Source organism: Delftia sp. WSY_22 (assembly GCF_043104185.1).
Classification (GTDB): domain Bacteria; phylum Pseudomonadota; class Gammaproteobacteria; order Burkholderiales; family Burkholderiaceae_C; genus Comamonas; species Comamonas tsuruhatensis.
Window position 1 is genome coordinate 52,353 of record NZ_JBICKN010000032.1, and the last position, 109,653, is coordinate 162,005.

The 109,653-nt window shown below is 66.0% G+C and carries 106 protein-coding genes, 1 pseudogene and 1 riboswitch (2 of these 108 running past the window's edge); of the genes and pseudogenes, 42 read left to right on the forward strand and 65 right to left on the reverse strand.

Translation table 11 applies throughout. The features are described 5' to 3' along the window. A protein-coding gene (locus ACF8NF_RS17235) for a hypothetical protein (protein WP_392450956.1) crosses the window boundary here: on the forward strand, window positions 1-190 show its final stretch. The gene continues 197 nt to the left of window position 1, outside the view; 190 of the gene's 387 nt are visible here — the last part of the coding sequence; the start codon falls outside the window, past its left edge; its stop codon occupies window positions 188-190. Continuing rightward, window positions 187-462 (forward strand): hypothetical protein, encoded by a 276-nt coding sequence (locus tag ACF8NF_RS17240; RefSeq protein ID WP_392450957.1) that lies wholly within the window; start codon window positions 187-189, stop codon window positions 460-462. The genes ACF8NF_RS17235 and ACF8NF_RS17240 overlap by 4 nt, the downstream gene beginning before the upstream one ends. A 104-nt stretch (window positions 463-566) precedes the next feature. On the opposite strand, the gene ACF8NF_RS17245 is transcribed toward ACF8NF_RS17240, so the two are convergent. The 3 genes from ACF8NF_RS17245 to ACF8NF_RS17255 all read right to left on the reverse strand — a co-directional run bounded on the left by ACF8NF_RS17245 (window position 567) and on the right by ACF8NF_RS17255 (window position 1,522). Further along, the gene (locus ACF8NF_RS17245) at window positions 567-890 is read right to left on the reverse strand and encodes a hypothetical protein (RefSeq protein WP_392450958.1); all 324 of its coding nucleotides are present in this window, start codon (window positions 888-890) and stop codon (window positions 567-569) included. A gap of 118 nt (window positions 891-1,008) precedes the next feature. Next, window positions 1,009-1,290, reverse strand: coding sequence for a hypothetical protein (locus tag ACF8NF_RS17250; protein ID WP_392450959.1), 282 nt, complete (start codon window positions 1,288-1,290; stop codon window positions 1,009-1,011). Between the two features lie 28 nt (window positions 1,291-1,318). After that, window positions 1,319-1,522 carry a hypothetical protein gene (locus tag ACF8NF_RS17255; RefSeq protein WP_392450960.1) on the reverse strand — a complete coding sequence of 68 codons (204 nt, stop codon included), beginning with the start codon at window positions 1,520-1,522 and terminating at the stop codon, window positions 1,319-1,321. Window positions 1,523-1,676: 154 nt separating this feature from the next. Here ACF8NF_RS17255 and ACF8NF_RS17260 point away from each other — a divergent pair, with 154 nt between their 5' ends. Genes ACF8NF_RS17260 through ACF8NF_RS17270 form a run of 3 tightly spaced genes read left to right on the forward strand, consistent with a single transcriptional unit; the run spans window position 1,677 to window position 3,352 of the window. Beyond that, the gene (locus tag ACF8NF_RS17260) at window positions 1,677-2,285 is read left to right on the forward strand and encodes a hypothetical protein (protein ID WP_046985151.1); all 609 of its coding nucleotides are present in this window, start codon (window positions 1,677-1,679) and stop codon (window positions 2,283-2,285) included. Then, a complete protein-coding gene (locus tag ACF8NF_RS17265) occupies window positions 2,285-2,878 on the forward strand; it encodes a cysteine hydrolase family protein (RefSeq protein ID WP_392450961.1) in 594 nt (197 codons plus the stop codon). The genes ACF8NF_RS17260 and ACF8NF_RS17265 overlap by 1 nt, the downstream gene beginning before the upstream one ends. 12 nt (window positions 2,879-2,890) lie before the next feature. Beyond that, window positions 2,891-3,352, forward strand: coding sequence for a YetF domain-containing protein (locus tag ACF8NF_RS17270; RefSeq protein WP_017406855.1), 462 nt, complete (start codon window positions 2,891-2,893; stop codon window positions 3,350-3,352). A 9-nt stretch (window positions 3,353-3,361) separates the two neighbouring features. Here ACF8NF_RS17270 and ACF8NF_RS17275 read toward each other — a convergent pair whose 3' ends face one another. From ACF8NF_RS17275 to ACF8NF_RS17295, 5 genes are read right to left on the reverse strand one after another with little or no spacing between them, the layout of a single operon-like run. Further along, on the reverse strand, window positions 3,362-3,568 hold the full coding sequence (locus ACF8NF_RS17275) for a hypothetical protein (protein ID WP_392450962.1): 207 nt from the start codon (window positions 3,566-3,568) through the stop codon (window positions 3,362-3,364). 5 nt (window positions 3,569-3,573) lie between these two features. Beyond that, a complete protein-coding gene (locus ACF8NF_RS17280; RefSeq protein ID WP_392450963.1) occupies window positions 3,574-3,822 on the reverse strand; it encodes a hypothetical protein in 249 nt (82 codons plus the stop codon). Between the two features lie 9 nt (window positions 3,823-3,831). Further along, window positions 3,832-4,041, reverse strand: a complete 210-nt coding sequence (locus tag ACF8NF_RS17285; RefSeq protein ID WP_392450964.1) for a hypothetical protein — start codon at window positions 4,039-4,041, stop codon at window positions 3,832-3,834. Window positions 4,042-4,057: 16 nt separating this feature from the next. Further along, entirely contained in the window at window positions 4,058-4,336 is a 279-nt protein-coding gene (locus ACF8NF_RS17290; RefSeq protein ID WP_063325459.1) for a hypothetical protein, read from the reverse strand. A gap of 47 nt (window positions 4,337-4,383) precedes the next feature. After that, window positions 4,384-4,875, reverse strand: coding sequence for an HNH endonuclease signature motif containing protein (locus ACF8NF_RS17295; RefSeq protein WP_392450965.1), 492 nt, complete (start codon window positions 4,873-4,875; stop codon window positions 4,384-4,386). 73 nt (window positions 4,876-4,948) lie between these two features. Here ACF8NF_RS17295 and ACF8NF_RS17300 point away from each other — a divergent pair, with 73 nt between their 5' ends. Then, window positions 4,949-5,647 carry an SOS response-associated peptidase gene (locus ACF8NF_RS17300; RefSeq protein ID WP_392450998.1) on the forward strand — a complete coding sequence of 233 codons (699 nt, stop codon included), beginning with the start codon at window positions 4,949-4,951 and terminating at the stop codon, window positions 5,645-5,647. A gap of 547 nt (window positions 5,648-6,194) precedes the next feature. Here the strand turns inward: ACF8NF_RS17300 and ACF8NF_RS17305 are convergent. After that, the gene (locus tag ACF8NF_RS17305; protein WP_392450966.1) at window positions 6,195-6,839 is read right to left on the reverse strand and encodes a DUF4124 domain-containing protein; all 645 of its coding nucleotides are present in this window, start codon (window positions 6,837-6,839) and stop codon (window positions 6,195-6,197) included. 167 nt (window positions 6,840-7,006) lie between these two features. Beyond that, a riboswitch (Fluoride riboswitch) is annotated at window positions 7,007-7,070 on the forward strand. An 81-nt stretch (window positions 7,071-7,151) separates the two neighbouring features. Here ACF8NF_RS17305 and crcB point away from each other — a divergent pair. Continuing rightward, window positions 7,152-7,538, forward strand: a complete 387-nt coding sequence (gene crcB, locus ACF8NF_RS17310; RefSeq protein ID WP_016445889.1) for a fluoride efflux transporter CrcB — start codon at window positions 7,152-7,154, stop codon at window positions 7,536-7,538. A gap of 178 nt (window positions 7,539-7,716) precedes the next feature. After that, on the forward strand, window positions 7,717-8,268 hold the full coding sequence (locus ACF8NF_RS17315; protein ID WP_016445890.1) for an ATP-binding protein: 552 nt from the start codon (window positions 7,717-7,719) through the stop codon (window positions 8,266-8,268). A gap of 57 nt (window positions 8,269-8,325) precedes the next feature. Here the strand turns inward: ACF8NF_RS17315 and ACF8NF_RS17320 are convergent, their stop codons facing one another. From ACF8NF_RS17320 to ACF8NF_RS17330, 3 genes are all read right to left on the reverse strand, one after another. Further along, window positions 8,326-9,303, reverse strand: coding sequence for a FecR domain-containing protein (locus ACF8NF_RS17320; RefSeq protein ID WP_034363887.1), 978 nt, complete (start codon window positions 9,301-9,303; stop codon window positions 8,326-8,328). A gap of 4 nt (window positions 9,304-9,307) precedes the next feature. Further along, the gene (locus ACF8NF_RS17325) at window positions 9,308-9,784 is read right to left on the reverse strand and encodes a sigma-70 family RNA polymerase sigma factor (protein ID WP_017405010.1); all 477 of its coding nucleotides are present in this window, start codon (window positions 9,782-9,784) and stop codon (window positions 9,308-9,310) included. A gap of 157 nt (window positions 9,785-9,941) precedes the next feature. Then, window positions 9,942-10,823, reverse strand: a complete 882-nt coding sequence (locus ACF8NF_RS17330; RefSeq protein WP_392450967.1) for an AraC family transcriptional regulator — start codon at window positions 10,821-10,823, stop codon at window positions 9,942-9,944. A 141-nt stretch (window positions 10,824-10,964) separates the two neighbouring features. Between ACF8NF_RS17330 and ACF8NF_RS17335 the strand changes: the two genes are divergently transcribed. Then, window positions 10,965-12,146: an MFS transporter gene (locus tag ACF8NF_RS17335; protein ID WP_016445894.1), complete on the forward strand. Its 1,182-nt coding sequence runs from the start codon at window positions 10,965-10,967 to the stop codon at window positions 12,144-12,146. 83 nt (window positions 12,147-12,229) lie between these two features. Here the strand turns inward: ACF8NF_RS17335 and ACF8NF_RS17340 are convergent, their stop codons facing one another. Further along, complete coding sequence (locus tag ACF8NF_RS17340) at window positions 12,230-12,637, reverse strand: hypothetical protein (RefSeq protein ID WP_016445895.1); 408 nt, start codon at window positions 12,635-12,637, stop codon at window positions 12,230-12,232. A 162-nt stretch (window positions 12,638-12,799) separates the two neighbouring features. Then, the gene (gene lexA, locus ACF8NF_RS17345) at window positions 12,800-13,474 is read right to left on the reverse strand and encodes a transcriptional repressor LexA (RefSeq protein WP_016445896.1); all 675 of its coding nucleotides are present in this window, start codon (window positions 13,472-13,474) and stop codon (window positions 12,800-12,802) included. Window positions 13,475-13,572: 98 nt separating this feature from the next. On the opposite strand from lexA, the gene ACF8NF_RS17350 reads away from it, so the two are divergent. Then, entirely contained in the window at window positions 13,573-14,562 is a 990-nt protein-coding gene (locus ACF8NF_RS17350; protein WP_392450968.1) for an asparaginase, read from the forward strand. A 90-nt stretch (window positions 14,563-14,652) separates the two neighbouring features. Here ACF8NF_RS17350 and adk read toward each other — a convergent pair whose 3' ends face one another. The 6 genes from adk to ACF8NF_RS17380 form a co-directional block, all read right to left on the reverse strand. Then, window positions 14,653-15,309 (reverse strand): adenylate kinase, encoded by a 657-nt coding sequence (adk, locus tag ACF8NF_RS17355; RefSeq protein ID WP_016445898.1) that lies wholly within the window; start codon window positions 15,307-15,309, stop codon window positions 14,653-14,655. A gap of 256 nt (window positions 15,310-15,565) precedes the next feature. Beyond that, window positions 15,566-16,360: a 3-deoxy-manno-octulosonate cytidylyltransferase gene (gene kdsB / locus ACF8NF_RS17360; RefSeq protein WP_016445899.1), complete on the reverse strand. Its 795-nt coding sequence runs from the start codon at window positions 16,358-16,360 to the stop codon at window positions 15,566-15,568. A 53-nt stretch (window positions 16,361-16,413) separates the two neighbouring features. Beyond that, window positions 16,414-16,596, reverse strand: a complete 183-nt coding sequence (locus ACF8NF_RS17365; RefSeq protein ID WP_016445900.1) for a Trm112 family protein — start codon at window positions 16,594-16,596, stop codon at window positions 16,414-16,416. A 64-nt stretch (window positions 16,597-16,660) separates the two neighbouring features. Then, a complete protein-coding gene (lpxK, locus tag ACF8NF_RS17370) occupies window positions 16,661-17,677 on the reverse strand; it encodes a tetraacyldisaccharide 4'-kinase (RefSeq protein ID WP_392450969.1) in 1,017 nt (338 codons plus the stop codon). 12 nt (window positions 17,678-17,689) lie between these two features. Then, the gene (locus ACF8NF_RS17375; RefSeq protein ID WP_012205405.1) at window positions 17,690-18,115 is read right to left on the reverse strand and encodes a biopolymer transporter ExbD; all 426 of its coding nucleotides are present in this window, start codon (window positions 18,113-18,115) and stop codon (window positions 17,690-17,692) included. A gap of 22 nt (window positions 18,116-18,137) precedes the next feature. Further along, window positions 18,138-18,770, reverse strand: a complete 633-nt coding sequence (locus ACF8NF_RS17380; RefSeq protein WP_016445902.1) for a MotA/TolQ/ExbB proton channel family protein — start codon at window positions 18,768-18,770, stop codon at window positions 18,138-18,140. Window positions 18,771-19,165: 395 nt separating this feature from the next. Between ACF8NF_RS17380 and xseA the strand changes: the two genes are divergently transcribed. Both xseA and ACF8NF_RS17390 read left to right on the forward strand, forming a co-directional pair. Further along, window positions 19,166-20,491: an exodeoxyribonuclease VII large subunit gene (gene xseA, locus ACF8NF_RS17385; protein WP_047327748.1), complete on the forward strand. Its 1,326-nt coding sequence runs from the start codon at window positions 19,166-19,168 to the stop codon at window positions 20,489-20,491. 318 nt (window positions 20,492-20,809) lie between these two features. Next, window positions 20,810-21,391, forward strand: coding sequence for a superoxide dismutase (locus tag ACF8NF_RS17390; protein ID WP_016445904.1), 582 nt, complete (start codon window positions 20,810-20,812; stop codon window positions 21,389-21,391). A gap of 103 nt (window positions 21,392-21,494) precedes the next feature. On the opposite strand, the gene ACF8NF_RS17395 is transcribed toward ACF8NF_RS17390, so the two are convergent. Then, window positions 21,495-23,039: an MFS transporter gene (locus tag ACF8NF_RS17395; protein WP_017405017.1), complete on the reverse strand. Its 1,545-nt coding sequence runs from the start codon at window positions 23,037-23,039 to the stop codon at window positions 21,495-21,497. 113 nt (window positions 23,040-23,152) lie between these two features. On the opposite strand from ACF8NF_RS17395, the gene ACF8NF_RS17400 reads away from it, so the two are divergent. Further along, window positions 23,153-24,034 (forward strand): LysR family transcriptional regulator, encoded by an 882-nt coding sequence (locus ACF8NF_RS17400; RefSeq protein ID WP_374005262.1) that lies wholly within the window; start codon window positions 23,153-23,155, stop codon window positions 24,032-24,034. Between the two features lie 43 nt (window positions 24,035-24,077). Here the strand turns inward: ACF8NF_RS17400 and ACF8NF_RS17405 are convergent, their stop codons facing one another. Further along, window positions 24,078-25,298, reverse strand: coding sequence for an MFS transporter (locus ACF8NF_RS17405; protein WP_374005261.1), 1,221 nt, complete (start codon window positions 25,296-25,298; stop codon window positions 24,078-24,080). Window positions 25,299-25,420: 122 nt separating this feature from the next. On the opposite strand from ACF8NF_RS17405, the gene ACF8NF_RS17410 reads away from it, so the two are divergent. Beyond that, window positions 25,421-26,017, forward strand: a complete 597-nt coding sequence (locus ACF8NF_RS17410) for a TetR/AcrR family transcriptional regulator (RefSeq protein ID WP_026062285.1) — start codon at window positions 25,421-25,423, stop codon at window positions 26,015-26,017. A 17-nt stretch (window positions 26,018-26,034) separates the two neighbouring features. Here ACF8NF_RS17410 and ACF8NF_RS17415 read toward each other — a convergent pair whose 3' ends face one another. Genes ACF8NF_RS17415 through ACF8NF_RS17425 form a run of 3 tightly spaced genes read right to left on the reverse strand, consistent with a single transcriptional unit; the run spans window position 26,035 to window position 29,005 of the window. After that, complete coding sequence (locus ACF8NF_RS17415; protein WP_017405020.1) at window positions 26,035-26,895, reverse strand: oxaloacetate decarboxylase; 861 nt, start codon at window positions 26,893-26,895, stop codon at window positions 26,035-26,037. Between the two features lie 44 nt (window positions 26,896-26,939). After that, window positions 26,940-27,950 carry a Bug family tripartite tricarboxylate transporter substrate binding protein gene (locus ACF8NF_RS17420; RefSeq protein ID WP_374005259.1) on the reverse strand — a complete coding sequence of 337 codons (1,011 nt, stop codon included), beginning with the start codon at window positions 27,948-27,950 and terminating at the stop codon, window positions 26,940-26,942. Window positions 27,951-27,994: 44 nt separating this feature from the next. After that, window positions 27,995-29,005: a tripartite tricarboxylate transporter substrate binding protein gene (locus ACF8NF_RS17425; RefSeq protein ID WP_017405022.1), complete on the reverse strand. Its 1,011-nt coding sequence runs from the start codon at window positions 29,003-29,005 to the stop codon at window positions 27,995-27,997. A gap of 219 nt (window positions 29,006-29,224) precedes the next feature. Between ACF8NF_RS17425 and prpR the strand changes: the two genes are divergently transcribed. Then, on the forward strand, window positions 29,225-31,222 hold the full coding sequence (prpR, locus tag ACF8NF_RS17430) for a propionate catabolism operon regulatory protein PrpR (RefSeq protein ID WP_374005258.1): 1,998 nt from the start codon (window positions 29,225-29,227) through the stop codon (window positions 31,220-31,222). On the opposite strand, the gene ACF8NF_RS17435 is transcribed toward prpR, so the two are convergent. Further along, complete coding sequence (locus ACF8NF_RS17435; RefSeq protein ID WP_016453509.1) at window positions 31,223-32,143, reverse strand: LysR family transcriptional regulator; 921 nt, start codon at window positions 32,141-32,143, stop codon at window positions 31,223-31,225. Window positions 32,144-32,210: 67 nt separating this feature from the next. On the opposite strand from ACF8NF_RS17435, the gene ACF8NF_RS17440 reads away from it, so the two are divergent. Next, entirely contained in the window at window positions 32,211-33,143 is a 933-nt protein-coding gene (locus ACF8NF_RS17440; RefSeq protein ID WP_392450970.1) for a pyridoxal-phosphate dependent enzyme, read from the forward strand. Between the two features lie 34 nt (window positions 33,144-33,177). Here ACF8NF_RS17440 and prpF read toward each other — a convergent pair whose 3' ends face one another. Continuing rightward, window positions 33,178-34,389, reverse strand: a complete 1,212-nt coding sequence (prpF, locus tag ACF8NF_RS17445) for a 2-methylaconitate cis-trans isomerase PrpF (RefSeq protein WP_392450971.1) — start codon at window positions 34,387-34,389, stop codon at window positions 33,178-33,180. Between the two features lie 581 nt (window positions 34,390-34,970). Between prpF and ACF8NF_RS17450 the strand changes: the two genes are divergently transcribed. The 5 genes from ACF8NF_RS17450 (at window position 34,971) to ACF8NF_RS17470 (ending at window position 46,501) form a co-directional block, all read left to right on the forward strand. Next, entirely contained in the window at window positions 34,971-38,252 is a 3,282-nt protein-coding gene (locus ACF8NF_RS17450; RefSeq protein WP_047218130.1) for an EAL domain-containing protein, read from the forward strand. A 133-nt stretch (window positions 38,253-38,385) separates the two neighbouring features. Further along, window positions 38,386-41,913, forward strand: a complete 3,528-nt coding sequence (gene smc / locus ACF8NF_RS17455) for a chromosome segregation protein SMC (protein ID WP_392450972.1) — start codon at window positions 38,386-38,388, stop codon at window positions 41,911-41,913. A 57-nt stretch (window positions 41,914-41,970) separates the two neighbouring features. Further along, a complete protein-coding gene (locus ACF8NF_RS17460) occupies window positions 41,971-43,311 on the forward strand; it encodes a cell division protein ZipA C-terminal FtsZ-binding domain-containing protein (RefSeq protein ID WP_016445918.1) in 1,341 nt (446 codons plus the stop codon). 47 nt (window positions 43,312-43,358) lie between these two features. Next, a complete protein-coding gene (ligA, locus tag ACF8NF_RS17465) occupies window positions 43,359-45,494 on the forward strand; it encodes an NAD-dependent DNA ligase LigA (RefSeq protein WP_016453503.1) in 2,136 nt (711 codons plus the stop codon). Next, window positions 45,494-46,501, forward strand: a complete 1,008-nt coding sequence (locus tag ACF8NF_RS17470) for a patatin-like phospholipase family protein (protein WP_016445920.1) — start codon at window positions 45,494-45,496, stop codon at window positions 46,499-46,501. Before ligA ends, ACF8NF_RS17470 begins: the two co-directional genes overlap by 1 nt. Window positions 46,502-46,520: 19 nt before the next feature. Here the strand turns inward: ACF8NF_RS17470 and ACF8NF_RS17475 are convergent, their stop codons facing one another. The 3 genes from ACF8NF_RS17475 to ACF8NF_RS17485 form a co-directional block, all read right to left on the reverse strand. Continuing rightward, window positions 46,521-49,331 (reverse strand): chemotaxis protein CheW, encoded by a 2,811-nt coding sequence (locus ACF8NF_RS17475; protein ID WP_392450973.1) that lies wholly within the window; start codon window positions 49,329-49,331, stop codon window positions 46,521-46,523. 247 nt (window positions 49,332-49,578) lie between these two features. Further along, a complete protein-coding gene (locus ACF8NF_RS17480) occupies window positions 49,579-50,142 on the reverse strand; it encodes an NUDIX hydrolase (RefSeq protein WP_016453500.1) in 564 nt (187 codons plus the stop codon). 147 nt (window positions 50,143-50,289) lie between these two features. Beyond that, the gene (locus ACF8NF_RS17485; protein WP_016445923.1) at window positions 50,290-50,985 is read right to left on the reverse strand and encodes a fumarylacetoacetate hydrolase family protein; all 696 of its coding nucleotides are present in this window, start codon (window positions 50,983-50,985) and stop codon (window positions 50,290-50,292) included. An 87-nt stretch (window positions 50,986-51,072) separates the two neighbouring features. Here ACF8NF_RS17485 and maiA point away from each other — a divergent pair, with 87 nt between their 5' ends. Continuing rightward, complete coding sequence (gene maiA / locus ACF8NF_RS17490) at window positions 51,073-51,738, forward strand: maleylacetoacetate isomerase (protein ID WP_016445924.1); 666 nt, start codon at window positions 51,073-51,075, stop codon at window positions 51,736-51,738. Then, complete coding sequence (locus ACF8NF_RS17495) at window positions 51,735-52,616, forward strand: polyphenol oxidase family protein (RefSeq protein WP_392450974.1); 882 nt, start codon at window positions 51,735-51,737, stop codon at window positions 52,614-52,616. The genes maiA and ACF8NF_RS17495 overlap by 4 nt, the downstream gene beginning before the upstream one ends. Here ACF8NF_RS17495 and ACF8NF_RS17500 read toward each other — a convergent pair. Then, entirely contained in the window at window positions 52,536-52,880 is a 345-nt protein-coding gene (locus ACF8NF_RS17500; protein WP_016445926.1) for a hypothetical protein, read from the reverse strand. The two genes, ACF8NF_RS17495 and ACF8NF_RS17500, sit on opposite strands and share 81 nt — an antisense overlap. A 144-nt stretch (window positions 52,881-53,024) precedes the next feature. Between ACF8NF_RS17500 and ACF8NF_RS17505 the strand changes: the two genes are divergently transcribed. The 3 genes from ACF8NF_RS17505 (at window position 53,025) to phbB (ending at window position 57,169) form a co-directional block, all read left to right on the forward strand. Continuing rightward, a complete protein-coding gene (locus ACF8NF_RS17505; protein ID WP_016445927.1) occupies window positions 53,025-54,914 on the forward strand; it encodes an alpha/beta hydrolase in 1,890 nt (629 codons plus the stop codon). A gap of 123 nt (window positions 54,915-55,037) precedes the next feature. Further along, window positions 55,038-56,219: an acetyl-CoA C-acetyltransferase gene (locus tag ACF8NF_RS17510; RefSeq protein WP_016445928.1), complete on the forward strand. Its 1,182-nt coding sequence runs from the start codon at window positions 55,038-55,040 to the stop codon at window positions 56,217-56,219. Window positions 56,220-56,431: 212 nt separating this feature from the next. Further along, complete coding sequence (phbB, locus tag ACF8NF_RS17515; RefSeq protein ID WP_016445929.1) at window positions 56,432-57,169, forward strand: acetoacetyl-CoA reductase; 738 nt, start codon at window positions 56,432-56,434, stop codon at window positions 57,167-57,169. A 712-nt stretch (window positions 57,170-57,881) separates the two neighbouring features. Here the strand turns inward: phbB and ACF8NF_RS17520 are convergent. From ACF8NF_RS17520 to dapC, 15 genes are all read right to left on the reverse strand, one after another. After that, a complete protein-coding gene (locus tag ACF8NF_RS17520; RefSeq protein ID WP_046982572.1) occupies window positions 57,882-58,856 on the reverse strand; it encodes an isoaspartyl peptidase/L-asparaginase family protein in 975 nt (324 codons plus the stop codon). Then, the gene (locus ACF8NF_RS17525) at window positions 58,853-59,935 is read right to left on the reverse strand and encodes an amino acid ABC transporter permease (protein WP_016445932.1); all 1,083 of its coding nucleotides are present in this window, start codon (window positions 59,933-59,935) and stop codon (window positions 58,853-58,855) included. Before ACF8NF_RS17525 ends, ACF8NF_RS17520 begins: the two co-directional genes overlap by 4 nt. A 17-nt stretch (window positions 59,936-59,952) precedes the next feature. Then, window positions 59,953-60,966 carry an amino acid ABC transporter permease gene (locus ACF8NF_RS17530; protein WP_392450975.1) on the reverse strand — a complete coding sequence of 338 codons (1,014 nt, stop codon included), beginning with the start codon at window positions 60,964-60,966 and terminating at the stop codon, window positions 59,953-59,955. A 56-nt stretch (window positions 60,967-61,022) separates the two neighbouring features. After that, window positions 61,023-62,060, reverse strand: a complete 1,038-nt coding sequence (locus ACF8NF_RS17535) for an amino acid ABC transporter substrate-binding protein (RefSeq protein ID WP_061288562.1) — start codon at window positions 62,058-62,060, stop codon at window positions 61,023-61,025. Further along, the gene (locus ACF8NF_RS17540) at window positions 62,057-63,016 is read right to left on the reverse strand and encodes a MurR/RpiR family transcriptional regulator (protein ID WP_392450976.1); all 960 of its coding nucleotides are present in this window, start codon (window positions 63,014-63,016) and stop codon (window positions 62,057-62,059) included. The genes ACF8NF_RS17535 and ACF8NF_RS17540 overlap by 4 nt, the downstream gene beginning before the upstream one ends. 218 nt (window positions 63,017-63,234) lie before the next feature. Further along, window positions 63,235-65,307, reverse strand: coding sequence for an ABC-F family ATP-binding cassette domain-containing protein (locus ACF8NF_RS17545; protein WP_160852510.1), 2,073 nt, complete (start codon window positions 65,305-65,307; stop codon window positions 63,235-63,237). A 94-nt stretch (window positions 65,308-65,401) separates the two neighbouring features. Further along, a complete protein-coding gene (locus ACF8NF_RS17550; RefSeq protein WP_016445937.1) occupies window positions 65,402-66,412 on the reverse strand; it encodes a tripartite tricarboxylate transporter substrate binding protein in 1,011 nt (336 codons plus the stop codon). Between the two features lie 65 nt (window positions 66,413-66,477). Then, window positions 66,478-67,701, reverse strand: a complete 1,224-nt coding sequence (locus ACF8NF_RS17555; protein WP_016453489.1) for an acyl-CoA dehydrogenase family protein — start codon at window positions 67,699-67,701, stop codon at window positions 66,478-66,480. A 1-nt stretch (window position 67,702) separates the two neighbouring features. Next, window positions 67,703-69,295 (reverse strand): class I adenylate-forming enzyme family protein, encoded by a 1,593-nt coding sequence (locus ACF8NF_RS17560; protein WP_034363907.1) that lies wholly within the window; start codon window positions 69,293-69,295, stop codon window positions 67,703-67,705. A 180-nt stretch (window positions 69,296-69,475) separates the two neighbouring features. After that, on the reverse strand, window positions 69,476-70,483 hold the full coding sequence (locus ACF8NF_RS17565; RefSeq protein WP_392450977.1) for a LysR family transcriptional regulator: 1,008 nt from the start codon (window positions 70,481-70,483) through the stop codon (window positions 69,476-69,478). 1 nt (window position 70,484) lies between these two features. After that, on the reverse strand, window positions 70,485-71,462 hold the full coding sequence (gene prmB / locus ACF8NF_RS17570; RefSeq protein ID WP_034363908.1) for a 50S ribosomal protein L3 N(5)-glutamine methyltransferase: 978 nt from the start codon (window positions 71,460-71,462) through the stop codon (window positions 70,485-70,487). A gap of 22 nt (window positions 71,463-71,484) precedes the next feature. After that, a complete protein-coding gene (dapE, locus tag ACF8NF_RS17575; RefSeq protein ID WP_392450978.1) occupies window positions 71,485-72,645 on the reverse strand; it encodes a succinyl-diaminopimelate desuccinylase in 1,161 nt (386 codons plus the stop codon). Between the two features lie 85 nt (window positions 72,646-72,730). Next, the gene (locus ACF8NF_RS17580; protein ID WP_016445943.1) at window positions 72,731-73,900 is read right to left on the reverse strand and encodes a PilT/PilU family type 4a pilus ATPase; all 1,170 of its coding nucleotides are present in this window, start codon (window positions 73,898-73,900) and stop codon (window positions 72,731-72,733) included. 180 nt (window positions 73,901-74,080) lie between these two features. Then, window positions 74,081-74,905, reverse strand: a complete 825-nt coding sequence (gene dapD, locus ACF8NF_RS17585; protein WP_012205450.1) for a 2,3,4,5-tetrahydropyridine-2,6-dicarboxylate N-succinyltransferase — start codon at window positions 74,903-74,905, stop codon at window positions 74,081-74,083. Window positions 74,906-74,956: 51 nt separating this feature from the next. Beyond that, window positions 74,957-76,162 carry a succinyldiaminopimelate transaminase gene (gene dapC, locus ACF8NF_RS17590; RefSeq protein WP_392450979.1) on the reverse strand — a complete coding sequence of 402 codons (1,206 nt, stop codon included), beginning with the start codon at window positions 76,160-76,162 and terminating at the stop codon, window positions 74,957-74,959. Between the two features lie 188 nt (window positions 76,163-76,350). Here dapC and ACF8NF_RS17595 point away from each other — a divergent pair, with 188 nt between their 5' ends. Continuing rightward, entirely contained in the window at window positions 76,351-77,889 is a 1,539-nt protein-coding gene (locus ACF8NF_RS17595) for a methyl-accepting chemotaxis protein (protein WP_160852520.1), read from the forward strand. Window positions 77,890-77,925: 36 nt separating this feature from the next. On the opposite strand, the gene rsxB is transcribed toward ACF8NF_RS17595, so the two are convergent. The 3 genes from rsxB to dusA form a co-directional block, all read right to left on the reverse strand. Next, window positions 77,926-78,642, reverse strand: coding sequence for an electron transport complex subunit RsxB (gene rsxB / locus ACF8NF_RS17600; protein WP_392416868.1), 717 nt, complete (start codon window positions 78,640-78,642; stop codon window positions 77,926-77,928). A 23-nt stretch (window positions 78,643-78,665) separates the two neighbouring features. Further along, complete coding sequence (locus ACF8NF_RS17605) at window positions 78,666-80,039, reverse strand: polyhydroxyalkanoate depolymerase (protein WP_016445947.1); 1,374 nt, start codon at window positions 80,037-80,039, stop codon at window positions 78,666-78,668. A gap of 167 nt (window positions 80,040-80,206) precedes the next feature. Continuing rightward, on the reverse strand, window positions 80,207-81,184 hold the full coding sequence (gene dusA, locus ACF8NF_RS17610) for a tRNA dihydrouridine(20/20a) synthase DusA (RefSeq protein ID WP_016445948.1): 978 nt from the start codon (window positions 81,182-81,184) through the stop codon (window positions 80,207-80,209). On the opposite strand from dusA, the gene ACF8NF_RS17615 reads away from it, so the two are divergent. The 3 genes from ACF8NF_RS17615 (at window position 81,174) to ACF8NF_RS17625 (ending at window position 83,421) form a co-directional block, all read left to right on the forward strand. After that, window positions 81,174-81,404 (forward strand): hypothetical protein, encoded by a 231-nt coding sequence (locus tag ACF8NF_RS17615; protein WP_343739720.1) that lies wholly within the window; start codon window positions 81,174-81,176, stop codon window positions 81,402-81,404. The two genes, dusA and ACF8NF_RS17615, sit on opposite strands and share 11 nt — an antisense overlap. A gap of 126 nt (window positions 81,405-81,530) precedes the next feature. After that, a complete protein-coding gene (locus ACF8NF_RS17620) occupies window positions 81,531-81,908 on the forward strand; it encodes a hypothetical protein (RefSeq protein WP_343739721.1) in 378 nt (125 codons plus the stop codon). Window positions 81,909-82,005: 97 nt separating this feature from the next. After that, the gene (locus tag ACF8NF_RS17625; RefSeq protein ID WP_392450980.1) at window positions 82,006-83,421 is read left to right on the forward strand and encodes an HD domain-containing phosphohydrolase; all 1,416 of its coding nucleotides are present in this window, start codon (window positions 82,006-82,008) and stop codon (window positions 83,419-83,421) included. Window positions 83,422-83,463: 42 nt separating this feature from the next. Here ACF8NF_RS17625 and ACF8NF_RS17630 read toward each other — a convergent pair whose 3' ends face one another. Then, window positions 83,464-83,955, reverse strand: coding sequence for a hypothetical protein (locus tag ACF8NF_RS17630; protein ID WP_392450981.1), 492 nt, complete (start codon window positions 83,953-83,955; stop codon window positions 83,464-83,466). A gap of 166 nt (window positions 83,956-84,121) precedes the next feature. On the opposite strand from ACF8NF_RS17630, the gene ACF8NF_RS17635 reads away from it, so the two are divergent. Then, window positions 84,122-84,400 (forward strand): hypothetical protein, encoded by a 279-nt coding sequence (locus ACF8NF_RS17635; RefSeq protein WP_016445950.1) that lies wholly within the window; start codon window positions 84,122-84,124, stop codon window positions 84,398-84,400. A 60-nt stretch (window positions 84,401-84,460) separates the two neighbouring features. On the opposite strand, the gene ACF8NF_RS17640 is transcribed toward ACF8NF_RS17635, so the two are convergent. Both ACF8NF_RS17640 and ACF8NF_RS17645 read right to left on the reverse strand, forming a co-directional pair. Continuing rightward, entirely contained in the window at window positions 84,461-85,777 is a 1,317-nt protein-coding gene (locus ACF8NF_RS17640; RefSeq protein WP_343739723.1) for an IPTL-CTERM sorting domain-containing protein, read from the reverse strand. Window positions 85,778-85,984: 207 nt separating this feature from the next. After that, window positions 85,985-86,395: pseudogene (locus tag ACF8NF_RS17645) on the reverse strand (hypothetical protein); the annotation flags it as partial. Between the two features lie 188 nt (window positions 86,396-86,583). Here ACF8NF_RS17645 and ACF8NF_RS17650 point away from each other — a divergent pair. From ACF8NF_RS17650 to ACF8NF_RS17665, 4 genes are all read left to right on the forward strand, one after another. Then, window positions 86,584-86,715 carry a hypothetical protein gene (locus ACF8NF_RS17650; RefSeq protein WP_257763298.1) on the forward strand — a complete coding sequence of 44 codons (132 nt, stop codon included), beginning with the start codon at window positions 86,584-86,586 and terminating at the stop codon, window positions 86,713-86,715. Window positions 86,716-87,128: 413 nt separating this feature from the next. Then, complete coding sequence (locus ACF8NF_RS17655) at window positions 87,129-88,268, forward strand: hypothetical protein (RefSeq protein WP_392450982.1); 1,140 nt, start codon at window positions 87,129-87,131, stop codon at window positions 88,266-88,268. A 523-nt stretch (window positions 88,269-88,791) separates the two neighbouring features. After that, window positions 88,792-89,433, forward strand: coding sequence for an IPTL-CTERM sorting domain-containing protein (locus ACF8NF_RS17660; protein ID WP_227740751.1), 642 nt, complete (start codon window positions 88,792-88,794; stop codon window positions 89,431-89,433). A 27-nt stretch (window positions 89,434-89,460) separates the two neighbouring features. Continuing rightward, window positions 89,461-90,387, forward strand: a complete 927-nt coding sequence (locus tag ACF8NF_RS17665) for a hypothetical protein (protein ID WP_374005233.1) — start codon at window positions 89,461-89,463, stop codon at window positions 90,385-90,387. A gap of 584 nt (window positions 90,388-90,971) precedes the next feature. On the opposite strand, the gene ACF8NF_RS17670 is transcribed toward ACF8NF_RS17665, so the two are convergent. The 8 genes from ACF8NF_RS17670 to ACF8NF_RS17705 form a co-directional block, all read right to left on the reverse strand. After that, window positions 90,972-92,000 (reverse strand): hypothetical protein, encoded by a 1,029-nt coding sequence (locus ACF8NF_RS17670; protein ID WP_392450983.1) that lies wholly within the window; start codon window positions 91,998-92,000, stop codon window positions 90,972-90,974. A 232-nt stretch (window positions 92,001-92,232) separates the two neighbouring features. After that, window positions 92,233-92,922, reverse strand: a complete 690-nt coding sequence (locus tag ACF8NF_RS17675; protein WP_392450984.1) for an ANTAR domain-containing response regulator — start codon at window positions 92,920-92,922, stop codon at window positions 92,233-92,235. A 2-nt stretch (window positions 92,923-92,924) separates the two neighbouring features. After that, complete coding sequence (locus ACF8NF_RS17680; RefSeq protein ID WP_016445955.1) at window positions 92,925-94,073, reverse strand: transporter substrate-binding domain-containing protein; 1,149 nt, start codon at window positions 94,071-94,073, stop codon at window positions 92,925-92,927. An 80-nt stretch (window positions 94,074-94,153) separates the two neighbouring features. Next, a complete protein-coding gene (locus ACF8NF_RS17685; RefSeq protein WP_392450985.1) occupies window positions 94,154-95,881 on the reverse strand; it encodes a nitric oxide reductase activation protein NorD in 1,728 nt (575 codons plus the stop codon). 12 nt (window positions 95,882-95,893) lie between these two features. Further along, window positions 95,894-96,751 (reverse strand): CbbQ/NirQ/NorQ/GpvN family protein, encoded by an 858-nt coding sequence (locus ACF8NF_RS17690; protein ID WP_133073739.1) that lies wholly within the window; start codon window positions 96,749-96,751, stop codon window positions 95,894-95,896. A 73-nt stretch (window positions 96,752-96,824) separates the two neighbouring features. Beyond that, window positions 96,825-97,862 (reverse strand): aliphatic amidase, encoded by a 1,038-nt coding sequence (locus ACF8NF_RS17695; RefSeq protein WP_012205469.1) that lies wholly within the window; start codon window positions 97,860-97,862, stop codon window positions 96,825-96,827. 307 nt (window positions 97,863-98,169) lie between these two features. Beyond that, a complete protein-coding gene (locus tag ACF8NF_RS17700; RefSeq protein WP_016454628.1) occupies window positions 98,170-99,579 on the reverse strand; it encodes a GntP family permease in 1,410 nt (469 codons plus the stop codon). Window positions 99,580-99,600: 21 nt separating this feature from the next. Next, a complete protein-coding gene (locus ACF8NF_RS17705; RefSeq protein ID WP_288899209.1) occupies window positions 99,601-100,113 on the reverse strand; it encodes a hypothetical protein in 513 nt (170 codons plus the stop codon). Between the two features lie 110 nt (window positions 100,114-100,223). Between ACF8NF_RS17705 and ACF8NF_RS17710 the strand changes: the two genes are divergently transcribed. Next, the gene (locus ACF8NF_RS17710; protein ID WP_016454629.1) at window positions 100,224-102,458 is read left to right on the forward strand and encodes an NADP-dependent isocitrate dehydrogenase; all 2,235 of its coding nucleotides are present in this window, start codon (window positions 100,224-100,226) and stop codon (window positions 102,456-102,458) included. Between the two features lie 155 nt (window positions 102,459-102,613). Here ACF8NF_RS17710 and ACF8NF_RS17715 read toward each other — a convergent pair whose 3' ends face one another. Both ACF8NF_RS17715 and ACF8NF_RS17720 read right to left on the reverse strand, forming a co-directional pair. Next, window positions 102,614-102,961 (reverse strand): RNA-binding protein, encoded by a 348-nt coding sequence (locus ACF8NF_RS17715; protein WP_016445960.1) that lies wholly within the window; start codon window positions 102,959-102,961, stop codon window positions 102,614-102,616. 111 nt (window positions 102,962-103,072) lie between these two features. Then, window positions 103,073-103,282 carry a hypothetical protein gene (locus tag ACF8NF_RS17720; RefSeq protein ID WP_016445961.1) on the reverse strand — a complete coding sequence of 70 codons (210 nt, stop codon included), beginning with the start codon at window positions 103,280-103,282 and terminating at the stop codon, window positions 103,073-103,075. Window positions 103,283-103,597: 315 nt separating this feature from the next. Here ACF8NF_RS17720 and ACF8NF_RS17725 point away from each other — a divergent pair, with 315 nt between their 5' ends. From ACF8NF_RS17725 to fur, 6 genes are all read left to right on the forward strand, one after another. Continuing rightward, window positions 103,598-104,041, forward strand: coding sequence for a Fur family transcriptional regulator (locus ACF8NF_RS17725; protein ID WP_126312237.1), 444 nt, complete (start codon window positions 103,598-103,600; stop codon window positions 104,039-104,041). Window positions 104,042-104,107: 66 nt separating this feature from the next. Then, on the forward strand, window positions 104,108-105,328 hold the full coding sequence (zigA, locus tag ACF8NF_RS17730) for a zinc metallochaperone GTPase ZigA (protein WP_392450986.1): 1,221 nt from the start codon (window positions 104,108-104,110) through the stop codon (window positions 105,326-105,328). Window positions 105,329-105,423: 95 nt separating this feature from the next. After that, entirely contained in the window at window positions 105,424-106,314 is an 891-nt protein-coding gene (folE2, locus tag ACF8NF_RS17735; RefSeq protein ID WP_016445964.1) for a GTP cyclohydrolase FolE2, read from the forward strand. A 44-nt stretch (window positions 106,315-106,358) separates the two neighbouring features. After that, on the forward strand, window positions 106,359-106,508 hold the full coding sequence (gene ykgO / locus ACF8NF_RS17740) for a type B 50S ribosomal protein L36 (protein WP_013802515.1): 150 nt from the start codon (window positions 106,359-106,361) through the stop codon (window positions 106,506-106,508). Next, window positions 106,505-107,065: a carbonate dehydratase gene (locus ACF8NF_RS17745; protein ID WP_343739731.1), complete on the forward strand. Its 561-nt coding sequence runs from the start codon at window positions 106,505-106,507 to the stop codon at window positions 107,063-107,065. Before ykgO ends, ACF8NF_RS17745 begins: the two co-directional genes overlap by 4 nt. Window positions 107,066-107,082: 17 nt before the next feature. Beyond that, window positions 107,083-107,532 carry a ferric iron uptake transcriptional regulator gene (gene fur, locus ACF8NF_RS17750; protein ID WP_343739732.1) on the forward strand — a complete coding sequence of 150 codons (450 nt, stop codon included), beginning with the start codon at window positions 107,083-107,085 and terminating at the stop codon, window positions 107,530-107,532. Here the strand turns inward: fur and ACF8NF_RS17755 are convergent. The 3 genes in view from ACF8NF_RS17755 to ACF8NF_RS17765 are tightly spaced (at most 23 nt apart) and all read right to left on the reverse strand, a layout consistent with a single transcriptional unit that may run on beyond the window. Further along, entirely contained in the window at window positions 107,519-108,304 is a 786-nt protein-coding gene (locus ACF8NF_RS17755; protein WP_047327784.1) for a DNA alkylation repair protein, read from the reverse strand. The two genes, fur and ACF8NF_RS17755, sit on opposite strands and share 14 nt — an antisense overlap. Continuing rightward, a complete protein-coding gene (locus ACF8NF_RS17760; protein WP_012205483.1) occupies window positions 108,301-108,792 on the reverse strand; it encodes a MarR family winged helix-turn-helix transcriptional regulator in 492 nt (163 codons plus the stop codon). The genes ACF8NF_RS17755 and ACF8NF_RS17760 overlap by 4 nt, the downstream gene beginning before the upstream one ends. A 23-nt stretch (window positions 108,793-108,815) precedes the next feature. Then, a protein-coding gene (locus ACF8NF_RS17765; protein WP_392450987.1) for a PepSY domain-containing protein crosses the window boundary here: on the reverse strand, window positions 108,816-109,653 show its 3' portion. It continues 695 nt past the right edge of the window; the window shows 838 of its 1,533 coding nt (coding positions 696-1,533); its start codon lies beyond the right edge, outside the window — the gene reads right to left on this strand; the stop codon is at window positions 108,816-108,818.

Genomic DNA, 109,653 nt, shown 5'->3' on the forward strand with positions numbered 1-109,653 from the left:
GGCCCTGGGCGCGGTGGCTGCGCAGCGTGCTGCCGAGGCGGCACCGGCCCGTGCCGCTGCCGCTGGCCAGGCCGCTGCGCTCAACGCCCGCGCCGACTACACGCTTTCCCGCCAGCCTGCTGCCGGCGACAGCTGCGCCGCGCTCCAGGTCCTGGGCGCCGACTGGTTGAAGTGGAGGGCCAAGCCATGATGCGCGCCGCCATACTGCTGGGCGCGCTGGCTCTGGCCGGCTGCGGCTCCGTGCCGCGCGTCGAGGTCCAGACCGTCAAGGTGCCCGTTCCCGTGGAATGCCGCGAGCCCATTCCCGACAGGCCAGCAATGCCCACCGATGCCCTGGCCGACGATGCCGACCCCTTCGATTTGCTGCGCGCTGCGCTGGCCGAGATCGACAGGCGCGAAGGCTACGAAGTGCGGCTGCTGTCTGCGCTGATGGCTTGCGCCACGCCGCTGACGCCGCGCTGATTCAAGGCGCGTGGCCAAAGATGTCGCGCTGACCGGCCTGCGTTCCCGCGTCGAGTCCAGCGGTGGGCTGTTTACGGCCAGAAGTGGAAATCTGACTTCGACTCTCAGTTTGATGAGCTGGGCCGAGTTCTTCTCATGAATATAGACAGCACGAAGGGCCAGAGCGCAGTGTTCACGAGGTCATGCAGACTTGCGCCCCAGCGCCAGTAGCCTAAGCTATTGATGTCATCGCGCAGATCTAGCAATTCACCAATGCACGCTACGGCTACTACAACTGCGACAGGCAAGAACGTGTCTGCGTATTTTCGAGAAAATAACCTAGCAATTAAGAAAATAGTGATGCCTGCATAAATATGTAGTGCATCTTTGGACAATCCGGTTAGGCTGACAATTGCGAGCTTCAAGCTTTGGACTGCGGTTGTTTCCATTTATCTTTCCATCCCGAGCGTGGAGGGAGAACTGACCATATTTTGCTCTGAGTAAGCAGATACCCCTTTGAGTTTTTGCATGGGTCATGCCTACGACAGCCGAGCCGCGCTCGGCCGATCAGGCCGTAGGCGCCGGGTCAGCCGGCGCTATCGACACGACAGTACCGTCGATTGCAACCATTTCGCCTTTCGTCGCGGGGTCAGCTTCGAGTGGCACGCCCCACATCAGGCCCGGGTGCTCGCCCTTATGCATCACATAGTCCAGGTGGTAGAGCTCCTCGGGCGGCAACCTGAACCGCTGCGGGTACTTGTCGCTGCCGTGTGCTTTCCAGTGGCCCATGAAGCCGGCGACGATGCGCTGATGGACGGTGTGCTTTGGGTTTGTGGGATCGATTGCCATGGGCGGCATTGTGCCCCCACTGTTGGTCTTACTCGGCTTGCCGCATCGCCGCTGCCCGCGCGGCCTCAGCAGCCTCTCGGGCCTCTTTCTCGGCTTGGATGACGCGTTGCTGCGGCGTCATTGCTGCGCCGTCGTAGCCGCCTGTAGCGCGCTCACCGATCTGTATGTGGGAAATCCGAGACGCTCCGTAGAAGAGGGCTGCAGCGATGATCAGTAGCACGATGAATCTCATGCAGCCATTGTGCCTCCGCCCGTCATTCTTTGACGGTCTTGGACGTACACGTAACTTTCGAGAAGCACTACATACCCTTCAGTTGCTGCTTACGCGCCAAGCGCCAAGGTTGGACGACCATCGCCGGACCGCAACTGTAAATCGGAGTATGCAAATGGCTAAACCACGATATGACGATTCTCAGCTCAAAGATCTGTTGCTGCAGATGATGGAAACGGAACTGGGAGGTGAGCAGGTGTATAGAACTGCTCTTACCTGTGCCCTGAACGATGACCTTAAAAAGGAATGGGAAGAGTATCTCGAAGAGACGCTCAGCCACCAGAACGTGGTGCGCACTACCTGTGAACTGTTGGGGGTCAACCCGGACGAAGCTTCGCCTTCCCGTGACGTTGTGAAGCACATAGGCTCATCGCTGGTGAAGGCGATGGAGTTGGCTCTCAGGGGGGGTAATGCAGCCGCAGCGCAACTCGTGGCGTGCGAGTGCGTGGTCCACGCTGAGACCAAGGACCACGCCAACTGGGAGCTCCTGGGCAAGGTCGCCGAGGTGGCTACAGGCGAAACGGGCAAGGCCCTCAAGGAGGCTCACGCTCGAGTGGAAAAGGATGAAGATCATCACCTGTATCACACCAAGGGTTGGTGCCGCGAGTTGTGGATCCAGAGCTTGGGTATGCCAGCAGTCCTGCCTCCCCCTGAAGAGGTCAAGCAGGTTGAAACTGCCATCGGCGCATCTCGAGCGGAGCAGCAACGCGAATCCATGCTGTGATGTCCAGGACGAGGTGGTTAGAACCCACGTCAGTGCCTCACAGCGCGGAGGTGCTGTTGCTGGTGGATGTCATCAACCCGCTTCAATTTCCCAATGCCGGGCCTTTGCTGCAGGAAGCGGTACGGGCTGCCCGGCGCATTGTGCGGCTCAAGGCCAGGCTTCGTGAAAAGGGCGTGGCTACGATCTATGCCAACGACAACTACGGCACCTGGCACAGCGAGTTCAGCGACATTCTGGCCGCCTGCCAGGGTTTGGCTGGCGAGCGCGGTGAGATCGCTCGGCTGCTTGCGCCCGATGCGGAGGATCTGGTGATTCTCAAGCCCCAGCATTCGGCATTTCATTCCACGCCGCTGCTGCATCTGCTGGGCAGAATGCACGCGCGCAGGCTGGTCATCGTAGGGTTTGCTGCGGACATGTGCGTCATGCTCACGGCTACGGATGCACGCATGTCGGGCTACGAGGTCTGGGTGCCCAGCGATTGCACGGCGGCCGAGACGCCTGCCCGGCGGCAGCAGGCATTGCGGCAGTTGAGGCAGGCCTTCAAGTGTTCAGTGCGATCCTCGGCGCGTAGCCCATGGGCGGCGCGCAAATGAAGGGGCGTGAGCATGTGGAATTTGGACATCCATCCGTTTGAGTTGGCAGTTCGCGCGTTGGCGGTCTATGCCCTGCTGCTGTTGATGATGCGTATAACGGGGCGGCGTACCGTGGGCCAGTTCACGCCTTTCGATCTGCTGGTGGTGATGTTGGTGAGCGAGGCGGCAGGGCCCTCAATGACAGGGTCTGATCAGTCCCTGCCTGGGGGGCTGCTGGTGTGCGTGATCCTCATTGCGTTGAATACGGCCGTGGGTTTCGTGACGGCACGCTGGCGCGGTGCAGAAAAGCTGCTGGAGGGCGAGGCGGTGCTGCTGGGACGGGATGGAAAGATCTTCGAGAGTGCGCGCAAAAGCCACCGGGTATCGCGCAACGATATCGAGAAGGCGATGCGCGAGGCAGACTGCGAGGAATCAGAAATCCGCTGCATGTTCCTGGAGGCCGACGGATCCATTAGCGTGCAGAAACAGCAGTAGTCGGACCTGTCAATCCTCTGGACAGCGCTCCATGGCCCAGTCCAGCGCCGCCTCCGCGTCTGCGTGCGGCCCATCGAACGCACGGATGCCGCGCTCGTCGTCCCAGGCGCCGCCATCCCAGCGCCGTGCAGCAGGGAAGGGCAGGCAGCCATAGTCCACCACGACCGCGTACCAACCCGGCACTGTCGGCACGCCGCCCCAGATGATCGAGTCCATGTGGCTCAGCCAGCGGGCTGCTCCAGTTGCACCGCTCCCTTGCCAACCCAATGCCAGAAGCGGTGGCGCCCGTGGCCATACATCTGCAGCTCGAATGTGATGCGCACGTGCCCGGCAAGCAGGGTGTTGATCTCGCTGGTGATGTACTGAGGTTGGTCCCGCGTAGGGGTCGGCAGCGCCCGCTGAGCTGCAGACATCTCTTCGCCTCGCACTTTTGCGATTACGCCGCGTTCGATCTGGTTATTGCTTTGCATGGCGGTTTCTCAGAAGGGGGCGTTGGACTGGCACACGGACACAGGGCCGACGCCGCTGTAGACAACATCGCCGTCGCTATCGATCACGCGAAACCAGTCGGGATGCAGCTGTTCGATGAAATAGTCCTCCGGCTTGCCCGGCATGACTTTGACTTCGGGCGTGCCGAACCAGCGCGGCATCGTGAGCAACGTGGGGAATTCCTCGTATGTGAGCAACATGCGGCCTCCTGGGTGGTCAGTAGTCGAACTCGCAGGACCACTCCTGCGCGTGCCATGCGCGGTCACAGTGCTCCAATCCGCTGAACTTCATCTTGCCCGCGCACGCGTAGATCAGTCGGGGCTCGAAGAGCTGGTTCTTGCGGTCGTCTCCGAGGATGCGCAGCACGGGGACGGTCCGCTTCTCGCCAGGCACGGGTGCATGCAGCAGGTCCAGTTCGCCCCTGACCTCTTGCTGTGGTCCGCGGTGATAGCTGCGCGCGCCTGCCTCGCGGAGGATGGTGACTTTGACTTTCATGACTGTATAAATATACAGTAATACTATGCGTAAGTCAGCGTGCACTTCTACAAAGTGTTCCCCTCGTGCATCGATCGCTTCGCTTCGACGTAGGCTGCGTGAGCCTCTTCCGGGGTGTCGTACAGGCCGATGTGATGCGTCTTGCCATGCACATGGAGAAAAGCTCGCCACCTGTTTTGGTGAGGGGAGACGCCGAGCAGTCCAGACTTGTTGCCCGCCTTGGCTGAGCGAAGGTTTTGAGTGTTGCGAAAGCGATCCGCCAAACGAAGGTTGGCGATCCTGTTGTCATCCCGGGCTCCATTGATGTGGTCGACTTGATCGGGCGGCCAAGCCCCATGAACGTAGAGCCATGCCAAGCGATGGGCGTAGTACAGCTTGAAGTTGATGCGGATTGCGATGTAGCCGCTTCGCATCTTTGCCCCCACCTGTGTCCCGGCCTGGTAGCGCCCCATGCGAACAAGGCGCTCAAATTGGCCAGTATCTGGGTCGTACTTCAGCAAAGATCGCAATTGGATGTCAGTGAGAGCTTCGCTTGTCATGGTCAGATGTCAGAGATGTAGAGAGTGGGGATGGGGAGGGCAGTAGTTTGGGTCATCACCAACGGAGGCCGCTATCTGTAATCGCTACAACACCCCACGAGAGACTGAGATCGAACGCATGTGGCGTGTGGGATCTCAGAACCCACCACGCTGGTGGAAGCCGCACGTCACGCCGCTGGCCCTGGGTCCGTACGTCAAGCCCGGCGGCGAGTTGGAGGTGGGGCAGTGGGGCATGATCCCGCGCAGCTCTCCCACGCGCAGGCCGACTACCCGCGACGGGACGCCCATGAGCACGAACAACGCGCGGCGCGAGACGTTGGCCAAGTCCTGGACGTTTGCGCCGGCATGGCGCGCCGGTCAGCGGTGCCTCATCCCCGTGACGTCGTGGGTGGAGCCGTATTGGGGCCTAGGATCGCGCAATGTGTGGTGGTCGTTCCGGCGCGCGGACGGGCAACCAGCGGCCCTGGCCGGCCTGTACAGCGAATGGACGGACCCGGAGACGGGCGAGCTGGTGCCGAACTACACGATGATCACGCAGCCTGCTGACGGGCACCCAGTGCTTTCGCTGATGCACCGGCCGGGAAAAGAAAAGCGCGGGGTCGTGATGCTGGAGCCTGGCGACTGGGATGCATGGCTGCATGGCACGCCGGACCAGGCCGACGCGCTGATCAAGCTGCCGCCGCTGGGAGCGTTGCGGAGCGGGGCAGAGAAGCCTGAGGAAGAGGGCCTCCTTCCCTCCGAGCAGCTGCTCGCTTTAAAGGCTGAGGAATAAGCAGAAGCAGAACCCGCTTCCCGCCGAATACGGTGTAGGTTCTGGTGTAGCTTTTGGAGAATATCCTGACAATCAGAGGGAGAAGGCTTCTTCAAGAATGATGATGTTCATTGCCTGTGAATCTCTCATAAGCCTTTGATTTATCTCCGGGTTGCCGCGCAAGAGGTTGTCGGCAAATGTTCTGATCCGCTTTTGCGCTTTGCCCTGGGCATCATCAACGCCTACCTGAACCGGCCTGCCTGACTATTGTGTGACGCTTGCGCAGCCAGGGCCCCGAGGCCCGACGGTCACATTGTCGTTCAACCAGCCCCGGGCTTGAGGCTGAAGGCTTCGGCCCGCGCCAGATCGCGCAGCCGTGGTTACACAAGCCGCGCAGATGCCAGCAAGCCCTGGCAGGTGAAGCCGATCACTGGCACGCTCTGTCGCCCGCGCAGCTGTATCAGCGAATTACACCCTGCAACGCCTTGCGGACCCCTGGTCGGACGGGACTTGGGGGTTGCCACCTGCCGGCGAAGCCGGTGAAGGCCGAGAGTGTGATGGACCGCGCTCAGTCGCACTCAATCATGGTTCCACCCAGTATTCGGCAGCTCCGCCCTTGACTGTCACTGATGAATTGGCCGTTGCGGTTGTAGATTCCGCCATTGCTGTCGTAGCAAAGTGCACCCTTGCAACTGGATAGAGGAACAGGCTGGGCCGCCCGCGGTGTGAAAACCGGCTTCGGTGGTTCCTGCATCAGCGGCGTATTGGAGCCGCATGCAGCATTGACGCTGGTGATTGCTGCATTGGTGCGTATCCGTTTTTCATCCAGGGAAAGGGTGCGAATGCTGGATACGAATTCCAGCTCCTTGCGCGCCTCCTTGCACTGGGAGGATGCGCCGAGCTGCTCCGGTGCAGGAGTATTCGCCTTGCGGGCCTGCTGTTCGATGACGCGCTGCTGGCTCTCGATCTGGCGCTGCTGCATTTCGTTCATCTGGCGCTGCTGCTTTCGCTCATTGGCCTCTGCGGCCTCGGCCCGTTCGCGGTAGATTTCATCGTCCGATTTTTTGCGCTGTATCAGTGCGCCGGATTGGTCGCTGCTGCAGGGGCTGTCTGAAAAAATCAGTTTTCCAGAAACATCCTTGCATTGATAGACCTGGGCGGCGGCAGGTAAAGCCAGAAATGTCGCAACGATTGTCAGAGTCAATAGGCGCATATGCATCTCGGTGAATGAATGGGAGTGATGGTATCCCGGTACGGTGAATCGGTTGAGGTTAAGTTATTCCAATAGGCCGCTGCAAGGGATGCAGGGTCGGTATTGCCGCCACGGGATGGCTGCCTGTGCTCGCTTGCCCGGAGTAAACTCGACCACCGCAGCAATGGCTGCACGATGGGAATGGAGCTTCCCGAAACCGCCCTGCAAGGGGCTGATGGCTCCTGCCTTGGTGGGGCGTGTCCTGCCGGTGGCAGGGCCGTGTCTTGATCCTGCCCGGCGCGCCCGTCCCGGTTGTTTGATGAAAGGACGGTCATGGGTATCTATGGTTTCATTTTGGTGTTCGTGGGCGGCGGCCTCGGCTCCGCGCTACGGCATGGCTCGAACCTGCTTGCACTGCGGCTGGTGGGCAGTGCCTATCCGCTGGGCACCTTGGCGATCAATGTGCTGGGCGCTTTCGTGATGGGGGTGGTGGTGGAGTGGTTTGCGCTCAAGACTTCGCTGCCGCAGAGTGCGAGGCTGTTCATCACCACGGGCATTCTGGGCGGCTTCACCACGTTTTCGACCTACGCACTGGAGATCGGCATGCTGTACGAGCGCGGCGACTGGCTCGCTTCCGTGCTGTATGCGCTGGGTTCGCTGGTGCTGGGCGTTGCCGCGCTGTTTGCGGGGCTGGGGCTGGTTCGGATGGTGGCCCATTGAGGCGCCCTGATTGCGCTATGCTGTGCGCCATGGCCCGCCTGAACGCAACGCAGATTATTCGCACCATCCATTGGATGGTGGGTTAGCCAGCGGCCTTCGGCGCCATGCAACCCGCCCAGAGCAGGCGGGTTTTTTCATTCCGCCTCCAGGGTTTTCACAAGCCTTTCAGGAGATGGATATGCAGGTTCTCGAACCGTCCCGCCATGCGGACGACGCCCAGGCCGATTCCCGCGCTGCGCGGCCGGCCACGCTGCACATGGTCTGCGGCAAGATCGGCTCGGGCAAGTCGACGCTGGCACGGCAACTGGCGGCGCAGCCCGGCACGGTGCTGGTCAGCGAGGATTCCTGGCTGGCCGGTTTGTATCCTGGCGAGATGCAGTCGGTGGCCGACTATGTGCGCTGCAGCGCGCGGCTCAAGGGATTGATGGGGGCACATGTGCAGGCGCTGCTGGATGCCGGCGTTTCAGTGGTGCTGGACTTTCCTGCCAACACGCTGGAAGGCAGAGGTTGGGCGCGCAGCGTGTTCGAGAGGGTGGGTGCCTCCCACCGCCTGCATTTCCTGGATGTGCCCGATGAGGTCTGCAAGCAGCGCCTGCGTGCGCGCAATGCGGCGGGGGATCATCCCTTTCAGGCCAGCGATGAGCAGTTCGACCTGATCACCAGCTACTTTGTCGCGCCTTGCGCACAGGAGGGCTTCGACGTGGTGCATCACCCGTATGTGCGGGCCTGACCGCAAAGGCCGTGCGGCCGCCGGCTCGCCCACTGGAACGCCTCCTCGATCGCCTACTCAATCCCCGCCAGACCGTGCCTGCACTTGCACCCAATAGCGTGTACGGGTGCTCAACTGCAAGGGGAAGCGGCTGACGAGCGCAGCCAGGGCGCGATCGGTGTCGTCCACGGGAAAGGCGCCCGAGACACGCAGGCCTGCCACCTCGGGCGTGCAGCCCAGGTAGCCGGGCCGGTAGCGGGCGAGGGCGTCGATCAGCTGGCCCAGCGGCATGTCCAGCGCGATCAGTCCGCCTTCGTGCCAGCTGGCGGCAAAGGGATCGGCAGACGCGGGTGGCTGGGCGGCGCTGGCCGAGAAGGCGGCGTGTTGCCCGGCCTGCAGCTCGGTGGGGGTGGCTTCGCTGTCCAGGGGCTGCAGGCGCACGGTCTTTTCCTGCACGTTGACATGGCACAGGCCGTCGTCCGCGACATGGACCGTGAAGCGCGTTCCCAGGGCCAGTACATGGCCTTGCGGGGTTTGCACACTGAAGGGGCGGCCCAGTGCGTCTGGCCCGGTGGCGACGAGGATGCGGCCGCGGTAAAGGCGCAGCAGGCGCTGGCGGTCGTCGAAAGCCACGTCCACGGAGGTGGCTGTGTCCAGGGCCACCAGGGAGCCGTCGGGCAGCGTCAGGTCGCGGCGCTCGCCAGTGGCGGTGCGATGAGCGGCCTGCCAGTGCTCGAGCGGCGCGCCTTTCCAGGCGAGCCAGGCCGTGGCACCGCTGCCCAGGCCAAGGGCCACAGCACGCACCGCAGAACGGCGATTGGGGTCGGAGCGGCGGCCCAGCGCCTGGCGCGCCAAGGGTGCGGGCAGATGCGACAGCTGTGCGGTGACGGATTGCACGCGCAGCCAGGCGCGCTGGTGGGCGGGGTCGGCCTCGTGCCAGTCCGTCCATGCCTGCTGCAGGCTTGGCGTCACCGCGGTGCCGCGCAGTTTCACGTGCCAGGCAGCGGCCTCATGCAAGGCCCGTCGGTCGTTGCTTTCCAAAGATCCCTCGCCCATGTGGCTATGCCAGGACCAGGCAGCAATGCTCCATCGCCCGGGTCAGGTAGTTGCTGACGGTGCGCAGCGACACGCCCAGGCGCTCGGCGATCTCGGGGTAGCTCAGTTCCTCGAAATGGGACAGGACGAAGGCTTCGCGCACCTTGGGTGCAAGGCCCTGGAGCATGCGGTCCACGTCGAGCAGGGTCTGCTGGACGATGGCCTGCTCCTCGGGCGAAGGCGCCAGCGACTGCGGCAGCTGGGCAAGATAGTCCAGATAGGACTGCTCCAGCGTGCGGCGGCGAAACAGGTCGGTGACCAGGCCGCGGGCGATGGTGGCCAGGTAGCGCCTGGGCTCGCGGATGTCCTGCTGCGGCACTGGCGAGCGCAGCAGGCGCACGAAGGTGTCCTGGGCCAGGTCGGCCGCATCGTCACGGTTGCCCAGGCGCTTGCGCAGCAGGCTTTCCAGCCAGGGATGGTGATTCTGGTAGAGGCTGTGCACGGAGAGGGCTTGTGCGAAAGAAGCGGGGAGGCCGGGCGTAGAAGCCGAGATGGGCAACGTGGCGGTCTCGGTTGCAAAAGATAATAAGAATGCTTATCAATTATCTTTCACGCAGACTTTACTCCTGAGGACTGGGTATCTTTCTGTTGCATGTGCGCTACAGGGAGATGCTGGCGGAACTTCCACGCCGGCCCTGCGCCGGGCGATTGCGCTGGTAGGCGCTGGGCGGAGCGCCAAAGCTGCGCCGGAAGACGGCGGTGAAGGCGCTGGGACTGTCGTATCCATGGGAGAGCGCCACTTCCAGGACCGAGGCGCCAGCGGCCAGCCGGGGCAGGCTGAGCAGAAGACGGGCCTGGCGGCACCATGCGCCGAAGTTCATGCCGGTCTCGCGCAGGAACAGGCGTGCCAGCGTGCGGGGATGCATGTGCAGCCGCTGTGCCCAACTGGCCAGGCCGGCGTCCTGCGATGGGTCGTCCACAAAGCTGCGGCAGCAGGCGGCCAGGGCGCCATGCCGGGGCATGGGCACGTGCAAGGACAGGGCGCGGGCGCGCTCCATTTCGTCGAGGATCAACTGCATGACACGCTCCTCCCTGCCGCCCAGCGGGTAGTCCATGGGCAGCTCGATGGCCTCCAGCACGAGTTCGCGCAGCAGGGGCGTGACCTGCATCACTCGGCAGTCTTGCCACAGGCCGGGCCGCAGCCCCGGCTCCACGAACACGGTGCGCATGGCCACGGGGCCGGCGGCCATGTGGATGGCGTGCGGGGCCTGTGGTGGAACCCAGACGGCGCATCCCGGGGGGACGACCCAACTGCCCGAATCCGCGCGGATCAGCATCACTCCCTCGGTGGCATGCAGCAGCTGGCCGCGGCGGTGGGCATGCGGTGCGATGGCAGCGCCGGCCGCCATGTCTGTGGCAAAGGCCACGACCGGGCGGGCCGTGTGCTCGCCGTGCGGGGGCAATGGAGCGGCCGCAGGCACGTCATCCAGGCAGGCGCGGGTGCGGGCATGGGAAAGTGGGCCACTTTGCCGGGTTGTCATTTTCTCGACGATTGTTGTTGCTTCGTAGCAGGAATGCAGATCATGCACTTTCTACGATGACCCACTTTCAATCCGCAGGAAAGTGGCAGGTATGGAGATGATTTCCCTTTCGAGAATGACGGACGTGACAGGAGGCAGGGCATGAACCGCGCACGTCTGGGGCTGCTTACGGGCACGCATGCCATCAACGACCTCTACCAGGGACTGGTTCCTGCGCTGTTGCCCTTCATGGTGCTGGAGCGCGGCTACAGCTATACGGAAGCCAGCGGCCTGATGCTGGCGGCCACGGGCCTGTCGAGCATGGTCCAGCCGCTGTTCGGCCTGTATGCCGACCGGTCGCCACGGCCCTGGATGGTGCCGGCCGGCTTTGTGGTGGCCGCCCTGGGCCTGGCCCTGGTGGGCATGAGCCCGGACTACTGGGTCAGCTGGTTGGCTGCCGTGCTGTGCGGCCTGGGGATCGCGGCCTACCATCCGTCCGCAACGGTGGCGGCCCGCATGGCGGGCGGCAGCTCGCAGAAGGCGATGAGCGTATTTTCGGTGGGCGGAACGGCGGGGGCATCGTTCGCTCCCATGCTGGCTGCGGCCGTGGTGGGCGCAGGCGCCTTGCACCGCAGCTGGATGCTGGCCCTGCCTGCAGCGGCCATGCTGGTGCTCTGGTATGCCTGTACTTGGCGGGATGGAGCCAAGGACCATTGCGCCACCCGGCGCCCGGCCGTGGCGCAGGGCGAATTGCCCGCCAACCACTGGCGCGCCTTCTTCCTGCTGTGCGGGGTCATCGTCTGCTGGTCGATTCCCTATGTGACGGTGCTGTCCACCCTGCCCATGTTCGTGACGCGCGAGCTGGGCGGCTCGGACTTCATGGGAGCGGCCACGCTGACCTCATTCACAGCCGCTGCGGCGGTGGGCACTTTGCTGGGGGGCACGCTTGCAGATCGCCGGGGGCGCATGCAGGCCATCCGCGCCGGCTACCTGTTGGCATTGCCTGCTCTGGCGGCCCTGGCCCTGGCCTCCACGCCATGGATGGCGCTGGCCTGCACCATGGCCCTGGGCGTGTGCATGTTTCTTCCGTTTGCCGCCCAGGTCACGCTGGCCCAGGACTATCTGCCGCGCAACCAGGCCACGGCCAGCGGGCTGACCCTGGGGCTGGCCATGTCGATGGGTGGCATGGTGGCGCCGTTGTTCGGCATGCTGTCCGATGCGCGCGGACTGCGTTTTTCGTTGAGCGTCGTGCTGTGCATTCTGTGCGTTGCCGCGGCGCAGGCGTGGTGCATGCGCAATCGGCGCAGCGAGGGAAGTGCTGCACCGGCGGCTGTCAGGGCCTGATGCGCAGCCCCTGCCGCTGGGCAAGGCAAGAGACAGGCCCGGGCTCTCGCAGACCGGGTGGACGGGTTGGTCTCAGGGCGACCTCAGGCCGGTGTCTGCGCGCCGTGCGCTTCCATGCGTTCCAGGGCGGCACAGACATCGGCCATGCGGCCCGAGATGAACAGGCATTCGGGCTGCTCCTGCGGCGAGCGCTGGATGATGCGCAGACCCGAAGGCAGGGCCTGATCTGCCGGAAGGGAGGGCAGTTCGGGTTGCAGGGGCAGCAGCAGCTGCGCATCCCTGTGTTCTGGCAGCCGTGCTGACTTGCTGCGCCGCTGCTGGCTGCGGCGGCGGGCCTTGCTGAAGGACAGGATGGTCGCCTGCTCGGATTGCACAGGCGATTCGGGCTGGATGGTGCGCATGGCGGGCTCCATGGCGGCGGCGGGCAGGCGAATGCCCTGTGCCAGGCGCAGGAAGGACAGAGAAGACAGTGTTGGCAGAGCGAATCCCATGTGACGACTCCTGTTGGCGTATTTCAAAGAGGCATGGACACAGGCAGGATTGCGGTTTGCGGGCAAAGCTCCGCCCAGGGCGAAGCTGCAAGGCTTCGCGCCTACCACCTGGGCGGTGCATGAAGTAGGGGGTGGCAACCCGTGCAGGGCTGCCTGTCCGGTTTACATGGACATGCTGTTGCGGATCAGCCCCACGGCCAGGCCTTCAATGGCAAAGGCCTCTTCGGGAGCGACGCGGATCACCGGGTAATCGGGGTTTTCCGGCAGGAGCTCCACGCCCTGCGTGGTGCGGCGCAGGCGCTTGACGGTGACTTCATCTCCCAGGCGTGCCACGACGATCTGCCCGTTGCGGGCTTCATGCGCGGACTGCACGGCCAGCAGATCTCCGTCCATGATGCCCGCGTCGCGCATGGACATGCCGCGCACGCGCAGCAGATAGTCCGGGCGGACCTGGAACAGGCTTGGTTCGACGGAATAGGTCTGGTCGATATGTTCCTGGGCGAGAATGGGCGAGCCCGCCGCAACGCGGCCCACCAGCGGCAGCATCAGCGGCGCCAGGGCCGACAGCGGCAGCCCGAAGCTGGTGCCGCGTGCGGCATTGATGTTGCGCACGGTGTCGGTACGCAGGCGAATGCCGCGGGAGGTGCCGCTGACCAGTTCGATCACGCCTTTGCGGGCCAGGGCCTGCAGATGTTCCTCTGCTGCGTTGGCGGACTTGAAGCCCAGCGTGTTGGCGATTTCCGCGCGGGTGGGGGGCGCGCCCGTGCGGGAGATGGCGGCCTGGATCAGGTCCAGGATCTGTTGCTGGCGGGCGGTGAGCTTGGGATGGTCGAGCATGGCGTGCGTCCGGTCCTTGAATTCAGATGGCAGGCAGAGAAGTCATCTGATGATTTATACAGTATCTGTATTTTTAACCAGTTTTCCAAGAGGTGCAAGTGGGGCAGTCAAAGTTGGTGATTCTTGGCACGGGCGGCACCATCGCCGGCCGGGCGGATTCGCAGTCGCAGGCAGTGGGATACAAGGCCGGACAGATCACAGTGCAGTCGCTGCTCGATGCCGTGCCGGATCTGGAGCAGCAGGCGCTGGGGCCTGTGCAGACGCAGCAGATCGCGCAGATGGACAGCAAGGATATGGACTGGCCCGTGTGGCGCGCGTTGCTGCGTGCCTGCACGCAGGCGCTGGAGGATGCGGACACACGCGCCGTGGTGATCACGCATGGAACGGACACGCTGGAAGAGACGGCCTGGCTGCTGCACAGCCTGCTGCCTGCCACCAAGCCCATAGTGCTCACTTGCGCCATGCGCCCGGCCACGGCCCTGCTGGCCGACGGACCGCAGAATCTGCGCGATGCCGTGACCGTGGCCGCCAGCGGCGGGCGCAGCGGTGTGTGGGTGGTGGCCGGCGGCGAAGTGCATGCGGCGGCCCAGGTGCAAAAAGTCCACCCTTACCGACTGCAGGCCATGCGCTCCATGGAAGGTGGCCCGCAGGCCGTGGTGGAGGAAGGACGCGTGCGCTGGCTGGTGCCTGATGCGCCGGTCACGCCAGTCGCCCCCGTTGCGCGGATGGTGACTTCCGCTCCCGCTCTGTCTGACCTGCTGGCGCTGGATGAGCTGCCCTGGGTCGAGGTGGTGTTCAGCGGTGCTCTGGCGCGTGCCTGCGGCGTGGATGCGCTGGTGGTCGCAGGCGTGCGCGGCATCGTGGTGGCCGGCACGGGCAATGCGACCATTCACGAAAGCATGGAAGCGGCCTTGCTGCGTGCGCGCGACAAAGGCGTCTGGATCTGGCGGGGCACGCGCTGCGCCGAAGGCCTGCCCGTTGCCTCGGGGCTTGGCACGGACCCCGCAGAGGCCGATCTGGTCCAACTGCCCGTAGCCAAGGCGCGGATTGCCATGATGCTGGCGCTGGCCGCGCAGCCGCGCGACTGATCCTCCGGGCGTCGCCGGCGCTTCAGATGCAGGCGGGCAACAAAAAAGCACCCGGCGGGTGCTTTTCTGGGGTCTGGCGCATGGCCTGCGTCATTCAGCCAGTGCTGCGAGGGCGCGCTGGGTGATGTCTTCCACCGAGCCCAGGCCGCTGATGGCGCGGTACTTGGGGGCTGCTGCGGCTTCCTTCTCGGCCCAGGCGCGGTAGTAGTCCACCAGCGGGCGGGTCTGGCTGCTGTAGACGTCCAGGCGCTTCTTGACCGTTTCTTCCTTGTCGTCCTCGCGCTGCACCAGCGGCTCGCCGGTCACGTCGTCCAGGCCTTCGACCTTGGGCGGGTTGAACGTGACGTGGTAGGTGCGGCCCGAAGCGGGGTGGGAGCGGCGGCCGCTCATGCGCTCGATGATGGCATCGAAGGGCACATCGATCTCGAGCACGTAGTCCAGCTTCACGCCGGCGGCCTTCATGGCGTCGGCCTGGGGAATGGTGCGGGGAAATCCGTCGAACAGGAAGCCGTTGGCGCAATCGGGCTGGGCAATGCGCTCCTTGACCAGATTGATGATCAGGTCGTCGCTGACCAGTTGGCCGGCGTCCATCACGGCCTTGGCCTGCTGGCCCAGGGGCGTGCCGGCCTTGACGGCGGCACGCAGCATGTCACCGGTGGAGATCTGGGGAATGCCGTACTTCTGGCAGATGAAAGCGGCTTGCGTGCCTTTGCCGGCGCCGGGTGCGCCCAACAAAATCAGTTTCATGGAAGTCCTTGAGGAGAGTAGAAATTCTTGTCTGCCGGATCGGCCCACCGGGGCGGACAGTCCATGCGTCATATTTTTGTCGCGGGCAAGGATAGCACGCACAGGGCCAACACTGGCTTACACGCACGGGGCAAAACTGTCGCCTGTGCAATCGCCAAAACCTGCGTTTTGCTGTCCGACAAAACCGCATGGGCGGTGTTGCTGCAAATGGCGATGCCCGGCATCGCCATTTGTGCGTTTTCAGCGGCCGGCCGATTCAGGCCGGCGGGTTGGACAGCTGGGCGCGCACCCGCTCCAGATCCTCGCGCGTGTCCACGCCAGGGCCGGGTGCATGGGGTGTGACATGGACGGCGATGCGGTGGCCGTGCCACAGCGCACGCAACTGCTCCAGGGCCTCCAGTGCCTCGGTGGGTGCCTGGGAAAGCTGGGGGAAGCTGCGCAGGAAGCCGGCGCGATAGCTGTAGATGCCGATGTGGCGCAGCGGTGCGAAGCCGGGGTGGCCCAACGCTGCCGATGCCGTCTCCCACCATGCCTGGTCCGCATGCTCGCGCGCCAAGGGAATGGGCGCACGGCTGAAATAGTGGGCCATGCCCTGGGCATCGCAGACGACCTTGACCACGTTCGGGTTGACGAAGTCGGCAAGGCTGTCAATGGCATGCGCCGCCGTTCCCATGCTGGCCGAAGGTTGCCGGGGCAGCAGGGCGGCCACGGCGTCGATGAGTTCGGGGGCGATCAGCGGCTCGTCGCCCTGGACATTGACCACGATGTCATCGCCATCGAGATCCAGCAGCGCGCAGGCCTCGGCCAGTCGGTCGCTGCCGCTGGCATGGTCGTTGCGCGTGAGCACGGCCGCCACGCCATGCGCGGTACAGGCGGCGAGGATGCTTTCGTCATCAGCTGCGACCACGCACCGTGCGGCGCCGCTGCGGCTGGCGCGCTGTGCCACGCGCACGACCATGGGAAGCCCTGCAATGTCGGCCAGGGGCTTGCCCGGCAGGCGGCTGGAAGACAGGCGGGCGGGAATCAGAACCGTGAAGGGCGCGGAGGACATGGTGCGTGCAGGAGTGAGGCGAAGGCGTGGGGCGGCGCAGATGATGGGAAAAATCAGTCCTCGATCTCGTCGTCGTCCAGCGTGCGGGCCTCGGTTTCCAGCAGCACGGGAATGCCGTCGCGCACCGGGTAGGCCAGGCGCGCGCTGCGCGAGACCAGTTCCTGGTGCTCGCGGTCAAAGCGCAGCGGGCCTTTGGTAACGGGGCAGACCAGCAGTTCGAGAAGTTTGGCGTCCATGGCGGATCCTGTGTTTTGAAGGGAAAGGGCGGGCCGTGGCAGCCAGCCGAGACGGAGATGATAGTCAGGCGGGGCAGGGGCGCAGTGCCTGCAGCCGCTCATCCAGCAGCGCCCAGAAATCCGCCGGCAGCTGCAATTGCAGCGCAACCGCCCAGGCCTGGGGATGGGTGCGCCACAGCTTGACGGCATCTTTTTCGGTGCAGACCAGCGGGTCTTCGTTGCGCCCCAGGCGCTGGAAGCTCTCAAAATTATAGTGATCCGGCAGCGCCTGGACATGCTCCAGCGTCAGGCCTTGCTCGCGGGTCAGCATGGAGAAAAAGCCTTCGGGCCGGGCCACTGCCGCCACGGCCTCCACGGGCTGCGCACGCAGGGCGGACAGTGCGATGCGCTCGCCTTGGGCATTGACGGCTTCGCTGGACAGCTGGCGCCGCATGGCAAACGCGGGGGCGTCGGTGTCGGGGGCTGCGCCTGCATGCAGCACGGCGGTGACGGGGCGCGGCCAGGGCTCGCGCAGCGGGCCGGCCGGCAGCAGCCAGCCGTTGCCGATGCCGTCGTCATTGAAGACGCACAGCTCGATGTCGCGGGCCAGGGCCAGGTGCTGCAGGCCGTCGTCGCTGATGACCACATCCACCTGCGGATGGCGGGCGCGCAGGGCCTGGACGGCCTCGATGCGCTTGCGGGCCACGAAGACCGGCACGCCGCTGGCACGAGCCAGCAGCGCGGGCTCGTCACCCACGTCGGCGGGGGCGCTGTCAGGACGGGCCTCGCGGCAGTCGTCCGTGCTGCGGCCATAGCCGCGCGAGACGATGCCGGGACTCCAGCCGCCATCGCGCAGATGGCGGGCCAGGGCGAGCGTGACGGGGGTCTTTCCGGCGCCGCCCGCAATCACGTTGCCGACGACGATGACCGGAATGCCGGCCTGACCCCCACGCCTGAAACCCAGTGCATAAGGCAGCCGATGCAGGCCCAGCAGGGCGCGGTACAGCAGGGACAGGGGAAGGAGCGCGCAGGCCAGCGGACCGCGGCGGCGCCAGGCCGCGCGAAGCCCCCGGGCTGAGGGCGCAGGACCAGTCCGGGGCATGGCGGCTTGCCTTCAGCGCCCGGCGCTGGCCGAGGTCTGCGTGGCGAAGGTGATCTGGGACAGTCCGGCGCGGCGCGAGGCTTCCATCACCGATACTACGGACTGGTGCGGCGCAGTGGCATCGGCGCTGATGATGACCACACTGTCCTTGCCGGCGACGGCCGCTGCGGCCAGCGCCTGGGTCAGGCCGGTGACGCTGCGGTCTTCCACGGCGGTCTTGTTGATGGCATAGCGGCCATCGGCTGCGATGGCGACGATGATTTCGCGGGGCCGGTCGCGCTGCTGCTCGACGTCGGCCACCGGAAGGGTCAGCTGCAGCTCGGTGAACTTGCTGTAGGTGGTGGACAGCATCAGAAAGATCAGCACCACCAGCAGCACGTCGATGAACGGGATCAGGTTGATCTCGGGTTCGTCACGGCGGCGGGGACGGAAGTTCATGTCAGGTCTCTCGCGTGCTGGTTCACTTGCCGCCGACGCGGGTGAGGTGGCGCACGAACTGTTCGGAAGCCAGCTCCATGCCCAGCAGGTAGCCGTCGACGCGGGCGCGGAAGTAGCGCCAGAAGATCAGGGCCGGAATGGCGACGATCAGGCCGAAGGCCGTGTTGTACAGGGCGATGGAGATGCCGGCCGCCAGCTGGGCGGGGTTGCTGCCGCCGGTGGCCGATGCGCCGCCTTGCGAGCCGAAGATCTCGATCATGCCGATCACCGTGCCCAGCAGGCCCAGCAAAGGGGCGGCAGAGGCGATGGTGGCCAGCGCGCTCAGGTGTTTTTCCAGCGTGTGGGCGGCGGCGCGGCCGGCGCCTTCCATGGACGCGCGCAGCTCTTCCTCGCTGCTGTCCGGATGGGCCTGCAGTGCGCGCAGCCCGCTGGCCAGGACCTCGCCCAGCGTGGAGTTCTGTGCCAGTTGCTGCACGACTTCCTGACTGGGCAGGCCGCGCGAGGACACGGAAATCGCCTCGCCCAACAGGGCAGGCGGCGCAACACGGGCTGTTTTCAGCGCCACGAAGCGTTCAAAGACCAGGGCCAGAGCCAGGATGGAGCAGGCAATCAGTGGCCAGATCGGCCAGCCTGCGGCTTGTATGATCGACAGCAAGTTGTTTTCCCCCCGCGTTTAACTGCAGCCGACGATTATGGCCCAGCCATGTGGCCGGTCCAGGCGTCCCGGCTGCGCGATCGGCCTAAAACTGTGACCGGGCGCAGCATCCAGGCAACGGGCGGTGTCCCGGTTTCCGGCCTCGGGCTTGCTCATATAGCACAATTTTCTGTGGATAACTTTGTTATCAAGCTGCCTGCGCAGATGCGGCGGCGACGGCGAATGATCACTGTGACAAATGTGAATTCTTTGTTTCAGTAAAAAATCTCTTATTAATCAAATGCTTGCGAGGTATTCTTGAGATTGCTTGTGCAAATCATCGCCAAAGTGCCTCTTCAAGGCTGCATCTGCCGGCCTGTGGAGAATGTTGCACTGCATGCTGACCGGGAGCCCGCATGAGCGGTGCATTTGGCGCAATGAATCCAGCAGCGGCGCCGCTGGTCTGGGAAGTCGGCGCGCTGTGCCGCGCCGTGAGCGATGCCTTGCAGGCGCGCTTCAATCCGGTGGCGGTGCGCGGCGAGATCAGCGGCTTCTCGCGCGCGGCCAGCGGCCATTGCTACTTCAGCATCAAGGACGCCGGCGGGCAGATCCGCTGCGCCATGTTCCGGCGCGCGGCCCAGCTCATGGACTTTTCGCCGCGCGATGGCGAGCTGGTCGAGTTGCGGGGCCGGCTGGGTGTCTACGAGCAGCGCGGTGATCTGCAACTGGTCGTCGAAAGCATGCAGCGTGCAGGCCAGGGCGCACTGTTCGAGCAGTTCCTGCGGCTGAAGGCGCAGCTGGAGGCCGAAGGCCTCTTCGATGCGGCGCGCAAGCGCAGCCTGCCGCCGCTGCCGCGCGGCATTGGCGTGGTGACTTCGCCGGGGGCTGCCGCGCTGCACGACGTGATCACCGCGCTGCGCCGCCGCGTGCCCCACATCCCCGTGGTGCTGGTGCCGGCCCTGGTGCAGGGCGCGCAGGCACCGGCCTCGCTGATCGACGCGCTGCAAAGGCTTTATGGGCTGGCGCAGGAAGGCGCGGGATCGGTGGCCGGCGCGCCGCACATCGACACCATCTTGCTGGTGCGCGGCGGCGGCTCCATCGAAGACCTCTGGGCCTTCAATGACGAGCGCCTGGCCCGCACCATCGTGCAAAGCCCGGTGCCGCTGATCAGCGGCGTGGGGCACGAGACCGACTTCACCATTGCCGACTTCTGCGCCGACCTGCGCGCGCCCACGCCCACGGCGGCAGCAGAGTTGGTGAGCCAGCCGCGCGAAGTCTGGCTGGGTGCGCTGCAGCTCATGCAGGGCCGGCTGGAGGACGGGGTGCAACGGCTGCTGGACCGCCAGCAGCAGCGCCTTGACCTGGCGTCGCAGCGCCTGGGCCGGCCCAGCGAACAGCTGGCGCGCAGCCGGCTGCAGCTCAGCCGCCAGGCGCAGCGCCTGCGCCATGCCATGCAGTTGAGGCTGCAGCGCATGGACCATGCGGGGCAGGGCCTGCAGGCGCAGCTGCCTGCCGGCATGCGCCGCGGCCTGGACAGGCGCGCGGATCACCTGGCGCGCATGGAGCTTCGCCTGCAACTGCTGGACCCGCGCCTGGTGCTGCAGCGAGGCTATGCCCTGCTCACCGATGCCGAGGGCCATCCCGTGACCGAGGCGCGCCGTGCGCCACCGGGCACGGCGCTGCAGGCGCAACTGGCGGACGGCAGCCTGGACCTGGTGGTGACGCAGCCGCGCCTGCTCTGAACTGCGGCCCGCTGTGTGCAGCGTTCGGCGTGCAGGGAGTGGCGGGCGGCAGGCGGTATCCGTGTAGGCCGATTGGCCGGATTGCGGTCAATTCACATCCACCCTCGCGGCAGCGGGCCAAGATGGCCGATTTGGAGCGCGCTTTCGCCGCAGGGTCACGAACTTGTTCCTACAATGCCCGTTCGGGTGCGTGAGGGCCAGGGCTCGCAGCAATGCGCGCAATGCAGGCCCCGCGCGACGGTCACGGCAGGCGCTGCAGGCGCTCTGCGCAACAGGTGCTGGCCCGTCCTAAAAGATTTCAACCACGAAGGAAACACCATGGAACATACCTTGCCCCCTCTGCCCTATGCGATTGACGCGCTGGCGCCCCACTACAGCCAGGAAACGCTGGAGTACCACCATGGCAAGCACCACAACGCCTATGTGGTGAACCTGAACAATCTGCAAAAGGGCACCGAATTCGAAAGCATGACCCTGGAAGAGATCGTCAAGAAGTCTTCCGGCGGCATCTACAACAACGCAGCCCAGATCTGGAACCACACCTTCTTCTGGAACTGCATGGCCCCCAACGGTGGCGGCGAGCCCACCGGCGCCCTGGCTGACGCCATCAACAAAAAGTGGGGCAGCTATGCCGCCTTCAAGGAAGCCTTCGTGAAGTCGGCCGTGGGCAACTTCGGCTCCGGCTGGACCTGGCTGGTGAAGAAGGCCGATGGCTCGGTGGACATCGTCAACACCGGCGCCGCCGGCACGCCCCTGACCACGCAAGACAAGGCCCTGCTGACCGTGGACGTCTGGGAACACGCCTACTACATCGACTACCGCAACCTGCGTCCCAAGTTCGTCGAGACCTTCCTCGACAAGCTGGTGAACTGGAAGTTTGCCGAGCAGAACTTCGCCTGATCGAAGCACCTGCCAGCAATGTGCACGCGCAACGTGCACGCAGCGCCCAAAAAGCCCCGACAGGGGCTTTTTGGCTTTCTGGCTGAGGCCGGGGTGCCGCCGTTCAGCGGCGCTGACCGCGCAGCCGCCACCCCGTCCACAGCGCCGTGCACACCAGCAGCAGCGTGGCGCCGGCGATCACGGCGCTGAAACCCTGGCCGAAGGCCGTGCGTGCCAGTTCGGTCAACTGGTGCGCGGCCTGAGGCCTCAGCTGTTCGGCGGCCAGCAGGGCTTCGTCCAGGCTGTCGCGCACGGAATCGGGCAGGGCCAGGCCCAGCCCCTCAGGCAGGCGCAAAGAGCCTGCGTACACGGCCGACAGCAGGCTGCCCATCAGCGTCACGCCCAGGGCGCCGCCCAGCTCGTATGACACCTCCTCGACCGAAGCCGCCATGCCTGCACGGTCTGCGGGAGCGCTTTGCATGATGGTGCTCGACGCCGTGGTCATAGCCGCGCCTATGCCCAGGCCCAGCAGGGCCAGCGCCCCCGCCTGCGGCCACCAGCCCATGTCATGGACCAGCAGGTAGCCGCCCATGCCCAGGCCCGACAGCAACAGGGAGGCCGGCAGCATGCGGGCCCCACCCAGTCGCGGCAGCCAGTGGCCTGCGACGGGGCCGGCCACAAAGGCGGCCAGCGGCAGCGGCAGCACGGCCAGGCCCGCCTGCAGCGGAGACAGGCCCTGCACCAACTGCAGGCGCTGGCTGAAGACCAGTTCCATGCCGATCAGCGCTGCCGCAGCCACCAGGGCCGAGGCCACGGCCGTGGCAAACGCCGGGTTGCGGAACAGCGCGAAGTCCAGCAGCGGGTCGCTGCTGCGCCGCTGGCGCCGCACGAACAGGGCAAGAAAGCCCAGGCCCAGCACCAGGGTCACGGCGGCCAGGACCCAGTCGGGCGATTGCTTGCCAGCCTCCTTGATCGCGTAGGTGCTTGCCACCAGGCCTGCCATGACCTGCAGCGAGCCCACAAAGTCCCAGGGCCGCTGCGAGGTGGCGCCGCCTGCGGGAATCAGCCACCAGGCCAGGGGCAGGGCCAGCAGCACGATGGGCACGTTGATCAGGAACACCGAGCCCCACCAGAAATACTCCAGCAGCAGCCCGCCCACCACGGGACCGAAGGCCGCACCGCCCGATGCCACCGAGGCCCAGATGCCGATGGCCAGCGCGCGCTCGCGCTCATCGGCAAAGCTCAGGCGGATCAGGGACAGCGTGGCCGGCATCATCATGGCCGCGCCCACGCCCAGCAGCGCGCGCGCCGCAATCAGCAGGGCGGGCGAGGGCGCAAAGGCCGCGCACAGCGATGCCAGGCCGAACACGCACAGCCCGGCCATGAACAGCCGCTTGTGGCCGAGCCTGTCGCCCAGCGTGCCCATGCCCAGCAGCAGGCCGGAAACCACCAGGGCATAGATATTGACGATCCACAGCTTGGCGGAGGCCGTGGCCGCCAGGTCATGCGTGAGGCGCGGCAGTGCCGTGTAGAGCACCGTCATGTCGATGACGATGAGCAGCAGCGCCACCGAGACGATGGCCAGCACCAGCCAGCGGCGCGGGTCGGCCGCCAGAGATTTGGAGGGATGCCCCGCAGCGGGGACCCGGGTTTGCGTCGTGAACGCCATAAAGCACCTGTTTGCCCCTGGCCTTGTGGGCCGGAGCTTCCTTTGGATGAAAGCGGCAGTTTCCATCAATAAAATGCTTTATCAAAGTTTGATTCAATCCATAAAATTGATGAATGGAATGGACACTGGACAGACTGAGGCATTTCGTGGCGGTGGCCGAGGCCGGCACCATGACCGAGGCTGCGCGCCGCCTGGGCCGTGCGCAGTCGGCCGTGAGCACGGCCATCGGCCTGCTGGAGGCCGATCTGGGGCTGGAGCTGTTCGACCGTGTGGGACGCCATGTGCGGCTCACGGCCGCAGGCGAGGTCATGCTGCTGGAGGCCCGGTCCCTGCTGCACCAGGCCCAGGCCATGGACCACCGCGCACGCGCCCTGGCCGCAGGCGGGCAGGCGCGCCTGGCCGTTGCGCTGGACGAGGCATTGCCCTATGTGCCGCTGGCCCAGCTGTTCAAGGAGCTGGCGGCACGCTTCCCGGCCATGGAGCTGACCGTGCTGAACGGCACGGCCTCCGAAGTGGCCGAGCATGTGGCGGCGCAGCGTGCCCAGGTCGCCTTCCAGTTCGACCGAGCGCCTGCGCCGGCCACCTGTGCCCAGCGCCATATCGGCAGCGTGCCGCAGACCATTTGCGTGGCCAAGGGCCATGTGCTCGATGGCACGGCGGCCCTCACGCGCAGGCAACTGGCCGCGCACCGCCAGTTGCTGATGCACATCGAGGGCGTGGAGGACACCGTGCTCAGTCCCGCCGTCTGGCGCTCCAACAGCTTCTATGTGATTGCCGACATGGTGGCCGACGGCCTGGGCTGGGCCATCCTGCCGGTCAATATTGCCGAGTTCGGCGATCTGCGCCCGCATCTGCGGCAACGCGCCTGCGAGGGGCTGGCGCTGCCGCCGCTGACCGTGCGCATGCTCTGGCTGGAAGGGCTGGCGCCCGGGGCCGAAGCGCTGTGGATGCGCCAGCGCCTGGCCGAGCTGCTGGCCTTGATGGCCACGGCCTGAGCGGCCTGAGCAGTCTGGGCTGGCGCGGGCGTTGGGGCCGTGTTCAGGTGCAGGCAGCGGCTGCGTCTTCGGCGGGCTGGCTCTCTTTCGCTCGTGCCTGGCGTGCGGCCAGCACGCCCAGGGCCCACATGGCGACACCGGCCAGCAGCGCCACCACGAAGGAAATGCGTGCGCCCCACAGGTCGGTGGCCCAGCCTGCGGCGGCCGCGCCCAGGGCCACGCCCATGGCAATGCCGGTCAGCAGCCAGGTCATGCCCTCCGTCAGGCGCTGGGGCGGCACCTGCTGCTCCACCAGGCCCATGGCCACAGTGATGGTCGGGCCGAAGGTAATGCCGGCCAGCAGCACGGCCAGGGTCAGCGTGAACACATTGGTGGCCAGCAGCAGGGGCACGGCCGTGATGCAGACCGAGGCGCCCACCCAGGCGATCTGGCGGTGCAGCGGCGCCTTCAGGCGCAGCGTGCCGAACACCAGTCCCATCACGCAGGAGCCCAACGCATAGAACGAGAGCACGATGCTGGCCGCCGCCGGCTGGCCCTGCTGCGTGGCAAAGGCCACGCTGGCCACGTCGATGGTGCCCACGATGATGCCCTGGGCCAGCATGAACAGCGCCAGCGTGCGCACCACGGGATGGCGGGCCAGCGATTGCTGGCGCGTGCGCCGCTGCGATGTGTCCACGGGTGGCTCTGTACGGCGCTGGGCCACGAACAGCGCCACGCCCACCAGCAGCAGCAAGGAGGCGGCCAGCGGCCCGGCCTCGGGGAACAGCGCCATGCTCAGGCCGACCGACAGGGGCGGGCCGACGATGAAGCAGACATCGTCCAGCACGGCCTCCAGCGCATAGGCCGTCTGCAGTTGTGGCGTGCCGCGCAGCAGCACGGTCCAGCGCGCACGCACCATGGCCGGCATGCTGGGCAGGGCACCCACCAGCGCTGCCAGCACCAGCAGCAGCCACTCCGGTCCCTGCCAATGCGCGCACGCCAGCAGCGCAAACATGGCGGCAGCACTCACGGCCGCCGCCCAGGGCAGGACCTTGCGCTGGCCATGGCGGTCCACCAGGGCCGAGATGCGGGGCGCCAGCACCGCGATGGACAGCGCAAAGCAGGCAGCGACCGCGCCGGCCAGCGTGTAGGCGCCGCGCTGCTGGGACAGCATGGTGATCAGGCCGATACCCGTCATGGAAAGGGGCAGGCGGGCCAGGAGACCGGCCAGCACAAAGGCGGCCGTGCCGGGCCGGGAGAACAGCTGGCGGTAGGCGTGGAACATGGAAACCTCGGAAGACGGACAGGCCGCTGCAATCACATACGCGGCGTATGTCAGCGATTCTACGGGTTGCCCATGACGCGCCGTATCATTGGCATACGTTTTGTATGTGAATGGAGTGCGCCATGCGCAAAAGCCGGGCCAGCATGATCGAGGAGACACGCGCCAAGCTCATCGAGGCTGCGCGCGAGGCCTTTGGCAGCCAGGGCTATGCCCAGGCCTCCATGGACGAACTGACGGCCAAGGCCGGCCTGACGCGCGGCGCGCTGTACCACCATTTCGGTGGCAAGCCGGGCCTGCTGGCCGCCGTGGTGGCGCAGATGGATGCCGAGATGGACGCACGCCTTGAGCAGGTGCTGGCCGACCATGCAGATCCCTGGGAGGGGTTCCTGGCCTACTGCCGTGCCTACCTGGCCATGGCGCAGGAGGGCGAGATACGCCGCATCGTGCTGCAGGATGCGCGCGCCGTGCTGACGGGCACGGACCAGGGCGAGCAGCACCGTGCCTGCATCGCCTTCGTGGCCGGCTACCTGGAGCAGCTCATGGAGCGCGGCGTGATCGTGCGTGCCAATCCGCTGGCCATGTCGCGCCTGCTCAATGGCTGCCTGGTGGAGTCGGCATTCTGGATTGCCGAGGAAGGGGCGCCCCCCGAACGCCTGCAGCAGGCGCTGCAGGCGCTGGAGCTGACGCTCAAGGGGTGGAAGGCGCCTGCGAGGGGCTGAGCGCCCTCGCTCGTGCTTCACTCGTACTTCTTTTCCAGCGCATCCCAGAACGGCTTGTTGACCAGGCGCTGGCGCTCGGCAAAGGGGGCGACCACGGCGGGATTCTCGTCCACCCTGCGCTCGTTGCGCAGTTGGCCCAGCGCCTTTTGCATGCCGGCCACGGCGCCTTGCAGCGCGGCATTGGCATACAGCACCAGGCCATAGCCCAGGTCTGCCAGCTCGCCCGCGTCGGTGATGGGCGTCTTGCCTCCGATCACCATGTTCATCAGCTGCGGCGTGGACAGGCGCCGGGGCAGGGCGCGGATTTCTTCGGCCTGGGTCACGGCCTCCACGAAGAGGATGTCGGCTCCCGCCTCGGCAAAGCGCTGGGCGCGCTCGACGGCAGCCTCGAAGCCCTGCGTGGCGCAGGCATCGGTGCGCGCCATGATCAGCGTGCCCTGGTCGCGGCGCGCGTCCACGGCGGCCTTGATCTTGCCCAGCATTTCCTCGGTGGAAATCACTTCCTTGCCATTGAAATGGCCGCAGCGCTTGGGGCTGATCTGGTCCTCGATCTGGATGCAGTCGGCGCCCGCGCGCTCCAGCGTGCGCACGGCGTGGTAGGTGTTGAGCGCGTTGCCGAAGCCGGTGTCGGCATCGACGATCAGCGGCAGATCCACGGCGTCGCGGATGCGGGCCGTGTGGTCGGCGATGTCGGTCAGGCCCATGAAGGCCTGGTCGGGCAGGCCGAACCACATATTGGTCACGCCGGCGCCGGTCACATAGATGGCCTCGAAGCCGAGATCGGCCACGACGCGCGCGGACAGTGCGTTGAATGCGCCGGGCACGAGCACGCCGCGGCGTGCTTCGGCCAGGGCCTTGAGTTGTTGCTTGGTGTTCATGGAGGGTTCTGTCGGATGGGAAAAAGCGATGCGCGTGCTGGCGCTCAGTCCAGCGTGATGTTGGCGTTCTTGATCACCGGGCCCCACTTGGCGCGTTCGGCCTCGATGAACTTGCCGTAGGCCTGGGGTGTGCCGCCCATGACCATGCCGCCCGTGTTCTCGATCATGGCGCGCACCTCCGCGTCCTTGAGGGCCTCGTTCACGGCCTTGTTCAGGCGCTCGATCACGGCCGGCGGCGTGCTGGCCGGTGCAATCATGCCCAGCCAGTTGTACGACTCGAAGCCCTTGATGCCCGCCTCATCCAGCGTGGGCACGCTGGGCAGCACCTTCAGTCGCTGCTTGCTGGACACGGCCAGCGCCTTGACCTTGTCGCCCTGGATGGCGGGCAAGGCCGCATAGCCCATCTCGAACATGAAGGCCAGGTGCCCGCCCATCAGGTCGGTGGCTGCCAGCGCGCCGCCCTTGTAGGGCACATGGACCATGTCCGTGCGCGTCTGGAAGGCCAGCAGCTCGCCCGACAGGTGGTGGGCGCCGCCCACGCCCGACGATCCATAGGTCAGCGTGCCCGGCTTGGCCTTGGCTGCAGCCACCAGCTCGGCCACGGTCTTGAACGGCTGGTTGGGCGCCGTGGTCAGGATCAGAGGCGCCTCTTCGATCAGGATGATGGGCTGCAGGTCGCGTGCGGCGTTGTAGGGCAGCTTTTTCATCAGCATGGGATTGGTCACCAGCGGGCCTGGCGAGCCGAAGCCGAAGGTATGGCCGTCCGTGGCCTTGGCAATGGCATCCGTGCCCGTCACGCCGCCCGCGCCGCCGCGGTTGTCGATCACGATGGGCTGGCCCAGGCTCTGGCCTATCTTGTCGGCGATCTTTCGGGCCCGCGTATCGGCAAAGCCGCCAGCCGCATAGGGCACGATGAGCTTGATGGGGCGCGAGGGCCAGGCATCTGCGCCCTGGGCCACGGCGGTGGCGGGGGCGGCGAGCAGGGCGGCAGCGGTGGCGATGGCGCTGAGGGCCAGGCCCATGCCCAGGCGGAGGGTGTTGCGGCGGGTATTCATGGTGTCTTGTCTCGGTTGGGATCGGTGGTGATGGCGCAAGCGGTTCACTTTTCCTGCATGTTCGCGGCCTTGACGATCTCGCCCAGGCGCTTGCGTTCGGCGTCTGTGAACTTCACGAACTCGGCGCGCGTGCCGCCGATGGGCTCGATGCCCAGGCCCTTGAGCTTTTCCACCGTGGCCGGCTCCTTCATGGCCTTGTCCACGGCGGCGGCCAGCTTGTCCAGGATGGCGGGCGGCGTCCCCTTGGGCGCATGGATGCCGGCCCAGTGCGCGATCTGCAGCTCGGCAAAGCCCTGCTCCACGGCGGTGGACAGCTGCGGATAGGCCGAGATGCGCTGCGTCCAGGTGGTGGCCAGGGCCTTGAACTTGCCTTCGTTGAGGATGTGGGGCAGGGCGATGATGCTGGCCTCCGACGTGCCCTCCACCTGCCCGCCCAGCACGGCCGTCGTGCTCTCCGACCCGCTCTTGTAGGGCACGGGCTGCAGCTGGGCGCCGTACTTCACGTTCAGCATCTCGGCCACGAAATGCGGCGTGCTGCCCGTGCCGGCCGTGGCGAAATTGAAGCCCTGGCCCTTCTTCGATGCCTCGACGAAATCGCGCAGGTTCTGGTAGGGCGCGTTCTTGGGAACCACGATCACGGACGGCGCCAGGCCGATCATGGCCACCGGAACCAGCGCATCGTCCTTGAACGGCATGGTCTTCTTGATCATGCTGTTGGAGATCACGCCAGCCGCGCTCACCAGCAGGGTGTAGCCGTCGGGCTGGGCCTTGGCCACGATGTCGGCGCCCACCGTGCCTCCCGCACCCGCGCGGTTGTCGACCACCACGGGCTGGCCCAGGATCCTGGACGCGCCTTCGGCAGCCGATCGTGCCATCAGGTCATTGGCGCCGCCTGCCGAGAACGGCACCACCAGGCGAATGGGGCGGGTGGGCCAGGCATCGGCGGCGCCGGCAGCCCGTGCAGCGACGGAGCAGGTCACGCCGGCCAGCGGCAGCGCGGCGGCAAGCAGGGTGGCCAGGGCGGTGCGGCGGGGCAGGCGGGATGGCTGGTTCATGGGGTCTCCTGGAAATGCTTGAAATGATTGAAACGCCTGCCCTGTTTGCAAGTGGCATGCCACCGGATCAAAGGGTAAACCCTTGATATCGCAAGTTGTTGATGTGAATGGGTTTTGTGATTCTTGAAAAGTCTGCTCTGCAGGCATTCACCGATTCGCCCGGTGCGGTGTTGCATGAATGAAATAATCGGTTGCATGAATGAATCAGTTGTGCCTTCCATGCATGCAACCCCTGCCGGCCCCCGCGCAGCCTGGCCGCGCGTCGTCACCGTGGGCCGCCATCGCATCGGCCGCGTGCTGGAGCGCATGTCGCTGGCCGTGGGCGACCAGGTGCGCGTGGAGCATGTCAGCGCGGCCTTTGACGATGCCGTGCAGGCCGTGCGTGCGCTGCAGGCGGTCGAGCCCATAGACGCCCTGGTGGCCGCAGGGGCCAGCGGCGCCTGGGTGCGCGAGCGGGTCGATATCCCCGTCGTCATGATCGAGGTGCGCGGTTTCGATCTGCTGCAGGCGCTGGCCAGCGCACGTGCACTGGCACAGTCCGGCGGCACGCCACGCATCGGGCTGGTGTCGTTCGACCATCCCTCGCCGCATCTGGCCCAGTTCGACGCGCTGTTCGGCGCCGGCATTGCGCAGTTCAGCTACCACGGACCCGAAGATGCCCAGGCCTGCGTGCGTGCGCTGCAGGCCGCCGGCGTGGGCGCCGTCGTCGCGCCCGGCCTGGTGGCCGACCTGGCCGAGCAGGCCGGCATTCCCAGCGTGCTGCTGTACTCCGATGGCGCCGTGCTGCAGGCCCTGCGTGACGCCGTGCTGCTGGCCCGCCACCGCCATGCCGAGCGCGCCCGCCACCAGCGGCTGGAAACCGTGCTCGGCCAGTTGCAGGACGGCGTGGTCGCCGTGGACACCCAAGGCCGCATCCAGGCCCTGAACCCCACCATGGCCGCGCTGCTGGGCGCGCCCGCCAATGCGCTGCATGGTCGGCTGCTGGACGAGGTGGCACCCGCGCTGGCACTGGCACAGGCGCTGCAGTCGCAGTCCCTGGAGCCCGAAGGCAGTGAAGACGTGGTCCAGCTGGCCATGCGCACCCTGGTCGTGCGGCGTGCGCCCATCGTGGAAAACGGCCAGCTCACGGGCGCCTTGCTGGTGTGCCGCGACCCGGCCACCATCCAGCGTGCCGACCGCCACCTGCGCGCCAACCGCAGCCTGCGCGGCGCGGGCGTGCGCTGGCGCATCGAAGACTACGCGGGCGACAGCGGGCCCGCCCAGCGCGTGCGCCGCCTGGCGCGCCAGTTCGCGGCCAGCGATGCCACCGTGCTCATCCAGGGCGACAGCGGCACGGGCAAGGAGTTGCTGGCCCAGGGCATGCACCGCGCCAGCCGGCGCGCCGCCCAGCCCTTTCTGGCCGTCAACTGCGCGGCCCTGGGGGAAAGCCTGCTGGAGAGCGAACTCTTCGGCTACGACGAAGGCGCTTTCACCGGCGCGCGGCGCGGCGGCAAGACCGGGCTGATCGAGGCGGCCCATACGGGCACCTTGTTCCTGGACGAGATCGGCGATATGCCGCTGGCCCTGCAGTCCCGCCTGCTGCGCGTGCTGCAGGAGCGCGAAGTGCTGCGCGTGGGCTCCACCACGCCCGTGCCGGTGGACCTGCGCGTCATCGCCGCCACGCATGCCGATCTGGCGGCCCTGGTCGAGCGCGGTGAATTCCGGCGTGACCTGTTCTACCGCCTGGCCGTGCTGCGCCTGTACATGCCCGGACTGCACGAACGCGGCCCGGCCGATGTCCAGGCCCTGGCCCGCGCCATGATGGCGCGGCGCCTGCGCACGCAGTCGCTGCAGGCGGAAGGGCCATCGCTGGAGCCCTTGCTGGCGGCCTTGCTGGAGCTGGCATCCGGCCACCGCTGGCCCGGCAATGCGCGAGAGCTGGACAACTGGGTGGAACGCCTGCTGGCCTGCCGCCACGACCTGCGCGACAGCGCGGGCCGCGTGGACATGGGCCGCTTGCGGGAGCTTTTTCCTGAATGCGACGGGGCTGGGCAGGATACCGTTCAGGCCCTGCCAGCGCAGCAGCGGCAACTGCAACTGCGCGAGGCCCGGCGCGATGCCGAGCGCCAGCGCATGCGCGAAGTGCTGGAGCAGGTACAGGGCGACCAGCGCCGCGCCTGCGAGATCCTGGGCATCAGCCGGGCCACGTTGTGGCGCAGGCTCAGGGCGCCGGACTGATCAGGGTGCATGGCCACCCAGCCGCTCGGCCAGGAAATCCATCAGTACGCGCAGCTTCAGTGGCAGATGTCTGGTGGGCGGGTGAAGAATCCACAGCTGGCCGCTGTAGTTGGGCAGGAAGCTCCAGTCCGGCAGCACCTGCACGATGCGCCCGTCCGCCAGGGCCTGCCGTGCCGTGAAGCGGGGCAGGCTGGCGATGCCGATGTGCTGCAGCACGGCGTCCAGCCGCACACCGGTGTGGTTGGCCGCATAGCGCCCGCGCACGGCCACGGTGACGGTCTTGCCGCGGCCGCGCAGCTTCCAGTGCGCGTCGCCGGGCTCCTCTCCCAGGTAGATGCAGCTGTGGGCCTTGAGGTCCAGCGGATGCGCGGGCGTGCCGTGCCGGGCCAGGTACTGGGGCGAGGCGCACAGCAGATGGTCGATGTCCATCAGGTGGCGGCCCATGAGGCCCGGCGGCGGGTGGTTGGTGATGCGTATGGCCAGGTCCACGGGGTCATCGATCAGGTCCATGTAGCGGTCTTCCAGCCGCATTTGCACGTCGACCTCGGGATACAGGGCCAGGAAGTCGGGCATGTGGGGATGGACCACGGTATGGCCCACGGCCTTGGGCACGCTGATGCGCACCAGGCCGCGCGGCTGCGCGTCCTGAAGCAGGGATGCAGCCATGACGGCCTGCGCGGCGCCCACCATGTCCAGGCAGCGCGCATGCACTTCGCGGCCGGCCTCGCTCAGGCGCAGCTTGCGCGTGGTGCGTTCCAGCAGGCGCAGGCCCAGCGCCTTTTCCAGCCGCGCCACGCCCCGGCTGGTGGCCGATGGCGTGCTGCCCAGCTGGCGCGCGGCCTCGGAGAAGCTGCCCGTGTCCACCACCTTGACGAAGATGGCCATTTCCCCGAACAGGGGCAGGGCTTGATTTGTGCTCATGGCGCAAAGAATATTTGAAATACCAGGGGATTATCGCGATGGCAGCCCGGTTCTACACTGCCGCTCCATGCCTTTGCACACCTCCACTCCCCTCATCGAATCCCATGCCCTGTGCCAGGCCAGCGGCCAGAACATCTGGCTCAAGCTGGACGCGCTGCAGCCTTGCGGATCATTCAAGCTGCGCGGCATAGGCCATGCCTGCGAGACCCTGGCGGGCCAGGGCAAGAAGCGCTTTGTGGCCTCGTCGGGCGGCAATGCCGGCATTGCCGTGGCCTATGCGGGACGGCAGCTGTCGATGCCCGTCACCGTGGTCGTTCCCCAGACCACGACCGAGCATGCACGGGTATTGATCCGCGCCCAGGGCGCCGAGCTGATCGTGCATGGCTCCGTCTGGGACGAGGCCAATGCGCTGGCCCAGTCCCTGCTGGGTGCCGACGATGCCTTTGTCCACCCGTTTGACGATCCGCTGCTGTGGGCCGGGCATTCCACCCTCGTCGACGAACTGGCCGCTGCCGGCTTCAAGCCCGACGCCGTGGTGCTGGCCGTGGGCGGCGGCGGCCTGCTGGCCGGCGTGGTGCAGGGCCTGGAGCGCCATGGCTGGACCGATGTGCCCGTGATCGCGGCGGAGACGGCCGGCGCCGATTCCCTGGCGCAGTCCCTGGCCCAGGGCCGCCGCGTACTGCTGGACCGCATCACCAGCGTGGCTACTTCGCTGGGCGCGCGCCAGGTCTGCCAGCGGGCCTTCGATCTGGCGCAGGTGCACCCCGTGCGCAGCGCCGTGGTGACGGATGCGCAGGCGCTGCAGGCCTGCCTGCGCTTCATTGAAGACCATCGCCTGCATGTGGAGCCGGCCTGTGGCGCCGCGCTGGCCCTGGCCTACGGGCGCGCTCCTGCGTTGCAAGGCTTCCAGCGCGTGCTGGTGGTGGCCTGCGGCGGCACGACGAACACGCTGGAGCAGCTCCAGGCGTGGCGTGGGGCGGCGCTGGCAGCCGAGGCGTGAGCACGGCTGCGGCCTGAAGTCCCGGCCCGCGCATTCATGCGGCGCTCAACACCTCGCCGGGGACCCTGATCCAGCCTTCCATCAGGATGCGTGCGCTGCGGCTCATCAGGGCCTTGGTCACCTGCCACTGGCCGTTCACCAAACGGGCCTCGGCGCCCACGCGCAGCGTTCCGGAGGGGTGGCCAAAGCGCACGGCGCTGCGCTCGCCGCCGCCTGCCGCCAGATTCACCAGCGTGCCCGGCACGGCCGCTGCGGTGCCGATGGCCACGGCAGCCGTGCCCATCATGGCGTGGTGCAGTTTGCCCATGGACAGGGCGCGCACCAGCAGGTCCACGTCACCCGATTCAATGCGCTTGCCGCTGGATGCCGTGTAGGCGGCCGGTGGCGCCACAAAGGCGATCTTTGGCGTGTGCTGCCGTCTGGCGGCCTCGGCCAGGTCCTTGATCAGCCCCATCTGCAGCGCGCCGTGGGCGCGTATGGCCTCGAAGCGGGCCAGGGCCTCGTCGTCCGTATTGATGGCGTCCTGCAGCTCGCAGCCCGTGTAGCCCAGGTCCTGGGCGTTCAGGAAGATGGTCGGAATGCCCGCGTTGATCAGCGTGGCCGCCAGACTGCCCACGCCGGGCACGTCCAGCCGGTCCACGAGGTGGCCTGTCGGGAACATGGCTCCGCCATCGTCTCCTTCATCGGCGGGATCCAGGAACTCCAGCGCCACTTCGGCGGCCGGGAAGGTCACGCCATCGAGCTCGAAGGAGCCGGTCTCCTGGACCTGGCCTTGCGTGATGGGCACATGGGCCACGATGGTCTTGGCGATGTTGGCCTGCCAGATGCGGATGGTGACCGTGCCGTTGCGAGGAATGCGCGCGGGATCTATCAGTCCCATGTGGATGGCGCAGGGCCCCACGGCGGCCGAGAGGTTGCCGCAGTTGCCGCTCCAGTCCACAAACGGCTGGTCGATGGCGACCTGGCCAAACAGATAGTCCACGTCATGGCCTTCCCGCTTGCTGGGAGCCAGGATCACGGCCTTGCTGGTGCTGGACGATGCATTGCCCATGCCGTCGATCTGCTTGCCGTACGGGTCGGGGCTGCCCAGGGCGCGCAACAGGATGGCGTCGCGCACGGGTCCGGGGCGCTGGGCCGCCTCGGGCAGATCCTGCAGGCGAAAGAACACGCCCTTGCTGGTGCCGCCGCGCAGGTAGGTGGCAGGGATGCGCAACTGGGGAAGAAAGGTTTCGGGGATCGCGCCCATCTCAGGCCTCCTGTGCTGTTGTTCGTATCTGTGTCTGTTCTTGCGGTCTGCCGATCGCCGGAGCGCGCAGCCTCTGGCGGCGGTTGATGCCCATGGACGGTGTCCCCTGCGGTGTCAGGCGATGGCAGTAGGCCAGGTTTGTTGCACGCGCCATGCCATCCGCATCAAGGGAAAACCCGTGCAAGCCTTGCAGCGCGCCAGCACAGGGCGTGTGCACTGCGGTGCTGGCTGCCGCCGCAACATTCGTTTCACTGTCGTTTCAAAATTGCTGCTTTTGATTTCATGGATGAGGGAGCGTGCAACGGTTCGGTCCCCCAGTCCCACGCCGGCCTGCGGAGCTCTCTAGGGTTTGCCCGGGCCAGCCTTCAGCAAGTGTGCTTGCAGACGATAGAGGAAGGGTGTTTGTAGGATTTGTCTTATCCATGGTTCGCCTGCCGCGTGCCGAAATCCATTTATCCTCGCGCTCTGCTCCATATGGCCTGTACTGCCCTTTCCGGTGAACCTGCCATGGGGCTGGCAACGAGCGGTTCCGTGCTCCTGGACCGATTTCCCGTGACCGCCTATTCCGCCTTAGCCGCTCCATGTCAGTTTTTGCCCAGCGCACGCTTGTAGCCATCCGGGCCGCCTGGCCAGCCGCAACCGTCATGGCGGTGGGCATGTGCCTGAGCGCTGTGCTTGCCTTGCAGCAGCAGCGGGCGCTGGAGCGTATCGACCTGCAGCGCCATACCCAGCAGGCCCAGTCGGCCCGCCAGGCGCTGGAGATGCGCCTGGATGCCTACGCGGTCATGGTCCAGCATGTGGCCAACCAGCTGGCCGCCTCTCCCGAGATGGGGCAATCGGCCTTCGCGCGCATGGCGCAGGCGCTGCGCATACAGGCGCAGCCGGGCATGCAGGCGCTGTCCTTTACACGGGCCGCAACGCAGCGCGGTCTGCCCGGCCAGGATCAGGCCTTCACCGCCCGGCCCGGGCCCCACTATTTCTTCATCGACTATCTCTGGCCGCTGGAGGGCAACGAGTCCATTGCCGGCCTGGACATGCACGACCGCCCCAGCCTCATGGCCAGCATGGTGCGCAGTCGCGACAGCGCGGCCGCCGTGGTCTCGGCACCGTTTGCGCTGAAGCAGCCCGGCGAGCATGCCACCGCCGTGCTGGTGCGCGCGCCTGTCTTTGCGCTTGTGGACCACCAGTCCCCGGACGGGGAGGCCGCGCAGCCGCTGTTTCTGGGGACTGCCGACGTCAGCGTGCGCGTGCACGACCTGGTGCAGGACCTGCATGAACGCGGCTTTCTGCGCCGGCTTGCGCTGGCCATGCATGACGCAGGCCCGACCTCGCCCCTGCCGCCGGCCGGCATATCGCCGCTGCCGCTGTACCTGGGCGCGGCCTGGCCGGAGCGCGGGCAGGAGGCGGCCGGCATGGGCGACACCGGCCAGGTGGTGCTGGAGCAGACGCTGCAGGCCCAGGACCGGCTGTGGCGGTTGAACTTCATTCCCATGGGGACGGCCCTGTCCTGGACCGAGCGTGTCCAGCCCCTGGTTCTTTTCGCGCTGGGCATGCTCGTGTCGGCCCTGCTGGCGTCGCTGGCGGCAGCCTGGTGGCGGCGCCATCCTTCCAGCTGGGCCCAGCTGCGCGCCTCCTCCCGCAGCATGCGCGAGAGCGATGCCCGCTTTCAGGCCCTGTTCGAGCAGGCTGCCGTGGGCGTGGTGCAGGTCGATGCGGCCAGCGGCAACGTCCTGCATGTGAACCGCAGGTACTGCGACATTACCGGCCATGAGGCGCAGCAGCTGTGCCAGCGGCCCCTGCTGGCCCTGTTGGCGGCCGAAACCCTGGAGGGCGACCGGGTGCTGCTGCAGGAACTGACGGCGGGCCAGCGCGGGGCCCTGCAGATCGAGCGGCAGCTGCGGCGCCGCGACGGCACCCTGGTCTGGGTGGAGCTGCATATCTCCGCGCTGGGCCATGGCCCGTCCCGGCGGCTGATGGCGCTGGTGCAGGACATCAGCGCGCGGCGCCACCTGCAGCAGATGCAGCGCGATGGATCGCGCCATCTGCGCATGGTCATCCAGCGCCTGCCTCTGGGCCTGGCCATGCTTCAGGACGACGGCCGCTTCGCCTATTGGAACGAGGAATTCATGCGCCTGGCGGGCCACGGTGCCACGGCCGGCATGGATGGTGATGGCTGGTGGTGCAACATGTGTCCCGATGAAGCCCGCCGCCTGCGCATGCAGCGCCGCTTCGAGGCCGCGCAGGCGAGGGCGCGCGTGGCACAGAGCCTGCACAGCGGCGAGTCCGACAGCTGTGGCACCCTCAACTGCGAGGAATACCAGCTCATGGGCAGCGATGGCCGCACGCGTTCCGTATCGATAGGCGGCATGCTGCTGGACGAAGGCTGCCTGCTGATCCTGCAGGACCAGAGCCAGCGCAAGACCGCCGAAGAGGAAATCCGCCGCCTGGCCTTCCACGACGCGCTCACCGGCCTGCCCAACCGCCGCCTGCTGGTGGACCGGTTGCAGCAGGCGCTGGCCTCCAGCCGCCGGCGCGGGCGCTGCGGCGCCGTCATGCTGCTGGACGTGGACAACTTCAAGGCCTTCAACGACAGCCTGGGGCTGGAGCTTGGCGATGTGCTGCTGCGCATGATTGCCGAGCGCCTGGCGCAGTCCCTGGGGCCCGAGGCCACGCTGGCCCGCCACAGCGGCGATGACTTCGTCGTGCTGCTGGAGGACCTGGGCAAGGACTCCATGCATGCGGCCTCGCAACTGGAAGGCGAGGTCCAGCGCATGCGTTCGCTGCTGCAGCAGCCGCTGCAGTTGGCAGGCCAGTCCTGCCACATCACGATGAGCATTGGCGCCAGCCTGTTCGGCGAGCAGGAACTGAGCGCCGACGAGGTGCTGCGCCGCGCCGAAATGGCCATGTACCAGGCCAAGGGCATGGGGCGCAACACGCTGCAATTCTTCGATCCGCAGTTGCAGGCCGTGCTGCGCTCGCGCACGGCCATGGAGCAGGAAATGCGCGAGGGCCTGGTGCGCAGCCAGTTCGTCCTGTACTACCAGCCGCAGATGGCGCACGGACGCATCGTGGGCGCCGAAGGCCTGCTGCGCTGGAACCACCCGCGCGAAGGGCTGGTGCCGCCCTCGCTCTTCGTCTCGCTGGCCGAGGAGACCGGCCTGATCCAGCAACTGGGCGAATGGGTGCTGGGCGAGGCCTGCAGGCAGCTGGCGCAATGGGCGGCGGACCCCGAAATGGCCTGCATGGTGCTGGCCGTCAACGTCAGCCCGCGCCAGTTCCACCAGGCGCGCTTCGTGGAGCAGGTGCTGCAGGCGCTCAAGGAGCACGGCGCCAACCCGCGCCTGCTCAAGCTGGAGCTGACCGAAAGCCTGCTGCTGGCCGACGTGGACGACACGGCCGCCAAGATGGCCACGCTCAAGGCCCACGGTGTCGGCTTCTCGCTGGATGACTTCGGCACAGGCTATTCCTCGCTGGCCTATCTCAAGCGCCTGCCGCTGGACCAGCTCAAGATCGACCGCAGCTTCGTGCGCGACGTGCTCAGCGACCCCAACGACGCGGCCATTGCGCGCACCATCGTCGCCCTGGGCACCAGCCTGGGACTGCAGGTCATTGCCGAAGGCGTGGAAACCGAGGCGCAGCGCCAATTCCTCGAAGACCAGAGCTGCCACGTCTGGCAGGGCTACCTGCTCAGCCCGCCCGTGCCCGTGCGCAGCTTCGAGGCCCTGGTGCGCGAGGCCGCCCCCTTGCAGCGCCCCCCGGCCTTGAGCCCCGCATGCCTGACCCAGCCGGCGCAACACCGGCCCGAAGTGGCGGAATGCACGGACGCCAGCACGGGGCCAGAGGTCCCTTCAAACCATTCTTGACATTCGCAGCGGCCCCGCCCGGGCCGCTTTCCATTCTTGAGAGGGGGTGGCGCGCGGTATCATCCCGAGCTGCCTTGTTCTTTCCTCACCTCCTTGTTTGTCCGTTCGCCGCGGACCGCTTTGTGCCTGCATCGTGCGCCTGAATTCCATCAAGCTGTCCGGCTTCAAGTCCTTCGCCGAGCCCACCAACTTCATGCTGCCGGGTCAACTGGTGGGCGTGGTGGGCCCCAACGGCTGCGGCAAGTCCAACATCATGGATGCGGTGCGCTGGGTGCTGGGCGAGAGCAAGGCCAGCGAGCTGCGCGGCGAGTCCATGCAGGACGTGATCTTCAACGGCACCACGCACCGCAAGCCGGCCAGCCGCTCCAGCGTGGAGCTGGTGTTCGACAACAGCGACCACCGTGCGGGCGGCCAGTGGGGCCAGTTCGGTGAGATCGCCGTCAAGCGCGTGCTCACGCGCGAGGGCAACAGCAGCTACTTCATCAACAACCAGGCCGTGCGCCGCCGCGATGTGCAGGACGTGTTCCTGGGCACGGGCCTGGGCCCGCGCGCCTACGCCATCATCGGCCAGGGAACGATCAGCCGCATCATCGAGTCGCGCCCCGAGGAGCTGCGCCTGTTCCTGGAAGAGGCCGCAGGCGTGTCCAAGTACAAGGAGCGCCGGCGCGAGACCGAGAACCGCCTCTCGGCCACCACCGAGAACCTCACGCGCGTGGAGGACATCCTGCGCGAACTCAACAACAACCTCGACCGGCTGGAGAAGCAGGCCGAGGTGGCGGCGCAGTACAACGCGCTGCAGTCCCAGGTCACGCTCAAGCAGCAGCAGCTGTGGTTTCTCAAGCGCGCCGAGGCCGAGGCCGAGCAGGACCGCGTGCGCGTGGAGGGCCTGAAGGCCGTCAACGAGCTGGAAGAGCGCATGGCCGACATCCGCAACAACGAAAGCGGACTCGAAACCCTGCGCCAGGCCCACTACGACGCCAGCGACCAGGTCAACCAGGCCCAGGCCAAGCTCTACGAATCCACGGCCGAGGTCGGCAAGCTGGAGGCCGAGATCCGCTACGTGCTCGAAGGCCGCCAGCGCGTGCAGCAGCGGCTGCAGCAGCTGTCCGAGCAGGTGCTGCTGTGGAACAGCCGCCGCGAGGAGGCCGAAGCCGAAATCGAAAATCTCGACGGCGCCGGTATGGACGCCGAGGAACAGGCCGAGATGCTGGCCGCCCAGGTCGAGGAGCAGAGCATGCGCCTGCCCGACCTGGAAGAGGCGCTGCGCAATGCCCAGAAGGCCGATGCCGACCAGCGCGCCAGCGTGGTGCAGGTGCAGCAGCAGATCCAGGTGCTTGCTGCCGAGCAGCGCAGCCTGGACGAGCAGCGCCGCCAGTTCGAGACCCGCTTCGAGCGACTGCGCGCCGACCGCAATGCGCTGGAGACACCCGACGAGGCCCGCCTCCACAATCTGCAGTCCCAGCTGGACGAGGCCCGCGAACTGGCTGAAATGGCCGATGCCGTGCTCAACGAGCTGCAGGACTCCGTGCCCCAGCTCGATGAGGACCGTCGCACGCGCCAGCAGGCCGTCAATGCCGAGGCCGCGCGCCATGCCGACCTGTCGGCGCGGCTGGAAGCCCTCAAGGCCCTGCAGGAAAAGGTCAAGACCGACGGCAAGCTCCAGCCCTGGCTGGCCAAGCACGGCCTGGACGGCATGCAGGGCCTGTGGAGCCGCATTGCCATCGAGCCCGGCTGGGAAAACGCGCTGGAGGCCGCGCTGCGCGAACGCCTGGGCGCGCTGGAAGTGGGCCAGCTCGACATGGTGCGCGGCTTCCTGGGCGCAGGCGGGCACGATGCGCCGCCCGCGCGCCTGGCCTTCTTCAGCCCGCCGCAGGGCGCCCCCGCGCCCGCGCCGGGGCGCTGGCAGCACCTGTCCGATCTGCTGCGCGTGAACGATGCCGGCCTGCGCGCCGTGCTCGGCGACTGGCTGCAGGACTGCTACACGGCGCCCACGCTGGAAGAGGCGCTGTCGCGCCGCGGCGAGCTGCGGCCCGGCGAGACGGTCTATGTGCCCACGGGCCATGCCGTCAGCAGCCACAGCGTGAGCTTCTATGCGCAGGACTCGGAGCAATCCGGCCTGCTGGCACGCGCCCAGGAAATCGAGCACCTCGAAAAGGAAGTGCGCGCCCAGGCGCTGATCTCCGACGAATCGCGCACGGCCCTGGTGCGTGCCGAAAGCGCCTATGCCGAGGCCTCGCAGCGCCTGGTCAGCGCCCGGCGCGAGGCCAGCGAATCGCAAGGCCGCGCCCATGAGCTGCAGGTCGAGACCCTGCGCCTGTCGCAGCTGGCCGAGCAGGCCCGTGCGCGCAATGCCCAGATCAGCGCCGACCTGGCCGAGGTCGAGGCCCAGCTGTCCGACATCGAGGAGCGCCGCGTGGCGGCCGAAGCCCGCTTCGAGGAACTGGACATGCAGCTGGCCGACAGCCAGGAGCGCCATGCCCAGCTGGGCGACAAGGTGCTGGAGTCCGAGCGGCGCCTGAACGAATCGCGCGAGCAGCTGCGCACGCTGGAGCGCCAGGCCCAGGAGGCCACTTTCTCGCGGCGCAGCCTGGAGGCTCGCCGGGGCGAACTCAGCCGCACCATAGAGACGGCCAGCCAGCAGGCCCGCTCGCTGGCCGACGAGCAGCAGCGCGCGCAGGACGAACTCACGCGCCTGACCGATGCCGCCGCCCAGGGCGGCCTGCAGGACGCGCTGGATCTGAAGATGCAGCGCGAGCAGGCCGTGGCCGCGCGCCGCAGCGAATATGACGACCTGACCAACAAGCTGCGCGCCAGCGACGAACGCCGCCAGCAGCTGGAGAAGGCGCTGGACCCGCTGCGCCAGCGCATCACCGAATTCCAGCTCAAGGAGCAGGCCGCGCGCCTGGGCCTGGAGCAGTACTCCACCCTGCTGGAGGAGGCCGGTGCCGACCTGGCAGCCGTCTCCCAGTCCATTGCCGAGGCCAATGTGCGCATGCACGGCCTGCAGGGCGAGATCGACCGGCTGCACCGCGAGATCGCCGCCCTGGGCGCGGTCAACCTGGCGGCGCTGGACGAGCTGAAGCTGGCGCGCGAGCGCAAGACCTTCCTCGACGCGCAGACCGAGGACCTGACCCAGGCCATGAACACGCTGGAAGATGCCATCCGCAAGATCGACGCCGAGACGCGCGAGCTGCTGTCGGGCACCTTCGAGACCGTGAACGGGCACTTCGGGCGCATGTTCCCCGAGCTGTTCGGCGGTGGCCAGGCCAAGCTGGTGATCACCGGCGATGAAATCCTCGACTCGGGCGTGCAGGTGATCGCGCAGCCGCCCGGCAAGAAGAACCAGACCATCCACCTGCTGTCCGGTGGCGAAAAGGCGCTGACGGCGATTGCCCTGGTCTTCGCCATCTTCCAGCTCAACCCGGCGCCGTTCTGTCTGCTGGACGAGGTGGACGCGCCGCTGGACGACGCCAACACCGAGCGCTATGCCAAGCTGGTGGCCAGCATGAGCAAGGGCACGCAGTTCCTGTTCATCAGCCACAACAAGATCGCCATGGAAATGGCGCAGCAGCTCATCGGCGTGACCATGCAGGAGCAGGGCGTGTCCCGCATCGTGGCCGTGGACATGGAGTCCGCGCTGTCCATGGCTGAGCTATCCTGAGCATGTCCGCAACCTTCCGAACCTATTTGCTGGAACGACGTTTCATTCCTTCATTCCATGAGTAACCTGCAAATCAGTCTGGCCGTCCTGGGCTTTGTGGTGCTGGCCCTGATCATTGCCTACAACAGCTGGTCCGCACGCCGCAACGCACCCAAGCGCGCCGACCCCGTCGAAGAGGCGCAGCGCGATCCCTCGCGCCATGAGCCCGGCATGGACACCGTGGGCCACGGCCCGGACCTGACGCACAGCCTGCGCGAGCCCGTGCTGGGCGACTTCGGCACGGCAGCCCCGGGCCAGAGCCCTGCCGCCGTGGACCGCTTTGCCGAAACCGATGCCGAACTGGCCCATCTGGTCCAGCTCGAAGAGCAGCAGCGCCAGGCCGAGGCCCAGGCCGCTTTGGCGGCCAAGGCAGCCCAGGCGGTGCAGACCGCGCAGGCTGCCCATGCCCTGCAGGCGGCTGAAGACGCCAGCGCATCGGCACCCGCATCTGCGTCAGTGCCTGCGCCATCCCCGTTGGCACCGCAGTCCATCGAGCCTTCCCTCAACGACGCGGCCCTGACCAGCGCTGCGGCCAGCCGGCCGGGCCTGGATGCGCTGATCGATGCCATTGCCCCCGTGCAGGTCGGCCAGGCCGTGCCTGGCGAGCTGGCGCTGCAGGCCCAGCCGGCCACGCGGCGCGCGGGCAACAAGCCGTTTGCCATCGAAGGCATGAACCAGTCCACCCACCAGTGGGAGCCGCTGCAGCCCGGCCAGCGCTACCTGGGTTTCCAGGCCGGCGTGCAGCTGGCCAACCGCACGGGTGCGCTCAACGAGATCGAGTTCTCCGAGTTCGTTGCCAAGGTGCAGCGCTTTGCCGACGCGCTGGGCGCCACGCCCGACGTGCCCGACATGCTGCAGGAAGTGGCGCGTGCGCGCGAGCTCGACCAGTTCGCCAGCGAGCACGATGCCCAGCTCACCTTCATGCTGCGCGCACGCCAGGCCTCCTGGAGCGCGGGCTATGTGCAGCAGAACGCATCGCGCCAGGGCTTTCTGCCGGGCTCCATGCCCGGGCGCATGGCCCTGCCTTCGCCCACGCCCGGCATGCCGCCGGTGCTGGTGCTCAACTACGACCCGCAGGCGGCCATGGCCGACGACCTGGACACCTCGGTGGTGCGCGAGTTCCTGCTGAGCCTGGACGTGCCCCAGGTGCCGCGCGGCGAGCAGGCCTTCGTGCAGCTGCGCCAGGTGGCCGAGCGCCTGTGCCAGACCATGGATGGAGTGCTCTGCGACCAGAACGGCTACCTGCTGCCGGCCATGGCGCTGGACCCCATCCAGCACGACCTGGAACAACTCTATGACAAGCTCGACAGCCGCGAGCTGTCGGCGGGCTCCATGCTGGCGCGGCGACTGTTCAGCTGACGCGGCGCGGTGCCCCTGGTGCACAACAGGCTCCTGGCCTCAACCCCATGAACGACAATCTGGATCTCTTCTCCGGCGCAGCCCCCGCGGCGCCGGAGTCCGGGGCCGCCCCCGACAAGGTGCTGGCCAAGGTGCAGGCGCTGCGCGCCCAGCTCAACCAATGGGCACATGAGTACTACGTGCTGGACACGCCCACCGTGCCCGACGGCGAGTACGACCGCGTCTTCCAGCAATTGCAGGCGCTGGAAGGTGCCTACCCCGAACTGGTCACCCCGGACTCGCCCACGCAGCGCGTGATCGGCGCCGTGCTCGACGGCCTGATGCCCGTGCGCCATGCCGTGCCCATGCTCAGCATCCGCACCGAGACCGACAACGAGGCCACGGGAGCCGAGGCCTTCGACGCACGCATCCGCAAGGAGCTGGAACTGGCCGAAGGCGCGCCGCCCGTGGAGTACGTTGCCGAGCCCAAGTTCGACGGCCTGGCCATGAACCTGCGCTACGAGAACGGCCGCCTGGTGCAGGCCACCACGCGCGGCGACGGCGAGGTGGGCGAGGACGTCACCCACAACATCCGCACCATCCGCAAGATTCCGCTGTCCCTGCCCGAAGGCAAGGGCGTGCCTCCCGTGGTCGAGGTGCGCGGCGAGGTCTACATGGGCCGCGCCGACTTCGTCCGGCTCAATGAACGCCAGCAGGCCGCCGGCGGCAAGAGCTTTGCCAATCCGCGCAATGCGGCGGCGGGCTCGGTGCGCCAGCTGGACTCGGGCATTGCGGCCCAGCGCCCGCTGTCCTTCTTCGCCTATGGCCTGGGAGAGATCACGCCGGCCGCGCAGGGCGGCCCCGACTTCGGCACCCACTACGCCATGCTGCAGACGCTGCGCGACTGGGGCTTCCCGGTGGCGCCCCAGGTCTGTATCGCCAAGGGTGCGGCCGAGCTGGTGGCCTTCCACCAGCGCATGGGCGCCGAGCGCGCCACGCTGCCCTACGAGATCGACGGCGTGGTCTACAAGGTCAACAGCCTGGCCCAGCAGCGCCAGCTGGGCTTTGTCTCGCGCGAGCCGCGCTGGGCCGTGGCCCACAAGTACCCGGCCGAGGAAATGCCCACGCGCATGGAAGGCATCGACATACAGGTCGGCCGCACGGGCAAGCTCACCCCCGTGGCGCGCCTGGCGCCCGTGGCCGTGGGCGGCGTCATCGTCACCAATGCCACGCTGCACAACCTGTTCGAGATCCGCAAGAAGCGCGTGCGCACCGGCGACACCGTGGTCGTGCGCCGCGCCGGCGATGTGATTCCCGAAGTCGTGGGCCGCGTGCCCGGCGACCGGCCGGCCTATGTGCCCAACTTCCGCATGCCCGCTGCATGCCCCATCTGCGGCAGCGCGGTGTCGCGCCCCAAGGGCGAGGCCAACCACCGCTGCACGGGCGGCCTGTTCTGCCCGGCGCAGCGCAAGGAGGCCATCCTGCACTTCGCCGCGCGGCGCGCCATGGACATCGAGGGCCTGGGCGACAAGCTGGTGGACCAGTTGGTGGACGGCCATGTGGTGCGCACGCTGCCCGACCTCTACCGCCTGGGCCTGGTGGCCCTGGCATCGCTGGACCGCATGGCCGAGAAGTCGGCCCAGAACGTGCTGGATGCGCTGGAGAAATCCAAGAAGACCACGCTGGCGCGATTCCTCTTCGGCCTGGGCATCCGCCAGGTCGGCGAGTCCACGGCCAAGGACCTGGCCCGCCATTTCGGCCAGCTGGACGCCATCATGGACGCCAGCGTCGAGCAACTGCTGCAGGTGCGCGACGTCGGGCCCATCGTGGCCGAGAGCATCCACACCTTCTTCGCCCAGCCCCACAACCGCGAGGTGGTCGAGCAGTTGCGTGCCTGCGGCGTGCACTGGGAAGAGGGCGCGGCGCGCGAGCAGACCGCCCAGCCCCTGGCCGGCATGACCGTGGTGCTCACCGGCACGCTGCCCACGCTGGGCCGCGACCAGGCCAAGGAGATGCTGGAGGCCGCTGGCGCCAAGGTCTCCGGATCGGTCAGCAAAAAGACCAGCTACGTGGTCGCGGGCGCCGAGGCCGGCAGCAAGCTGGCCAAGGCCGAGGAACTGGGTGTGCCCGTGCTGGACGAGGCCGGCATGCTGGCCCTGCTGGCAGGTGATCCCCCTGCTGCAGCCGCAGCGGAGCAGGGCTGATGGCGCTGAGTCCGCGCAAACCCGTGGTTGGCCTGGCGCTGGGCAGCGGGTCGGCGCGCGGCTGGGCGCATTTCGGCGTGCTGCGCGCGCTCGAGGATGCGGGCCTGCGGCCCGACATCATCTGCGGCTCGTCCATCGGCGCCCTGGTGGGCGCCTCCTATGCGGCCGGTGAAATGCAGCGCTTCGAGGAATGGGTGCTGGGCCTGGGCATGCGCAAGGTCTTCGGCTTCATGGACTTCAACATCGCGGGCGGCATGCTCAAGGGCGAGAAGCTGATCTCGTTCTGGCGCGAGCATTTCGTGGACTCGGCCATCGAGGATCTGAAGATTCCCTTCGGCGCCGTGGCCACCGACCTGCATTCGGGTGCCGAGGTCTGGCTGCGCAAGGGCTCCATCGCCGATGCCGTGCGCGCCTCCATCGCGCTGCCCGGCCTGTTCACGCCCGTGCAGCGCGAAGGGCGGCTGCTGGTCGATGGCGGCATCGTCAACCCCGTGCCCGCCTCGCTGGCGCGCGCCATGGGCGCGGACATCGTGATCGCGGTCGATCTCAATGCCGACATCATGCGGCGCCACATGCGGCCGCTGGCGCCCGCTGCCGCCATGGCCGCTGCGCCGCCGCTGGAGGAGGCCCCGCCCGCCGTGGAGCAGGGCGTGGCGCCCGAGGACCTGTCGGGCCAGGCCAGCGCCGTGGCCGGCTCGGCCTGGATGCGCCGGCTGCAGCGTGGCGTGATGGGGTGGATGCCCGGCCACCACCGCGATGAGGCAGGCCGCGAGACCGAGCCCCCGCCCCGGCCGCCCTCGCTGCTGGACGTGGTGATGACCAGCGTCAACATCATGCAGATGCGCATCACGCGCAGCCGCATGGCGGGTGACCCGCCCGAGCTGGTGATCGCCCCGCGCCTGTCCCACCTGGGCCTGCTGGACTTCCACCGCGCCCGCGAGGCCATCGACGAAGGCTACGAGGCGGCGCAGGCCGCGCTTCCGGGCCTGCGCCACTGGGGTCTGTGAGGCCCCGGGGGAACGCGCCCTATGCCGCCTGGGCATCCCAGGCCGCCTCGCGCTCCACTGCTGCCGCGCTGCGGTCTGCGTTGGCCGCCGCGCCGCGCGAAGGCTGCAGCCGTTGCATCAATGCAGCCGGATCCAGGCACTGGATCAGCGGCAGGCCCGCGCCGGCATGCACCAGCTCCCGCACCAGGGCCGGCGTCGTGGAGGCCACGCTGAGCATGGGCGATTCCACCAGCGCGCTGCCCGGCAGCCGGTGCACGCCTTGCAGCGCGCTGACCAGCAGCCCCACGCGCAGGCCGCCGTGCTGGACCACGATGACCTGCGACTGCTCGGTGACCACGCCGGGCCGGCCCTGCAGCAGCGCGGCCAGGTCGAACACCCAGACATAGCCGCTGACGCTGCCCTGGCTGCGCCGCGCCAGCGCACCCACGCAAAACGGCAGCCGCCCTGCTGCCACGGGCGAGATGGCGCTGGCGGGCAGGGCCTCGCAGACATCGCCCGCGCGCAGGGCCAGCAGGCTGGCGCCCACGTAGAAGCTGGCCAGTTCCACCGGCGCATCGCCACCGCCGTGCGCGGCGAGCGCACGCGCGACAGGACGCGAGCCATCCAGCCGCGTGGCCGGCGCCAGGCGCAGGGCGCGGTTGCGCGCATCGGCATGCACAGGGCCCAGCCGCTGAAGGCTCAGGCTGACGAGGCCGGCCAGTGTGTCCTCCGTTGCGCTTTCCTTTGCATCGCGTGCCGCGCCCTGGTCCAGCCGGAACTCGCGGTAGCCGCGCCCGGCAGCCATGCCGACGATGCAGTAGTGGCCTTCGATTTCCTCGATGCTGCTGCGTACCTCTCCATCGGCCAGCGTTGCCAGCCCGGCCACGCCTTCTATGCAACTGCCCAGCGGCCGACCGCCGTGGCTGGCGGCGATGATGCGGCCGTCGCGTGCCACGTAGAAAGCCTCCATCGGCAAACGGGGCAGGCCGTGGTCTTCGGGGCCGGCGTCTTCGGACTGCTCCGGTGCAGCGGCCTGCAGCATGGCCTGCAGTTCTCGGCGCGTGTGGAACAGCAGGGCAATGCCGCCGATGGCGGGGCCCTGATCTGCGCCCTGCCCATGCCCATGTCCATTGGTGGTTGAGGGGGCGCGCAATGCGGCGTGGTAGACGTGGACGGGCAGGCCCCCATCGTCCAGCTCCTGCACGTGATAGGCCTGGGCATCGCGCAGCGCCATGGTGGCCTGCAGTGCCGAGGCCTGCACGCGCACGCCGGGTGACAGCGGCAGACCGGGTTCGTCCTCATGGCTGCAGGCCAGCACCAGGCCCTGGGCGTCATACAGCGCAATGCGCGCATAGACGGTGTACAGCGCATTGAGCTGCTCCAGCAGACGCTGCGCGGCGTCGTGTGCCTGTACCGACAGGGCCAGGCAGCCGCTGTTGTCTTGCAGCACTTTCTGCAGGCCTGGCGTCAGGGCCCACCAGCGGCAATCGTTGGCGCGTTCGTAGAGATTGCGCTCCAGCAGGTCCATCAGCAGCCGGTTCAGCGTGGTGTGCTCCTGCAGCCGCGTGGACAGCGCCGTCTCGTGCAGGCCGTGGATGGCGCGCGTGAACACGGCATGGGTCAGGTCGCCGGTCTCGCTCATCTGCTCCAGCACGGCCTGCAGCGGGTCCGGGTGGGCCGTGCCCTGCACGGGGGACTCCGGCGCCTGGCTGGCAGCCAGCACCTGGCCGTTCCAGACCACGCGGCGTATGTCGTCGGCCGCGCGTGCCATGGCGTGCAGGGGCGGGCAAAAGCCCCGGGACTGGGCCATCAGTCCTTCGGCGATGGCAGGCTCCAGTGCCTGCAGTACCTGCGGCCTTTGCTGGGTGGCGAAGGCCAGGTCCAGCGGCGCCATGACCTGGGTCTGCCAGCCCTCGGGGCCCGCATAGCCCTGGTAGGGCAAGGCGCGGGCCGTACGCACCAGATAGGTGCGGCCGGCGTGGATCAGCGGCTGCACGGCATCGCCGTGGTGCATGGGTACGCGGCTGCCGGGGGCGATCCAGTGGTCATCGCTGCTGGCAATGACCAGTCCAGCCGCATCCAGCAGCAGTCCCACCTGGGCGCGCGGCCCGCCCGAGGCAAAGATGGCCTGCATCTCGGCCGCGAAGTCGAAGCTCAGGCACAGCACGCCGAGCACCGCCATGGTGCGTGGATGCAGCAGGCGCTGCGCGTAGATCAGGCGGTCTGCGCCGGGCAGCACGCAGCTGGCGCCGAAATGGCTGACATGGCCGGCCTGCTGCAGGCACTGCTGGAACCAACCCTCGGCGCAGGGCGGCAGCGGCTTGTCGCCTGCCTGGGCGCGTGCGCAGACCTGGCCCTGGGTGTCCAGCAGCAGGATGTCGTCGTAGACCGTGTACTTGGCACGGTAGGCCTGCAGGTGCAGCTGCAGCGGAGCCTGCCAGGCGTGCAGGCCGCCCGCGGCCATGTCCAGCAGGATGTCGCCATCGCCGAGCTGGGCCATGGCCTCGCACAGCACGGAATCGGCGGCCAGGAAGCCGACATCGGCCGTGCGCTCGTAGAGGCTGCGCACCAGCAGGTCGATGGCATGGCTGGACTGCATGCCCAGCTGGGCCATGGCTTCCTGCGCGGACTGGGCCAGCTGCGACTGCAGCAGGCCTTGCTCCAGCTGCTCCAACCCCTGGCGCGTGTCGGTCAGCATGGACACCAGGGCCTGTCCCTGCTGCGAGGCCTGCATGCGGGCCGAAGCCTCGATGAGACGCCACATGAGCCGGATCTCGCGCAGGTCGGCGGCGTTGCGGTTGAGTTCCCGCAGGTGGGGAAGAATCAGGTCGGTGGGCAGGGATGTGGCCATGGGGCGCTCCGCAGTCAGGTTCAGGTTCGGTAAACCAACTTTTCCGCTCAGGGAAAAGCCCTATGCAAAGAGCAAGAAGGAGGCCAGTTTGTGACTAAATGTGTCTTCAAGGTGACGTAGGGGTGACGGACCGCCGCCTGCTCCCCGCACGCAGCCCGTCCGGTGCCACACCGGGGCATGGCCCGGCATCACCGCAGTGCGTACGCCGGCGCCGTGCAGCACTGTGGTGCCTGGCGGCCGTGCAGGCCTACAGGCTCAGGTCGATGGAGTGCACCCGGTGCGCGTCCAGCAGGCCGGCAGCCCGGTCGGCGAAGTAGCGCTCCAGCGTCACGCGCACGGTGCGGAAGGCCAGTTCTTCCCAGGGAACATCGGCCTGCGCAAACAGGCGGGCCTCCATGGTCTCGGGGCCGGGGTAGAACTGCTCGCTGCGCAGACGGGCGCGGTAGAACAGATGGACCTGGCTGACCTTGGGCACGTCCACGATGGAAAACAGCGGCCCCATCTCGATGTCGGCGCCGGCTTCCTCGTCGGTCTCGCGCTGGGCACCGCGTGCCGTGGTCTCGGCCAGTTCCATGAAGCCTGCGGGCAGGGTCCACAGGCCCCGGCGCGGCTCGATGTTGCGCTTGCACAGCAGCACGCGGCCGTCGTCGGTCACGGGGATGGTGCCCACCACGTTCAGCGGGTTCTCGTAGTGGATGGTGTGGCAGTGCGGGCACACGGCGCGCTCGCGCGTGTCGCCATCGTCAGGAAGGCGGTAGACCACCGCCGTGCCGCAGGCTCGGCAGAACTTGATGGGGCTGCGAAAAATCATGCCGACACCATGAAAGTGAAAGCGCCGCCAGACGGAAGGCAGTAAGGCATTCTGTGCGGCGGACCGTAGGTTCAAACACAAAGGCCGGCAGGCCGGGGAGCGTGCTCCCTGCTGCCTTGCCGGCCTGTCGCCAGGCTCAGAGAAAACTCAGGCGATCTTGACGCTCAAGGGGCTCAGCCCGTCGATGCGGCCTTCCAGCAGGTCACCGCGCACCACGGCGGCCACGCCTTCGGGCGTGCCCGTCATGATCAGGTCGCCGGGCTGCAGTTCCCAGGCCGCCGACAGGTGCTCGATGGTCTCGGCAATGTTCCAGATCAGCTTGCCGATGTCGCTGCGCTGGCGGTCGGCGCCATTGACCTGCAGCGAGATCGCGGCCTTGGCGATGTCGCCGGCCTCGGCTGCCGGGGTGATGGGGCCGATGGGTGCGGCATGCTCGAAGGCCTTGCCGATGCACCAGGGTCGGCCCTGCTTCTTCATGTCGTTTTGCAGGTCGCGGCGCGTCATGTCCAGGCCCACGGCGTAGCCCCAGATGTAGTCCAGCGCATCGGCTGCCAGGATGTTCTTGCCCGCCTTGCCGATGGCCACGACGAGCTCGATCTCGTGGTGCAGGTTGGAGGTCAGCGTGGGGTAGGGCATGGTGCCCGTGGTGCCGGCCTCGACGGGCACGATGGCGTCGGCAGGCTTGAGGAAGAAGAAGGGCGGCTCGCGGCCGGTGAAGCCCATCTCCTTGGCGTGTTCTTCGTAGTTGCGGCCCACGCAGTAGATGCGGTGCACGGGGAAGCGCTCGGGGCGGCCCAGGACGGGTACGCTGGCCACTGCGGGCGGGTTGAAAACGTAGCTCATGTCGGTGTTCCTCTGGCGCCTTGTCTCTTGGGCGCCGCCGCAAGTGTGCCATGCATCGGCGCTGCTGCACGGTATGCTTTGCGGTCTATGAAGCTCCACACCTACTTCCGCTCGTCGGCCTCCTACCGCGTGCGCATTGCGCTGCAGATCAAGGGCCTGGACTATGAATCCGTACCCGTGCACCTGCTGCGCGGCGACCACAAGGCGCCGGCCTATGCCCAGCATGTCGGCGATGCGCTGGTGCCGGCGCTGGAGACCGAGGACGGCCACTGGCTGACCCAGTCCATGGCCATCATCGAATATCTCGATGAGACCCATGCCGAAATACCGCTGCTGCCGCGTGACGCCCTGGGCCGTGCCCATGTGCGCGCACTGGCCCAGATGGTGGCCTGCGAGATCCATCCGCTCAACAACCTGCGCGTGCTCAAGTACCTGGTGCGCAACCTGGGTGTCTCTGACGAGGCCAAGAGCGGCTGGTACGTGCATTGGGTGCGATCGGGCCTGGAGGCCTTCGAGCGCCAGCTGGACCTGCTGGCCGCCGAGCGCGAGGCCGCCGGCCTGCCGCCTTCGCTGTTTTGCTGGGGCGACACGCCCACGCTGGCCGATTGCTGCCTGGTGCCGCAGATCTTCAACGGCCGCCGCTTCAACGTGAGCCTGGACGGCCTGCCGCGCCTGGCGGCCATCGTCGATCGCTGCGAGGCGCTGCCGGCCTTCCAGAAGGCCCATCCCTCGGCCTGCCCCGACGCGGAATGAGCGCGGCCCGGCCTGACTCCATCCCCGGCACCATCCCCGCATCCTGGCTGGTGCCCGACTGGCCCGCGCCGCCCGGCGTGCACGCGCTGTGCACCTCGCGCGAAGGCGGCGTCAGCACGGCGCCCTGGTGCAGCCTGAACCTGGGCGACCATGTGGGCGACGACCCCCAGGCCGTGCGCGCCAACCGCCAGCGCCTGCAGGAGATCGTGCGTGCGGATACGCCGGATGCCTGCGCGGTGTTCCTGCAGCAGGTGCATGGCGTGGATGTCATCGCACTGGATGCAGGCAGCGCGCAGGGCCAGGCCTTCGATGCCTGCGTGACCAGCGCCTCGGGCGTGGTCTGCACCATCATGGTGGCCGATTGCCTGCCCGTGCTGCTGGCCCATCGCAGCGGCGCCGTGGTGGGCGCGGCCCATGCGGGCTGGCGCGGTCTGGCCGGAATGCCGCCTGGCCATGCGGGTCAGCCGTTGGCAGGCGGTGTGCTGGAGTCTCTGTTCAAGCGCTTTGCCGATCAGCTCCGGACCGCACCCGAGCAGGTGGCGCCGCAGACCCTGGCATGGCTGGGCCCTTGCATCGGTCCGCGTTCCTTTGAGGTCGGTGCCGAGGTGCGCGCTGCCTTCATCGCGCATGACGCCGCCGCCGCCGCGCATTTCACCGCCATACCTCAGGCGGGCGAGGGCACCCCCAAGTACCTGGCCAGCCTGGCCGGGCTTGCGCGACAGCGCCTGGCGGCGCTGGGCATCACGGCCATCCATGGCAATGACGGCAGCGACGCATGGTGCACGGTGCTCAACGACTCACGGTTCTTTTCGCACCGGCGCGACGCTGCCCGCCTGGGCAGCAGCGGCCGATTCGCCGCCTGCATCTGGAAGGACTGAGGGCGCGGGCGCGTCCGGTGCGTCCGCCGTGCCCTGCGAGGCCTGCTGCTGCGCCAGCCAGGCCTGGCGCTCGGCCAGTTCGCGCGCATGGCGCTTTCGGTTGCGCGCGGGCGTACCCATGATGTAGATCACGATGGACAGCGGCAGCAGTCCATACAGTGCGAAAGTGACCAGGGCGCCGAGTATGCTGCCCGTGGGGCTGGCGGCTTCGGCCACGGCCATCATCAGCGTGACATACAACCAGGCGATAACAACGAGATACATGGTCGATTCGAAAAAGGCGCACCGGGCACGGGTTTTTGTGGAGGGCTGTGCCGGGCAACGGGGGGCTCGCCTGGGTCACAATCAAAACGGATGCCCCGCAAGCCCCAGGCTATTGCGAACGGCATCCGCGAACAAGGATGCAGCATGAATTTTGACCCACTCGCAGGCCTGCCAGGCCAACCCATCCAGCAATTCTGGAACGAGCAATGGAGCCGGACGCTGCAGATACTGCAGCAGATGGGATCACCGGGAATGCCGGGAGCACAGGGCGCGGGCATGCCGGACATGGCCCAGGCCTGGAAGGCTGCAGTCCCCGAACCCGGCGCCTTGCCCGAGAACGCGCTGTCGCTGGACCCCGAAAAGCTGCTGGATCTGCAGCGCCAGTACCTGGACGGCGCCAAGGCCATGTGCGAGCAGGGCGGCGCCCAGGCGCTGCTGGCCAAGGACAAGCGCTTCAACACCCAATCCTGGGCCGACAACCCGCTGACGGCGGCCACCGCAGCCACCTATCTGCTCAACAGCCGCATGCTCATGGGCCTGGCCGAGGCCGTGCAGGCCGACGAGAAGACCCGCAACCGCGTGCGCTTCGCTGTGGAACAGTGGCTGGCGGCCATGTCGCCCAGCAACTTCCTGGCACTCAATGCAGAGGCGCAGAAGAAGGCCATCGAAACCCAGGGCGAGAGCCTGGCCCTGGGCGTGGCCAACCTGCTGGCCGACATGCGCCAGGGCCATGTCTCCATGACCGACGAGAGCCTGTTCACCGTGGGCAAGAACGTTGCCACCACCGAAGGCGCCGTGGTGTTCGAGAACGAGCTGTTCCAGCTCATCGAGTACAAGCCGCTGACGGACAAGGTGCACGAGCGTCCCTTCCTCATGGTGCCGCCGTGCATCAACAAGTTCTACATCCTGGACCTGCAGCCCGACAACTCGCTGATCCGCTATGCCGTCAGCCAGGGCCACCGCACCTTCGTGATGAGCTGGCGCAATCCCGACGACAGCCTTGCGCACAAGACCTGGGACAACTACATCGAAGACGGCGTGCTCACCGGCATCCGCGTGGCACGCGAGATCGCAGGAGCCGAGCAGATCAACGTGCTGGGCTTTTGCGTGGGCGGCACCATGCTGTCCACCGCGCTGGCCGTGCTGCAGGCACGCCACGACCGCGAGCATGGCGCAGCTGCTGCTCCGGCGGCCAAGGCGGCTCCAGCCAAGCGCGCGGCTGGCAGCCGCAGCGCCGCCCGCACATCCACAGCCCGCGCCACGGCGCCGGCCGGCGTGCCATTTCCCGTGGCCAGCGTCACGCTGCTGACCACTTTCATCGACTTCAGCGACACCGGCATCCTCGATGTCTTCATCGACGAGTCCGTGGTGCGCTTCCGCGAAATGCAGATGGGCGAGGGCGGCCTCATGAAGGGCCAGGACCTGGCATCGACCTTCAGCTTTCTGCGTCCCAACGATCTGGTCTGGAACTACGTGGTGGGCAACTACCTCAAGGGCGAAACACCGCCGCCGTTCGACCTGCTGTACTGGAACAGCGACTGCACCAACCTGCCCGGCCCGTACTACGCCTGGTACCTGCGCAACCTCTACCTGGAAAACAAGCTGGTCCAGCCCGGTGCGCTGACCGTCTGCGGCGAGCGCATCGACATGCACCAGCTGCGCCTGCCGGCCTATATCTACGGCTCGCGCGAGGACCACATCGTGCCCGTGGGCGGCTCCTATGCATCGACCCAGGTGCTGGGTGGCGACAAGCGTTTCGTCATGGGCGCATCCGGCCACATCGCGGGCGTGATCAATCCGCCGGCCAAGAAAAAGCGCAGCTACTGGCTGCGCGAGGACGGCCAGCTGCCGCCCACGCTCAAGGAGTGGCAGGCCGGCGCCGACGAGTACCCCGGCAGCTGGTGGGCCGACTGGAGCCCCTGGCTGGCCGAGCACGGCGGCAAGCTGGTCGCGGCGCCAAAGCAGTACGGCAAGGGCAGGGAATACACGGCCATCGAGCCGGCCCCGGGCCGCTACGTGCTGGCCAAGGCCTGAGGCACAATCGTTTCGATGCTGCAGCGCAATAACGCTGCGGCTTGAATGCAGGGTGCCGCTGCCGCAGCTTCGGCAGTGCGTGCCCGGGCATCCCTTCAAGAGTCCAAAGAAAGGTCCGTCATCATGGAAGACATCGTCATCGTTTCCGCTGTCCGCACTGCCGTTGGCAAGTTCGGCGGCACCCTTGCCAAGATCCCCGCCACCGAACTGGGCTCCATCGTGATCCGCGAGGCTCTGAGCCGCGCCAAGGTCGGCACCGACCAGGTCGGTGAAGTCATCATGGGCCAGGTGCTGGCCGCTGGCGCAGGCCAGAACCCTGCACGCCAGGCCATGATGAAGGCCGGCATCGCCAAGGAAACCCCGGCCCTGACCATCAACGCGGTCTGCGGCTCGGGCCTGAAGGCCGTGATGCTGGCGGCCCAGGCCGTGGCTACGGGCGACAGCGAGATCGTCGTGGCCGGCGGCCAGGAGAACATGAGCCTGTCCCCCCACGTGCTGCCGGGCTCGCGCGACGGCCAGCGCATGGGCGAGTGGAAGATGGCTGACACCATGATCGTGGACGGCCTGTGGGACGTCTACAACCAGTACCACATGGGCATCACGGCCGAGAACGTGGCCAAGGAAAAGAGCGTCAGCCGCGAACAGCAGGACGCCCTGGCCCTGGCCAGCCAGCAAAAGGCCACGGCCGCGCAGGACGCCGGCAAGTTCGTGGATGAGATCGTTCCCGTCAGCATTCCCCAGCGCAAGGGCGATCCCGTGGTCTTTGCGGCCGACGAGTACATCAACCGCAAGACCAACGCCGAGGCGCTGGCAGGCCTGCGTCCGGCCTTCGACAAGGCCGGCTCGGTGACGGCCGGCAATGCTTCGGGCCTGAACGACGGCGCCGCCGCCGTGGTGGTGATGAGCGCCTCCAAGGCCAAGGCCCTGGGCCTGACGCCGCTGGCGCGCATCGTCTCCTATGCCACCAGCGGTCTGGACCCCGCCACCATGGGCCTGGGCCCGGTGTTCGCCTCGCGCAAGGCGCTGCAGCGCGCCGGCTGGTCTGCGCAGGACGTGGACCTGTTCGAGCTGAACGAAGCCTTCGCGGCACAGGCCTGTGCGGTGAACCAGGAGCTGGGCATCGACCCGGCCAAGGTCAACGTCAACGGCGGCGCCATTGCCATCGGCCACCCCATCGGCGCATCGGGCGCCCGCATCCTGGTGACCCTGCTGCACGAGATGCAGCGCAGCGGCGCCAGGAAGGGTCTGGCCGGCCTGTGCATCGGCGGCGGCATGGGCGTGGCCATGACCGTGGAGCGCGTCTGAAAGGCTCCGGGAAAACGTTAGCAAGCTTTCAGGGTAGATCCTAGGCTTGACTAGGGCCTGCCCGAAGAGGGGCGCAGCGCACGCGCTGCATACTAGCCATGCGAGGGGGCCGGGCCCAGAGGCTCAGGCACCCTTGGCGATAACCGGCGTCAATGTTCCGGTTGTCATGGATAGATTGATCTGAAGCAACCATTGATTGACAGGAGAGAAGAATGGCTCAAAAAGTAGCGTATGTCACAGGGGGAATGGGAGGCATCGGAACGGCCATCTGCCAGCGTCTGCACAAGGAAGGCTTCAAGGTCATCGCAGGTTGTGGTCCGTCGCGCGACTTCCAGAAGTGGCTTGACGAGCAAAAGGCGCTGGGTTTCACCTTCCATGCATCGGTGGGCAATGTGGGCGACTGGGCTTCCACCGTCGAAGCCTTCAGCAAGACCAAGGCCGAGCACGGCAGCATCGATGTGCTGGTCAACAATGCCGGCATCACGCGTGACCGCATGTTCATCAAGATGACGCCCGAAGACTGGCAGGCCGTCATCGAGACCAACCTCAACTCCATGTTCAACGTGACCAAGCAGGTCGTGGGCGACATGGTGGAAAAGGGCTGGGGCCGCATCATCAACATCAGCTCGGTCAATGGCGCCAAGGGCCAGGCCGGGCAGACCAATTACTCGGCCGCCAAGGCGGGCATGCACGGCTTCACCATGGCGCTGGCGCAGGAGATGGCCACCAAGGGCGTGACCGTGAACACCGTGAGCCCCGGCTACATCGGCACCGACATGGTCAAGGCCATCCGTCCCGACGTGCTGGAGAAGATCGTGGGCACCATCCCCGTCAAGCGCCTGGGCGAGCCCAGCGAGATCGCATCGATCATCGCTTGGCTGGCTTCGGAGGAAGGCGGCTATTCCACCGGCGCCGATTTTTCGGTCAACGGTGGCCTGCACATGCATTGAACCTGCAAGGGTTCGCACTGCAAAGGAGCCTCCGGGCTCCTTTTTTGTAGGGCAGCCCCGCGGCAAATGGCCCAGAAATGACAAAACCCGCTGAAGCGGGTTCTGTGGAAGAGGGGGTCTGCACGGAAGGCCGTCAGACCGGTGGTGTCAGAGACTGGGGCACCGAGTGCGCCAGCCAGCGCCTCAGCGCTTGCGATCGCGTTCGTCTTCGGGCCAGATGGACATGATGGCGTTCGTTTGCATGGAAACTTCTCCTGTATTGCTCTCTTAACGCGGGCTGGATTCAGCTGGTTGACAGGTTTTTAAAAAATTTTCGAAGGAAGTCGAAACTTTTTCGTGACCCGGTTTTCAAGCGCTGCGGGGGCCGCGCTTGCGGTCACGGTCATCCCATGGCCAGACAGCTTGGGCCAGCGCAGCGGCTGCAAAGCGGGTCTGCAGGGCGGTGTGGGAAAAGATGTCGGTCATTGCAGTCACTCCTTTGCGTGTTCAACGCGGGGCAGTGGCGGCAGGTTGACTCAGGGATTGCCCCAGGACGCAAGCAATTGCAAGCCTGGAGGTGGGGATCTGTCAGTTTGAAGACAGATTTCTGGCGAGGTGAGAAAAAATCCGTTTCCTGACAGAGGCTTACGGGCGTGGCGGGCCGATGTCGATGCTGTTACGCCTCGTTGCCCGCAATGCGTGGGCACAGGTCAACCCGGGGTGAAAACGTCCATCAGGCAAAAATCAGGGTCACGGCAGGCGCGTCGTCCACGATGTAGCCGCGGTACATGCCGGCGCTGTTGAAGGGGCAGTGCACGCGTCCGTCGCTGTCCACGGCCACCACGCCGCCCTGGCCACCGATGTGTGTCAGCGTGCCCCGCACTGCGGCGTCGGCTGCGAGTTCCAGGCTTTGCCCCAGGTAGCGCATGCGCGCATGGATGTCGTGCGCGATGGCTGCGCGCAGGAAATGCTCGCCGGTTCCGGTGGCCGCCACGGCGCAGGTGGTGCTGTCGGCGTAGAAACCTGCGCCCACCACAGGCGTGTCGCCCACGCGCCCGGGGCGCTTGTTGGTCAGCCCGCCGGTGGATGCCGCCGCGGCCAGGTTGCCATGCACATCGCGCGCCACGGCGCCGACCGTGCCCATCTTGCCGTTCTCGTTCAGCGGAGCAGGGTGCGCCGCCAGTCCGCTGGCGTCGTGGTCCAGCAGCGCGGTCTGGCCGGATTGCGCCTGCACCCGGCGCAGCTGTGCCAGGCGCTCGGCAGATTCGAAGTAGCCTGCATCCATCCGCGCCAGCCCGCGCTCATCGGCAAACCGCTGCGCCCCTTCGCCGACCAGGAGCACGCACTGGCCGTCGTCAAGAACATGCCGTGCCAGCGCAATCGGATTGCGCACCTGGCTGACGGAAGCGACTGCGCCGGCCCGCAGGTTGCTGCCGTCCATCAGGCCGGCGTCCATCTCGTGGCGCGCGTCGCGTGTGTAGACGGAGCCGCGCCCGGCATTGAACAGCGGGCAGTCTTCCAGGGACTGGCACGCGGCCTGGACGGCGTCCAGCGCGCTGGCGCCGCGCCGCAGCAGGGCGGCGCCCGCCTCCAGCGCCTGGGCCAGCGCGGCGTGGTAAGGGGCCTCGTCGGCCTGGCCCTGGATGACGGTGCCTGCGCCGCCGTGCACGGCAATGGAAAATTTTCGGGAGTTCTGGGGCATGTTCATTGGAGTGCGTAGCGCGATTCCAGGAAGCGGCCATAGCGGGCGATGCCCAGGCCGATGAGCAGGTAGACGGCACAGACCACCATGTACATCTCCACGAAGTACGCAATCCAGTGGGGGTCGCTCATGGCCATCTTCAGGGAGCCAGTGATGTCGTAGATGTTCACGATCGCCACCAGGGAGGTGTCCTTCACCGCGCCGATGAAGTTGCTCACCGTGGGCGCGATGGTCACGCGCAGCGCCTGCGGCAGGACCACGTGGCGCAGCACCTGCACCCTGGTGAAGCCCATGGCCTGGGCCGCCATGACCTGGCCTTGGGGCACGGCCTGCAGCCCGCCGCGAAACACCTCGGCAAGATAGGCCGCGCTGAAGGCCGCCAGGCAGACGGCGATGCGGACCATGGGGTCTACCCTCCATTGCGCGGGCACCAGCATGGGCAGCACGAAGGCCCCGAAGAACAGCAGTGTGATCAGGGGCACGCCGCGCACGGCCTCGATGAAGCCCGTGCACAGGATGCGGATCAAGGGCAGGCTGGAGCGCCGGCCCAGCGCCAGCAGGATGCCCAGCGGAACGCCGGCCAGGCAGGCGATCACGGCAAGGAACAGGGTCAGCGGCAGGCCGCCCCACAGATCGCTGGGCACGGGTGCCAGGCCGGCCACACCGCCCGCCATCAGCGCGCCAAAGCCGGTCAACCCGGCCAGCAGCATTGCCATGCCGGCGCGGCCGAAGAAGCGCGGTAGCGCCGCCACGCCCACGCTGCCCAGCAGCCAAAGGCTGGCGGCGACGGGGCGCCATTGCTCTGCCACGGGATAGCGGCCCAGGAATACCAGGCGGTATTTCTCGCGCACCACGCCCCAGCAGGCGCCGGCCGCAGCGCGGCATGTGTCGGGGTTGGCTGCGGTTTCGGCGTTGAGCAGGCCCCAGGCCAGCAGCTTCCAGCCTGCCCACAGCGCGGCCAGCAGCAGCGTGGCGGTGATGAGCCCGGAGAGCGCATCTGGAAACAGGCTGGCGCGCAGGCGCTGTGCCAGCGGAACCCGGGGCGGGGCCACCGGCAGGGCCGGTGCGCGGAGTACGGCACTCATGGGCAGGTCTTTCCCGGCTAGCGTGTGATGAAGGCACTGCGCTGGTTGAAGGCATTCAATGCCAGCGAGGTCAGCAGGTTGATGGCCAGGTAGACCACCGCGATGATGGTCACGCATTCGATGGCCTGGCCGGTCTGGCTCATGGCGGTGTTGGCGACCATCACCACGTCGGGGTAGCCGATGGCCACGGCCAGCGAGGAGTTCTTGATGGTGCTGAGCGCCAGGTTGGTATAGGGGGGAATGATCACCCGCAGGGCCTGCGGCAGCACGACCAGGCGCAACTGCTGGCCGCGGCGCATGCCCAGGGCCGAGGCGGCATTCCATTGCCCGCGCGGCACGGCCTGCAGACCGGCGCGCACGATTTCCGCGCAATAGGCGGCGGCATACAGGCCGAGGGCTCCCACCAGGGCCAGGAATTCCGGCGTCAGCGCCAGTCCTCCGTCGATGCCGAACATGCCCGGCTGCGGCGAGCTCCAGTGCCAGCCCGCCGCGCTGTCGTACACCGGGCCGGGCAGGGCCAGCCCCGCCTTGCTCAGAAAGCCCAGGGGGCCGATGGCCAGAGGGTGGTCCTCATCGGGCAGCAGCGAAGTCAGCGCGAAATACCACAGCAGCACCTGCACCAGCAGCGGGATGTTGCGCGCCACATCGACATAGAGGCGCACGGCGCCGCGCAGCAGCGGATGCCTTGCCACGGCGGCCACGCCCAGCAGCAGGCCCAGCACGGTGGCCAGCACGAGCGCGGGCACGGCGGCGCGAACCGTGTTGGCCACGCCGGCTGCGACCGCACGCAGGTAGCTGTCGCCGGGCTCGTAGGGCAGCAGCCCTTCGGAGATGGAAAAGCCGGCCGTCTGCTCCAGAAAGCCGAAGCCCCCGGCAATGCCGCGCGCGGCCATGTTGCGGCTGGCGTTGTGCGCCAGCCAGCCCAGCAGCAATATCAGCAGCCAGCCGATGGCGAGCTGCAAGGCCAGCCGGCCCCAGCGTGGCCGGGTGGGGGCCGGTGGCTGCCGTGCCCCGGTGTCGATGGCATTCACGGCTTTCACAGCATCTACAGCGTTCGCGGCGTTCATGGCAGGGTGCCCTCGGCGCGTCAGTTCATCGGCGGCGACATCATCAGGCCGCCCTTGGTGAACAGCGCGTTCTTGCCGCGCGGCACGTTCAGGCCCGACCTGGCGCCCAGGTTGCGCTCATAGCTCTCGCCATAGTTGCCCACGGCCTTGACGATGCGCAGCGCCCATTCCTTGTCCAGCCCCAGCTGCTTGCCCAGGTCGTCGCTCTGGCCCAGGAAACGCTTGACCTGAATGCTGTCGGAGCGGGTCTTGAGCTCGTCGGCATTGGCCTGGGTGATGCCCAGTTCCTCGGCCTCGATCATGGCGTTGAGTGTCCAGCGCACGACGGCGAACCATTCGTCGTCACCGCGGCGCACGGCCGGGCCGGCCGGCTCCTTGGAGATGACTTCGGGCAGGATCACGTAGTCGTCGGGGTTGGCCAGTTCCTTGCCGCGCAGCACGGCCAGGGCGCCGAGGTCGCCGGTATAGGCCTGGCAGCGTCCGCTGCTGAAGGCCTGCAGGGCGGCTTCGGGGTTGTCGAACACCACCGCCTTGTAGTTGAGCTTGTGGGCGCGAAAGTACTCCGACAGGGTCTTTTCCGTGGTGGATCCGCTGATCACGCAGATGGTGGCGCCAGAGAGCTGCTTGACGCTGTTCAGGCCGGGCTTTTTCCTGGCCATGAAGCCCTGGCCGTCGTGGAAATTGACGCCCGCCCACATCAGGCCCAGGCCGTTGTCGCGCGTGAAGGTCCAGGTGGTGTTGCGTGCCAGCAGATCGATCTCGCCGGACTGCAGCGCCGTGATGCGTGTCTGGCCGCTGGTGGGAATGAACTTGACCTTGCCGGCGTCGCCCAGGGTGGCGGCCGCCACGGCGCGGCACAGATCCACGTCCAGCCCGGACCAGTTGCCGCTGCCGTCGGCGAGCGCAAAGCCTGCGCGCCCCGTGTGCACGCCGCAGGCCACGGCGCCGCGCTGCTTGATGCCATCCAGCGTCTTGCCTGCGTGGGCCGGCGCGGCAGCGAGCGTGGCCGCGGCGGCCATCGAGGCGAAAAGAAAGCGGAAACGGGCAGGGGCATTCATGCGGAGTCCTTTGCGGCGGGATGGGGGGCCTGGGGTTGCGGCTTGCTCGCCGCAGGTGAAGCGGGGCTGCTGTCCGGTGTCAGGTAGGGAAGCACCGACTCGGACAGTTCGACCAGGCTGCGCACGGCCTGGGGCGTGGCGCGGATGACCTGGGTGGCCAGCGCTTCGACCATGGCCATGGCCGCCAGCACCGACGATGGCAGCAGAGGGTGGGCGGCGGGTGCCAGCAGCACGTAGTCGGCCTGGCCGGCCAGCGGGCTGGTGGCCTCGTCGGTGATGGCGATGGTCAGGGCGCCCCGCTGGCGCGCATGCGCCGTCAGCTCCACCGCTTCGCGTGAGTAGCGCGGCAGCGAGATCGCGATCAGCACGTCCTGCTCCGTCAGCCCCGTCATGCGCCTGACGGCTTGCTCCGTGCCGCCTGCGCAGGCCACTTCCAGCACCTGGGGCAGATAGGGCTGCAGCGCGTCGGCGCCAAAGGCTGCCACATGGTGGGAGCTGCCAAAGCCCATGAACAGGACGCGGCGCGCGCGGCAGATGCGCTGGGCCAGTTGATCGAGCAGGCCGGGGTCGCAGGCCTGTGCGGCCGCCTGCAGATTGCGCTGCGTGTGCTCGAAGGCCTGCGCTCCCACGGCGCTTGCGGCAGGCTCGTGCGCCGCGCGCAGCTTGTTCACGGGCTCCAGGGCCTGTTGCAGCTGGCGGCCCAGGTGCAGGCGCAGATCGGCAAAGCCTTCGTAGCCGGCGTGCTTGGCGAAGCGGTTGACGGCAGCCAGGGAGCCTCCGCAGGCATTGGCCACTTCCTCGGCGCTCAGCGTGACGGCCAGGACCGGATGCGCGGCCATCCAGCGGCCGACCCGGGCGACGGCGGGCGAGCCATCGACGCTGGCGCGCAGCAGTTCCTGTACGGCGGGATGGGGATGGAGTTCCATGAATGAATGAAAGTGAATGATCTCTTTCATTCATTATTTTTTAGGAATGAAATCTTTCATTCAGGGGAAACCCTGAACCGAACGATCCATGCGTTCCGCTGGCTGCGGGGGAGTGCGGGGGCGTTGGGAGAGGGAGGGGCCTCAGGGGCGCACTTCGGCTGGGCCGAAGTGGAGCGCCGTCTTCACGCGGGACGACGCTGGTGGCAGGCGGGCCAATGGGACCGCCTGATTTTCGAGAACGACTGGAATCAGTCGGACATCGCGGCCGACAGCTGCTCGATCTGCTCGCTCAGTTCCAGCCAGCGTTCCTCCAGGCTGTCGATCTCGTCGTTGCAGGCCTTGAGGCTGCGGCCTGCTTCGGCCATCTCGGCGGGCGAGATGGGCTGGCTCAGCAGGCCCTCCAGCCGCGTGCGTTCGGCCTGCAGCTGGGGCAGGCGCTTGTCCAGCTGTTCCAGTTCCTTCTTGAACGGCCGGGTCTTCTCGGCCATCTGCTGGCGGGCCAGGGCGGCCAGGCGCCGTTGCTCGCGCTGGTCTCCGGCACTGGCGGCCGGCGGCGTGGATGGGGCAGCGGGGGCCGGGGCCAGCGCAGCAGCCACGGGGGCCTGCACTGCAGGTGCTGCAGCTGCTGCACCTGCTGCGGGCTCCACCTGCGCTGCCGCCTTGCTGGTGGCCGCAGCCGCCTGTTCGGCCTTGCGGGCTTCCTCGCGCAGGCGGCGGGATTCTTCCAGCAGGTAGCGCTGGTAGTCGTCCAAGTCGCCGTCGAAGGGGCCGACCACCCCACGGCCGACCAGCCAGAAGTCCTCGCAGACCGAGCGCAGCAGGGCGCGGTCGTGGCTGACCAGCATGACGGTGCCGTCGAAGTCGTTGATGGCCATGGCCAGGGCCTCGCGCGTGGCCAGGTCCAGGTGGTTGGTGGGCTCGTCCAGCAGCAGCAGGTTGGGGCGCTGCCAGACGATCATGGCCAGCACCAGGCGCGCCTTCTCGCCGCCGCTCATGCTGCCCACGGCCTGCTTGACCATGTCGCCGCTGAAGTTGAACGTACCCAGGTAGCTGCGCAGGTCCTGCTCGCGGGCCTGCGGGCCGGTGGCGCCGGTGTCCCGTGCCAGGCGGATCATGTGCTCCATCGGGTTTTCGCCGGGGCGCAGCACGTCCAGTTCCTGCTGGGCGAAGTAGCCGATGTTCAGGCCCTTGCCTTCGGTCACGGTGCCGGCCAGGGCCTTCATCTCGCGCGCGATGGTCTTGACCAGGGTGGACTTGCCCTGGCCGTTGGCACCCAGGATGCCGATGCGCTGGCCCGCCAGCACCGAGCGGTTGACGCCGCGCAGGATGGTGGTCGCCTGGCCTTCGTCGTCCAGGTAGCCGAATGCGGCGTCCGTGATCGCCAGCATGGGGTTGGGCAGGTTGGCGGGCGGCTTGAACTCGAAGGTGAAATCGGCGCTGGCCAGCATGGGCGCGACCTTTTCCATGCGCTCGATCTGCTTGACGCGGCTTTGCGCCTGCTTGGCCTTGGAGGCCTTGGCCTTGAAGCGGTCGATGAATTTTTGCAGGTGGGCGATCTTTTCCTGCTGGCGCTCGAACGAAGCCTGCTGCAGCAGCATCTGCTGGGCGCGCAGTTCCTCGAACTTGCTGTAGTTGCCGCCATAGCGCGTGACCTGCGCGTTTTCGATGTGCAGCGTGGTGTTGGTGATGGCGTCCAGGAATTCGCGGTCATGGCTGATCACGACCAGGGTGCCGGGGTAGCGCTTGAGCCAGGCTTCCAGCCAGACCAGGGCGTCCAGGTCCAAGTGGTTGGTGGGCTCGTCCAGCAGCAGCAGGTCGGAGGGGCACATCAGCGCGCGCGCCAGCTGCAGGCGCATGCGCCAGCCGCCGGAGAAGCTGTTAACGGGGTGCTCCAGCTCGGAGACCTTGAAGCCCAGGCCCAGGATCAGGGCCTGTGCGCGCGGCACGGCGTCGTGCGCGCCGGCATCGGCCAGGTCCACGTGGGCGTGGGCAATGGCCATGCCGTCCTCGCTGGCCTCGGCGGCCGCGAGCTGGGCGTTGAGCTCGCTCAAGCGGGTGTCGCCGTCCAGCACGAACTGGGTGGCCGTCTCCGAGGTCTCGGGCATGTTCTGCGCGACCTGGCCCAGGCGCCATTGCGAGGGGATGGAGAACTCTCCGCCGTCCTCGGCCAGGCTGCCGTTGAGCAGGGCGAACAGGCTGGACTTGCCGGCGCCATTGCGTCCGACAAGGCCGACTTTTTCACCGGGGTTGATGGAGACGGAGGTGCTGTCCAGCAGCACGCGGGTGCCGCGGCGCAGGGTAATGTTGCGAAGGCTGATCATGAATGGGCAGGATTATCCCAGCGATTGCGCCAGGGCAGGATTGCCGCCCGCCATGCCCGTGCCCGGCCACGGTGCAAAGCCCTGGTACCAGGCCCTAGATCGGCTGTATGCCCACGCGCTGCATCATGGACTGGGTGAACTGGATCTCGCGCTCGAAGCCCTTGGCATAGGCTTCGGCGCTGGTGATGGCGACCTTGCCGCCTTCCTGCTCCAGCAAGGCGATGACCTTGGGCTGCCTGAGCACCTCCTCCAGCGCCGTGCGCAGCCGCTGGACGATGGCCTCGGGCGTGGCGGCCGGCACGGACACACCGCCCCAGGACGTGAGGTTGACGTCGGGCACGCCCAGCTCGGCCAGGGTCTGCACCTGGGGCAGCTTGGCGTTGCGCTGGGGGCCGGCAATGGCCAGCGGCACCAGCCTGCCCGCCAGCACCTGGGAATAGGCCACGGAAAACAGCGGGGCGCCGAAGGCCACCTGCTGGCCCAGCACGGCATTGACCAGCTCGGACGCGCCCTTGTAGGGCACATGGTTGACCTGCAGGCCCATGCTGGAGGCCAGCATCTCCACGCCCAGGTGCGATGGCGTGCCCACGCCGCCCGATGCATAGTCCAGCGCGCCCGGCCTGGCCTTGGCGCGGGCGGCCAGGTCATCCAGCGTGCGCATCCCCGAGTCGGCATGCACGACGACCAGGATGTCCGAGCGCGACATGCCCAGCACATGGCGGAAGTCCTTGAACACGTCGTAGCCGGGGCTTTTGTACATGCGCATGGCGGCGGCCATGGGCGAGCCCGAGTACAGCAGGGTGTAGCCGTCCGCCGGTGCCTTGGCCACCTGGCGGGCGCCGATGTTGCCGCCCGCGCCGGCGCGGTTGTCTATCACCACGGGCTGGCCCAGCTGGGCCGACAGCGCCTCGGCCACGATGCGCGCGGCCGTGTCGGGGCTGGTGCCGGCCAGGTAGGGCACCACCCATTTGATGGGGCGCGTGGGCCAGACGCTGTCGTGCGCGGAAGCTGTGGCGGCCCAGGGCAGGCCTGCCGCAAGCGATGCGGCGCCTGCAGCCCGCAGGAATTGGCGGCGGTCCTGGCCGCTGCTGGTGATGTGTGGCATGGCTTTGTCTCCTGGTCTTTTGTCTTTTCTGTTTGCTGGGGGAGTGCTGGGGCTGCCGGCCAGCCTCAGGCGCCGGCCCGCTCCAGCAGTTCCTTGGCGATGGTGTTGCGCTGTATCTCGCTGGTGCCCGTGAGCACGCGGTACATGCGCAGCATGCGGAACAGGAATTCCACGCGCCGGCCCTGGACGATGCCTTCGCCGCCATGGATCTGCACGGCGCGGTCGGCGATGCGGAACGCCGTCTCCGAGCAGAACAGCTTGCTCATCGAGGCCTGGGCGCGCGCGTCGATGCCGGCGTCTATGGCGCGGGCCGTCTGCACCATCAGCGCGCGCGCGGCCATCCATTCGGTGGCCATGTCGGCCAGCATGTGCTGTATGGACTGGAACTGGGCAATGCTGCGGCCGAATTGCTGGCGCCCCAGCGCATAGTCGCGCGCATCGCGCAGCGCCACCTGCGCCAGCCCCAGCATGGCCGGGCAGTGCAGCAGGCGGTTGACGGTGATGCGGCCCAGCGCCAGGGCCAGGCCCCGGCCCGGCTCGCCGATCAACTGGGCAGCGGGCACGCGGCAGCCGTCGAGCACGATGTCGCCCGTGCTCGATTGACCGGCCATGGTCTTGTAGCCGCTGACCACCTGCACGCCCGGTGCATGCAGGTCCACGAAGAAGGCGCTGATCTCGCGCTGCGGGCTGCCCTCGGGCGCGGTCGAGGCCATGAGCACGGCGAAGTCGGCAAACGGCGAGCCCGAGATGAAGCGCTTGCGGCCGTGGAGCACGTAATGGTCGCCTTCCAGCACGGCGCGCGTCTCCAGCGCGCCCGCGTCCGAGCCGGCCGCCGCCTCGGTCAGCGCAAAGCAGATGGACTTTTCGGCGCGTGCCACGGGCAGGATGAACTGCTCCATCTGCAAGGGCGTGGCCTTGCGGATCAGCGCGCCTATGCGCGGCGGGCCGCTGAGTTCGCCCAGCACATGGGGCGCGAAGGGCGATCCCGTGGCGTAGATGGCCTCCTTGACCAGCACCTGGTCGAGCACGGACAGGCCGGCGCCGCCCATGGCCTCGGGCAGGGTCATGCCGTAGAAGCCGCGCGCATGCGACAGCTTCCAGACCTGGCGCAGCAAATCGGTGGAGGCGCTGTTTTCATGGTCCACACCATGCGCGCGGGCGAGGTCGGCCAGTTCGCCGTGGATGAAGGCGTTGAGCGCGTCGATCAGGCCGGCTGCGCGCTCGGAGCCTTCAAAGGGCATTTCCAGCAGGGCAGCGTTGGCGGTGGGGAGTGTGTCTTTGGCGTTCATCTCAGTTCACCTTGCGGGCGTGGTTGGCCCAGTAGGGCGCCTGCACGGCGCGGCGCATGACCTTGCCGTTGGGGTTCTTGGGCAGCTGCTGCACGAATTCGATGTGGCGCGGGCGCTTGAAGCCGCCCAGGCGCTCGGCGCAAAAGCGGTCCAGCGCGGCACTGTCGCCGGCCAGGCCGGGCTTGAGCACGATGTGGGCGGCCACGGCCTCGCCCCATTTGTCGTCGGGGATGGCGAACACGCAGGCATCGGCCACCGAGGCATGTTCGTAGAGCACGGACTCCACCTCGGACGGATAGACGTTGAAGCCGCCGCTGATGACCATGTCCTTCTTGCGGTCCACGATGTAGACAAAGCCCTGCTCGTCCATGCGGGCCAGGTCGCCCGTGTGGTAGCGGCCGTTCCTGAGCACCTCGGCCGTCAGCTCGGGCGCGCGCCAGTAGCCTGCGAAGACATCGGCGCCGCTGACCACGATCTCGCCGATCTCGCCCTCGGGCACGCGGCGGCCTTCGTCGTCCACCACCTCCACCAGGGATTCCAGAAAGGGCCGGCCGCAGGATGCCAGCCGCTCGGGCCGCGACGCGCGTGCCTGCAGGTGGTCCTGCACCGTCAGGCCGCAGACGCCGGAGGTGGTCTCGCCCGCGCCGTAGCCCTGGGACAGGATGGGGCCGAACACGTCCATGGCCTGCAGGATGCGCGCGGGCGCCATGGGCGCTGCGCCGTAGCCCAGGCGTTGCAGGTCGGGCAGCGGGCGGTAGCGGCCGCCGATCTCGGCCAGCAGCATGTTGATCATGGTGGGCACCATGAAGGTATGGGTGACGCGCCGCGCCTGCATCTCGGCCATGAAGGCGCCAGGCTCGAAGCCCGAGAACAGGTGGATGGTGGCGCCCGTGCACAGCGCCGGCACCATCTGCATGCCCGAGGCGTGGGTGACCGGCCCCACCAGTCCCAGCACGTGGCCGGCCTGCATGCCCTCGCCGCGCATCAGGAACTTGCGCAGCTGGGCCAGGCGGTTGCCGAAGGTCTGCATGGCGGCCTTGAGCACGCCCGACGAGCCCGAGGTGTAGTGCAGCACGGCCACCTCGTGCTCGTGCACGTCCACGGGCTGGAAGCGGTCGCTGGCGCGGGCGAGCAGCGCTTCGTAGTTGCTGTCGGCAGGGCCGTCCAGCAGCAGCAGGCGCACGTCGGCAGACTGCAGGTGCGGCTTGAAGGCCTCGGCGCGCGCGGCCGTGGTCACGATGATGGAAGCATCACTGTTGGCCGCGATATCGCCTACTTCGCGTGGAGACAGGCGTGCGTTGAAGGGCGCCTTGATGAGACCGGCCTTGTAGCAGGCGATCTCGATCTCCACGATTTCCACGCAATTGGGCAGGTAGATGCCCACGCGGTCGCCGCGGGCCAGCCCCTGGGCAAGCAGGGCGTTCGCCAGGCGGTTGGAGCGCTGCTCAAGCTCTGCGTAGCTGATGCTGCGTGTGGCGCTGGTCACCGCAGGTTGCTCGGCATGGGCCCTGCAGCTGCGTGCGACGAGTTCGCCGACGTTGGGTATGGGGAGGGAATGGGGGTGGCCTGCGGTGGGCCGGGATGTCTCGTGCATGGCATTCCTTGGCTGAAGCCGCGCGTTTTGCGCGGCGTGCCATGCACTGTTGCAGAAGAGGACCGGGCCGGGGAAATACCGATTAGTGATTCAGTTGCATCAGAAAAATTGATGTCCAGACCAACCCTTGCCGTTTTTGCTGATGACCATCGGGCTGCTGCACTACGCTGGGCTGCTGCATCACATCTGCTGCGGATGCTGCCAGCGCGCCTGCCAGAGGCCCGCCGTGATCAGTTGCCGGGCCTGGTCCAGCAGTGCCTGCCGGACCACCTGCAGTGCCGGGTCACCGCCCCGGTTGGCCTGCACGGCCAGGAAGTAGCGGCGCAGCAGCGCGGGCGCCGCGACCTGGGCCACGATCCAGCCAGGCTGGAGGCCCGTGGGCGCCGCCTTGGCGCCCTCGCTCAGCCAGGCGGGCGCATCGCTCAGCGAGCAGGCGGGCGTGAAGGTGAAGCCCGCGCCGCAGTGGTAGAGCGAGCGGATGACGCGGGCGGAATCGTGTTCGTGGACGATGTTCAACCGCAGCTCCCGCGCATCGGCGGCGGCCTCCACGTTCTGGCGGATGGAAAAGCGGCGCGACTGCAGCACCAGCGGCAGCTGGCAGGCATGGGCAAAGTCCATGTGCGGCAGGCCGCCGTCCGGCGCCGGGCGCAGCAGCGGGGCCACGCTGCCATCGACATCCTGGCCGCAGACGTAGATGGATTCCTCTGCCATGGGCTGCACCTGCAGGTCATGCAGGCTGGCCGTGTCCACAAGAATGGCCAGGTCGGCGCGCCGGTCCAGCATGGCCTTTTGCACCATCAGGCTGAGGTCGTCGAGCACGAAGATGCGTATGCGCGGGTGGCTGTGGCGCAGGCTGGCAATCAGGGGGCCTGCCAGCAGGCTGGTCAGCAAAAAAGGCAGGGCGATGGTGACCGAGCCTTCGGGGCCCTGGGGCAGGCGCTGTATGCGCTCGCGCATGGCATCGGCGTCGGACAGCAGGCGGCGGGCGTCCTCGTACAGCTGCGCGCCGGCCGGGGTGGGGGTCACGCCGGCGTGGCTGCGCTCCAGCAGTTGCGCACCCAGCTCGCCTTCCAGCTTCTTGATCTGCGCCGTGAGCGCGGGCTGGGCCACGTACAGCGAGTGCGCGGCGCGCGAGAGGCTGCCAGCCTCCAGCACGGCGATGAAGTAGCGCAGCGCCCGCAGGTCCATCTCAGCCCAGGGGGCGGTATTGCGGGCGCAGAGCCTCGATATCGCCTTCGGTCCAGGCGCGCAATGCCTCCTGGGTGATCAGCAGCACCTGCTCGTCGCCCGAGCTGGTGTCCAGCCAGAACACGGGCAGGTCGGGGAAGGCGGCTTCGAAAAAGTCCTTTTCATTGCCGATCTCCAGCACGACCACGCCTTCCTTGGCCAGGCGCGAGGGCAGGTCCTGCAGCAGGCGGCGGATGAAGTCCATGCCGTCGGCACCACCGGCCAGCGCCAGCTCGGGCTCGGCCTGGTACTCGGCGGGCAGGCGCGACATGCTGTCGGCGTTCACATAGGGCGGGTTGCACAGCACCAGGTCCCAGGGGCCGGGCAGGGCGGCCAGTCCGTCGCTCTCCAGCAATTGCACGCGCTCGGCGAGTTCATGGCGGTCCACGTTGATGCGCGCCACGGCCAGCGCGTCGGCCGAGATGTCGGCGCCCGTGACCTCGACCTCGGGCCAGGCCATGGCCGCCAGGCAGGCCAGGCTGCCGTTGCCGGTGCACAGGTCCAGCACGCGGCGCGTGCGGTCGGACAGCCAGCCGTCGATGCTGCCGTCGGCCAGCAGTTCGGCAATGAAGCTGCGCGGCACAATGGCGCGCTCGTCCACGTAGAAGGGCACGCCCTGCAGCCAGGCCTCGCGCGTGAGGTAGGCGGCGGGCTTGCGCGTTCGGATGCGCTCGGCGAACAGCGCAGCCACTTCGGCCTGCTGCTCGGCGCTCACCGGCTGGCTGGCCAGGGACTCGGGCGCGCCCGGCGCCAGTTCGCTGTCCAGTGGCAGGCCCAGCTTCCAGAGCGTGAGCCAGGCCGATTCGTCTTCGGCCGTGGCCGTGCCGTGGCCAAAGGCCACGCCGGCCGCCGTGAGCGCCGCGGCGCCCGAGGCCACGAGGTCGGCGATGGTGCTGCCCGAAATGGCGGGAATATTGGCAGGGGTGGGGGCGGATGTCATCGTCGGCTCCTTGGGCGCGCGTTCAGGCGGCCTGCTGGCGCTGCAGCTCCTGGAGCGTGCGGCGGTAAATGTTCTTGAGGGGCTCGATGTCAGCCACCACGATGTGCTCGTCGATCTTGTGGATGCTGGCGTTGGGCGGGCCCACTTCCACGACCTGGCTGCAGATCTGGGCGATGAAGCGGCCGTCGCTGGTGCCGCCCGTGGTGGACAGCTCGGTCTCCAGGCCGGTCTCGGTGCGGATGGCCGCCTGCACGGCATTCACCAGCGTGCCCGGCGTGGTCAGGAAGGGCTGGCCGCCGATGGTCCAGGCCAGCTCGTACTCCAGTCCATGGCGGTCCAGCACGGCGTGCACGCGCTGCTGCAGCGATTCGGCCGTGGACTCGGTGCAGAAACGGAAGTTGAAGTCGATGGTCACATGGCCGGGGATGACGTTGGATGCGCCCGTGCCGCCATGCATGTTGCTGATCTGCCAGCTGGTGGGCGGGAAGAAGGCGTTGCCCTCGTCCCATCGCGTGGCGGCCAGTTCGGCCAGGGCCGGCAGGGCCTGGTGGATGGGGTTGCGCGCCAGCTGCGGGTAGGCGATGTGGCCCTGGATGCCCTTGACGGTGAGGCGTCCGCTCATGGTGCCCCGGCGGCCGTTCTTGATCATGTCGCCCGTGCGGTCCACGGAGGTGGGCTCGCCCACGATGCACCAGTCCAGGCGCTCGCCGCGCTCGCGCAGCAACTCGACCACGACCTTGGTGCCGTCCACCGAAGGGCCTTCCTCGTCGCTGGTCAGCAGCAGGGCAATGTCGAAGGAGGGAGTTGGCGTCTCGGCCAGGAACTCCTCCAGTGCCACGACAAAGGCGGCGATGGAGGTCTTCATGTCGCTGGCGCCGCGGCCGTATAGCTTGCCGTCGCGGTGCGTGGGCACGAAGGGCGGGCTGCTCCACTGCTCCAGGGGGCCGGTGGGCACCACGTCGGTATGGCCGGCAAAGACCAGCACGGGCCGGTCGGTGCCTGCGCCGGAGCGCCTGGCCCAGAGATTGCGCACGCGAAAGCTGTCGGGGCCGCTGTCGATGCGCTCGCAGGCAAAGCCCATGGGCAGCAGGGCATCGGCCAGGAGTTCAAGGCAGCCAGCGTCTTCCGGGGTCACGGATGGCAGGCTGATCAGCTGCTCGGTCAGTTGCAAGGTGCGGGACATGGTGGGAAGGTCAAAAAACAAAAAAGTCGGAGGGCTGGCTGGCGCCAGCGTGCTCCGACATTGTGAACGCTGCAGGCCCGGCCGTTCAGTTCGGCTTGACTTCCAGCATGATTTCGGTGAACGAGGGCATGTCGTCCTCGCCGGGCGTGGCCAGTTCGGCGAACTGGCTGGACGGCGCGGCATGGCCGGCCTTGACCACGTCGTTTTCCAGGCGCCACATCAGGTTGGTGGGCGAGTCGGCAAAGGCCAGTCCCTCGGCGCGGTCGATGCGGCCCGAGCGGATCAGCTGGGCCAGCGCCTCTTCAAAGGTCTGCGAGCCTTCGGCCATGGATTTCTCCATGGCCTCCTTGACGCCCGAGAAGTTGCCGCGCTCGATCAGGTCGGCGATCAGCTTGGTGTTGAGCATCACCTCGACGGCCGGCATGCGGCCGCCATCCACGGTGCGCACCAGGCGCTGGGAGATCACGCCCTTGAGCGCTGCCGACAGCTCGCCCAGCATGGTCGGCCGGATTTCCTCGGGGAAGAAGGACAGGATGCGGTTGAGCGCGTGGTAGCTGTTGTTGGCGTGCAGCGTGGCAAGGCACAAATGGCCCGACTGCGCAAAGCCCATGGCCGAGGACATGGTCTCGCGGTCGCGGATCTCGCCGATCAGGATCACGTCGGGCGCCTGGCGCAGCGCATTCTTGAGCGCAACCTGCAGCGATGCCGTGTCGGATCCCACTTCGCGCTGGTTGACGATGGAGCGCTTGTTGCGGAACTGGTATTCGATGGGGTCCTCGATGGTGAGGATGTGGCCCGTGAGCTTTTCATTGCGCGCGTCGATCATCGAGGCCAGCGTCGTGCTCTTGCCCGAGCCCGTGGAGCCCACGACCAGCAGCAGGCCGCGCTTTTGCATGATCAGCTCGCCCAGCACGGGCGGCAGGTTCAGCGTGTCCATGGGCGGGATGTGCTGGGCGATGAAGCGGATCACCACGGCGCAGCTGCCGCGCTGGTGCATGGCGCTGACGCGGAAACGCCCCACGCCGCGCAGCGGCACGCCCATGTTGAGCTCGCCCGTCTCGTCCAGCTCCTGCAGGCGCTCGGCCGGCACGATCTCGGCCAGCAGGCTGCGCGGCGCATCGGGCGGCAGCAGCTGGTTGTTGATGGGGACGCATTCGCCGTTGATCTTGATCAGCGCCGGCGCGTTGACCGCCAGGTAGACGTCGGACGCCTGCTTCTCGCCCATCAGGCGCAAAATCCTCTCCATCGTGCCCATGTGTTCCCCCAAATTCGTGTGCTGTAGCTGTTCTTGGATCGTTGTCACGCGCTTTTGACGTGAAACGGGCGTCCGCTGCCTGGTGGCCGGGGACGCCCTCGAGAGTATGCCTTGGTCCATCCCCTGAACAGGGGATGTTTTGGCGCCGCAACCACGCCTTTGGCGCGGTCCGGATGCAGGTCAATCGCGCAGCAGGTCGTTCAGGCTCGTGGTGGAGCGTGTCTTGGCATCGACCTTCTTGACGATGATGGCGGCGTACATGCTGTAGCGGCCGTTGTCCTTGGGCAGGTTGCCCGACACCACCACCGAGCCGGCGGGCACGCGGCCGTAGCTGGTCTCGCCGGTCGCACGGTCATAGATGGGAGTGGACTGGCCGATGTACACGCCCATGGAGATCACCGAGTTCTCTTCCACGATCACGCCTTCGACGATTTCGGAACGCGCGCCGATGAAGCAGTTGTCCTCGATGATGGTCGGGTTGGCCTGCAGCGGCTCCAGCACGCCGCCCAGGCCCACGCCGCCGGACAGGTGCACGTTCTTGCCGACCTGGGCGCAGGAGCCCACGGTGGCCCAGGTGTCGACCATGGTGCCTTCGTCCACGTAGGCGCCGATGTTCACGTAGGAGGGCATCAGGATGGCGCCCTTGGCCACGAAGCTGCCGCGGCGGGCCACCGCCGGAGGCACGACGCGCACGCCGGTGGCGGCGATCTCGGCCTCGGTCATGCCGGCGAACTTGGTGGGGACCTTGTCGAAGAAGTTCAGGTCGCCGGACTGCATCAGCACGTTGTCCTTGAGGCGGAAGGACAGCAGCACGGCCTTCTTGATCCACTGGTGCACGGTCCACTGGCCCACGCCTTCGCGCGTGGCCACGCGCAGCTGGCCGTTGTTCAGGGCTTCGATCACGTGGTCCACGGCCTCGGTCACTTCCTTGGGCGCGGCAGCGGGGGAGAGGCTGGCACGGTTGTCCCAGGCGGTGTCGATGATGGATTGCAGCTGTTGCGTCATATGGCTTTGGTGATCAAAGGGTTTGTGAGGAAAGGGGTGGCCAGGCGTGGCTCAGCGCTGGCGTGATTCTATGAATTGTGCAATGCGCTGGGCCGCCTCCAGGCATTCGGCGGTCTCGGCCACCAGGGCCATGCGCACGCGCCCGGCGCCCGGATTGCGGCCATTGGCCTCGCGCGCCAGGTAGCTGCCGGGCAGCACGGTCACGCCGGTGGCGGCATACAGCTCGCGTGCAAAGTCGGCGTCGTCCAGGCCCAGCGATTCGGGAATGCCGGCCCACAGGTAGAAGCTTGCGTCGGGCAGGCGCACATCCATCACGCGCGCCAGCACGGGGGTGACCTGGTTGAACTTCTCGCGGTACAGGCGGCGGTTTTCCTCGACATGGGCCTCGTCGCCCCAGGTCGCGATGCTGGCCGTCTGCACCACGGGGCTCATGGCGCCGCCGTGGTAGGTGCGGTACAGCAAAAAGGCCTTGATCAGGGCCGCATCGCCCGCCACGAAACCGCTGCGCAGGCCAGGCACGTTGCTGCGCTTGGACAGGCTGGTGAACATCAGCAGGTTCTTGTAGTCCGTGCGGCCCAGGCGCTGCGCGGCTTCCAGTCCGCCCAGTGGAGGCGTGCCGTCGAAGTAGATCTCGCTATAGCACTCGTCGCTGGCAATCACGAAGCCATGGCGGTCGGACAGCGCAAACAGCTTTTCCCATTCGGCCAGCGGCATCACCGCGCCCGTGGGGTTGCCGGGAGAGCACACGAAGATCAGCTGGGTCTTTTCCCACACGTCGGCGGGAACGCTGTCCCAGTCCACCGCGAAATTGCGCGCAGCATCGCTGGGGGCGTAGTACGGCTGGGCGCCGGCCAGCAGGGTGGCGCCTTCGTAGATTTGATAGAACGGGTTGGGGCAGATCACGCGCGCGCCGTCCTGGCTGGCGTCCACCACGACCTGGGTGAAGGAGAACAGGGCCTCGCGCGAGCCGTTGACCGGCAGCACCTGGGCGGCGGCGTCCAGCGCAATGCCGTAGCGCTGGCGCGCCCACTGGGCGCAGGCTTCGCGCAGCGCGGGCTCGCCGGCTGTGGCCGGGTACTTGGCCAGGCCGCCCAGGTCGGCGCTCAGCGCCTGTTCGATGAAGGGCGGCGTGGCATGGCGGGGCTCTCCGATGCCAAGGCTGATGGGGCGCACGCCCGCCGGTGGCTGGACCCCGGCGAACAGTTTGCGAAGACGCTCAAACGGGTAGGGCTGGAGTCGGGAGAGCAGGGGATTCATGGGCTCGCATTATGGATTGATGCGCTTTCGGCATGCCGTTGTCACAGGGGACTGCGGGTCTGCACGCTGGCTTTTTTGCATTCTGTTACCTATTCTGGCATGGTCTCGACTGGGGCCATGCCAACTCGTGTGGCGGGGCCTCGCAAACGGTGAATTCCAGATACCAATGACAAGAGAGGCAGACAGCTATGCAGGCAGGCGCTGGCATGGAAAAAGATGGAAGCAGGCATCGTAAGCATACATCCGGCCCAGGTGCCGGCTTCCTCGTATGCACGGTGTGGGCATTGGCGGGACCGGCGCTGGCGTTGGTGGCCGATTCGATGGGCCTGGGGCCCTGGGTTTGGGCAGCCTTGCTGCTGTGGGCCGGGCTGCTGCTGGGCGGCATGCACAGGCTCTGGTCGCGGGTGATCGGCGAGCGCGAATTGCTGCAGCAGGCCATGCAGGGCATCGCCCAGGGAGACCTGAGCCAGCGCGTGGCCGTGGAGGCTGCGGCCTCCCAGGAGGGTGCAGGCGCCGTCCAGACGCCCAAGGCCTTGCTGGGCGGCATGGTGACCTCGCTGTCTGGCATGGTGGCCGATGTGCGCAGCAATGCGGCCCTGGTGGCGCAGGCCGGGCAACAACTGGTGAACGAGCACCAGGCACTGTCCGATCGCACCGAACTGCAGGCCACCAACCTGGCCCAGACCGTGGTCAGCGTGGAGCAGCTCAGCAGCGCCGTGCAGCACAACGCCGACGTGGTGGGCGTGGTCCACCACCAGGCCAGCGCGGTGCGCGGCGCGGCCGATGAAGGCGTGGTGGCCATGGGCCGCGCCGTGGAGTCGGTGGAGACCATTGAAAGCAGCGCCGGCCGCATGCGCGAGATCATTGGTGTGATCGACGGCATTGCGTTTCAGACCAACATCCTGGCGCTCAACGCTGCCGTGGAGGCGGCGCGTGCGGGCGAGCAGGGCCGCGGCTTTGCCGTGGTGGCCAGCGAGGTGCGCTCCCTGGCCGGCCGCTCGGCCGAGGCGGCGCGCGAGATCCGCCACCTGATCGGCGATGCGCTGGCCCAGGTGGAGCACAGCACCGAACTGATCCGCACGGCCGGGCGAGGCATGGAGCGCGTGACCGAAGGCATCCGCCAGGTGGCCGAGCACATGGGAGAACTGTCGCAGTCCACCGGCAGCCAGAGCACGGGTCTGGCCGAGATCAGCCGCGCCGTGCACCAGATCGACGAGATCACCCAGCACAACGCGCAGATGGTGGGCCACGCGCTGGACCAGGCACGCGCGCTGCAGCAGCGCGCGCAGATGCTGTCAGGGGCGGTGTCGCGCTTTCGGCTGCAGCAGGGCACGGCGGAGGAGGCCGTGGCCCTGGTCGAGTCGGCCCTGGGCCTGGCGCGGCGCGGAGTGGCCACCGAGGCACTGCTGGCCGCCGTGAACGACCCCGGCCAGCCCTTCCATGACCGCGATATGTACGTTTTCGCCCTGGCCGCCGACGGCAGCTACCGCGCCTTTGGCGGCAACCCTGCGCGCGTGGGCGTGCGCGTGCAGGAGCTGCCAGGCGTGCGGGGTGAGCAGCTGCTGGCCGACATCATTGCCCAGGCCGAGCGCGGCCCAGGCTGGGTGGAGTACGACTTCAGAAACCCGGCCACGCAACAGGTACAGACCAAGATGTCCTTCGTCTGCAAGCATGGCGGGCTGTACTGGGGATGCGGCGTCTACAAGAGTCTGGCGCTGGCGGCATAGCCTTGGCCTGGAAGGCAGACTGCCGCCTGGCGGGCTTCACTGGCACGCGTTCGGCGATGAACCGCCGCCCGCGCGCTGGGCACGAGCGCGGGCCAGGATGGCGGCGATGGTGGCCTGCTTGCTCTCGGCCACGGGAGGTGCGGGGCAGGGTGCGTGAGGGCTGGCGTCGTCGTCGGCTGCCTGCTCTGCCTGCGCACGAGGCGTCGGTGCCCGGCTTGCACTCAAACGCTCGCGCTCCACTTCACGCTCGCGGTGCAGCACATAGCGCTGGCGCGCATGCTCGGCCTGCTGGGGGCTCCAGGCAGACCAGCCTGTGGCCGGGCCGCTGGCGTTGTGCAGTTCGATGCAATCGACCGGACACACGGGAATGCACAGTTCGCATCCCGTACAGTGGGCTGCGATCACCGTGTGCATGAACTTGTTGGCCCCCAGGATGGCATCCGTGGGGCAGGCCTTGATGCACAGGGTGCAACCGATGCACCAGGCCTCGTCGATCACGGCCACGGTGCGCGGGGCTTCCATGCCGTGCTCGGCGCTCAGCGCAACAACGGGCCGGCCCGTCAATGCGGCCAGCCGCTCCACGCCCGCAGCGCCGCCCGGTGGGCACTGGTTGATGCCAGCCTCGCCCGAGGCCACGGCCTGGGCGTAGCTGGCGCAGTCAGGGTAGCCGCAACGCGTGCACTGCGTCTGCGGCAGCGCGGCGTCTATGCGCGCTGCCAGATCGTCGCGGGCGAGCATGGCGGTGGAGGACATGGCGTGGCGGGCTTGCTCGGGAATCAGCCTGCCTGCACCTTGGCGCCACGCTTGCGTGGCTGCTCGGCGGCCGTTGGCGCGTCATCGCTCAGGCTGCTGGCATGGCCTGCAGCGCTGGCGGCGGTGGCGCTCTCGGGCTGGTGGGTGCTGATGAATTCGCGCACCTGCGGATAGACGATCTCTCGCCAGCGGCGGCCGCTGAAAATCCCGTAGTGTCCCGCGCCCGGCACTTCAAGGTGCCTGCGCTGATCCGCGGCAATGCCCGTGCACAGATCGTGCGCAGCCCGCGTCTGGCCGGAGCCGGAGATGTCGTCCAACTCGCCCTCGATGGTCAGCAGGGCGCTGCCCTTGATGTCCTGCGGGCGCACCAGTTCAACCTTGTCCTCGGGCGAACGCACTTCCCAGGTGCCATGGACCAGCTTGTAGTCCTGGAACACCGTGGCGATGGTCTCGAGGTAGTAGTCGGCATCCATGTCGAGCACGGCGTTGTACTCGTCATAGAACTTGCGGTGGTGCTCGGCGCTGGCGTCGTCACCCTTGATCAGGTCCTTGAAGTAGTCGTAGTGGCTCTTGGCGTGGCGATCCGGGTTCATGGCCACGAAGCCCGAGTACTGCAGGAAGCCGGGGTAGACGCGGCGACCCACGCCCGGATAGCCTTCGGGCACGCGGTAGATCACATTGTTCTCGAACCACTCGAAGCTGCGGTTCTGCGCCAGGTTGTTCACCGAGGTCGGCGAGCGGCGCGCATCGATGGGGCCGCCCATCATGGTCATGGACAGCGGAGGCGTCTCGCCACGGCTGGCCATCAGCGACACGGCAGCCAGCACCGGCACCGTGGGCTGGCAGACGCTGACCACATGGCACTGGCCGTACTTGCCCTGCAGGTAGCGGATGAACTCCTGCACATAGTTCACGTAGTCGTCGAGGTGGAACTCGCCATCGGCCAGCGGCACCAGGCGGGCGTTCTTCCAGTCGGTGATGTAGACCTTGTGGTCGCCCAGCATGCTTTGCACCGTATCGCGCAGCAGCGTGGCGTAGTGGCCCGACAGCGGCGCCACGATCAGCACCACGGGCTGGCTCAGCATGGTCTGCAGTGTCTCGGTGTCGTCGGAGAAGCGCTTGAAGCGGCGCAGCTCGCAAAACGGCTTGTCCACTTCGACCCGCTCGCGGATCGTCACGTCCACGCCGCCGACATCGACGCTGCGCAGGTTGAACTCGGGCTTTTCGTAATCCTTGCCCAGGCGGTAGAACAGGTCGAACCCGGCGGCCATGCGCTGGGACATCGGACCCTGGCTCAGCAGCGAGTGGGGGTTGCTGTAGAGCTTGGCTGCAGCCTGCGCGAAATCGGCAAAGGGCTCGACCATGGCGCGCTGGATTTCGTAGAGCTGATAGAGCATGGATACAAGGGGTTGTTTGGATTTGTTGCAGTGCAATATATCAGCAGCACGCTAAGAAAATTGGTAGTAAAACCCCTCTAATGCTGTCGCTTAAGTGATAGCTTGACTGATGGTTGTAAGCTGGCGGCCGCCCAACCCCCGGCATTCCTGCAATGCAGTGCGGCGCGCTAGGCGGCAAGCGCCGCTTCGGCCGGTTTGGTGCGCGCAAGCCGCATCACCTCTGAAGGCGGCAATTGCTTGAACTGGTGGTTGCTCCACACCTGGCGCCAGCGCCGCGCACCTGCCAGCCCGTTGCGCAACCCCAACATATGGCGGGCTATCGAATACCAGTGCGTGCCGTGCGTGCGCGCCTCTCGCTCCATGTAGGCCACCATCTGCTCCTCGATGGACTCGCGCGTGTGCTCCACGCCAGCATCGCCGTAGTACAGCGCATCCCACGAGGCCAGCCACCAGGGGTTGTGATAGGCCTCACGCCCCACCATCACGCCATCGACCTGCTGCAGCAGCTCCTGCACGGTGGCGTCGGCCTTGATGCCGCCATTGATGGCAATGGTCAGCTGCGGAAAATCCTGCTTGAGCCGGGCCACGATCTCGTAGCGCAGCGGCGGGATCTCGCGGTTTTCCTTGGGAGACAAGCCTTTGAGCCAGGCATTGCGTGCGTGAACGATGAACACGCGGCATCCCGCATCGGCCACCGTGCCCACGAAGTCGCGCACGAATTCGTAGCTCTCGTCCTTGTCGATGCCGATGCGGTGCTTCACCGTGACAGGCACGTCCACCACATCCACCATGGCCTTTACGCAATCGGCCACCAGCGGCGCCTCATTCATCAGGCAGGCGCCAAATGCACCGCGCTGCACCCGCTCGCTGGGGCAGCCGCAGTTCAGATTGATCTCGTCATATCCCCACTGCGCTCCCAACCGCGCAGCCTGCGCCAGATCCGACGGCTCGCTGCCGCCGAGCTGCAACGCCACCGGATGCTCCTCGGCCTCGAACCGCAGATGCCGTGGCACATCACCGTGCAGCAGTGCGCCCGTGGTCACCATCTCGGTATACAGCAGGGTATGGCGGCTCAGCAGTCGGTGCAGGTAGCGGCAGTGCTTGTCAGTCCAGTCCATCATGGGTGCAACGGACATGCGCCACATGCTGGCAGGTGCTTGGTTTTCTACGTTTGTCATTGATCTGATTGGGTTTTTTGCTCTGGCGTCGTTGCCTGGTTCTTCGCCATCCAACCCCGTTTTTGCTGATTTTCTCGCTGGCTTTGCCACATCCTTCACCTGTCGCAAAACAGATGGGACCATCACTTCACGCAAGCGCACGGATGGCTTGCTTGCCCGCTTGCCTGCACCGCACAGATCCGGCTGATGGAGAACGGCACGTTTGTCCACCGCGAAAGCCAGGCCTACCGTCGGAAAGTGCTGGCCAATGGGTGGCTGCGCAGGCGCGAGCACGAGATGGACCAGGAGCACGCTTCTGGCCAGGCGCCAGGCCGTGCGCAAGAAAATTTCAGTGGGGGAGCCACTGCGGGATTATGTCAGTGCGGTCAAAAACGTGACTGAGTGGGGCCGTTGCAAAAAGGCCGGCATCGCGCGGCTGCAGGCCTCTGGTCGGGCCGACCTCCAGGCCGCCAAGCTCACGGTGCAGGATCTGATGGGCTACACCAAGAAGCAGCGCACGGAAGACGAGGCCGGCCCGCCGCCGTGCTCAATGACATGGTGTGGCTGCGCCAGGTCTTCCTGCATGCTTCGGCCGCGCGCGGCATTGATGCGCCGCTGCAGGTGCTGGACCGCGCCAGCCTCAAGCGTGCTGCGCACGCAGGTGCCCGCCTACGCGGCCGGGCTTCAAGCGTGGCCGACAAGACTGCCTTGAATCCAAGTGAGAGCTCTGCCTGGAGCAAATTTCATCCATTGCGCGAAACTGGGGTAATGGTAGCTAGATGTAAGTGAGTGGCGAGAAGCGGATAAATTTGATCTTCATTCATTTGGTGTTGGTAAAGAATTTCTATCTGCACATTGCCTTTCGATGGCATATTGGCGAGGCCATGCATCGAATAAGACAAATGGAGGCACGCCAAATGAATGTTAGAGAGAGGCAAGAATCATTCGCGCCGCAATCGCGGTTGCAAGCATTGATGGTTGATTGCGAGGTGGAAGATTTTTCAGGGTTGGGCCTGTTGCTCGGTCAGGCTGGATATGATACGCGAATGGCGGCAAGTGCGCCGGAAGCGTTGACTGAGTTTGCTGGTGGACGAATTGACTTGTTGATATGCAATACGCGTGTAATTGACAAGGATGGTGGGCAGTGGCTGGAAAATCTCGTTGGGCAGTCCCCTGATCTGTTCGTGATTTTTCTTTCGGAGTGCAGTCCCGTGGCAATTACGAAAGGCCTTGGTCGGTTGCTGGGCTTGCACCGCCATATAGTCAAACCTTGGAATAGTGAGCAATTTTTGGCTGTCATTGAGCAACTGAATGATCAAAAAATTACACGCTATGAGAATATTCGGCTAGAGCAAAAAAATAGAGCGCTGACGAAGGAGTTGGCAGAACTAAATGCAACTGTTGAGCTGACTGCCCATGAGCATGACGACGAATTGTTGGAGGCACATAGGAAACTTAAAAAAAGCTTCGTCGCATCGATCCGAATGTTTTCAAATCTGCTTGAGTGGCGAGGGGGGATACTTGCCGGACATTCAAGACGCGTTGCGGATCTAACCCGCCGAACCGCAAGTATTATGCAGCTAAGTGAAGCAGAGCAGCAGAATGCTTTTGTCGCTGCGCTCATTCATGATATCGCTCATATTACTCTTCCCGATGGGATGTTGAGCAAGCCCGTCCCAAGTTTAAGTCATGAGGAACTGGATAAGTATAGAAACCATAGCAGTTTGGGGGAGCAGCTGCTTCTGTCGATAGATGATGCGCATCTTGTCGCTACTCTAGTCAGGTCTCACCATGAGCGATTCGATGGGGCAGGTTACCCTGATGGCCTAAAGGGGAAGGATATTCCAATAGGTGCTCGCATAATTGCGGTTGCTGATTTTTACGATGACCTGATGGTGGGGCATTTGAGCAGTAAGCCGCTAACTTGCGCAGAGGCAAGAACGCTCATTTCGCATAGTAGAGGAGCACAATTTGATCCAGAGGTTGTGGATGCTTTCTTGCAAATTGTGATTCAGGCGACCCCTGCTACCGACCCGGCTCCAATTAATGTTCCCTGTTCAGAACTGAGGCCAGGGATGATTTTGGCTCAAGACTTCGTATCGAGGGAAGGCTTGGTCTTGCTTACAGCAGGTCGAGTTTTGACGCCAGAGTTGATACGCAGAATGCAATTGCGTGTTGATCTTGGTCGAAAGTTTCCAATTCGTGCTGTAGCGACGGCTGTTTGATTGGATTGAGTAATTATTTTGGTCTGGACTAGGTCCAGTTTTTTATAGCCTTCGCTCTCTGGTTGTTTTTGAGAATTTGAGTAGAATTTCTCCATTGGTTGTAATTGCTTGTTTTTCTGATATGTCAGCTATAAGTGAAGGCGGTACTTCTGTTGAATACAGCTTGTTTTTGCTTATTCTATATAAAATCCTCGTTTTTCCGACTATGAATTCATCTCCTTCGATTATTCCTATATACCGGCCATTTTTTGTATAGGCTTTCCACCATCCGCCTTCGATCATTTTATGCCTCGCTGTGCTGTGATTTATTATTGGCGCCACCATGCCAATTCTTGAGCATGAAATGTTATTATGAAAGCCGCTCGATATTTCAATTGATGCAAAATTTGACAAAGTAATTGATTTTGATAATTTATTATCAAAATCACGCTTGGCAAGAGTAATATCTGAATATACGTGGAAACACGGATGGTCACTTGGCGTAAATCTCGACGTCGTGCCTACCAAGGCTGCCACCTTCGGCAGGATGAGCAAGGAACACATGCAGGCGCCGCAGTGGGAGCGCATCAAGCGGGATTGCTGGGGCCGGTCCTCGCTGCGCGTCCGTAGGACTCTCGCCACCGGAATCTTGCCCAGGGACCGACAGCCTGCAGCCTGTTGCTGGCACACCATGACAGCTCTGAAGCAACAGGAGCAATGAATGGCGATTTCAGAAAAGATCCAGGACCTGCGCAAGTGGGATGACTCTCGCAAGGGATTCACGGGAGAGCATTGGCTTGTGCTCGGTGCCGGCCTCTTGGCGCTGCGCCATGCCCGGCGCGCGGAAAGTGGCATGGGCCGCCTTGTGAGTGGTGCGCTGGGCACGGCACTGATAGCGCGCGCAGCCACGGGCCGCGACGGTGTATTGGGAACGGCAGGACGATTGGCTGCAAAGCCCACCCTGGCCGAGCGCCTGCTGATCGCCGCGCGCCGCCTGTAGACGCCCGGACAAAGGAAAGGCCCGCAGTTGCGGGCCTTGCTTTTTCAGGTCAGGCCTGCATCAGCGCTTGCGGCGCATGCGGCGCAGGCCGAATATTGCCAGCAGGGCAGACATCAGGATGGCGCCCCATTCGCTGAGCGTGGGAACGGCTGCTGCGCCGCCTGCTGGGGCTGCTGCCAGCACGGGCACGAGCGGATCGGCGATCACGCCCACGGCAGGGTTGGTGTCACCAGGGCCGTTGTCCGTGATGGTGTAGGTCACCGTGGTGCGCGCGCTGTCCACGATCACGTTCAGCGCGGTCGCAGGGTTAAACCAGCCGCCGACACCATCGGGCTTGCGGAACTGCACGCCTTCGGGGAGAGCGCTGGGATAGGTGAGAGTCATCGTCACAGATCCGGTGCAGTTTTCGGCGCTGAAAGCGAACTGTCCGCTGGGCGCTTGCAGGTTCGGTGGGGTGGAGGTCACAGGTCCGAAGCCGCCGCCAGGTTGCAGCGTGCAAGTGGTGCCGCCGCCGGACATCGTGGCAGACGGTATGCCGGTCATGCCAGGCACGCTGCCGGGCGCGCTCACCAGTTGCAGTTTGCGTGGCGTGGCTTGTGTGCTTGCAGAGGCTGCACCGGTTGTCCCGTTGGAGGCTGCGACCGTGAAGTTATAGGTGAAGCCATTGCTCAGGCCAGCCACGACGATGGGGGATGTCGTTCCTTGCTGAGTGATCACGCCAGGCGCACCGGGCACGGCCACGGGGGTCGCGATCACGGTATAGCCTGTGATGGGCGCGCCGCCATTGGAAGCAGGTGCAGTGAAGGTTACCGTAGCCTGCCCGTCGTCTGCAGCGATGTTGCCGATGGTGGGGGCTCCGGGTGCCGCTGCATTCACCATGAAGGTTTGAGACACCTGTGATGCAGGCAGGTAGCTTGCGTTACCACTTTGGTTCGCATCAACGGTGCAAGAGCCTGTGTTCACAAAAGTCAGCGTGCCGCCCGTGGTGACCGTGCACACCGCAGTTGTGTTTGCGCTGAAGGCCACCGGCAGGCTGGAGCTGGCCGTCGCGGTCAGTGTTGGCGTTGTGCCGAAAGTTTGGTCGCCGGGGTTTGGGAACGTGATGTTCTGGTTTTGCTGTCCATTCACCAGTACGCCGGTCGTGGCGCCTACGTTCGCCAAATTCAGCACAACGTTGGTGCCACCGCTCGTCATCGTGCTCCCATTGAGATCGATAGCGGTTCCTAACGACACTCCATTTGCGTCAACATCACCTGGCTGCACGGTATATATGAAGGTCAGGGCGGAGCTGTTGCTGCCACCGACGAAGTTCGCTTGCCGCAGAGTTGAACCAATCGTCAAAGGAATTGAGGGTGTGCCGCCAGCTGTGACGGTCACGGGAGCGCTGTAGGTCACAGTGAACTGCAGGTTCTGTCCAGCACTATAGGTTCCGTCGGGGGGAACACTTACTGATTGCACTGAGGCGGCAGGAGCTACAAGCGTGTAGCTCAGCGTGGTTTGGCAGGCTTTGGAGTCTGTGATGGTCACCGAATATTGACCGGGAGCCAGTCCTGTCGCGGTTGCCGCTGCGCCACCGGAGGGGGTCCATGAGTAAGCGTAGCCAGGCGTCCCCCCTGTCGCGACAACTGTTGCGCTACCGTTGTTGCCTCCAACGGGATTGATCTGCGACTGCGTGCCTGACAATGTTTCAGGCTGTCCAACGGTCGTAGACGCTGTTCCTTGCAGGCCGTTATTGTCAGTAACCGTAACTGTATAGGTGCCTGCTGTGAGCCCTGTTGCGGTAGCGTTTGTGCCTCCAGAGGGGCTCCATGAGTAGCTGAAGGGCGCAACACCGTTCTGGGTGATTTGGGCAGTGGCCGTGCCGTTGTTTGCCCCGTTACAAGAGGCATCGGTGTGGGACGCGGACAAGATCAGCTGTGCGCTTGCAGAGCCGGCGTAGGTGACAAGAGCAAAGATGCCGCCTAGCACCCATGTGCGGAAAACCCCAGAAGACATGTTGTTCCCTTACTTTGGAGATCGGCGCAATCTCTCTAGCTCTGTTTGCTGAACTTTTGTTTGATGACCAAACGCGCTGCAAATTGTATGAATTTGTGTATATTGTGTCTATCACTGAAACTTGGTAGTTACTCCGGCTAGGCGGCCTGGTCCTGCGGCGGTCGTCCCAAGCCTGCCAGCTTCGGGGGATGAGCACGGAATACAAGCAGTTTCCGCAGTGGGAACGCATCGAGCTGGACTACAGGGCCGGCATCAAGGGCCTGAGGCAGATCGCAGCAGAGCAGGACATCAGCCAGGGGGGGCGATCCGCAAGGCGCTGAGAGTGATTACTGGAGCTGGGTGCTGTCGGAGCGCATCCATGACAAGGCCGAGCAGTCGGTACGCAAGGAGGCGGTACGCAGCGAGGTCTGCGCGGAACGCAGGGCGTCCGAGCGGCCCACGGCCCTTGTGCGCTCACTGCGACGGCCAAGAAATACGGCAGGACTGAGAGCCATTATTCGAACTCTTCGGCGCCCGAGGAATGATCGTTTCTGAATGGCAGGCTTCGCTTGAGAATAGATCCGCAGGTGGTGATGACTGGACAAAGCGTCAACTTCCGGAGGGTGCTCTGAGGCTATATTCCGTCTGCGGGAAGCTGCGTTCGTAACTTGAACGCATGCGCCTGGGAGGGCGTTTCATGCGTGCGCCTGAAGCTGTGTCAAGGCTTGCGATAAATATTCAGAGGAAATTGGCAATGGGTATCGCTTTTCGTCAGACTGAAATCAACATCAAGATTGCCAAGAAGCAAGGCAAGGAGATTTCCAAGCTTCTGCAGGACAAGGGATGGATTGCCGAGGATATGCCGTTGGATGCCGCAATGGCAGCTATTGGCTGGCATGGAAAATATCAAAAAACTCTGCTGATAATTGATGAGATTGATGTTGATAAAATAACCAAACAGGTATCCGAACAGTTTGAGGCGCTGGCTTCTTTTGTGCGAGATGGAAGCTTCGTCCGTTTTGAATCAGAGGAGAGCAGTAAAGACTACGCTCTATGTGTTTTCGAAGGGGGCAAGGCTCATGGCTATGGATGGTTGGGAACCCATGAAAAGACCGCAGTGGTTGCCGCCATCGGAACTGTGCCCAGCGGTCCATGGAATGAGTATATTCATGACGAATCGCCTTCCCGAGAGAAGCTGACGGATCACCGCTATTGGGCAGTGGTGGCTTGGGAAATGGCAGAAAATATTCAGTTCATTGCCCGGAGTTCCACGAGCTTCAGTGCCAGAGACAAGGATCAATCTTACTGGATCATCCGGGCTTGTGAGGAGGCAAAAACCTCCCTGATCGGGAAACGTCCTCTCCTTGTTCAGGATATCCAGATGTATGAGAAGGGTGTGAGCCAGGTTCCGCAGCGCATTACGAGCGATGTACATGAAATGAAACTGCGCTGGCTAAAAGTGCCGCGCAAGAAGTTGGCAGCGCTGGATTTTGACATCAATGCTGATGAGCTACAGGAGCTTCTCCGTTATCGTGATACTTTTGCGCCAGGGAAAGAGTTCTTGGTTGATGGGCAGGAGGGTGTATATCAACCTGAAGTACTTGAATTCCTAGAATACCTGCGTGGAGCATCTTGGTTTCAGCAGCTTTGCAAGCTGGCGAAGGATGGCGAGAAGCGTATGGAGATCATTACGGAATTTCACGGGCTGATGTCTGATGTAATGGAGTCTGCCGATATGAAGGAGCTTTTGTTTAATCTGCATTGGAGCGCTTCCGCTGAGAAGGGAAGCGCTGCCCTCGTTCCTGGCGTTAGCAGTGAAGTGATTTCTTCGTATATGGCTGGCGAAATCTACAACGCAATGCAGAGAATCAGCCAACTGGCCGCGACAAAGTAGGTTTGCTGAGAGGCCTCTCTTGTAGGCGAAAGCACTCCGCTATCAGCCGACCATGTGAAGCCTCAGTTCGCGGGCATCAGCACGTCGTGCCAAGCCTGACAGCCTCGACGGAGTTCCGTCCGCGAGTTAATGCATACCGCAGCCCCCCCCTAAAGCGCCGCCGATGGCGGCATTGACCTGTTCGAGCTTGGCGTTATCTCCATCGATGTACTTCATGATGGGCGGCGGCGATGGCCCTGCTAAACGCAGTCAATTGAGACCGTGAATCAGAAGATGGATTAGCGATGCGCCTCCGGGATCGGGAACGGCAGAGCCCGTCCGCTGGAGTCAATGCTGCGGATTCCCGTGCCAAACGCGAATGTTTTCTTGGTTGAAAAACTCAATTTTTAATTTTTTGTTTCTGTTGACAATGATTGACACTTTCAATCATTTCACTTGTGCGCACCTTGCGCTCAGGTGCAACGGAACTTGTCTGATGAAGTTTTCCCTTTGGCGATGTCTGGGTGGAGCAGGCTTGGCCCTCATGCTGTCCTCCAACGCAGCGGCCCAGTGGTCCTATCCACCGGGCAGCTCTCTGGTTGTCCCGCCGGGCGGGGCCGTGGACCTGTCCTGCTCTGCGCTGGACATGCAAGGAACCCTGGACCTGGGAGGCGCGCTGACCGTCGATTCTTCGGCTACGTTCGCAAGTACCGCCGCCATCACCAACAGTGGCGGAACGCTGTCGGTGGGTGGTGACCTGCAGATCAACGGATCACTGAATGCCGGCAACAACACGATCGAGCTGCGCGACGGCTGCGATCCGGGCAACACCAGCCAGCTCAGCGGCACCCTGGTCGTGCAGAACCTGACCATCAGGAGCAGCACGGGCCGCACCTTTGTGCTGCCTGTCGGGGCAAATATCACCGTGCTCGGGACGCTGACCGTCGAGGGAGTGCCTGGTCAGCCTGTGGTGCTGCAGGCTGCCAGCGGCACTGCGGTCATCAACCTGGGTCCCGGTGCGACGGTGGTACGCACCAATGCGACGGTTCCGCCCACTGTGCAGATCGGTGCAGGTCCCGGCCCATCGGCTGCGGCCATTCCCACACTGAGCGAGTATGGGTTGGTCCTTCTCTCTGTGCTCATGGGACTGGCGCTTTGGCGTCAGCGCCGCACTGCACAACGTTAGCCACTACACATTCAGACCATGAAAACCATGAAATTCACGCTGCGCTCTGTCTCTTTCGCCGCGGCCATCGTCTTGAGCGGCGCTGCAGTGGCGGCTCCTGGCGGCGCCGACATCACCATCACACCACCGGCCAATGGTGGATTCGTCATCAAGAACAATGCAGGCAATGCAGAGCGGCTCCGGGTGATGGAAACAGGCGATGTATATCTGCCCAACCTGTCTAATACAACGGAGGCTGGCAGCGTGGCCTGCTATGACGACGCGACGGGGCGGCTGGGCAAGTGCGCAGCAGGGGCGATTGTGGGGAACCCGGGTCCAACGGGAGCAACCGGAGCGACTGGTGCCACAGGACCGGCGGGCGCGACCGGAGCCACCGGCCAGGCAGGACCGGCGGGCCCCACAGGTCCGATTGGCATTCAAGGCCCAGCGGGCCAGACAGGCGCTCAAGGCCCCATTGGTGCCACGGGCCTTCAAGGTCCGACGGGGGCGCAGGGTGATATTGGCTTGCCTGGTCCCACAGGCCCCACTGGACCAGCAGGGGCTGGAGGAACTACCGCCACCTCGATGGCTGCTCACAACACTAGCGGTTCTGTAATAGCTGTGGTTCTCGGTGGGACCGATATTCCATTGCCTCAGTCGCAGAACATCTCAGGTTTCTTTGCTAATGGTGCAAACACATTATTCACCGTTCAATCGAGTGGCAGATATAGAATTAAGTATTCTATAAAACTCACCAACTCTTTACTTGTTTCAGTAAGAGTTTTGTTGAACGGAACAGGAGTTGTTCCGCTTACGGAGAATCCCTCGATTTCCGTTTCAAGATTTGATGGTGAAACAATTTTGGCGCTCGCTGCTGGAGATACACTGAATCTTCAGTTTTTTGGAATAGTTGCAGCAGTTACTTTGCAAGCGGGTAATGGCGCTACGCTTATTTTGGAAAAATTGAGCGATTAGACTGGTTTGTCTTCTGCATGCAGGCGAGCTTTCTTTGGAAATTATTGATAATTATTACTGAAGCATTGCTCGTCGCAGTTTTGCCTGTAGAACCCAGCGCGGCCATACTCGCCCTAAAAGTCCGCTCAGCTGCCAGGTGCAGCAAAGTTGCTACATGGTGACTGGAGGATGAAGGTAAGTTATTGTCAAATAAAAGATTTTTCTAAAAATGTATCCAGTCCATCATGGGTGAAACGGGCCACATGGCGGCGGGTGCTTGGGATTCGCGGTGTGTCATTGTTTCGATTGAAGTTTCTGCTGCGCCTGCGCTTTTGTGCTTTGCACCATCGCACGCCTGTCTTTGCTTGCAGGTGACAGGTGAAATGCAGCCATGCATCGCGCGGTTCCGATCCCTAAGAAGGCGGCCAATCCATCTGTCGCCAGCCTGGGCAGGATGGTCGCCGTGCGGCGGCAGCGGCGCTGTAGACGACGGTGGCCGCCGGTTCGGTCAAGGGGCAGGGCGCAGGCAACCCTAAATTATGTTAGGGAGGGTAAAGACGTGGCCTGTCCGGGGCTGGCTGGACTGGGTCATGGTGCAAAGCCGCTCAACAGAGGTGCGGCGCGGTTATCAGGTAAGCAAGGATGGCAGTGGACACACAAGCCAAGGCAACCATCAGTCCCAGCCACATGCCTTTGCGGGCGAGCATTGCCTCGTCCTTTGCACGGGCGGCCTCATTACGGTAGAAGGCGGCTTCTTTTTGCGCTTCCATCGCGCGATTTCGTTCTGCCCGCAGTGCAGCTTCCGAAGCTATCGCGCTGCGCCTGGCATACTCGGTTCTTTTGTCTTCGCGCTCTTCCTGTTCCCTTCGCCGCCCCTCCAGCATGTGGCTGAACGGCGTCGATCCTGTTATTTGTTGGTGGGGTGGGGTGTCTACCCCGCTGGGTCGTACTTTGAGCAGTATGGGTTGAATTGGTGTGCTTTTTTTGGTGGGGCTGTCTGGTGTTTTTTGAGTTTTTATCTCGTTATCTGGTGTATTTTTGGAGATGGGATTTTCTGAGACCTTGACATTGATCTTAGGGTTTGATGTGGTTGGTGTAGATTTTCTGATTTTTGCGTTGAACTCGATGAGGGGAATCCCTGGTGAAACATGGGTGTCCCGGGTCTTATTGTTTTCATGGCTGGCGGGCTTTGAGTTTTTTGATGAGATATAGGAATGGTTTGATATTTGGTCAGGAGTTTTTACTCCATGCGGGTAGGAATGGGGAAACGAAGCATATTCAAAACCACCTGAAGCCTGCTGCTGGAATAGATTGATATCTTTCGGCGGTGATGGTGATTGCGATGAGCCTTTTGAGCTTGATGTTGCCGATTGGAGGTCAGGTTCCGGAAGGCTCTGTGGCGATTGGGCAGTTTCATTCCCGAGAATTTCTTCAGGCGACAAGGCAGAGATGCTTGCATTCAAGGCCGCTCTCATCCTGTCCAGGGCTTTGTGATCACGTCCTGCGATGGATCCACTCGGGCCTGCGGCCTGTAAGCTGAGATCAGCAGGAGGAGTGGGGCTCTGCCCAAGATGATTTTTGGGCATGTTGCTTTCCGATTCTCTGTCTTCTTGCAACTTTTTCGGATCTGTCATTGCTCTCTCACGGTCTCAGATGTGATCAGGCTATTGTGTCATCCCGGCCGCTTGGGCCTATGCCTCTGCAAGGCAATGAAGCACTTGCCGGTCATCCTTGTCCTTGGCGCAGTCAACGGGCCTGCGGCGCCCTTGACGGCATCAATACTCGGCGTTTCTGAACCTGGCAGCCGACGCAATGACGATGTGCCAATAGCACCTCACTCGTCCGCGTTGTTTCTGCCCGGCCCCTTCACCGGCCCACGCCCTTGCCCAGCGACAGTATTTCGCTCGCATGGACGATGGCCTGGGCAATCTCCTCCACCGAGCTGCGCCGGCTCATGGCCTGGGCGCGGATCATGTCGTAGGCCTGGTCTTCGTTGATCTGGTGGGTTTGCATGAGGATGGCCTTGGCTTCGGCCACGCGGCGCTGGCCCAGCAGCTTGGCCTGGAGCTTGGCGATGCGCTGCTGCTGCTGGCGTGATTCCTTGTGGTTTCTGCGCGCCAGCACCAGGGTGGACAGCAGGCCGAAGGAGCGGATGGGCGAGGGCAGGATGGCTTGCACCTGCAGCTCCAGCACGGCGGAGACGATGGTGGGGTTCTCGTAGTTGACCACGGCGATGGCGGTGGGCGGGCTCTCTCCCTCGCCCTGGGTCCAGGCGTAGTTCAACTGCAGGTGATCGGGGCGCACGGCCAGGAAGACCACGTCCGTGCCCTCGGGCAGGCTGGGCTGGGGCGGCCAGATGGCCTGGACCTGGCAGCCTATGCGCTGCAGTTGCTGGGCCAGCAGTCGGCCGTCCGCGTCGTCGGGGTGGACGATGGCAATGCGCAGCTGGCGCAGTTCCTTGAGCTGGGGCGAGGTGGCGCGCAGCAGCGGCTTTCTTTCCAGCAGCGGCCGGCCTGTGGCAGCGCTGCCGGTGTCCTTGTTCGGTTCGGCATCCACGCTCAGTTCTCCAGGGCACCGAGGCTGGCGGTCCAGTCGCCCAGTGAATGGGTGACCAGATAGGGGTCGGGCGAGACGGCCCGGGTGGCCTGGCGCACGATGGTGAAGCCGCCTTGGGCATTGGCGCGGCCCACGCGCGGGTACAGCCAGGTGTGGTGGTTGCCGGGATCGAGCCGGATGCGGCCCTGGGGCGCGTCGAACTCGCTGCCCAGCAGATGGGGCAGCAGATCGCCGATGCGGTCGCTGCCGGCCTGGCGGAAGGCGTTGGCGAACAGGTGCATCTGAAAGTAGGCGGCTTCCCAGCACAGGTTGGGCCTGCAGTCGTCGCCCAGGCGCTGGCGCAGCCGGGCCAGGCAGCGCGCATTGGCCGGTGAATCGATGGACTGGAAGTAGGGCGCGGCCGTGAAGTGGCCGGCCGCCACGTCGGCACCCATCTGGGCGATCTCGGCCTCGGAGGTGGTGAGGCTGGCAATCGGCATGGTCTGCGGGTTGAAACCCGCATCGGCATAGGCGCGGTAGAGGCTGGCGGTGGAATCGCCGACCACGGTGGAGAAGATGAAGTCCGGCTGCCTTGCGCGGATGTCCTGCATGATGGCCGCGTAGTCGCGCTCGGTGGCGTCCAGCGGCAGGTAGTGTTCGCCCAGCTTGTCGCTGCCCGGGTGCTGCATGACCAGCTCGCCCATGATGCGGTTGGACTCGTAGGGATAGATGTAGTCCGAGCCGATGAGGTAGACCCGCGCGCCGAAGCTGCTGGTCATGTAGTCGGCCAGCTGCACGCTGTTCTGGTTGGGCGCGGCGCCGGTGTAGATGACATTGCCCGAGAACTCGAAGCCTTCGTAGAGCGTCGGATAGAACAGCAGCCGGTTCCACTTCTCGACGATGGGGATGACGGCCTTGCGGCTGCTGGACATGTAGCAGCCGAAGATGACGTTGATGCCGTCGCGCACGATGAGCTGCTCGGCCAGCGCCGCATAGCGGGCCGGCGTGGAGGCCGGGTCGTAGCGCACTGCCACCAGTTCACGCCCCAGCAGGCCGCCCGACTCGTTGATTTCGTCGATGGCCAGCTGCGCGCCCTGCAGCTGGGACTGGCCTATGGTCGATGTGGTGCCGGTGGCCGAGTAAAGAATGCCGACTCTGACGGGGTCGTTCATGGGTTCCTTGTATGCCAGGTGCTGGCGTGCGTTCTTTGCAGGCTTCAGGTTAATCGAGATTTCCGTGGCGCTTGCCGTGGTCAGCGGCCGGCTGCGAGCCTTGCGCCCATCTGGGACAGCCGCCTTGGCAGATGCCGCGCGTCGTCGGCAATGCCGTAGTTGCGCCCGCCAAAGATGTGGCGCACATAGCCGTCGGCCTGGCTGTCCACGGCCAGGCAACTGATGCGTATGCCTGCGGCGCGGGCCTGCTGCACGGCGTGGCGCGCGTCTTCGATCAGGTAGCGGTCGTCATGCACGTCGATGTCGGCGGGTGCTCCATCGGTGATCACCAGCAGATGGCGCTGGCCGGCAGGCTCGGCCGCCAGCAGGCTGCTGGCGTGGCGCAGGGCGGCGCCCAGGCGTGTGGAATGGCGCCCCTGCAGTGCCTGCAACCGGGTGGCCGCTGCTGCGGCAAAGGGTTGGCCGAAGTCCAGCAGGCGCAGGTAGCGGACCTCGGCGCGCGTGTTGGACGAGAAGGCGTGGATGGCCAGGCGGTCCACGCCGGTCCTGCGGCCTGCACGCGATTCGGCCAGCATGAGGGCCGCCTGTTTCTCCAGCTCCAGCAGGCTGGCGCCGTGGGGGCCGGGCGTGTTGACCGATTCGGAAGCGTCCATCAGCACGAGCACGCTGGTGGGGCGCGGGCCTTTGCCGGCCCGCATGAAAAGGCGAGGTTCCGGTCGCAGGTTCAGGCGGCGGTCCACCTGGACCTCGATGGCGGCATTGAAGTCCAGGTCGTCGCCTTCCCACTGGCGGCGCAGGCGCTGGCGCCGGTCCAGCTGGCGTGCGGGCGGCAGCGGCAGGGGCGGCATTGTCTGCAGTCGGGAGGTGGCGCCATTGCCCGGCCTTGCTTCGGACTGCCAGGCCGGTAGGGTGTCGATGACGGTGCACCAGTCCGTCTTCAGGCGCTCCAGCCTGCGATCCCATTCGGGGTAGCTGTTGCGGGACAGTTCCAGGTCAGGCGACGGACCTTCTGGCCCTCCGGGCTGTGGTCCGGCGGAGGGGGATGGGGGTTGTTGGGCCGCGCGTGCTGCGGTCTGCTGCAGCGCCAGGCTGTCGTTCGGGTCCTGGGGTGACTCCGAGTGCTGCCAAAGGTAGCTGTTGTCATCACGGTAGATGCTGGGCACGGCATGGTGCTGCGGGTCCATGCGCACGCGCATCTGGCCCAGGTCGTTGGCCAGGATGGAGGCAATGGCCCGGAATGCGGCGTAGTCCTCCAGGCCATGGCGCGTGGCGGTGTCCTCGAACAGGTCACGGGCCTTGTGGATCCAGTGGTTGCCGTCCATGCGGCCTGGCCACAGCAGCATGCGGTCCAGCCGGGCCATGAAGGCGGCAAAGCCCAGGTCGGATGGGTCGGGCTCGGGCGCGATCCAGGCCTCGAACCAGCGGCGCACGCCAGGGTGCTGCAGGCACAGCAGCCGTTCCACGCGCGCATCTTCCAGTGCGCCCACCACGGCCTGGCCCATGGGCTTGAGGGCGATGCTGTCTTGGCGGGCGGGTGAAAAGCGCAGATGGGCTGCGGCATGGGCCATCGTTGCTGCGTGCAGGTTTGCCTGAATGGGCAAGTTGGCGGGAATCAGCAGCCGGGCAGGCTGGCTGATCAGCACGGCGCGCGGCGGCAGGGCGTGGGCCTGGCCCGGCGCCGGGGCACTGGCCGGCGCCCTGGCCAGCGCCTGCACGGCGACAGGCTGGCGCGCGAGGCCGCTGGCCAGCAGGCCCAGCGTGTGCAGCAGACGGGACTCTTCGGGCAAGGCAGCGGAGACGATGGCCATGGCGCGCGGCCCTCAGGCGCCGAACTCGGCTTCGACCAGCTGGCGCAGCGCGGCGGCGGTGTCGGGGTCGTCGGTCAGGGCGCTGGTGATGGTCATGTCGCAGCTGTCGTGCACCGAGACGCCGTCGCGCATCAGCAGGCCTGCGTAGATCAGCATGCGGGTGGAGGCGCCTTCGTCCAGGCCCCGGTGGCGCAGTTCGCGCGTGCTGCGCGCCAGGCTGACCAGGCTGCGAGCGGTGGCCGGGGCAATGCCGGTCTCGTGGGCCACGATGTCCGCCTCGATCTCGGGCGCCGGGTAGTCGAAGTCCAGGGCCGCGAAGCGCTGGCGGGTCGATGGCTTCATGTCCTTGGCGCTGCTCTGGTAGCCGGGGTTGTAGGAGACCACCAGCTGGAAGTCGGGATGGGCATGCACCACCTCGCCCTTCTTGTCCAGCGGCAGGGCACGGCGCGCATCGGTCAGCGGGTGAATGACGACCGTGGTGTCCTGGCGGGCCTCCACCACCTCGTCCAGATAGCAGATGCCGCCGTGGCGCACGGCAAGGGTCAGCGGGCCGTCGTGCCAGGCCGTGCCGTCGGCATCCAGCAGGTATCGGCCCACCAGGTCGGAGGCTGTCATGTCCTCGTTGCAGGCCAGCGTGACCAGGGGGCGCTTGAGTGCCCAGGCCATGTACTCCACAAAGCGCGTCTTGCCGCAGCCCGTGGGGCCCTTGAGGATGAGCGGCATGCGGTGCTGGTAGGCCTGCCGGTACAGCTGCACTTCGCGGCCCGAAGGGCGGTAGAAGGGCTCTTCCTCGATGCGGTAGGCCGCCAGCGGGTCGGCGGCCTGGCTGGCAGGAGCGTGCAGCGGGCCTGTGGTTGTTGTCGTGCTCATCTTCACTCTTCACCTTTCCGTGTTCATGGGCGGGCCTGCCCCCGGGCCTGCAGGCTGCGGAGGCAGGACGCTGTCAGCGGTGTTTGGGCGCCTCGTGCGGAATGCCTTCGATGGGGCATTCGGGCGTGCCTACGGTGGTGCGTGTGAAGGACTCCACCATCTCGCGTGTGCCCTCGGGATCGTTGACCCACTGGCTGTAGAAGTTGTAGGGGCAGGCGGCCACGCCCTTGTCCCCGTCGCCGGAGTTGATGGTGCCGGTGTAGCCCCGGTGCACCAGCTTGAACAGATGGTTCTGCGACTGGCCGTTTTTGCGCGCATCGCGGATCAGGTGCTTGGACAGTTCGGCGTACTGGATGCCCATTTCCTCCTCGCCGGTCTCGCCCAGGGTGCGGCCGTCGAAGCCGATGATGGCCGAGTGCCCGAAGTACGAGTACACGCCGTCGAAGCCCGCCGCATTGGCCACGGCCACGTAGCAGTTGTTCATGAAGGCCATGGCCTTGGAGACCATGATCTGCTGCTCCTTGGCCGGGTACATGTAGCCCTGGCAGCGCACGACGAGCTCGGCGCCGCGCATGGCGCAGTCGCGCCAGATCTCGGGGTAGTTGCCGTCGTCGCAGATGATGAGGCTGATCTTCAGGCCCTTGGGGCCTTCGCTCACATAGGTGCAGTCGCCCGGGTACCAGCCCTCGATGGGCACCCAGGGCATGATCTTGCGGTACTTCTGCACGATCTCGCCCTGGTTGTTCATGAGGATCAGGGTGTTGTACGGCGCCTTGTTGGGGTGCTCCTCATGGCGCTCGCCGGTCAGCGAGAACACGCCCCAGACATTGGCCCTGCGGCAGGCGTCGGCGAAGATTTCGGTCTCTTCGCCCGGGATGGCGCTGGCCGTGTCGTACATCTCCTTGGCGTCGTACATGATGCCGTGCGTGGAGTACTCGGGAAAGATCACCAGGTCCATGCCCGGCAGGCCGCGCTTCATGCCCACCAGCATGTCCGCGATCTTGCGGCAGTTGTCCAGCACCTCGGCCTTGGTGTGCAGGCGCGGCATCTTGTAGTTGACCACCGCCACGCCGACGCAATCGTTGCTGCTGGAAATATCTCCGTGTCTCATGCTGCTGCTCCTGAAGGGGTTGAGGGGGCGGCGTGCGGCATCGCTGCCCCCTCGATTCCCGGCCAACAAAAAAAGGCCCGAACCGCTCCAGGTCAGGGAGCGGTTCGGGCCTTGTTGCCCGACATCGGCGCTGGCAGCTTTGGCAGCGGATGTCGTCTTGTCGGTGATGCGGGAATGAACCGGGGCGATGCCTTATCGCCGTGCATGCATTGTTGCCATGCACCCGCCCCGCGCATATACGTCATATGCCGGTTGTGGCGGGCGCGATGCCGTGGTATTTCCCGCGCGCGCTCTGCGCCCTGGTCACTCAGAAGGACCCGAACATGGTGCCGAGCGTGATCACCAGCACCAGGGCCAGCAGGGGCGCGCCAATGGTCATGATGGCGATGTTGCCGTACGACTGGCGGTGCGTGAGGCCGCAGATGGACAGCAGCGTGATGATGGCGCCGCTGTGCGGCAGGGTGTCGAAGCAGCCGGCCGCCATCACGGCCACGCGGTGCAGCAGCTCGGGGCTGATGCCCAGCTGGGCGGCCATGGCCAGGTAGTCCTTGCCCAGCGTGGACAGTGCAATCGACAGGCCGCCGGACGACGACCCCGTGATGCCTGCCAGCACGTTCATGGCCACGGCCTCGGAGATCAGCGGGTTGTGGGGCGCCACGTTGAGCACGGCCTCGCGGATGATGGCAAAGCCGGCCAGGCTCGCGATGACGGCGCCGTAGCCCACTTCCGAGGCGGTGTTGAAGATGGGCAGCATGGAGCCCAGCACGCCCTTGTTCACCGACTCCTTGAGATTGCGCCAGCGGCCCAGGCCCAGCAGCACCAGTGCGGCGCAGGCCACGGCCAGGGACAGGATCAGCGCCCACAGGCCCGTCTGCTTGGCCGGGTTCACGGCAGGAAAACGGTCCTTGAGGAAGCCGAAATCCATTTGCGGGAACACGCCGTAGGTCAGCAGCGCGTTGACCGCGATCACCAGCACCAGCGGCAGCAGGGCCAGCAGCAGCGGCAGGTCCCGGCGGCTGTGCAGGGCGGGGTCGCTTTCGTCATGCAGGCCCTGCTCGACGGCATCGTCATGGTCGCCGTAGCCTTCGCCGGCCACGCGCGCCTTGGCCGCGCGCGACTGCAGCCACCACAGGCCCAGGGCCAGCATGGTCATGCCGCCGATGATGCCCAGGCCCGGCGCCGCGAACACGTTCGTGCCGTAGTAGGGAATGGGAATGGCGTTCTGGATGGACGGCGTGCCCGGCAGCGCCGTCATGGTGAAGGTGAACGAGCCCAGCGCGATGGTGGGCGGTATCAGCCGCTTGGGCACATGGGCCGCGCGGAACAGCGACTTGGCAATCGGATAGATGGCAAAGGCCACCACGAACAGCGACACGCCGCCATAGGTGAGCACGGCGCAGGCCAGCACCACGGTGAGGATGGCGTGCTTCTCGCCCAGCACGCGCATGATCCAGTGCGATATCGCGGTGGCCGCGCCCGAGTCCGCCATCAACTGGCCGAACAGCGCGCCCAGCAGGAACACGGGGAAGAACTGCAGCATGTAGTTGCCCAGGGCGCCCATGAAGGTGCTGGTGTACAGCGGCAGCATGTGGCCCAGGTCGCCGGACAGCAGCACGGCCACGGCAGCCATCAGGGGTGCCAGCAGCAGCACGGAGATGCCTCGGTAGGCCAGGAACATCAGTCCCGCCAGTGAAATCACGATTGCCAGGGTACTCAAATCGTCTCCAGTCCAGTAGTTCTAGTCAAAAAGACAGAATAAAGGTGGATGGATGACAATTTGGCGTAATTGGCGTGCTTTGTAGATGACTTGGCGCAATATGTCGCCACGTTTACCCGTGTTCCCGGGCATTGGCGTGCGATTGCTGCCCCAGACGCCAGTGCTGGCCGGGGGCGTTTCCGACCCGGCCTGTGTGTGCCGTGAACAGCGCTTGATCAGCGCCTGATCACGGGGTTTTCGCCGGGGGAGTTTGCCCGCTGCTTCGCGCACGATGAATCGTTGTGGATGTATCGGCTCTGGGTGTGGCGCGGTGCTCTGCCATGCTTGCGTGTCCGTCACGCCACAGCATTTTTTGCATGGCAGAAAACGCAGGGGCTCCAAGCCGTTTCCCTGTGAAAACAGGGCCTGAATGCCGCTGTAAAACCCTAAGTCTTCTACAAGACTTAAAAAATCCGGCAGGTTCCGCTTAGAATTTTGTATTGTGGGATCGCATTGCAGAAAACGCCGGGGCAGCATGCTGGCGCGACGGGGCATTGCGTGACGGTCCTACAGCGTCAGGCTGCACCGGCCCGTTTCCCCTAGCGGATGTCCGGTTCGACGGCCTGCGGCGCGACCCCTACCTTTTTCACTACCTGAGACAAGAGATGAGCACGCAGCAACCCACCATCATCTACACCCTGACCGATGAGGCCCCGCGCCTGGCCACCAGTGCCTTCCTGCCTGTGGTGCGCGCCTTTGCAGCACCCGCCGGCGTGAATGTCGAGACCGCCGACATCTCCGTGGCCCACCGCATCCTGGGTGAGTTCTCCGAATTCCTGGCCGAAGACCAGCGCGTGGCCCACACCCTGTCCGAGCTCGGCAAGAAGACGCTGGAGCCCGATGTCAACATCATCAAGCTGCCCAACATCAGCGCCTCCGTGGCCCAGCTGACGGCTGCCATCAAGGAGCTGCAGGGCAAGGGCTACGCACTGCCCGACTACCCCGAGAACCCGTCCAACGACCAGGAAAAGGACATCAAGGCGCGCTACGGCAAGTGCCTGGGCTCGGCCGTGAACCCCGTGCTGCGTGAAGGCAACTCCGACCGCCGCGCTCCCGCCGCCGTCAAGAACTACGCCAAGAAGCACCCGCACTCCATGGGCGAGTGGAAGCAGTGGTCGCAAACCCATGTCTCGCACATGGAGCACGGCGACTTCTACCACGGCGAAAAGTCCATGACCCTGGACAAGGCCCGCGACGTCAAGATGGAGCTGACCACCAAGAGCGGCAAGACCGTGGTGCTCAAGCCCAAGGTCGCGCTGCAGGCCGGCGAGATCATCGACTCCATGTTCATGAGCAAGAAGGCGCTGTGCGACTTCTACGAAAAGGAACTGGACGACTGCCGCGACGCCGGCATCCTGTTCTCGCTGCACGTCAAGGCCACGATGATGAAGGTCTCGCACCCCATCGTGTTCGGCCACTGCGTGAAGATCTACTACAAGGAAGCCTTCGAGAAGCACGGCAAGCTGTTCGACGAGCTGGGCGTCAACGTCAACAACGGCATGTCCACGCTGTACGAGAAGATCGAGACGCTGCCCGCCTCGCTGCGCGAAGAGATCATCCGTGACCTGCACGCCTGCCAGGAACACCGTCCCGCGCTGGCCATGGTGGACTCCGCCAAGGGCATCACCAACTTCCACTCGCCCAACGACGTGATCGTCGATGCGTCCATGCCCGCCATGATCCGCCAGGGCGGCAAGATGTGGGGCGCCGACGGCAAGCCCTACGACTGCAAGGCCGTGATGCCCGAGTCCACCTTTGCCCGCATCTACCAGGAGATGATCAACTTCTGCAAGTGGCACGGCAACTTCGACCCCAAGACCATGGGCACCGTGCCCAACGTGGGCCTGATGGCGCAAAAGGCCGAAGAGTACGGCTCGCACGACAAGACCTTCGAGATCGAGGAAGACGGCGTTGCCAACATCGTCGACCTGGCCACCGGTGAAGTGCTGATGAGCCAGAACGTGGAGCAGGGCGACATCTGGCGCATGTGCCAGGTCAAGGATGCGCCCATCCGCGACTGGGTCAAGCTGGCCGTCACGCGTGCACGCAACTCCGGCATGCCTGCCGTGTTCTGGCTGGACCCCTACCGTCCGCACGAGGCCGAGCTGATCAAGAAGGTCAACACCTACCTCAAGGACTACGACACCACGGGCCTGGAAATCCACATCCTGTCGCAGGTCCGCGCCATGCGCTACACGTTGGAGCGCGTGGCCCGTGGCCTGGACACCATCTCGGTGACCGGCAACATCCTGCGCGACTACCTGACCGACCTGTTCCCCATCATGGAACTGGGCACCTCCGCCAAGATGCTGTCCATCGTGCCGCTGATGGCCGGTGGCGGCATGTACGAAACCGGTGCCGGCGGCTCCGCTCCCAAGCACGTGCAGCAGTTGGTGGAAGAAAACCACCTGCGCTGGGATTCGCTGGGCGAGTTCCTGGCACTGGCCGTGTCGCTGGAAGACCTGGGCATCAAGAACGGCAACGACAGCGCAAAGCTGCTGGCCAAGACCCTGGACGAAGCCACCGGCAGGCTGCTGGACGAGGACAAGTCGCCTTCGCGCCGCACCGGCGAGCTGGACAACCGCGGCAGCCAGTTCTACATCGCCCTGTACTGGGCACAGGCCCTGGCTGCCCAGACCGAGAACGCCGAGCTGGCCGCCAAGTTCGCTCCCCTGGCCAAGCAGCTGGCGGACAACGAGTCCAAGATCATCGAAGAGCTGCGCGCCGTGCAGGGCAAGGCCGTGGACATTGGCGGCTACTACCAGCCCGACGTGGCCAAGATGGACGCCGTGATGCGCCCCAGCGCCACCTTCAACGCCGCCATCGACGCGCTGCGGTAAGCCACTTCGCCTTTGCCGGGGCCAGACCCCGGCAGGCTTGAAGCATGACCGGCCGGCCCGCAAGGGCGGCCGGTTTTTTCATGCCGACATCGGCAGAAAACCGCAGGCGAAAAAAAACCGGCCCAAAGAGCCGGTTTTCTTGGAATTGGACGCTATCAGTAGCGACCGCCGCCGTGGCCGCCATTGCCATAGCCGACGTCGGCACGCTTGCCTGCATAGCCTTGCGGGCTGTAGCCACCCGAGCTGCGGCCTTCTTCGCGAGGACGCGCCAGGTTCACGACAATCGAGCGTCCGTCCACGGACATGCCGTGCAGGCCGGTGATGGCGGCCTGGGCGACTTCGGCAGAAGCCATCTCCACAAAACCGAAGCCCTTGGAGCGGCCGGTTTCGCGGTCCATCATGACCTTGGCGGAAGCCACGCTGCCGAATTCGGCGAAGTTGCTTTCCAGGCTGGAGTCGGTCACGGAGTAGGGCAGATTGCCCACGTAGATTTTGGTGGTCATAGGAAAACCTCTTTGCTTAGATGTGCGCAAACGGGCGCACCGTTGGAATGCAGGCGGAGGACTGTGCAATCCGCCGCAGGAAATGGATAGGGGTTCGCAGCAAGCGGGCCATCAGCACGCAGGCGGGTGCTGCATGCAGGTCTGAAGCCAGCCTTGGGTGACGGCAAACAGCCGTGCCGCTTCGCTGGAGGCGAATGCCTTGTCGAAACGGAATACGCGGCAGTAGCTGCCGTTGCCCTGGGAGCGATGGACCGAGAAGGAGGCACGGAAGCGGCCGCAGTCGGTCGGGTGTGTCGAGGGCGAGACGACGTACTTGCCCATGGGAATGCCGGTGTTTGAAATGTGGTTCAGTCAGGTTCGCAGCCTTGAAAAGGTCTGCGTGAGCATCTAGGAACTCGGTTGGCTGCAGCTCTACAGACCAACTGGGCGACAAAGGTCGCGAAACACATCCTGCAGGAAGCGGCTGGCAAGCCGTTGCGCGGGAGATGTGGTTGCCGACTCAGGTACTGGGTACGGGTCTCGACAACGGTGCTGACTATATCCTGTTGAATATTTAAACGCAACTTAATATTCTATTTAATTGTAAAAACCTGCCTGACAGCTGTTGTTTTGTTATGTTATAACGTCACAATTCTGATGTGGCGCAACATCGCCAACCGTTTTCTGGAACAGGAAATCACCATGCCCACCCCTTTGACCGCCAACCAGCAACGGGTGCTCGACGCCCTGCGCCAGGCCGGTGCACCGCGCACGGCCTATGCACTGCTCGACCAGCTGCGTGACCACGGGCTGAGCGCCCCCACGCAGGTCTACCGCGCGCTGGACAAGCTGGCCGAGCAGGGCGTGGTCCACCGCCTGGAGTCGTTGAACGCCTATGTGTGCTGCTCGCACCCGGATGAGGGCAGCCATGACTTCTCGGCCTTTGCGATCTGCGACAGCTGCGGGCAGGTGGACGAGTTTGTCGACGACGCGCTCAACCGCTGCCTGGGCAACTGGGCGCACGGCCATGCGTTCGCGTTGGCCCATTCGAACATCGAGCTACATGGCAAGTGCTCTGCCTGCACTGCGCTGCACGCCTGAGGCCCTGCCTGCCGCACGCGGCTGCAGTGCCAGCAGCGTGCTCCCTTTCCCTGCTTGAGAGATTCCATGATGCATACCGTAGCGCCGGTTCAGCCGCCGCATGCCCGATTGCCGGTGACCGTACTGTCGGGCTTTCTGGGCGCGGGCAAGACCACCTTGCTCAACCACATCCTGCACAACCGCGAAGGTCGGCGCGTGGCCGTCATCGTCAACGACATGTCCGAGGTCAACATCGACGCGGCCCTGGTGCGTGATGGCGGGGCCGACCTGTCGCGCACCGACGAAAAACTGGTGGAGATGAGCAACGGCTGCATCTGCTGCACGCTGCGCGAGGACCTGCTGGTGGAGGTGGCGCGGCTGGCGGGCGAGGGCCGCTTCGACCAGCTGGTCATCGAGTCCACGGGCATCTCCGAGCCGCTGCCGGTGGCCGAGACCTTCACCTTCGCGGGCGAGGACGGACGCAGCCTGGGCGATGTGGCGCGGCTGGACACCATGGTGACCGTGGTCGATGCCTTCAACTTTCTGCACGACTATGGCTCGCGTGACAGCCTGCGCTCGCGCGGCGAATCGCTGGGCGAGGAGGACCGCCGCACCGTGGTCGATCTGCTGATCGAGCAGGTGGAGTTCTGCGATGTGATCGTGCTCAACAAGATCGACCTGGTCACCGATGAGGACTGCAGCCGGCTCATGGCCATCCTGCGCGGGCTCAACCCGCGTGCCAGGCTGGAGATCGCCTCCTTCGGCCAGCTGCCGCTGGATCGCGTGCTCGATACGGGGCTGTTCGATTTCGAGGAGGCCTCCAGGGCGCCGGGCTGGCTGCAGCAATTGCGTGGCACGCACCAGCCCGAGACCGAGGCCTATGGCGTTGCCAGCTTTGTCTACCGCGCCCGCCGCCCCTTTCATCCCCGGCGCTTCTTCGGCCTGGTGCAAAGCGAATGGCCGGGCGTGGTGCGCTCCAAGGGGTTTTTCTGGCTGGCCAGCCATCCGGCGCTGGCCGGCTCCTGGTCACAGGCCGGCGCCGTGGCCCGCCATGGCCCGGCCGGGCACTGGTGGGCCGCCGTGGAGGCCGAGCGCTGGCCGCGCGACCCCGAAAGCGTGCAGCGCATCCTGGACAAATGGGTCGATGGCGTGGGCGACGCGCGCCAGGAACTGGTGCTGATCGGCATGGGCATGGACGAGCAGGCGCTGCGCGCACTCCTGGACGAATGCCTGCTGACCGATGCGGAAATGGCCATGGACCCGCAGGCCTGGACGCAGTGGGACAACCCCTTTCCCGGATGGAACTGATGCCCGGCCGGTACCGAGCCGGCCCTGAGTCGGCCCTGAGCCGACATTGAACGCTTGCCGCGCCGCCCTCGCGGGCGTGGCCCCTGGAGCCCCGAATGCTTGCACCTCTTCCCGATGTTTCCCTGACCGATCCCGCGCCCAGCCTCAGCCCGCTGCAATGGGTGGGCATGCAGGGCATAGACCTGCCCGTGACCGTGGCCGAGCCCGGCTACTGGCGCGAGCTGCATGCGCGCGCCGATGTGCAGGTCGATCTTCCTGCGGCCCATGTCAAGGGCATACACATGTCCCGGCTGTACCGGCAACTGGACAGCCTGGCCGAGGAATCCGCGCTGTCTGCCCTGGCGCTGCGCCATGCGCTGCAGGCCATGATCGACAGCCACCTGGACTGCCAAAGCCGCAGCGCCCGGCTGCGCCTGTCGCTGGACCTGCTGACCCAGCGGCCCGCCCTGGTCACCCACGATCTGTCGGGCTGGAAGTCCTATCCCGTGCGCCTGGACGCCACGCTGGCGCAGGGCGTGTTCCAGCTGCGGCTGCAGGTGGGCGTGGGCTATTCCTCGACCTGCCCCTGCTCGGCGGCACTGTCGCGCCAGTTGCTGGAGCAGGGCTTTTTGCAGGCCTTTGCGGGCGAGCCGCTGGTGGAGCCGGACCAGGTGGCTTCCTGGCTGCGCCGGCACGGCACGCTGGCCACGGCACACAGCCAGCGCAGCGAGGCCCAGGTCAGCGTGGACCTGGCCTGTGATGCGCCCGACCTGGGCATCCTGCCCCTGATCGCCCGCGTGGAGCAGGCGCTGGGCACGCCCGTGCAGACCGCCGTCAAGCGCGCCGACGAGCAGGCCTTTGCCGCGCTCAACGGCCGCAACCTGATGTTTGTCGAGGATGCGGCGCGCCGCATACAGGCCGCGCTGGAAGGCAGCTACGCCCAGCCGCGCGTGCATGTGCGCCACATGGAGAGCCTGCATCCGCACGACGCCGTGTCCTGGGCATGACCCGCGAGCCGGCCCCCGTTTGTCTACAACCCAAGGAGTTTTCCATGCAAGTGCTCTCGTCCCTCAAGGAAGCCAAGCTGCGCCATCGAGACTGCCAGGTGGTGCGCCGCCGCGGCCGCATCTACGTCATCTGCAAGAGCAACCCGCGCTTCAAGGCCCGCCAGGGCGGCGCAAAGAACAGGCGCAAGGGATGATCCGCAAGAACCCGCGCGGCGACCTGCCGCGCATCCATGCCAGCGCCTTCGTGGACCCCACGGCCATCCTGTGCGGACTGGTGATCGTGGAGGAGAACGTCTTCATCGGCCCCTATGCGGTGATCCGTGCCGACGAGATGGATGCGGACGGCCACATCGACCCCATCGTGATCGGTGGGCACTCCAACATCCAGGACGGGGTGGTGATCCACTCCAAGTCGGGCGCGCGCGTCAGCGTGGGGCAGCACACCTCGATCGCCCATCGCGCCATCGTCCACGGGCCCTGCACCGTGGGCAATGGCGTGTTCATCGGCTTCAACAGCGTGCTGTTCAACTGCGTGGTCGATGACGGCTGCGTGGTGCGCTACAACGCCGTGGTCGATGGATGCCACCTGCCGCCAGGCTTTTATGTGCCGTCCACCGCGCGCATAGGCCCGGAGACCGACCTGTCCACGCTGGCCCAGGTGCCCGCCGACGCCAGCGATTTCTCCGAGGACGTGGTCCGCACCAACAACGAACTGGTGCGCGGCTACAAGGCCATCCACAATGAGTTCTGACCGGCCGGGAGGGCTGCATGTCCGATTCCGCTGACCTCAAGAACCTGGGGCTGAAGGCCACGCTGGCGCGACTGTGGGTGCTGGACATCTTTCGCCACGGGGACCAGCGGCATCTGGCGGCGGAGGAGGTCTATCGCCAGCTGCATGACCAGGGCCGGGGCACCAGCCTGGCCACGGTCTACCGCGTGCTGGCGCAGCTGGAGCAGGCCGGGCTGCTGCAGCACCAGCGCTTTGCGGCGGGCAAGGCGGTCTATGAACTCGATGACGGCGAGCACCATGACCACCTGATCTGCACGCGCTGCGGCCTGGTGCAGGAGTTCCACGATGCGGTGATCGAGCAGCGCCAGAAGCTGCTGGCGCGCTCGCATGGCTTTGCCATCGTGGAGCACTCCCACATCCTCTACGGGCGCTGCGTCAAGCCCGACTGCGAGCGGCTGGCGGGCCGGCAGGCACCTACCGCTCCTTGAGGCTGCGCTGCGCACGCTCGCAGATGCGGCGCGTGGCGGGCACGGGCGATTCCTGGAGCCATTGCGCACACAGGGCGCGCACCCAGTCAGGCCGGCTCTTGGCCGCGTCGTTGAGCCAGTTGGCCACCGAGTCCTGCACATAGGGCGAGGCATCGGCGCGCAGCCGCTGCAAAAGGGGCAGGGCGATCTCCGGCTGCTGCTTGAGCGCCGCGATATGGCTGCACCAGACGCCGCGCGGCCGCAGGGCCTCGCTGGCGAAACGGCGCAGGCGGTCGGAGGGCCGCCTTGTCCACCGGGACAACTCGGCCACGGCCTGCGGCAGATCGCTGGCCAGATGCGGGCGCACGCCCATCCACGACCATTCGCGCACGCCGAAATGCGGGTCATCGGCCAGCGGCTGCAGCAGCTCCAGGCGCTGGCTCAGGGTCAGGCCCGGCTGCGCACCGGCCATGAAGCAGGCCCAGCCGCGCACCGTGTCAGATCGGTGCGTGAGGCAGCGCTGCCAGCCGGCCTGGCCCAGCGCCTGCCACAGCAGGCCGCCAATGCACTCCATGCGCTTGAGAATGCCCAGCTGGCCCAGCGCCTGCGCCGTGTCCTCCAGCTGCGGCCACGCGTCGGGGAAGACGGCCTGCAGCAGCCGGGCCTGGTCCACAGCCAGGCTTTCGGTCAGCGTGGCGGTCTCTATCTCGCCAAGGGACAGGGCCTGCAGCAGTTCGGGAGTGATATCGACCGTGCGGTTGGCGCCCTTGCGCCGGGGGGCGGGCGCCGTCATGCGCTGGCCTCCACGCCTGCGGCGGCCTTGGCCAGCAGCTTTCCCAACTGGCCGCGTTCGGCGGGCGACAGGTTGGAAAACAGGCCGGCGATCCATTGGCTGTGCCGGGCAAACAGCTTGCGCGCCAGCTGGCGGCCCTTGGCGGTGAGCTGCACGCGCAGCGCGCGGCGGTCGGCCGGGTCGGGCAGGCGCTCGGCCAGAGCCTCGCGTTCCAGGCCGTCCAGCAGGCCGGTCACGGTGGCGCGGGTGATGCCGGCCTGCTCTGCCAGGTGGTTGGGGGCCAGCCCTTCGCTGGCGGATTCCAGCAGGAACAGCAGCACGAAGCGCCCTTCGGACAGGCCGTGCGGCGCCAGCAGCGCGGCGCAGTCACGGTCGATGCGCGCAGCCAGGGACAGTGTCTGGAAGCACAGCCGCATGCTGTCCACGTCGTCCAGCTTGCGGCGCTCGGCCTCGGCCAGCAGGGCCTGGTATTTCTGTTCGAGTTGCATGTGGCAAGCATACAGTATGGCGGCTAACCATGTGCGCCCGCCTTGGCCGTTGCCGGCATCCGGGCTCCGTGGCTGCGCTTTTTGCGCAGCCGGCGCAGGCCGATGACCACGCCCGTGGCGCTCATCAGCAGGCCGCCCAGGCTGAAGGCCAGCAGCAGCGCATCCCACAGCGGCCGGCGCTGCAGCAGCGGCAGCCAGTCCCAGCTGTGCAGCATGGCGAACAGCCAGCGCTTGAGGCGCTGGGTGCTGTCCAGCCGGCCCAGCACCTGGCCCGTGTGCGGGTCGATGTGCACCCAGCTGGCCGCGGCATCGCCAAAGACCACGCGCAGAACGGGCAGGGGCTTGTCATGGCCGCCCATCATGGTGTGCTCGGCGCGCTCGTACCAGTACAGGTCGTGCGCGGTCAGCCATTCGCTGCGCAGCACGGGTGCGTCGATCAGCACGGCCGCGCGGTCCAGCAGGGCCTCGCGCGAATGGGCTGCGGGCGCGGCGCTGGCGCTGTCCAGCACCAGGGGCGTGCCGGCTGCGGGCTGGGCCAGCACCTCGGTGCGGCCTGCGGTGCGCAGCCAGCGCAGTTCGCGCACGGGACCGCCCGCCGCGGCGATCAGCGACTGCGGCGTGGCGTCGTCCCCGGTCAGGCGCAGCGGACCCTGTTGCCACCGTGCCATGTGCAGTGGCGGCGTGCCCGTGTCGAACAGGCGCCAGGGGTTCATGGACATCAGGCCGCTGAAGATCCAGGCCAGCGTGGTCAGCGCGAACAGCAGGCCCGCCACATGGTGCCAGCGCATGGCGCGGCCCGGGTAGGGCGTGCGCAGGCCGCTGCGGTAGGGCTGCCTGAACCGCCAGCGCATCACCCCGACC

What these genes read in the sequence shown, in the direction of transcription:
- ACF8NF_RS17685 (WP_392450985.1), bottom strand. Translation starts at nt 95,881, where the DNA reads ATGGCCATCGTCTCCGCTGCCTTGCCCGAAGAGTCCCGTCTGCTGCAC.
- rsxB (WP_392416868.1), bottom strand. Translation starts at nt 78,642, where the DNA reads ATGTCCTCCACCGCCATGCTCGCCCGCGACGATCTGGCAGCGCGCATA.
- ACF8NF_RS17510 (WP_016445928.1), top strand. Translation starts at nt 55,038, where the DNA reads ATGGAAGACATCGTCATCGTTTCCGCTGTCCGCACTGCCGTTGGCAAG.
- ACF8NF_RS17255 (WP_392450960.1), bottom strand. Translation starts at nt 1,522, where the DNA reads ATGAGATTCATCGTGCTACTGATCATCGCTGCAGCCCTCTTCTACGGA.
- ACF8NF_RS17285 (WP_392450964.1), bottom strand. Translation starts at nt 4,041, where the DNA reads ATGTTGCTCACATACGAGGAATTCCCCACGTTGCTCACGATGCCGCGC.
- ACF8NF_RS17475 (WP_392450973.1), bottom strand. Translation starts at nt 49,331, where the DNA reads ATGGCCACATCCCTGCCCACCGACCTGATTCTTCCCCACCTGCGGGAA.
- dapE (WP_392450978.1), bottom strand. Translation starts at nt 72,645, where the DNA reads ATGTCCCGCACCTTGCAACTGACCGAGCAGCTGATCAGCCTGCCATCC.
- ACF8NF_RS17320 (WP_034363887.1), bottom strand. Translation starts at nt 9,303, where the DNA reads ATGGGCGAGGGATCTTTGGAAAGCAACGACCGACGGGCCTTGCATGAG.
- prmB (WP_034363908.1), bottom strand. Translation starts at nt 71,462, where the DNA reads ATGACATCCGCCCCCACCCCTGCCAATATTCCCGCCATTTCGGGCAGC.
- ACF8NF_RS17650 (WP_257763298.1), top strand. Translation starts at nt 86,584, where the DNA reads ATGAGCACGGAATACAAGCAGTTTCCGCAGTGGGAACGCATCGAGCTG.
- ACF8NF_RS17395 (WP_017405017.1), bottom strand. Translation starts at nt 23,039, where the DNA reads ATGGCGTTCACGACGCAAACCCGGGTCCCCGCTGCGGGGCATCCCTCC.
- ACF8NF_RS17655 (WP_392450982.1), top strand. Translation starts at nt 87,129, where the DNA reads ATGGGTATCGCTTTTCGTCAGACTGAAATCAACATCAAGATTGCCAAG.
- ACF8NF_RS17710 (WP_016454629.1), top strand. Translation starts at nt 100,224, where the DNA reads ATGAGCACGCAGCAACCCACCATCATCTACACCCTGACCGATGAGGCC.
- ACF8NF_RS17615 (WP_343739720.1), top strand. Translation starts at nt 81,174, where the DNA reads ATGCGCCACATGCTGGCAGGTGCTTGGTTTTCTACGTTTGTCATTGAT.
- ACF8NF_RS17580 (WP_016445943.1), bottom strand. Translation starts at nt 73,900, where the DNA reads ATGGGCACGATGGAGAGGATTTTGCGCCTGATGGGCGAGAAGCAGGCG.
- kdsB (WP_016445899.1), bottom strand. Translation starts at nt 16,360, where the DNA reads ATGTCCTCCGCGCCCTTCACGGTTCTGATTCCCGCCCGCCTGTCTTCC.
- ACF8NF_RS17545 (WP_160852510.1), bottom strand. Translation starts at nt 65,307, where the DNA reads ATGATCAGCCTTCGCAACATTACCCTGCGCCGCGGCACCCGCGTGCTG.
- ACF8NF_RS17725 (WP_126312237.1), top strand. Translation starts at nt 103,598, where the DNA reads ATGTGGCGCAACATCGCCAACCGTTTTCTGGAACAGGAAATCACCATG.
- dusA (WP_016445948.1), bottom strand. Translation starts at nt 81,184, where the DNA reads ATGTGGCGCATGTCCGTTGCACCCATGATGGACTGGACTGACAAGCAC.
- ACF8NF_RS17410 (WP_026062285.1), top strand. Translation starts at nt 25,421, where the DNA reads ATGCGCAAAAGCCGGGCCAGCATGATCGAGGAGACACGCGCCAAGCTC.
- xseA (WP_047327748.1), top strand. Translation starts at nt 19,166, where the DNA reads ATGAGCGGTGCATTTGGCGCAATGAATCCAGCAGCGGCGCCGCTGGTC.
- ACF8NF_RS17335 (WP_016445894.1), top strand. Translation starts at nt 10,965, where the DNA reads ATGAACCGCGCACGTCTGGGGCTGCTTACGGGCACGCATGCCATCAAC.
- ACF8NF_RS17365 (WP_016445900.1), bottom strand. Translation starts at nt 16,596, where the DNA reads ATGGACGCCAAACTTCTCGAACTGCTGGTCTGCCCCGTTACCAAAGGC.
- ACF8NF_RS17605 (WP_016445947.1), bottom strand. Translation starts at nt 80,039, where the DNA reads ATGCTCTATCAGCTCTACGAAATCCAGCGCGCCATGGTCGAGCCCTTT.
- ACF8NF_RS17450 (WP_047218130.1), top strand. Translation starts at nt 34,971, where the DNA reads ATGTCAGTTTTTGCCCAGCGCACGCTTGTAGCCATCCGGGCCGCCTGG.
- ACF8NF_RS17275 (WP_392450962.1), bottom strand. Translation starts at nt 3,568, where the DNA reads ATGGACTCGATCATCTGGGGCGGCGTGCCGACAGTGCCGGGTTGGTAC.
- ACF8NF_RS17470 (WP_016445920.1), top strand. Translation starts at nt 45,494, where the DNA reads ATGGCGCTGAGTCCGCGCAAACCCGTGGTTGGCCTGGCGCTGGGCAGC.
- ACF8NF_RS17315 (WP_016445890.1), top strand. Translation starts at nt 7,717, where the DNA reads ATGCAGGTTCTCGAACCGTCCCGCCATGCGGACGACGCCCAGGCCGAT.
- ACF8NF_RS17260 (WP_046985151.1), top strand. Translation starts at nt 1,677, where the DNA reads ATGGCTAAACCACGATATGACGATTCTCAGCTCAAAGATCTGTTGCTG.
- ACF8NF_RS17550 (WP_016445937.1), bottom strand. Translation starts at nt 66,412, where the DNA reads ATGCCACACATCACCAGCAGCGGCCAGGACCGCCGCCAATTCCTGCGG.
- ACF8NF_RS17280 (WP_392450963.1), bottom strand. Translation starts at nt 3,822, where the DNA reads ATGCAAAGCAATAACCAGATCGAACGCGGCGTAATCGCAAAAGTGCGA.
- ACF8NF_RS17500 (WP_016445926.1), bottom strand. Translation starts at nt 52,880, where the DNA reads ATGTATCTCGTTGTTATCGCCTGGTTGTATGTCACGCTGATGATGGCC.
- ACF8NF_RS17405 (WP_374005261.1), bottom strand. Translation starts at nt 25,298, where the DNA reads ATGTTCCACGCCTACCGCCAGCTGTTCTCCCGGCCCGGCACGGCCGCC.
- fur (WP_343739732.1), top strand. Translation starts at nt 107,083, where the DNA reads ATGTCCGATTCCGCTGACCTCAAGAACCTGGGGCTGAAGGCCACGCTG.
- ACF8NF_RS17330 (WP_392450967.1), bottom strand. Translation starts at nt 10,823, where the DNA reads ATGACAACCCGGCAAAGTGGCCCACTTTCCCATGCCCGCACCCGCGCC.
- ACF8NF_RS17505 (WP_016445927.1), top strand. Translation starts at nt 53,025, where the DNA reads ATGAATTTTGACCCACTCGCAGGCCTGCCAGGCCAACCCATCCAGCAA.
- ACF8NF_RS17690 (WP_133073739.1), bottom strand. Translation starts at nt 96,751, where the DNA reads ATGAGCACGACAACAACCACAGGCCCGCTGCACGCTCCTGCCAGCCAG.
- ACF8NF_RS17245 (WP_392450958.1), bottom strand. Translation starts at nt 890, where the DNA reads ATGGAAACAACCGCAGTCCAAAGCTTGAAGCTCGCAATTGTCAGCCTA.
- ACF8NF_RS17460 (WP_016445918.1), top strand. Translation starts at nt 41,971, where the DNA reads ATGAGTAACCTGCAAATCAGTCTGGCCGTCCTGGGCTTTGTGGTGCTG.
- ACF8NF_RS17265 (WP_392450961.1), top strand. Translation starts at nt 2,285, where the DNA reads ATGTCCAGGACGAGGTGGTTAGAACCCACGTCAGTGCCTCACAGCGCG.
- ACF8NF_RS17705 (WP_288899209.1), bottom strand. Translation starts at nt 100,113, where the DNA reads ATGCCCCGTCGCGCCAGCATGCTGCCCCGGCGTTTTCTGCAATGCGAT.
- ACF8NF_RS17670 (WP_392450983.1), bottom strand. Translation starts at nt 92,000, where the DNA reads ATGACAGATCCGAAAAAGTTGCAAGAAGACAGAGAATCGGAAAGCAAC.
- ACF8NF_RS17480 (WP_016453500.1), bottom strand. Translation starts at nt 50,142, where the DNA reads ATGATTTTTCGCAGCCCCATCAAGTTCTGCCGAGCCTGCGGCACGGCG.
- ACF8NF_RS17560 (WP_034363907.1), bottom strand. Translation starts at nt 69,295, where the DNA reads ATGCACGAGACATCCCGGCCCACCGCAGGCCACCCCCATTCCCTCCCC.
- ACF8NF_RS17755 (WP_047327784.1), bottom strand. Translation starts at nt 108,304, where the DNA reads ATGACGGCGCCCGCCCCCCGGCGCAAGGGCGCCAACCGCACGGTCGAT.
- dapD (WP_012205450.1), bottom strand. Translation starts at nt 74,905, where the DNA reads ATGACGCAACAGCTGCAATCCATCATCGACACCGCCTGGGACAACCGT.
- ACF8NF_RS17760 (WP_012205483.1), bottom strand. Translation starts at nt 108,792, where the DNA reads ATGCAACTCGAACAGAAATACCAGGCCCTGCTGGCCGAGGCCGAGCGC.
- prpR (WP_374005258.1), top strand. Translation starts at nt 29,225, where the DNA reads ATGCATGCAACCCCTGCCGGCCCCCGCGCAGCCTGGCCGCGCGTCGTC.
- ACF8NF_RS17305 (WP_392450966.1), bottom strand. Translation starts at nt 6,839, where the DNA reads ATGCGCCTATTGACTCTGACAATCGTTGCGACATTTCTGGCTTTACCT.
- ACF8NF_RS17595 (WP_160852520.1), top strand. Translation starts at nt 76,351, where the DNA reads ATGCAGGCAGGCGCTGGCATGGAAAAAGATGGAAGCAGGCATCGTAAG.
- ACF8NF_RS17415 (WP_017405020.1), bottom strand. Translation starts at nt 26,895, where the DNA reads ATGAACACCAAGCAACAACTCAAGGCCCTGGCCGAAGCACGCCGCGGC.
- ACF8NF_RS17520 (WP_046982572.1), bottom strand. Translation starts at nt 58,856, where the DNA reads ATGAACATGCCCCAGAACTCCCGAAAATTTTCCATTGCCGTGCACGGC.
- phbB (WP_016445929.1), top strand. Translation starts at nt 56,432, where the DNA reads ATGGCTCAAAAAGTAGCGTATGTCACAGGGGGAATGGGAGGCATCGGA.
- ykgO (WP_013802515.1), top strand. Translation starts at nt 106,359, where the DNA reads ATGCAAGTGCTCTCGTCCCTCAAGGAAGCCAAGCTGCGCCATCGAGAC.
- ACF8NF_RS17665 (WP_374005233.1), top strand. Translation starts at nt 89,461, where the DNA reads ATGAAATTCACGCTGCGCTCTGTCTCTTTCGCCGCGGCCATCGTCTTG.
- maiA (WP_016445924.1), top strand. Translation starts at nt 51,073, where the DNA reads ATGAAGCTCCACACCTACTTCCGCTCGTCGGCCTCCTACCGCGTGCGC.
- ACF8NF_RS17720 (WP_016445961.1), bottom strand. Translation starts at nt 103,282, where the DNA reads ATGGGCAAGTACGTCGTCTCGCCCTCGACACACCCGACCGACTGCGGC.
- crcB (WP_016445889.1), top strand. Translation starts at nt 7,152, where the DNA reads ATGGGTATCTATGGTTTCATTTTGGTGTTCGTGGGCGGCGGCCTCGGC.
- ACF8NF_RS17290 (WP_063325459.1), bottom strand. Translation starts at nt 4,336, where the DNA reads ATGAAAGTCAAAGTCACCATCCTCCGCGAGGCAGGCGCGCGCAGCTAT.
- ACF8NF_RS17660 (WP_227740751.1), top strand. Translation starts at nt 88,792, where the DNA reads ATGCTGTCCTCCAACGCAGCGGCCCAGTGGTCCTATCCACCGGGCAGC.
- zigA (WP_392450986.1), top strand. Translation starts at nt 104,108, where the DNA reads ATGATGCATACCGTAGCGCCGGTTCAGCCGCCGCATGCCCGATTGCCG.
- dapC (WP_392450979.1), bottom strand. Translation starts at nt 76,162, where the DNA reads ATGAATCCCCTGCTCTCCCGACTCCAGCCCTACCCGTTTGAGCGTCTT.
- ACF8NF_RS17295 (WP_392450965.1), bottom strand. Translation starts at nt 4,875, where the DNA reads ATGACAAGCGAAGCTCTCACTGACATCCAATTGCGATCTTTGCTGAAG.
- ACF8NF_RS17390 (WP_016445904.1), top strand. Translation starts at nt 20,810, where the DNA reads ATGGAACATACCTTGCCCCCTCTGCCCTATGCGATTGACGCGCTGGCG.
- ACF8NF_RS17435 (WP_016453509.1), bottom strand. Translation starts at nt 32,143, where the DNA reads ATGAGCACAAATCAAGCCCTGCCCCTGTTCGGGGAAATGGCCATCTTC.
- ACF8NF_RS17270 (WP_017406855.1), top strand. Translation starts at nt 2,891, where the DNA reads ATGTGGAATTTGGACATCCATCCGTTTGAGTTGGCAGTTCGCGCGTTG.
- ACF8NF_RS17495 (WP_392450974.1), top strand. Translation starts at nt 51,735, where the DNA reads ATGAGCGCGGCCCGGCCTGACTCCATCCCCGGCACCATCCCCGCATCC.
- ACF8NF_RS17525 (WP_016445932.1), bottom strand. Translation starts at nt 59,935, where the DNA reads ATGAGTGCCGTACTCCGCGCACCGGCCCTGCCGGTGGCCCCGCCCCGG.
- ligA (WP_016453503.1), top strand. Translation starts at nt 43,359, where the DNA reads ATGAACGACAATCTGGATCTCTTCTCCGGCGCAGCCCCCGCGGCGCCG.
- ACF8NF_RS17540 (WP_392450976.1), bottom strand. Translation starts at nt 63,016, where the DNA reads ATGAAAGAGATCATTCACTTTCATTCATTCATGGAACTCCATCCCCAT.
- ACF8NF_RS17340 (WP_016445895.1), bottom strand. Translation starts at nt 12,637, where the DNA reads ATGGGATTCGCTCTGCCAACACTGTCTTCTCTGTCCTTCCTGCGCCTG.
- ACF8NF_RS17715 (WP_016445960.1), bottom strand. Translation starts at nt 102,961, where the DNA reads ATGACCACCAAAATCTACGTGGGCAATCTGCCCTACTCCGTGACCGAC.
- ACF8NF_RS17745 (WP_343739731.1), top strand. Translation starts at nt 106,505, where the DNA reads ATGATCCGCAAGAACCCGCGCGGCGACCTGCCGCGCATCCATGCCAGC.
- ACF8NF_RS17565 (WP_392450977.1), bottom strand. Translation starts at nt 70,483, where the DNA reads ATGGACCTGCGGGCGCTGCGCTACTTCATCGCCGTGCTGGAGGCTGGC.
- ACF8NF_RS17695 (WP_012205469.1), bottom strand. Translation starts at nt 97,862, where the DNA reads ATGAGACACGGAGATATTTCCAGCAGCAACGATTGCGTCGGCGTGGCG.
- ACF8NF_RS17420 (WP_374005259.1), bottom strand. Translation starts at nt 27,950, where the DNA reads ATGAATACCCGCCGCAACACCCTCCGCCTGGGCATGGGCCTGGCCCTC.
- ACF8NF_RS17555 (WP_016453489.1), bottom strand. Translation starts at nt 67,701, where the DNA reads ATGAACGCCAAAGACACACTCCCCACCGCCAACGCTGCCCTGCTGGAA.
- ACF8NF_RS17535 (WP_061288562.1), bottom strand. Translation starts at nt 62,060, where the DNA reads ATGAATGCCCCTGCCCGTTTCCGCTTTCTTTTCGCCTCGATGGCCGCC.
- ACF8NF_RS17375 (WP_012205405.1), bottom strand. Translation starts at nt 18,115, where the DNA reads ATGAACTTCCGTCCCCGCCGCCGTGACGAACCCGAGATCAACCTGATC.
- ACF8NF_RS17485 (WP_016445923.1), bottom strand. Translation starts at nt 50,985, where the DNA reads ATGAGCTACGTTTTCAACCCGCCCGCAGTGGCCAGCGTACCCGTCCTG.
- folE2 (WP_016445964.1), top strand. Translation starts at nt 105,424, where the DNA reads ATGCTTGCACCTCTTCCCGATGTTTCCCTGACCGATCCCGCGCCCAGC.
- ACF8NF_RS17240 (WP_392450957.1), top strand. Translation starts at nt 187, where the DNA reads ATGATGCGCGCCGCCATACTGCTGGGCGCGCTGGCTCTGGCCGGCTGC.
- lexA (WP_016445896.1), bottom strand. Translation starts at nt 13,474, where the DNA reads ATGCTCGACCATCCCAAGCTCACCGCCCGCCAGCAACAGATCCTGGAC.
- ACF8NF_RS17250 (WP_392450959.1), bottom strand. Translation starts at nt 1,290, where the DNA reads ATGGCAATCGATCCCACAAACCCAAAGCACACCGTCCATCAGCGCATC.
- lpxK (WP_392450969.1), bottom strand. Translation starts at nt 17,677, where the DNA reads ATGCCCCGGACTGGTCCTGCGCCCTCAGCCCGGGGGCTTCGCGCGGCC.
- ACF8NF_RS17400 (WP_374005262.1), top strand. Translation starts at nt 23,153, where the DNA reads ATGGAATGGACACTGGACAGACTGAGGCATTTCGTGGCGGTGGCCGAG.
- ACF8NF_RS17440 (WP_392450970.1), top strand. Translation starts at nt 32,211, where the DNA reads ATGCCTTTGCACACCTCCACTCCCCTCATCGAATCCCATGCCCTGTGC.
- adk (WP_016445898.1), bottom strand. Translation starts at nt 15,309, where the DNA reads ATGAAACTGATTTTGTTGGGCGCACCCGGCGCCGGCAAAGGCACGCAA.
- prpF (WP_392450971.1), bottom strand. Translation starts at nt 34,389, where the DNA reads ATGGGCGCGATCCCCGAAACCTTTCTTCCCCAGTTGCGCATCCCTGCC.
- ACF8NF_RS17425 (WP_017405022.1), bottom strand. Translation starts at nt 29,005, where the DNA reads ATGAACCAGCCATCCCGCCTGCCCCGCCGCACCGCCCTGGCCACCCTG.
- ACF8NF_RS17635 (WP_016445950.1), top strand. Translation starts at nt 84,122, where the DNA reads ATGGCGATTTCAGAAAAGATCCAGGACCTGCGCAAGTGGGATGACTCT.
- ACF8NF_RS17680 (WP_016445955.1), bottom strand. Translation starts at nt 94,073, where the DNA reads ATGAACGACCCCGTCAGAGTCGGCATTCTTTACTCGGCCACCGGCACC.